Source organism: Alcaligenes sp. GCM10023179 (assembly GCF_042653705.1).
Taxonomy (GTDB): domain Bacteria; phylum Pseudomonadota; class Gammaproteobacteria; order Burkholderiales; family Burkholderiaceae_B; genus Alcaligenes; species Alcaligenes phenolicus.
Genome location: NZ_JBHSIQ010000006.1, coordinates 114490 through 229832, shown reverse-complemented (window position 1 = coordinate 229832; position 115343 = coordinate 114490). Strand labels below are relative to the sequence as shown.

98 protein-coding genes and 1 pseudogene (2 of these 99 only partly in view) are annotated in these 115343 nt (G+C 57.9%); 45 read left to right on the top strand and 54 right to left on the bottom strand.

Annotated elements, in window-relative coordinates; genetic code table 11:
• The 6 genes from aceK to ACFPDR_RS18040 form a co-directional block, all read left to right on the top strand.
• Positions 1-684: the 3' portion of a bifunctional isocitrate dehydrogenase kinase/phosphatase gene (gene aceK / locus ACFPDR_RS18065; protein WP_238441792.1), read on the top strand. 1128 nt of this gene lie to the left of the window's left edge; the window shows 684 of its 1812 coding nt (coding positions 1129-1812); the start codon falls outside the window, past its left edge; it ends in the stop codon at positions 682-684.
• Positions 677-1858 (top strand): acetyl-CoA C-acyltransferase, encoded by a 1182-nt coding sequence (locus ACFPDR_RS18060; RefSeq protein WP_035269274.1) that lies wholly within the window; start codon positions 677-679, stop codon positions 1856-1858. The genes aceK and ACFPDR_RS18060 overlap by 8 nt, the downstream gene beginning before the upstream one ends.
• Before the next feature lie 72 nt (positions 1859-1930).
• Entirely contained in the window at positions 1931-3538 is a 1608-nt protein-coding gene (locus tag ACFPDR_RS18055; RefSeq protein ID WP_376911714.1) for a carboxyl transferase domain-containing protein, read from the top strand.
• Between the two features lie 14 nt (positions 3539-3552).
• Positions 3553-5565, top strand: a complete 2013-nt coding sequence (locus ACFPDR_RS18050) for an acetyl/propionyl/methylcrotonyl-CoA carboxylase subunit alpha (RefSeq protein WP_376911712.1) — start codon at positions 3553-3555, stop codon at positions 5563-5565.
• 110 nt (positions 5566-5675) lie between these two features.
• Positions 5676-6584, top strand: a complete 909-nt coding sequence (gene gluQRS, locus ACFPDR_RS18045) for a tRNA glutamyl-Q(34) synthetase GluQRS (protein ID WP_376911710.1) — start codon at positions 5676-5678, stop codon at positions 6582-6584.
• Between the two features lie 304 nt (positions 6585-6888).
• Positions 6889-7347, top strand: a complete 459-nt coding sequence (locus ACFPDR_RS18040; protein WP_009463598.1) for a DUF494 family protein — start codon at positions 6889-6891, stop codon at positions 7345-7347.
• A 245-nt stretch (positions 7348-7592) separates the two neighbouring features.
• Here the strand turns inward: ACFPDR_RS18040 and ACFPDR_RS18035 are convergent, their stop codons facing one another.
• Positions 7593-10100, bottom strand: a complete 2508-nt coding sequence (locus ACFPDR_RS18035; protein WP_376911708.1) for a GDYXXLXY domain-containing protein — start codon at positions 10098-10100, stop codon at positions 7593-7595.
• Positions 10101-10213: 113 nt separating this feature from the next.
• Here ACFPDR_RS18035 and ACFPDR_RS18030 point away from each other — a divergent pair, with 113 nt between their 5' ends.
• The 5 genes from ACFPDR_RS18030 (at position 10214) to ACFPDR_RS18010 (ending at position 18194) form a co-directional block, all read left to right on the top strand.
• Complete coding sequence (locus ACFPDR_RS18030; protein ID WP_060186565.1) at positions 10214-12808, top strand: DNA topoisomerase III; 2595 nt, start codon at positions 10214-10216, stop codon at positions 12806-12808.
• Between the two features lie 229 nt (positions 12809-13037).
• Positions 13038-13568, top strand: coding sequence for an RNA polymerase sigma factor (locus ACFPDR_RS18025; RefSeq protein ID WP_115634773.1), 531 nt, complete (start codon positions 13038-13040; stop codon positions 13566-13568).
• Entirely contained in the window at positions 13569-14456 is an 888-nt protein-coding gene (locus ACFPDR_RS18020; RefSeq protein ID WP_115634771.1) for a FecR family protein, read from the top strand.
• Between the two features lie 79 nt (positions 14457-14535).
• Positions 14536-17046 (top strand): TonB-dependent siderophore receptor, encoded by a 2511-nt coding sequence (locus tag ACFPDR_RS18015; protein WP_060186568.1) that lies wholly within the window; start codon positions 14536-14538, stop codon positions 17044-17046.
• Between the two features lie 11 nt (positions 17047-17057).
• Positions 17058-18194: a YncE family protein gene (locus ACFPDR_RS18010; RefSeq protein WP_060186569.1), complete on the top strand. Its 1137-nt coding sequence runs from the start codon at positions 17058-17060 to the stop codon at positions 18192-18194.
• Here the strand turns inward: ACFPDR_RS18010 and ACFPDR_RS18005 are convergent.
• The 5 genes from ACFPDR_RS18005 to ilvB form a co-directional block, all read right to left on the bottom strand.
• Entirely contained in the window at positions 18179-18613 is a 435-nt protein-coding gene (locus tag ACFPDR_RS18005; protein WP_060186570.1) for a CopD family copper resistance protein, read from the bottom strand. The two genes, ACFPDR_RS18010 and ACFPDR_RS18005, sit on opposite strands and share 16 nt — an antisense overlap.
• Before the next feature lie 29 nt (positions 18614-18642).
• Positions 18643-19920, bottom strand: coding sequence for a TRAP transporter large permease (locus tag ACFPDR_RS18000; RefSeq protein WP_026483870.1), 1278 nt, complete (start codon positions 19918-19920; stop codon positions 18643-18645).
• 82 nt (positions 19921-20002) lie between these two features.
• Entirely contained in the window at positions 20003-20500 is a 498-nt protein-coding gene (locus ACFPDR_RS17995) for a TRAP transporter small permease (RefSeq protein ID WP_009463607.1), read from the bottom strand.
• Positions 20501-20512: 12 nt separating this feature from the next.
• Positions 20513-21478: a TRAP transporter substrate-binding protein gene (locus tag ACFPDR_RS17990; RefSeq protein ID WP_376911752.1), complete on the bottom strand. Its 966-nt coding sequence runs from the start codon at positions 21476-21478 to the stop codon at positions 20513-20515.
• Between the two features lie 110 nt (positions 21479-21588).
• On the bottom strand, positions 21589-23358 hold the full coding sequence (gene ilvB / locus ACFPDR_RS17985; protein ID WP_060186572.1) for a biosynthetic-type acetolactate synthase large subunit: 1770 nt from the start codon (positions 23356-23358) through the stop codon (positions 21589-21591).
• Positions 23359-23414: 56 nt separating this feature from the next.
• Here ilvB and ACFPDR_RS17980 point away from each other — a divergent pair, with 56 nt between their 5' ends.
• The 4 genes from ACFPDR_RS17980 to ACFPDR_RS17965 all read left to right on the top strand — a co-directional run bounded on the left by ACFPDR_RS17980 (position 23415) and on the right by ACFPDR_RS17965 (position 27434).
• The gene (locus ACFPDR_RS17980) at positions 23415-24215 is read left to right on the top strand and encodes an SET domain-containing protein (protein WP_035269291.1); all 801 of its coding nucleotides are present in this window, start codon (positions 23415-23417) and stop codon (positions 24213-24215) included.
• Positions 24216-24543: 328 nt separating this feature from the next.
• A complete protein-coding gene (locus tag ACFPDR_RS17975; protein ID WP_060186573.1) occupies positions 24544-25065 on the top strand; it encodes a TRAP transporter small permease in 522 nt (173 codons plus the stop codon).
• Positions 25062-26363: a TRAP transporter large permease gene (locus ACFPDR_RS17970; protein WP_035269297.1), complete on the top strand. Its 1302-nt coding sequence runs from the start codon at positions 25062-25064 to the stop codon at positions 26361-26363. Before ACFPDR_RS17975 ends, ACFPDR_RS17970 begins: the two co-directional genes overlap by 4 nt.
• 45 nt (positions 26364-26408) lie before the next feature.
• Positions 26409-27434 (top strand): DctP family TRAP transporter solute-binding subunit, encoded by a 1026-nt coding sequence (locus ACFPDR_RS17965; RefSeq protein ID WP_009461178.1) that lies wholly within the window; start codon positions 26409-26411, stop codon positions 27432-27434.
• A gap of 291 nt (positions 27435-27725) precedes the next feature.
• On the opposite strand, the gene ACFPDR_RS17960 is transcribed toward ACFPDR_RS17965, so the two are convergent.
• Together ACFPDR_RS17960 and ACFPDR_RS17955 are read right to left on the bottom strand one after the other, a co-directional pair.
• The gene (locus tag ACFPDR_RS17960) at positions 27726-28184 is read right to left on the bottom strand and encodes a PaaI family thioesterase (RefSeq protein ID WP_203145230.1); all 459 of its coding nucleotides are present in this window, start codon (positions 28182-28184) and stop codon (positions 27726-27728) included.
• 146 nt (positions 28185-28330) lie between these two features.
• On the bottom strand, positions 28331-29833 hold the full coding sequence (locus tag ACFPDR_RS17955; RefSeq protein WP_026483878.1) for an AMP nucleosidase: 1503 nt from the start codon (positions 29831-29833) through the stop codon (positions 28331-28333).
• 1001 nt (positions 29834-30834) lie between these two features.
• On the opposite strand from ACFPDR_RS17955, the gene ACFPDR_RS17950 reads away from it, so the two are divergent.
• The 5 genes from ACFPDR_RS17950 to modD all read left to right on the top strand — a co-directional run bounded on the left by ACFPDR_RS17950 (position 30835) and on the right by modD (position 36773).
• Positions 30835-33000: a malate synthase G gene (locus tag ACFPDR_RS17950; RefSeq protein ID WP_088451552.1), complete on the top strand. Its 2166-nt coding sequence runs from the start codon at positions 30835-30837 to the stop codon at positions 32998-33000.
• 207 nt (positions 33001-33207) lie between these two features.
• Positions 33208-34128, top strand: coding sequence for a polysaccharide deacetylase family protein (locus ACFPDR_RS17945; RefSeq protein WP_376911689.1), 921 nt, complete (start codon positions 33208-33210; stop codon positions 34126-34128).
• Positions 34129-34498: 370 nt separating this feature from the next.
• Complete coding sequence (gene modA, locus ACFPDR_RS17940) at positions 34499-35209, top strand: molybdate ABC transporter substrate-binding protein (RefSeq protein ID WP_251197083.1); 711 nt, start codon at positions 34499-34501, stop codon at positions 35207-35209.
• An 11-nt stretch (positions 35210-35220) separates the two neighbouring features.
• Positions 35221-35874: a molybdate ABC transporter permease subunit gene (gene modB, locus ACFPDR_RS17935; protein ID WP_060186636.1), complete on the top strand. Its 654-nt coding sequence runs from the start codon at positions 35221-35223 to the stop codon at positions 35872-35874.
• On the top strand, positions 35871-36773 hold the full coding sequence (modD, locus tag ACFPDR_RS17930) for a ModD protein (protein WP_203145232.1): 903 nt from the start codon (positions 35871-35873) through the stop codon (positions 36771-36773). The genes modB and modD overlap by 4 nt, the downstream gene beginning before the upstream one ends.
• A gap of 247 nt (positions 36774-37020) precedes the next feature.
• On the opposite strand, the gene ACFPDR_RS17925 is transcribed toward modD, so the two are convergent.
• Positions 37021-37914: a LysR family transcriptional regulator gene (locus tag ACFPDR_RS17925; protein WP_376911685.1), complete on the bottom strand. Its 894-nt coding sequence runs from the start codon at positions 37912-37914 to the stop codon at positions 37021-37023.
• An 89-nt stretch (positions 37915-38003) separates the two neighbouring features.
• Here ACFPDR_RS17925 and ACFPDR_RS17920 point away from each other — a divergent pair, with 89 nt between their 5' ends.
• The 3 genes from ACFPDR_RS17920 (at position 38004) to ACFPDR_RS17910 (ending at position 40639) form a co-directional block, all read left to right on the top strand.
• Positions 38004-38750, top strand: coding sequence for a sulfite exporter TauE/SafE family protein (locus ACFPDR_RS17920; RefSeq protein ID WP_203145234.1), 747 nt, complete (start codon positions 38004-38006; stop codon positions 38748-38750).
• A gap of 170 nt (positions 38751-38920) precedes the next feature.
• Positions 38921-39406 carry a PaaI family thioesterase gene (locus tag ACFPDR_RS17915; protein WP_083055195.1) on the top strand — a complete coding sequence of 162 codons (486 nt, stop codon included), beginning with the start codon at positions 38921-38923 and terminating at the stop codon, positions 39404-39406.
• Between the two features lie 225 nt (positions 39407-39631).
• Positions 39632-40639, top strand: coding sequence for an AraC family transcriptional regulator (locus ACFPDR_RS17910; protein WP_226349720.1), 1008 nt, complete (start codon positions 39632-39634; stop codon positions 40637-40639).
• Here the strand turns inward: ACFPDR_RS17910 and ACFPDR_RS17905 are convergent.
• Entirely contained in the window at positions 40636-41148 is a 513-nt protein-coding gene (locus ACFPDR_RS17905) for a 2,4'-dihydroxyacetophenone dioxygenase family protein (protein WP_009461189.1), read from the bottom strand. The two genes, ACFPDR_RS17910 and ACFPDR_RS17905, sit on opposite strands and share 4 nt — an antisense overlap.
• A 432-nt stretch (positions 41149-41580) precedes the next feature.
• Here ACFPDR_RS17905 and msuE point away from each other — a divergent pair, with 432 nt between their 5' ends.
• From msuE to ACFPDR_RS17890, 3 genes are read left to right on the top strand one after another with little or no spacing between them, the layout of a single operon-like run.
• A complete protein-coding gene (gene msuE, locus ACFPDR_RS17900) occupies positions 41581-42168 on the top strand; it encodes an FMN reductase (protein ID WP_239054960.1) in 588 nt (195 codons plus the stop codon).
• Positions 42165-43325, top strand: a complete 1161-nt coding sequence (ssuD, locus tag ACFPDR_RS17895; RefSeq protein WP_321388152.1) for an FMNH2-dependent alkanesulfonate monooxygenase — start codon at positions 42165-42167, stop codon at positions 43323-43325. The genes msuE and ssuD overlap by 4 nt, the downstream gene beginning before the upstream one ends.
• Positions 43322-44179, top strand: coding sequence for an amidohydrolase family protein (locus tag ACFPDR_RS17890; RefSeq protein ID WP_321388149.1), 858 nt, complete (start codon positions 43322-43324; stop codon positions 44177-44179). The genes ssuD and ACFPDR_RS17890 overlap by 4 nt, the downstream gene beginning before the upstream one ends.
• A 274-nt stretch (positions 44180-44453) precedes the next feature.
• On the opposite strand, the gene ACFPDR_RS17885 is transcribed toward ACFPDR_RS17890, so the two are convergent.
• From ACFPDR_RS17885 to ACFPDR_RS17840, 10 genes are all read right to left on the bottom strand, one after another.
• Complete coding sequence (locus ACFPDR_RS17885) at positions 44454-45752, bottom strand: acyl-CoA dehydrogenase family protein (RefSeq protein WP_321388148.1); 1299 nt, start codon at positions 45750-45752, stop codon at positions 44454-44456.
• A gap of 12 nt (positions 45753-45764) precedes the next feature.
• Positions 45765-46610 (bottom strand): MetQ/NlpA family ABC transporter substrate-binding protein, encoded by an 846-nt coding sequence (locus ACFPDR_RS17880; RefSeq protein WP_321388146.1) that lies wholly within the window; start codon positions 46608-46610, stop codon positions 45765-45767.
• Positions 46611-46681: 71 nt separating this feature from the next.
• The gene (locus tag ACFPDR_RS17875) at positions 46682-48109 is read right to left on the bottom strand and encodes an LLM class flavin-dependent oxidoreductase (protein WP_321388144.1); all 1428 of its coding nucleotides are present in this window, start codon (positions 48107-48109) and stop codon (positions 46682-46684) included.
• 16 nt (positions 48110-48125) lie between these two features.
• Entirely contained in the window at positions 48126-48950 is an 825-nt protein-coding gene (locus tag ACFPDR_RS17870) for a MetQ/NlpA family ABC transporter substrate-binding protein (RefSeq protein ID WP_009461199.1), read from the bottom strand.
• 165 nt (positions 48951-49115) lie between these two features.
• Positions 49116-50315 carry an SfnB family sulfur acquisition oxidoreductase gene (locus ACFPDR_RS17865; protein ID WP_268378625.1) on the bottom strand — a complete coding sequence of 400 codons (1200 nt, stop codon included), beginning with the start codon at positions 50313-50315 and terminating at the stop codon, positions 49116-49118.
• 4 nt (positions 50316-50319) lie between these two features.
• Positions 50320-51585: an SfnB family sulfur acquisition oxidoreductase gene (locus tag ACFPDR_RS17860; RefSeq protein ID WP_376911678.1), complete on the bottom strand. Its 1266-nt coding sequence runs from the start codon at positions 51583-51585 to the stop codon at positions 50320-50322.
• A 155-nt stretch (positions 51586-51740) separates the two neighbouring features.
• Complete coding sequence (locus ACFPDR_RS17855) at positions 51741-52403, bottom strand: methionine ABC transporter permease (RefSeq protein ID WP_009461203.1); 663 nt, start codon at positions 52401-52403, stop codon at positions 51741-51743.
• Positions 52375-53580 carry a methionine ABC transporter ATP-binding protein gene (locus tag ACFPDR_RS17850; protein WP_376911675.1) on the bottom strand — a complete coding sequence of 402 codons (1206 nt, stop codon included), beginning with the start codon at positions 53578-53580 and terminating at the stop codon, positions 52375-52377. The genes ACFPDR_RS17855 and ACFPDR_RS17850 overlap by 29 nt, the downstream gene beginning before the upstream one ends.
• Position 53581: 1 nt before the next feature.
• Positions 53582-54424: a MetQ/NlpA family ABC transporter substrate-binding protein gene (locus tag ACFPDR_RS17845; RefSeq protein ID WP_376911673.1), complete on the bottom strand. Its 843-nt coding sequence runs from the start codon at positions 54422-54424 to the stop codon at positions 53582-53584.
• Positions 54424-55251 (bottom strand): MetQ/NlpA family ABC transporter substrate-binding protein, encoded by an 828-nt coding sequence (locus ACFPDR_RS17840; protein WP_088453114.1) that lies wholly within the window; start codon positions 55249-55251, stop codon positions 54424-54426. Before ACFPDR_RS17840 ends, ACFPDR_RS17845 begins: the two co-directional genes overlap by 1 nt.
• A 335-nt stretch (positions 55252-55586) precedes the next feature.
• Between ACFPDR_RS17840 and ACFPDR_RS17835 the strand changes: the two genes are divergently transcribed.
• Positions 55587-55850: a type II toxin-antitoxin system RelE family toxin gene (locus tag ACFPDR_RS17835; RefSeq protein ID WP_035269329.1), complete on the top strand. Its 264-nt coding sequence runs from the start codon at positions 55587-55589 to the stop codon at positions 55848-55850.
• On the top strand, positions 55834-56160 hold the full coding sequence (locus ACFPDR_RS17830; protein WP_042484873.1) for a helix-turn-helix domain-containing protein: 327 nt from the start codon (positions 55834-55836) through the stop codon (positions 56158-56160). The genes ACFPDR_RS17835 and ACFPDR_RS17830 overlap by 17 nt, the downstream gene beginning before the upstream one ends.
• Before the next feature lie 115 nt (positions 56161-56275).
• On the opposite strand, the gene ACFPDR_RS17825 is transcribed toward ACFPDR_RS17830, so the two are convergent.
• On the bottom strand, positions 56276-57466 hold the full coding sequence (locus ACFPDR_RS17825; RefSeq protein ID WP_035269332.1) for an acetylornithine transaminase: 1191 nt from the start codon (positions 57464-57466) through the stop codon (positions 56276-56278).
• A gap of 273 nt (positions 57467-57739) precedes the next feature.
• Positions 57740-58945 carry a DNA polymerase IV gene (gene dinB, locus ACFPDR_RS17820; protein ID WP_376911669.1) on the bottom strand — a complete coding sequence of 402 codons (1206 nt, stop codon included), beginning with the start codon at positions 58943-58945 and terminating at the stop codon, positions 57740-57742.
• Positions 58946-59122: 177 nt separating this feature from the next.
• On the opposite strand from dinB, the gene ACFPDR_RS17815 reads away from it, so the two are divergent.
• The 8 genes from ACFPDR_RS17815 (at position 59123) to ACFPDR_RS17780 (ending at position 69246) form a co-directional block, all read left to right on the top strand.
• A complete protein-coding gene (locus ACFPDR_RS17815; RefSeq protein WP_009461209.1) occupies positions 59123-60694 on the top strand; it encodes an ABC transporter substrate-binding protein in 1572 nt (523 codons plus the stop codon).
• A gap of 154 nt (positions 60695-60848) precedes the next feature.
• A complete protein-coding gene (locus ACFPDR_RS17810; RefSeq protein ID WP_376911667.1) occupies positions 60849-61835 on the top strand; it encodes an ABC transporter permease in 987 nt (328 codons plus the stop codon).
• A 1-nt stretch (position 61836) separates the two neighbouring features.
• A complete protein-coding gene (locus ACFPDR_RS17805) occupies positions 61837-62751 on the top strand; it encodes an ABC transporter permease (protein WP_009461211.1) in 915 nt (304 codons plus the stop codon).
• Between the two features lie 3 nt (positions 62752-62754).
• The gene (locus ACFPDR_RS17800) at positions 62755-63729 is read left to right on the top strand and encodes an ABC transporter ATP-binding protein (protein WP_083055176.1); all 975 of its coding nucleotides are present in this window, start codon (positions 62755-62757) and stop codon (positions 63727-63729) included.
• On the top strand, positions 63726-64730 hold the full coding sequence (locus ACFPDR_RS17795; RefSeq protein WP_376911664.1) for an ABC transporter ATP-binding protein: 1005 nt from the start codon (positions 63726-63728) through the stop codon (positions 64728-64730). Before ACFPDR_RS17800 ends, ACFPDR_RS17795 begins: the two co-directional genes overlap by 4 nt.
• A 142-nt stretch (positions 64731-64872) precedes the next feature.
• A complete protein-coding gene (locus ACFPDR_RS17790) occupies positions 64873-65433 on the top strand; it encodes a sigma-70 family RNA polymerase sigma factor (protein ID WP_226349110.1) in 561 nt (186 codons plus the stop codon).
• Between the two features lie 11 nt (positions 65434-65444).
• Positions 65445-66452: a FecR domain-containing protein gene (locus ACFPDR_RS17785; RefSeq protein WP_376911661.1), complete on the top strand. Its 1008-nt coding sequence runs from the start codon at positions 65445-65447 to the stop codon at positions 66450-66452.
• 256 nt (positions 66453-66708) lie between these two features.
• Entirely contained in the window at positions 66709-69246 is a 2538-nt protein-coding gene (locus ACFPDR_RS17780) for a TonB-dependent siderophore receptor (protein ID WP_376911659.1), read from the top strand.
• Positions 69247-69487: 241 nt separating this feature from the next.
• Here ACFPDR_RS17780 and panD read toward each other — a convergent pair whose 3' ends face one another.
• On the bottom strand, positions 69488-70048 hold the full coding sequence (panD, locus tag ACFPDR_RS17775) for an aspartate 1-decarboxylase (protein WP_376911657.1): 561 nt from the start codon (positions 70046-70048) through the stop codon (positions 69488-69490).
• 261 nt (positions 70049-70309) lie between these two features.
• Between panD and ACFPDR_RS17770 the strand changes: the two genes are divergently transcribed.
• Positions 70310-71089 carry an ABC transporter ATP-binding protein gene (locus ACFPDR_RS17770; protein ID WP_088451587.1) on the top strand — a complete coding sequence of 260 codons (780 nt, stop codon included), beginning with the start codon at positions 70310-70312 and terminating at the stop codon, positions 71087-71089.
• Positions 71090-71421: 332 nt separating this feature from the next.
• Here ACFPDR_RS17770 and ACFPDR_RS17765 read toward each other — a convergent pair whose 3' ends face one another.
• Positions 71422-72039 (bottom strand): flavin reductase family protein, encoded by a 618-nt coding sequence (locus ACFPDR_RS17765; RefSeq protein ID WP_035269337.1) that lies wholly within the window; start codon positions 72037-72039, stop codon positions 71422-71424.
• Positions 72040-72200: 161 nt separating this feature from the next.
• On the opposite strand from ACFPDR_RS17765, the gene ACFPDR_RS17760 reads away from it, so the two are divergent.
• Complete coding sequence (locus tag ACFPDR_RS17760) at positions 72201-73178, top strand: AraC family transcriptional regulator (RefSeq protein ID WP_376911656.1); 978 nt, start codon at positions 72201-72203, stop codon at positions 73176-73178.
• Between the two features lie 22 nt (positions 73179-73200).
• Here the strand turns inward: ACFPDR_RS17760 and ACFPDR_RS17755 are convergent, their stop codons facing one another.
• The 5 genes from ACFPDR_RS17755 to ACFPDR_RS17735 are packed head-to-tail and all read right to left on the bottom strand — an operon-like array spanning position 73201 to position 78426.
• A complete protein-coding gene (locus ACFPDR_RS17755) occupies positions 73201-74793 on the bottom strand; it encodes a phytoene desaturase family protein (RefSeq protein WP_376911654.1) in 1593 nt (530 codons plus the stop codon).
• A 1-nt stretch (position 74794) separates the two neighbouring features.
• Entirely contained in the window at positions 74795-75406 is a 612-nt protein-coding gene (locus tag ACFPDR_RS17750; protein ID WP_009461223.1) for a flavin reductase family protein, read from the bottom strand.
• Between the two features lie 25 nt (positions 75407-75431).
• A complete protein-coding gene (locus ACFPDR_RS17745) occupies positions 75432-76676 on the bottom strand; it encodes a styrene monooxygenase/indole monooxygenase family protein (protein WP_376911652.1) in 1245 nt (414 codons plus the stop codon).
• Positions 76677-76733: 57 nt separating this feature from the next.
• Positions 76734-77516: an SDR family oxidoreductase gene (locus ACFPDR_RS17740; RefSeq protein ID WP_035269344.1), complete on the bottom strand. Its 783-nt coding sequence runs from the start codon at positions 77514-77516 to the stop codon at positions 76734-76736.
• A 22-nt stretch (positions 77517-77538) separates the two neighbouring features.
• Positions 77539-78426, bottom strand: coding sequence for a SphA family protein (locus ACFPDR_RS17735; protein ID WP_035269964.1), 888 nt, complete (start codon positions 78424-78426; stop codon positions 77539-77541).
• A 330-nt stretch (positions 78427-78756) separates the two neighbouring features.
• Between ACFPDR_RS17735 and ACFPDR_RS17730 the strand changes: the two genes are divergently transcribed.
• Positions 78757-80145: a DUF6056 family protein gene (locus ACFPDR_RS17730; protein WP_137431094.1), complete on the top strand. Its 1389-nt coding sequence runs from the start codon at positions 78757-78759 to the stop codon at positions 80143-80145.
• Positions 80146-80561: 416 nt separating this feature from the next.
• Here the strand turns inward: ACFPDR_RS17730 and ACFPDR_RS17725 are convergent, their stop codons facing one another.
• The 19 genes from ACFPDR_RS17725 to ACFPDR_RS17635 form a co-directional block, all read right to left on the bottom strand.
• Complete coding sequence (locus ACFPDR_RS17725) at positions 80562-81599, bottom strand: TRAP transporter substrate-binding protein (protein ID WP_063689941.1); 1038 nt, start codon at positions 81597-81599, stop codon at positions 80562-80564.
• A gap of 141 nt (positions 81600-81740) precedes the next feature.
• Positions 81741-83030 (bottom strand): TRAP transporter large permease, encoded by a 1290-nt coding sequence (locus ACFPDR_RS17720; protein ID WP_021447142.1) that lies wholly within the window; start codon positions 83028-83030, stop codon positions 81741-81743.
• Between the two features lie 15 nt (positions 83031-83045).
• On the bottom strand, positions 83046-83549 hold the full coding sequence (locus ACFPDR_RS17715) for a TRAP transporter small permease (RefSeq protein ID WP_009464436.1): 504 nt from the start codon (positions 83547-83549) through the stop codon (positions 83046-83048).
• 771 nt (positions 83550-84320) lie between these two features.
• On the bottom strand, positions 84321-85052 hold the full coding sequence (locus tag ACFPDR_RS17710) for an SDR family NAD(P)-dependent oxidoreductase (RefSeq protein WP_009463811.1): 732 nt from the start codon (positions 85050-85052) through the stop codon (positions 84321-84323).
• Between the two features lie 21 nt (positions 85053-85073).
• Positions 85074-85475 carry a Zn-ribbon domain-containing OB-fold protein gene (locus ACFPDR_RS17705; protein WP_083055164.1) on the bottom strand — a complete coding sequence of 134 codons (402 nt, stop codon included), beginning with the start codon at positions 85473-85475 and terminating at the stop codon, positions 85074-85076.
• A complete protein-coding gene (locus ACFPDR_RS17700) occupies positions 85472-86656 on the bottom strand; it encodes a thiolase family protein (protein ID WP_083055163.1) in 1185 nt (394 codons plus the stop codon). Before ACFPDR_RS17700 ends, ACFPDR_RS17705 begins: the two co-directional genes overlap by 4 nt.
• A 4-nt stretch (positions 86657-86660) precedes the next feature.
• Complete coding sequence (locus ACFPDR_RS17695; protein WP_088451599.1) at positions 86661-88292, bottom strand: AMP-binding protein; 1632 nt, start codon at positions 88290-88292, stop codon at positions 86661-86663.
• A 19-nt stretch (positions 88293-88311) separates the two neighbouring features.
• Positions 88312-88794, bottom strand: coding sequence for an aromatic-ring-hydroxylating dioxygenase subunit beta (locus ACFPDR_RS17690; RefSeq protein WP_009463815.1), 483 nt, complete (start codon positions 88792-88794; stop codon positions 88312-88314).
• A 2-nt stretch (positions 88795-88796) separates the two neighbouring features.
• A complete protein-coding gene (locus ACFPDR_RS17685; RefSeq protein ID WP_009463816.1) occupies positions 88797-90131 on the bottom strand; it encodes an aromatic ring-hydroxylating dioxygenase subunit alpha in 1335 nt (444 codons plus the stop codon).
• Between the two features lie 23 nt (positions 90132-90154).
• On the bottom strand, positions 90155-91123 hold the full coding sequence (locus ACFPDR_RS17680) for a PDR/VanB family oxidoreductase (protein WP_115634869.1): 969 nt from the start codon (positions 91121-91123) through the stop codon (positions 90155-90157).
• 330 nt (positions 91124-91453) lie between these two features.
• Positions 91454-92242, bottom strand: coding sequence for a cyclase family protein (locus ACFPDR_RS17675; RefSeq protein ID WP_088451603.1), 789 nt, complete (start codon positions 92240-92242; stop codon positions 91454-91456).
• A gap of 245 nt (positions 92243-92487) precedes the next feature.
• On the bottom strand, positions 92488-93516 hold the full coding sequence (locus ACFPDR_RS17670; protein WP_042484948.1) for a carbon-nitrogen hydrolase family protein: 1029 nt from the start codon (positions 93514-93516) through the stop codon (positions 92488-92490).
• A 15-nt stretch (positions 93517-93531) separates the two neighbouring features.
• Positions 93532-94455 (bottom strand): fumarylacetoacetate hydrolase family protein, encoded by a 924-nt coding sequence (locus ACFPDR_RS17665; protein WP_009463820.1) that lies wholly within the window; start codon positions 94453-94455, stop codon positions 93532-93534.
• Between the two features lie 95 nt (positions 94456-94550).
• The gene (locus ACFPDR_RS17660; RefSeq protein WP_083055160.1) at positions 94551-95675 is read right to left on the bottom strand and encodes a cupin domain-containing protein; all 1125 of its coding nucleotides are present in this window, start codon (positions 95673-95675) and stop codon (positions 94551-94553) included.
• A gap of 21 nt (positions 95676-95696) precedes the next feature.
• The gene (locus ACFPDR_RS17655; protein WP_376911645.1) at positions 95697-98033 is read right to left on the bottom strand and encodes a bifunctional salicylyl-CoA 5-hydroxylase/oxidoreductase; all 2337 of its coding nucleotides are present in this window, start codon (positions 98031-98033) and stop codon (positions 95697-95699) included.
• Between the two features lie 130 nt (positions 98034-98163).
• Complete coding sequence (locus ACFPDR_RS17650; protein WP_035269363.1) at positions 98164-98607, bottom strand: acyl-CoA thioesterase; 444 nt, start codon at positions 98605-98607, stop codon at positions 98164-98166.
• A 95-nt stretch (positions 98608-98702) separates the two neighbouring features.
• Positions 98703-99218, bottom strand: coding sequence for a MarR family winged helix-turn-helix transcriptional regulator (locus ACFPDR_RS17645; RefSeq protein ID WP_009463824.1), 516 nt, complete (start codon positions 99216-99218; stop codon positions 98703-98705).
• 232 nt (positions 99219-99450) lie between these two features.
• Entirely contained in the window at positions 99451-100956 is a 1506-nt protein-coding gene (locus ACFPDR_RS17640; protein ID WP_035269365.1) for an indolepyruvate oxidoreductase subunit beta family protein, read from the bottom strand.
• 23 nt (positions 100957-100979) lie between these two features.
• Positions 100980-103190, bottom strand: a complete 2211-nt coding sequence (locus tag ACFPDR_RS17635; RefSeq protein ID WP_060186754.1) for an indolepyruvate ferredoxin oxidoreductase subunit alpha — start codon at positions 103188-103190, stop codon at positions 100980-100982.
• A 200-nt stretch (positions 103191-103390) separates the two neighbouring features.
• Between ACFPDR_RS17635 and ACFPDR_RS17630 the strand changes: the two genes are divergently transcribed.
• Positions 103391-103849, top strand: coding sequence for a MarR family winged helix-turn-helix transcriptional regulator (locus tag ACFPDR_RS17630; RefSeq protein WP_009463827.1), 459 nt, complete (start codon positions 103391-103393; stop codon positions 103847-103849).
• A gap of 227 nt (positions 103850-104076) precedes the next feature.
• On the opposite strand, the gene ACFPDR_RS17625 is transcribed toward ACFPDR_RS17630, so the two are convergent.
• Positions 104077-105060, bottom strand: coding sequence for a Bug family tripartite tricarboxylate transporter substrate binding protein (locus tag ACFPDR_RS17625; RefSeq protein WP_376911641.1), 984 nt, complete (start codon positions 105058-105060; stop codon positions 104077-104079).
• 62 nt (positions 105061-105122) lie between these two features.
• Complete coding sequence (locus tag ACFPDR_RS17620) at positions 105123-106718, bottom strand: sulfatase-like hydrolase/transferase (RefSeq protein WP_088451611.1); 1596 nt, start codon at positions 106716-106718, stop codon at positions 105123-105125.
• A 254-nt stretch (positions 106719-106972) separates the two neighbouring features.
• Between ACFPDR_RS17620 and ACFPDR_RS17615 the strand changes: the two genes are divergently transcribed.
• A complete protein-coding gene (locus tag ACFPDR_RS17615) occupies positions 106973-107713 on the top strand; it encodes an IclR family transcriptional regulator (protein ID WP_035269374.1) in 741 nt (246 codons plus the stop codon).
• A gap of 47 nt (positions 107714-107760) precedes the next feature.
• Here the strand turns inward: ACFPDR_RS17615 and ACFPDR_RS17610 are convergent, their stop codons facing one another.
• The gene (locus ACFPDR_RS17610; protein WP_321217139.1) at positions 107761-108750 is read right to left on the bottom strand and encodes a 5'-nucleotidase; all 990 of its coding nucleotides are present in this window, start codon (positions 108748-108750) and stop codon (positions 107761-107763) included.
• A 127-nt stretch (positions 108751-108877) separates the two neighbouring features.
• Between ACFPDR_RS17610 and ACFPDR_RS17605 the strand changes: the two genes are divergently transcribed.
• The 4 genes and pseudogenes from ACFPDR_RS17605 to ACFPDR_RS17590 all read left to right on the top strand — a co-directional run bounded on the left by ACFPDR_RS17605 (position 108878) and on the right by ACFPDR_RS17590 (position 112385).
• On the top strand, positions 108878-109579 hold the full coding sequence (locus tag ACFPDR_RS17605; RefSeq protein WP_035269379.1) for a glutathione S-transferase: 702 nt from the start codon (positions 108878-108880) through the stop codon (positions 109577-109579).
• Positions 109580-109663: 84 nt separating this feature from the next.
• A pseudogene (locus ACFPDR_RS17600) lies at positions 109664-109888 on the top strand (antibiotic biosynthesis monooxygenase); the annotation flags it as partial.
• A gap of 132 nt (positions 109889-110020) precedes the next feature.
• Entirely contained in the window at positions 110021-111184 is a 1164-nt protein-coding gene (locus ACFPDR_RS17595; RefSeq protein WP_009463833.1) for an MFS transporter, read from the top strand.
• A gap of 223 nt (positions 111185-111407) precedes the next feature.
• Complete coding sequence (locus ACFPDR_RS17590) at positions 111408-112385, top strand: tripartite tricarboxylate transporter substrate binding protein BugD (RefSeq protein ID WP_035269381.1); 978 nt, start codon at positions 111408-111410, stop codon at positions 112383-112385.
• 214 nt (positions 112386-112599) lie between these two features.
• Here the strand turns inward: ACFPDR_RS17590 and ACFPDR_RS17585 are convergent, their stop codons facing one another.
• The 3 genes from ACFPDR_RS17585 to ACFPDR_RS17575 form a co-directional block, all read right to left on the bottom strand.
• Positions 112600-113856, bottom strand: coding sequence for a CobW family GTP-binding protein (locus ACFPDR_RS17585; RefSeq protein WP_376911640.1), 1257 nt, complete (start codon positions 113854-113856; stop codon positions 112600-112602).
• 68 nt (positions 113857-113924) lie between these two features.
• Complete coding sequence (locus ACFPDR_RS17580; RefSeq protein WP_115634706.1) at positions 113925-114803, bottom strand: phosphonopyruvate hydrolase; 879 nt, start codon at positions 114801-114803, stop codon at positions 113925-113927.
• 20 nt (positions 114804-114823) lie between these two features.
• Positions 114824-115343 carry the final stretch of a pyridoxal phosphate-dependent aminotransferase gene (locus ACFPDR_RS17575; RefSeq protein WP_239054942.1) on the bottom strand. It continues 707 nt past the right edge of the window, so the window shows 520 of its 1227 coding nt (coding positions 708-1227); its start codon lies beyond the right edge, outside the window — the gene reads right to left on this strand; its stop codon occupies positions 114824-114826.

Below are 115343 nucleotides of genomic sequence, written 5' to 3'. Positions count from 1 at the left end.
AAACATGATCGTGTCGGGCGCATGGCCGACACCTGGGACTACGCTCAGGTGGCCTTGCCCAAGGCACGCTTTTCCGAAGCCTTGCTGGAAGAACTTCGCCGCGAAGTGCCCAGCCTGCTGGAAGAGTCCGAGGACACCATCTTGCTGCGCCACGTCTACATTGAACGGCGCATGACCCCGCTGAACCTGTATTTGAACAAAGCCAGCGACCCCGCCCTGAACGCCGCCGTGGAGCAATACGGCAAGGCGATCCGGGAACTGGCCGCCGCCGACATCTTCCCCGGCGATATGTTGTTCAAGAACTTTGGTGTGACCCGTCTGGGCCGCGTTGTCTTCTATGACTACGACGAAATCCAGCACATGCGCGAGATGAACTTTCGCGCTATTCCGCCTGCACCAAATGAAGAAGCCGAAATGGCCAGCGAGCCCTGGTATCCCATCGGCCCGAACGATGTATTTCCCGAAGAATTCGGCTACTTTCTATTGACCGACCCTCGTATTCGCAAAGCCTTCATGGCCCACCATGCAGAACTGCTGGAGCCTGAATGGTGGACTCAGTGCCGCTTGCGAGTGACGCAAGGTCGGATCGAAAATATTTTTCCGTATAACAAAGATCGGCAGCTGCACGAGTTTGCCAAACGCGCGCCGGTCTCCTCTTTGCAACCAGGAGTCTTTCATGACTAATTCCGTTGTCATCGTCTCGATCGCCCGCACCCCTATGGGCGGCATGATGGGTAGCCTGTCCGATCTGGCCGCCCACGAACTGGGCGCCGTCGCCATCAAGGCGGCCATGGAGCGCTCGGGCATTCAGGCCGACAAGGTCGACGAAGTGATCATGGGTAACGTGCTGCAAGCCGGTCAGGGCCAGGCTCCTGCACGCCAGGCTGCCTTGGGCGCCGGTCTGCCCCAGGGTGTAGCTTGCACCACCATTCATAAAGTGTGCGGTTCCGGTCTGAAAGCCGCCATGTTTGCCCACGACCTGCTCAAGGCAGGCAGCGTGGACGTGGTGGTGGCCGGCGGTCAGGAAAGCATGAGCAATGCTCCCTACCTGCTGCTGAAAGGCCGCGAAGGCTACCGATACGGTCACTCCACCGTGTATGACCACATGGCCATGGACGGCCTGGAAGATGCCTACAGCCGTGGCACCGCCATGGGTGTATTTGCCGAAGATTGCGCCAGCAAATACGAGTTCAGCCGCGAAGAGCAAGATGCTTACGCGCTGGAGTCGCTGCGCCGCGCTCGCCAAGCCAGCGATGACGGCAGCTTTGAATGGGAAATTGCGCCAGTCACCATCGCTGGCCGCAAGGGTGATGTCGTTGTTGCCAAGGACGAAGCCCCCACCAAAGCCATGCCCGAGAAGATCCCCACGCTGCGTCCCGCTTTCAAGAAAGACGGCACGATTACCGCTGCCAACGCCTCGTCCATTTCGGACGGTGCCGCCGCCATGGTGATCACCACCGAAGAGAAAGCCAAGGAACTGGGCGCAACTCCACTGGCCCGCATTGTGGCTCACACCCAGCACGCGCAAGAACCGGCCTGGTTCACGACCGCTCCAGTCGCTGCTATCCAGAAACTGCTGGATAAAACCGGTTGGAGCGTGGCTGACGTTGACCTGTTCGAGATCAACGAAGCCTTCGCCGTGGTGACCATGGCTGCCATGAAAGAGCTGAACATCCCGCACGACAAGGTCAACATCCACGGTGGTGCTACCGCCCTGGGTCACCCCATCGGTGCATCGGGTGCTCGCCTTCTGGCAACCTTGATCGGCGCACTGCGCAAGACCGGCGGCAAGCGCGGTATTGCCTCGCTGTGCATTGGCGGTGGCGAAGCTGTCGCCCTGGCCGTCGAGCTGGTCTAAAGCAAGCTCATCAGCCGGGCTGCGGCCCGGCTGATTTTATGGGCTTTTCTCTGTTCTCTTTCCAGGCACGCCATGTCAGTTATTGAATCCCGCATCAATCCGCGTTCCCAAGACTTTCAGGACAACGCCTCGATCATGCAGGCCCTGATCCTTGATCTGCGCCAAAAGCTACAGAAAACCGCCTTGGGTGGGTCCGAATCCTCCCGGCAACGCCATGTGGGTCGCGGCAAGCTGCTGCCCCGTGAACGCGTCGAACGTCTGCTTGATCCCGGTACTCCCTTTCTGGAGCTCTCGCCTATGGCTGCCCAGGACGTCTATAACAACGAGTCTCCCGGTGCCGGCATCATCACGGGCATTGGCCGCATTGCAGGCATTGAATGCGTGGTGGTCTGCAACGACGCTACAGTCAAGGGCGGTACTTACTACCCACTGACGGTGAAGAAGCATTTGCGTGCCCAGGAAATTGCCCAACAGAACAATCTGCCTTGCGTGTACCTGGTGGACTCGGGTGGAGCCAACCTGCCCAACCAGGAAGACGTGTTCCCGGATCGTGACCACTTTGGCCGCATCTTCTACAACCAGGCCAATATGTCGGCCCAGGGCATTGCCCAGATTGCGGTCGTGATGGGTTCGTGTACCGCTGGCGGTGCCTACGTTCCAGCCATGAGCGATGAGTCCATCATCGTGCGCGACCAAGGCACCATCTTCCTGGGTGGCCCTCCACTGGTCAAAGCCGCAACCGGTGAAGAGGTCAGCGCCGAAGACTTGGGCGGTGGCGATGTACACACCCGTCTGTCCGGCGTAGCTGACCATCTGGCGGAAAACGATCTGCATGCGCTGGAGCTGGCGCGCCGCTGCGTAGGTCGCCTGAACCGTGAGAAGAAACTGCCTTGGCCGCTGAAAGAAGTTCGCGAGCCACGCTACGACCCGCAAGAGCTGAACGGCATCATCCCTGCCGACACCCGCAAACCCTACGATGTGCGCGAAGTCATCGCCCGCATTGTGGATGACTCGGATTTTGATGAATTCAAGGCCCGCTTTGGCACCACGCTGGTGACCGGCTTCGCCCATATCCACGGCATGCCTGTAGGCATCATTGCCAACAACGGCATTCTGTTCTCCGAAGCGGCCCAGAAGGGTGCCCACTTCATCGAACTGTGCTGCCAGCGCAAGACACCTCTGGTGTTCCTGCAGAACATCACCGGCTTCATGGTGGGCCGCAAATACGAAAACGAAGGGATCGCCCGCCACGGTGCCAAGCTGGTCACCGCCGTTTCTACCGCAGCCGTGCCCAAATTCACCGTGATTCTGGGCGGCTCCTTTGGTGCCGGTAACTACGGTATGTGTGGCCGCGCCTTCAGCCCGCGCCTGCTGTTCCTCTGGCCCAATGCCCGCATCTCGGTCATGGGTGGTGAGCAGGCAGCCAGCGTGCTGGCTACCGTGCGCCGTGATGGCCTGGAAGCTCGTGGCCAAAGCTGGAGCGCCGAGGAAGAAGAAGCCTTCAAGGCCCCCATCCGCGAACAATACGAACATGAAGGCCACCCCTACTACGCCACTGCGCGTCTGTGGGATGACGGCATCATCCAGCCTTCGGATACCCGGCGCGTTCTGGCCCTGGGCCTGTCCGCCGCCTTGAACGCCCCTATTGAAGACACCCGCTTTGGCGTGTTCCGCATGTAAGACAAGGAGACACTGTGTTTCAGACCCTGCTGATAGCCAATCGCGGTGAAATTGCCTGCCGGGTGGCCGCCACTGCCCGCAGCCTGGGGCTGCGTACCGTTGCGGTTTACTCCGACGCGGACGCCGACGCCCAGCACGTACGTGCTTGTGATCAAGCCGTGCGCATCGGTGGCCCCGAGCCACGCGACAGTTACCTGAAGATCGACGCCATTCTGGAAGCCGCCCGTGCCACTGGCGCGAATGCCATCCATCCCGGCTACGGCTTTCTGTCCGAGAACGAGCACTTTGCTCGCGCTTGTGAAGAAGCCGGCATTATTTTTGTAGGCCCGCCCGCTCAAGCCATTGCGGCCATGGGCAGCAAGTCCGCCGCCAAATCCCTGATGGAAAAAGCCGGTGTACCTTTGGTGCCCGGTTACCACGGCGACAATCAGGACCCCGACTTTCTGCACCAGCAAGCCGACCAAATCGGCTACCCCGTGCTGATCAAAGCCAGCGCCGGTGGTGGCGGCAAGGGCATGCGCATTGTGGAAGAGTCCGGCGCGTTCCTGGAAGCCTTGCGCTCTTGCCAGCGCGAAGCCGCCAGCAGCTTTAGTGACGACCGCGTACTGATCGAGCGCTACATCACCAAGCCACGCCATATCGAAATTCAGGTCTTTGGTGACCAGCACGGTGGCTACGTCTACTTGTTCGAACGCGATTGTTCGGTACAGCGCCGTCACCAGAAAGTGATTGAAGAAGCTCCCGCCCCCGGCATGACGCCCGAGCGTCGCCAGGCCATGGGTGAAGCGGCCATTGCAGCGGCACGCGCCGTGAACTATGTGGGCGCAGGCACGGTGGAGTTCATTGCCGAGCAGGACGGGCGTTTCTACTTCATGGAAATGAATACCCGCCTGCAAGTCGAACACCCCGTCACCGAACTGATTACCGGCCACGATCTGGTGGAATGGCAATTGCGTGTAGCCGATGGCCAGCCTTTGCCTGCCAAACAAGAAGAGCTGAGCATCAATGGCCATGCCATCGAGGTTCGTATCTACGCAGAAAACCCCGATAAGGACTTCCTGCCCTCCATCGGTACGCTGCGCAGCTTGCAGTACCCCGCCCATGCGTCCTTCACCTCCGGTGATGTGCGTATCGACAGCGGCGTGCGTGAAGGCAGCGTCATCAGCCCCTTCTACGATCCCATGATTGCCAAGGTCATCACCCATGGTGCTGATCGTGAGCAGGCCCGCCGTCGCCTGATTCGCACGCTGGCCGATACTCAAGTGGCCGGTGTACACACCAACAAGACCTTCCTGCAACGTCTGCTGGGCGATGAAGCCTTTGCCCAGGCCGATCTGGATACGGGTCTGATTCCACGTCGTCACGATGCGCTGTTCCCCAGCAATCAGGACGTTCCAGCTTCTGTGCTGGCCTTCGCCGCCTGCGCCGTGCTGACTCATCAGGGTATGAGCGGGCAAGCCCCCAACTCCGACCCGTGGGCGGTACATGACGCCTGGCGTTTGAGCGGGGACTACGATCAGAAAGTGGCCTTGCAACTGGGTGAAGAAGCCCACGAAGTGCTGCTGCAACGTCGTGACAACCAGTGGCAGATCACGCTGGGCGAAACCCAACACGCGCTGCGCTGGCAAGCCGAGGCAAGGGCTGGTCTGGCCAAAACCCTGACCTTGCGTCTGTGGCTAGATCAGGTCGAATACCGCGCCCAGGTGCTGCAAGATGGCGACCATCTGCAAGTTGCCCAGGCTGGTTCAGACTGGACCCTGGCCGTGGTCGACACCTTGGCCAGTGCCGGCACCAACAGCCAGGAAGCCCACGGAGGCCGCCTGACCGCTCCCATGCCGGGCAAGATCATTGCCTTGAATGTGGGCGCAGGTGACAGCGTCAAACAGGGCGATGTGCTGCTGGTCATGGAAGCCATGAAAATGGAACACTCCATTCAGGCACCGGCAGACGGCACCGTGGCCGAGCTGTTCTTTGCGGTGGGCGATCAAGTGCCTGAAGGTGCAGAACTGGTCACAATGGAGAGCTGAAACTCCTCCCTTCCAGCCCGTGTAAAACGCATTGCCGGGCTGGAAAAATAGGCGTAAAGTCGCACAAACAAGAGCCCCCACCCAGGGGCTCTTGCCGTTAAGAACGACTCATGACCGCCCAGCCCCTTACCCCTTACTGTGGTCGCTTTGCGCCTAGTCCCAGTGGTCCCTTGCACGAGGGTTCACTGGTGGCCGCTATGGCCAGCTACCTGGATGCACGCGCCCAGAACGGGCGCTGGTTACTGCGCATTGAAGATATAGACACGCCACGCGTGGTCGCAGGGGCTGACCAGATCATCATGCAGCAGTTGCAAGGCCTGGGCATGCATTGGGATGGCGAGGTGATTTGGCAAAGCCAGCGGCTGGCACGCTACCAGGAAGTGTTTGATGGCCTGCGCGAGCGAGATCTGGTCTACGGCTGCACCTGCACCCGTCAGGAAATTCTGGCGGCTTCCATGCCGGTTGCCCCGGATTCGCATGAATATCCCTATGCAGGCACCTGCCGCCACGGCATCCCGGCAGACCGTACCATCCGTGCATGGCGGCTACGTGTCCCGGAAGGGGTGGAACACTTCACCGATCGCTGGGCCGGGCCGCAGCAACAGGACGTAGCCAAAGAAGTCGGGGACTACATTCTTAAGCGCGCCGACAAGCTCTGGGCTTACCAGTTTGTCGTGGTCATTGATGATGCGGACAGCCGGATCACTGATGTTGTACGCGGCGCAGACTTGCTCAGCTCCACAGCCCGCCAGCGCGTACTGCAAAAAGTCCTGGGCCTGCCTGTCCCGCGCACGTTGCACGTGCCGCTGGCCTGCGATGAGCAAGGCCGCAAGCTCTCCAAACAGAACCATGCCCCGGCCTTTGACCTGGAGCATCCTATGGAGACGCTTCAACGCGTCTGGGCCTTTCTGGGTTTTGCTCCCGTGGCTGCGAACACCCTGGACGGGTTCTGGAGCCAGGCCATCAGTGCGTGGGCGCAGCGCTTCCCGCTGCCTGCGAAGCCAAGCCCGAACAACTGAGCCACGAGCCGAGGCTAGATGCGGATGCGGATGCGGATGCGGATGCGGATGCCACCTAGGGTTTCAAATAAACGACAGTTTCTGCCCCAACAATCGATTTATGTTTCAATCATAAAGACGCCCTGCCGCAAAGGGCGTCTGCCAGAGCAGACCCAGGCAAAAAGCAGTCTGGATGCGCAAGGCAAGACCCATCCATCCCCTGAACACCCCATTTGCCCCCTACCGCAAATCAGCGTAAAGTTTGGTCACTGGTTACCGAAATCACGCAGTTTTTTTAATCACTTAGGACGGCAACCTTATACCCATGTTTGATATCCTGGTTTATCTATTCGAGACGTATTACAACCCCCAGTCCTGTCCCAAGGCGGAGGTTCTGGCCCACAAGCTGGCGGCTATTGGCTTTGAAGACGAGGACATCAACGACGCACTGGGCTGGTTACATGCACTGGGCGAGACCTCGCAGCAGTGTCAGCCTACGGCTCAACTCAGTCCCAACAGTCAGCGTATTTTTTCTGAGCACGAACAACATGTGCTGGGCGCTGACGCGATGGGTTTCATCACCTTTTTGCAAAATTCCGGCGCTCTTACCGCCCACCTGCGCGAAATCCTGATTGAAAGCGCCATGACGGTGGACGAAAGCCCGGTCTCGTTGGACAAAATAAAAATTGTCGCCCTGATGGTTTTGTGGAGCCACGAAGCCGAAATCGATCACCTGATCTTTGAAGAGCTGCTCAGCGACGACTCCACCCGTCAGTCCCACTAAGCTGATACACAGGAACCTATTTTTTGTTCAAGAAACGGCCCCGATAAAGAGGGTCCTTCAACACAAAAAGCCAAGGCCCGAATCCGACGCTACATCGGACTCGGGCCTTTTTGATTGGGCTTGCTGCTGACTGGCTCTGGCTTGGCTGCCTCTAGCGAAACAAACCCCAGACACAAAAAAGCCGGATTGTCTTTATTAGAGACAATCCGGCTACAGGCTATTGAGCGCAGTTGTTCAGCTCAGGCTTACTTGATTTCCTTTCTGTCCTTGTCCAGCATCGCGCGCAGCAGGCTTTGACCACCCTCGACCACCGCAAACTCGCCATAACGGGCGGCATCGAAGCGATCTGCCGAGCCTTCAGCGAAGAACCAGGCATCTGTTCCAGGCGTCCAGTTACTGCGGTGACGACGCATGCGCAAGCGCATCACATCGGAAGGTTCAGCCACAGGGCCTTCTTCGCTCCACAGACGCTCCTGGCCGTCCTGCTCCAGATAAACACCCTTGAGCTGCGCCACCTTGTTCTCATCCAGCTGCACTGCCACAACAACCCATTGCTGAGCGTCCATCTTGGCAAGCGCATCCTTGGGCAAGCCCCAGGACAGGGCAGACAAGTTCTGCGACAGGGCAAAGTTCAAGGACATATAGTCGCCCTGCATCAGCGAACGGGGATCCACCGGAGCCAGCTCCAGCAAGACCGTCTGACCATCGATCAAGATACGTTCTTTTTGCACGATGGCCACGTTGGCCACACCCAGCACCAGCACAGTCCCCAGCAGAACGCTGGCAACAATACCCTTGGGCGTCTCCTGCGGCGCTGCTACCGCCCCTTTCTTCTTGCGACTCAACTGACCCAAATAGGCAAAGACCAGACATCCCACTCCGGTTGCCAGCAACAGTTCGGCCTTGTCCAGCAAGCTGATATTCAGGATGTAATACAGACGCCAGAGGCAGAACAGGCCCATTGCCACGGCCACCGCCAACAAGCTGAGATAACGCCAGGCATAAGCCACCAGAACCCAGCTCAAGGCCAGGGCCACTGGCGGATAGGGTGTCCAGACCGCGCACAAAGCGGCCATCCCCAGCAAGGCAATGCCATAAACCAGGGGCTGGTCACGCCAGCCGCGCCAATAAAACGCCAGTATCGCCAAAGGAGCCATGGCCAGCAGAAAGCCAGCTACGGTCAGGTACGGCCGCGACTCGTCCCAGAAGGGCATGGAATAAAACAGCGTGCCCGCCGAAACAAGATGAATCTGGGAAGCGAGCAGCAAGGACCAGAACAAGGGCAGCCAGAAATGCGGCTTGCGCTCACCACGCAGATAGAAATGCCCCAGCAACAAGGCGGCAAAAAACATGAATGCCGCGGGCATTTCCAGCACCCAATAAGGCATCATGGTCCAGCGATCAAACAAGCGCTCGATCACCAGAAACTCGATCGCGGCCAGTGCCCAAATCACCAGCAACATGCGCAATACGAACTGGCCTTTGGCAAGTCTGTACAGCAAGGTGCTGATCACGACGGCTATCATGGCGCTGGCCTCAGGTGGCCAGGGGTAGCGCATGTCCACAAGCGGCGCGCTCAGCAAGAGCAGCGCACACGCAACCCAGCCGCCGACCAGATCCCGGCTGGGTACTGTGTGAGCCTTGCCAAACAGCACGGGGGACACCAGAGCCATGATGCCGCCCAGTACACCTAGCGCTTCCAGACTCAAATCCAGAGAAACAGCCAGGTACAGCAGAATAATCAGCGGTAACAGCAGGTAGAGGAACAGCTTGATCACGCGCAGATACCAGGGGTGATGCTCGTCACTATCCTGAGCGTCAGCTTGAACACTAGCCTGTGCGTGGGCCAGGGTCTCTGCTGTTGAGGCGGCAGGACTTGTTGCCATTGCTGCGTTCACTGGTGCTTGAGTTGCGGCCGCTTCGCCACCATGAGTCCGTCGCCAATGGACGACCTGTTGCTGCAGGAAGCGCAGCAAGCCCAGGCCCAGGCCCACAATCACCACCACGATCAGCAGAAACGCATCGCTTGCATACTCGATAATCAGCATGCTCAAGGAGCCATACGCACCGAACGAGGCCAAGGACATGATCAGCAAATCCGGGCGGCGGTAGTGATAAATACCGTACAGCACCAGGAACAGGACCAGTCCCAGCAGGAAGTTGCCTTCCATGACCTGGGCACCGATGAAAAAACCCACCGCAATTGCTGCCACACGCGGCACGATGCGCCACGGGTCATGACGCGCACGCCAGATGGTTTCGGCGGCCAGCAACAACAGCGCATTGACTGCCAAAGCTAGCAAGGTCTGCGAGGTGTAACTGCGCCCGAACCAGCCCAAGCGGGCAACATCAATCCACAAGTACAAGGCGGTATTGATCAGTACCAGCCACAGCACCGACAGAAAGACACTGCGCACTGTGAATACCCAAGGTATGATCAGCACAGTCCACAATGCGAAAAGCTGCCAAGGGTCTGCGCCAGTCTGATAAGTCTGGCCAATCAGCGCCAGCAAACCGCCCGTGGCCACGGCGGCCAGGCCGGTCAACGCAGCAGGCACTCCCAGATCATGACCCCAGCCACCGGAACGTCGGCGAAACAGCAAGGCCAGCCCTGCAGAAACCAGCACGGCGCCTTGAGCCAGGGCAAATTTGGCTACGTGCCCCCAGTTTTCCCAATTGGCCGCAATCCAGGTCACCAGACCACTAGCGAGCAGCAAAACGGCCAAACCCCAGGCCAGTTTTGTCAGAAACACTCGCCAGTCTGTGGGCCATACGTTAGTCTTGTCAGGTCTCATAACTTGCATAGAGGGATAAGCACCTCGTATCATTTCGCGCATTGCAGCGCAGTTGCTGTCACTGGAATCATATGGATAAAACACTAATCATTGCCGAGAAACCTTCAGTCGCCGTAGATATCTCGCGGGCATTGGGCGGTTTCACTCGAGAAGGTGATTATTTTGAAAGCGATCGCTATGTGCTGGCCTCCAGCATCGGCCATCTGCTGGGCCTGGTGGCCCCTAATGATCCGGTCCGCGGCAAGTGGAGCTTCACGCATCTACCTGTTATTCCCCCTCAGTTTGAGCTCAACCCGACTGACAAGAAATCGACTGAGCGCTTGAAACTGCTGGTCAAGCTGATCAAACGAAAAGATGTCACCGCTGTTATTAATGCCTGTGACGCGGGGCGCGAGGGTGAGCTGATTTTTCGCTACATTATGCAGTACGCTGGAGCGAAAAAACCGGTGCAAAGGCTTTGGTTACGTTCGATGACACAATCGGCGATCCGTGAAGCATTTGAAAACCTGCGCGACGATGAAGACATGAAACCGCTGGAAGCGGCGGCCCGTTCGCGCGCTGAAGCGGACTGGCTGGTGGGCATTAATGGCACCCGTGCCATGACGGCTTTCAATAGCAAGGATGGCGGTTTTTTCAAGACCCCCGTGGGCCGTGTGCAAACCCCCACGCTGGCTATCGTGAACGAGCGCGAGAACCGCATTCGCCAGTTCGTGTCGCGCGATTACTGGGAAGTACATGCGGACTTTATTGCCGCTGCAGGCCTGTACACCGGCCGCTGGTTCGATCCCAAGTTCGTCAAAGACGAGCATGACCCCGAGAAAAAAGACTCGCGTCTGTGGTCCCTGACGGCGGCCCAAACCATTGTGGCCGCGTGCCGCGAGCAACCCGGCGTAGTCACCGAGGAATCCAAGCCCAGCACGCAGATGTCGCCCGCCTTGTTTGATTTGACCTCGCTGCAACGCGAAGCCAACTCGCGCTTCGGCTTCTCTGCCAAGACCACCTTGTCCTTGGCGCAGACGCTATACGAACGCCACAAGGCGCTGACTTACCCCCGTACCGATTCGCGCTATCTGCCTGAAGACTATATAAGTACGGTGCAAGAAACCATGCGTGCGCTGGCTGACAGCGGTACGCCTGCCAGCGCTTCGGTACAGCCGTTTGCGCAGGAAGTGGTCGAGCAGAAATGGGTCAAGCCCAACCGTCGGATTTTCGACAATAAAAAGGTTTCGGATCACTTTGCCATCATCCCCACCTTGCAGGTGCCTCGGGAGCTGAGTGATGCCGAACACAAGATTTACGAGCTGATCAGCCGTCGCTTCCTGGCCGTGTTCTTCCCGGCCGCGGAGTTCCGCGTCACCACGCGTATTACGCAGGTGTCCGGTCACCACTTCAAGACGGAAGGCAAAGTGCTGGTCAAACCGGGCTGGCTGGCTATTTATGGCCGCGATGCCCAAGGTGAAGATGCCTCCCTGGTGCCGGTTGCTGACGGCGAGAAGGTTCGCACTGAAGACGTGAACACCAAGGCCCTGGCTACCAAGCCACCTGCACGCTTTACGGAAGCGACCCTGCTGTCGGCCATGGAAAGCGCCGGCAAACTGGTAGATGACGAAGCCTTGCGCGAAGCCATGTCCGAGCGCGGTCTGGGTACGCCAGCCACTCGTGCTGCCATTATTGAAGGTCTGCTGAACGAAGCCTACTTGCGTCGTGAAGGCCGCGAGCTGGTGCCTAGCGCCAAGGCACGTCAGCTGATGACTTTATTGTCCGGTCTGGGCGTGAGCGAACTGACTTCGCCCGAACTGACTGGCGAATGGGAGCACCAGCTCAAGCAGATCGAGCAACGTCAGCTGGATCGGGACGTGTTCATGCGTGAAATCGCGCAGATGACGCAAGTTATCGTCAAGCGCGCGAAAGAATATGAGCGCGACACGGTTCCGGGTGATTACGCGACCTTGCAGACGCCATGCCCTAAATGTGGTGGCGTGGTCAAAGAAAATTACCGTCGTTATGCCTGCACGGCTTGCGATTTCTCTATCGGCAAGCACCCCGGTGGTCGCACCTTCGAGCTGCCTGAAGTTGAAGAGCTGCTTGCCAAGAAAGAACTGGGCCCACTGCCTGGTTTCATCAGCAAGATGGGGCGTCCCTTTGCGGCACTTTTACGCATTACCGACGAGTACAAGCTGGAGTTCGACTTCGGCCAGAACGACGACGATGATGACGAAGCCCTGGATTTCAGCGGCCAGACCCCGGTCGGCCCCTGCCCCAAGTGCCAGTCCCCGGTCTTTGAGCACGGCTTGCGTTACTTGTGCGAGAAGTCCGTTGGCCCCTCCAAGAGCTGCGACTTCCGTAGCGGCAAGGTGATTCTGCAGCAGGAAATTACCCGCGAGCAGATGGCCAAGTTGCTGGGCGAAGGCAAGACAGACCTGCTGGATGGTTTCGTGTCCTCGCGCACCAACCGCAAGTTCAAAGCCTTCCTGGTGCGTCAGGCAGACGGCAAGATCGGCTTTGAGTTCGAGCCTCGTCCAGAGAAGCCAGGTCGCAAGTCGGCCGCCAAGAAAACGGCGACCAAAGCGGTGGCTAAAAAGACGGCCGTGAAGAAAACAGCGGCTAAGAAGACGAGCGCTAAAAAATCGGCCACCAAAAAAACGGCCGCTAAAACCGCACAATAATCTGCCGGCCCACTACATCGATCGCAACAAGGCCCGCGCCATCAACTGCACCCCAAAAGTTGGATATTGATCCAACCTTTGGGGTGTTTTTTATGCCCCACCACGTGACACCTCGCTAGCCGACCCACCCGCATTTTCTCTGTCAGCCGACTTATATTAAAATAAGAATCGTTTTTATTTACCTTGCCGATTCTGCTCCTATTTTTGCCTCGCAGGCAGCTTCCCACCCATGCCGACAGAACCCCGTGCTTCATCCCGCCACCGGCGCAATTCGCTGGTCGACGCCTTATGCGAACACTACGATGATCTGCTGGCTCAATTACGCCGCCGCTTTGGTGCTCATCATTTTGCACAGGATGTGCTGCACGACGCCTGCCTGCGTTTGCTGGAACGCCCCCAGCGCCCTGAACCCCGCTCCCCCCTGGCCCTGCTACGGCGCATCTTGCACCATCTGGCGATTGATCGCTACCGCCATGACCAGCGCCGATGCAAGCACGACGAGGGTCACTTCTGGCCCGAAGACCAGGTATGCCCGGCGGCCACTCCTGAACAGCATGCGTGTACCCGTCAAGCATTGGACCACCTGATGCAAGCGATTCAGACGTTGCCTCCCCGCTGCCAGGAGGTATTCATCTTGCATAAGATTCACCATATCAGCCAGGCAGACGTCGCTCGCCTGCAAGCTATCTCGGTCAAAACCGTAGAAAAACATATACGGCTGGGCATGGCGCATTGTCGCCGTCATATGGAGCGTTATTAAATGAGTTCCACTCCTGGCCCCATCCCGCCCGCTCAAGATCCAGCTACTGAATCCCAACTGGACGAACTGCTCAATCAAAATCAGGGAACACTGCGTGAGCAATTTCCTTTGCCAGACCTAGAACAACTGGCTCGCCAGGCCAACGAACGTAAACGCAAACGAGAACGGCGACGCGCTAGCTCCGGCTTGCTGGTTCTCGCAATCGCGGCAACAGGACTGTGGTACGGGAACCCGGCTTGGCAACACGAATCGATTAGCAGCATGGCTCACGCTCAGCAACGCGTTACGCTATCCGATGGTTCGATCGCCGTCCTGGACCGTGATACCCGGCTATCGGTCACCTGGCGGCTACGTAGCCGGGACATACAGATGGAGCAGGGCCGGGCATATTTCGATGTCAGCCACTCGGCCTGGCGTCCATTCCAGGTGCAGGCCGGCACGGTACAAGTCCGCGTCCTGGGCACACGTTTTGCGGTTGAACACAAGCCCGATACCGTTGCCGTGATCGTAGAGCAAGGACGGGTGCAGGTCCGCGACCAGGCACATCACCCGGACATCCTCCGTGTCTTGCAGGCTGATCAACGGCTGCTAGTCGATGCTGCCGGGATGGGACAAATTGAAACTGTGCAGGCCGACACGCTGCTGGCCTGGCAACGCGGTCAACTGCTGATCAATGATTTACCCCTGGAGCAAGCATTGCATCAACTACAAGCTTATCTGCCGCAAACCCTGCGGGTGTTGGACCCTGCCTTGGCCCAACGCAGAGTCAGCGCCGTTTTTCAGCTTACGGCTTTGGACCAACTGCCAGCCTTGCTACCCCAGGTCTGGTCAATCGAGCTTCAGCCACAGGCTGATGGCAGCCTACTGGTCCTCCCCCTTAAAAAGTAATTCTTTGTAAGCGAGGTAGGGAAGCCGGTCTTCTGAATCGGCTTAGCTATATCAGTCCTCCTTTCAAGGTACTTTGTCCATGCGCCTGACGCTCTCTACTCCCTTGGCTGTCCTGGCTCTGGCCAGCATTGGCACCGCTGTTCATGCCCAGACCCTAAGTTTCAATCTACCCGCCCAGCCTTTGGGCACCGCGTTAACCCAGATTGCCAGTCAAGCAGGCATACAAGTCTTTTTCACTCAGGATCTGGTCGAGCATCGCCTGTCTCCCCCCTTGCAAGGCAGCTACACCGCTGCTCAAGCCTTGCACGCCGTACTGAACGGCTCGGGACTGGCCCCTCGGCAGGTCGGGGCCGACTCCTACACCTTGCAGACCGTCCCTTCGCAGGCCCAGGACGCCCCTATCCGACAAGGTGAGACACTGGCCGCCGTTACCGTTGTGGCCTCACGGACCCCAAAATCCATTGACGAAACCGCCAACACGGTCTGGGTCATTGACTCAAAACAAATTGCCGAGCAAACCGGTGCAGGCGCCTCCCTGAAGCAAATGCTGGGACAACTGATTCCCGGACTGGATCTGGGAGGGCAATCCCGCACCAATGCAGGCCAATACCTGCGAGGCCGTCCCACTCAAGTCATGATCGACGGCATTTCTCTGAACGGCTCGCGTCAGTTAAGCCGACAGTTTGATTCCATTGATCCTTTCAATATCGAACGCATTGAAGTCCTGTCAGGGGCCACCGCTATCCACGGAGGCAACGCCACAGGCGGGATCATCAATATCATTACCAAACGCGCCGAACCCGGTCCGGCTCGGTTTGTCTCCGAGCTGGGGGTACGAAGCGGCTTGCAAGCGGGCGATGACCTGAACACCACCCTGTCGCAATCCGTAGAAGGCGGCAACGACACCCTCCAAGGGCGACTGGCCTTGTCACTGACCCGTAATGGCGGCGCCTATGACAGTCAAGGTGAACGCGTCCTGCCCGACATTACACAAACAGACTTGCAATGGAACCGGTCCCTGGATCTGATGGGCTCTTTGAATGTGGATCTGCAAGAGGCGGGCGAGTTGCGTCTACTGGCGCAATACTACGATTCCGGCTTTAAACCGGGCAAAGCCCTGTGGCTACGTCCCGGTCCCAATGACAATATTCTCAACCCGTCGGAACTGGATATACGCAGCGGTTTTGACTCGGACTATAAGCCCCGCACCGAACGCCAGATTCTGGCGGCGGACTACTTCAAGGGTGATGTGCTCGGTGGCCAGGACCTGTATCTGAAGGCCTACTATCGCAATGAATCCATGCGTTTTTATCCCTACCCGGATTCAGACGCCAACCCGCTTGTTCCAGGCAAACGCATCTACAACTGGAGTGTTTCAACTCAGGAAACCCAGACGTACGGGCTGAAAGCCATGCTCAACAAGGACTGGGACCGCTTCAGCTTGAACTACGGTGTGGACTACGATCACGAAACCTTCAAAGCCACCCAAACCATGTTCGACATCAACAAAGCGATGGACAGTGGGGGCCTGGAGTTTGACAAGGTGGCCAGCCTGCCGCGCTACCCCGGTTTTCGCAATCACATATTGGGGGCCTTCGCACAGGCTGACCTGCATCTAACTGACAAACTAAGCCTGAGCGCTGGAGTGCGCAAGCAACACGTCCGTGTGCAGGTGAATGACTTTGTTCAGGGGATACAGCAACGCCTGGTTCTATCGGGCTACGGCCAGTCTGCCGATTCCATTCCAGGCGGGCGCAACAGCTATGGGACGACCTTGTTCAATGCCGGCTTGATCTACAAGCTCAGCCCGGCACAGCAAGTATGGGCGAATTACTCCGAGGGTTTTGAACTGGCCGATCCTGCTAAATACTATGGAACAGGCGCCAGCTATTCACTGATCGACAATCACTGGACACTGGGTCGCCACATCAGCGTGACAGACTCCTCCATGGCGGCCATCAAAACCCGCTCGACCGAAGTGGGCTGGCGCTACAACGACGGCCCACTCTCTGCCCAGGTCGCCTTGTTCCATTCGCAATCGGACAAGTCGATCGCCCTGAACCGCAGCACGTTAAATATCTCACTGGTGGACTCCAAAGTACGTAACTACGGTCTGGAAGGACAAGTAGACCTGCGCCTGAACGATGGCTGGAGCACGGGAGCCAGCTTGCTCTTGATTCGCAATGAAGAGCTGAAAGACGGCCGCTGGCAGCGACGCGGTATTTACTACTCCAGCCCGTCCAAAGCCACCGCCTATATTGGCAAGCAAGGCAATAACTGGGCCGTACGCGCTCAGGTGGCCCATTCGATGAAACTGCGCAGCGACATCCCCAGCGTGGGCGGCGGTCAGCAACAAGAATCCTTGCCCAGCCTGACACTGGTCGACCTTCTGGGACGCTACCAGTTCGATCACAGCGCACAAGTCAAAGGCACGCTGTCACTGGGGATTCAGAACCTGTTCAATAAATCCTACGAAACTCGATGGGGTCAGCAGGCCAAGCTGATCTACAGCGGCATTATCTCCCCCAGCGTGCTGGATTTTCGGGGCCAAGGGCGCACCTACGCGCTGACCTACACCCTGCAATACTAAGGAGCTTTCCCATGCGAACCCGTTGGATAGTTGCCCTGCTGGCCACCAGTGGCGCACTGGCCTTGCCAGTACAGGCGCAACGTATGTGCAGCCCCACCGCCAGCAACTTACAAACAGCCGTGGGGCCGGGCGTTTACGAGTTGGCCTACAGCCCCAGCCAGCAAGCCGTCTATGCGGCAGTGGCCGGTGGCTTCAAAGACGATGCACCACCTAGCAGCCTGGTGCAGCTCGATGCCGCCAACTTGCAGGAAAAAAGCCGCCTGCTCTTGCCTTATCGCGCCTTTGGTCTGGCCTTGGACGATCAGGCCAAGCGCCTGTACGTAGGCCACTCCCTGCAAGGGCGCATCAGCGTAATCGATACACAGCGCAATCGCAGGCTGCACACCGTACAACTGAGCCAGCCCCGCGCAGATGGCAAGCGCTACGAGCACGACTTGCGTGGCCTTATTCTGGACAAAACTCAAGGCCTGCTATTTGTACCCGGCCTGTCGGCCGGCGAAAGCGTACTCTTTGTGCTGGATAGCCAGAACCTTGCCCTTAAGGCCCGTATCCCCGACCTGGGCTTTTATCCCACCGGCTTGGCCCTGGATGAACAAGGCGGGAGATTGTATGTCTCCACGATGGCGGCGGAAATCGTGGTAATCGACACCCGAGCCTTGCGCATCCAGGAACGCTGGACTCTGCCCGGCGTGCATCAACCCATCAATCTGGCCTACCACCAGGATCACCTTTATGTGACTGACCAGGGGCTCGATTCCATTACTCCCTGGCAACAGCGGCTTTTGCCCCAACGCGACTGGAGTGGATCACGCCAGCAAGTGCTGATGCTCGATGCCACAAATGGGCGGATTCTCGCGGCACAGCTTGCTCAGGGCAATCCACTGGCAATCAGCGTTGACCCCGCGGCGAACCTGGCCTACGTGTCCGAGCGTAGCGACCGACGTGTTGCCGCCTACACACTGGATACCTTGCGCCCGGTAGCCGCAGCCACCACCGACAAGCTGACCAACAGCCTAGCGCTGGATACCGGCAGCGGACGCGTCTATGTGTCCTTAAAAAACCCCGCTAAAGGAGAGGAACTGACGCAGGAGTCTGTGGGCCTGCTCTGCTTTGAACCCTGGTCGGGCACGCCTCAAAGCGGCCAGTAAAACAGGGCCTTGGCCAGCACCACTATCAAGAGAACGTGGGCGAAAACACTCAGGTGAATGATCCGGGACCGGCGCGCCGTCATGGTTTTGCGCCGGCTCATCACCATAACGGATAGAAAGTGTCCAAATACGCTTAGCGCTAGAGTGATCTTTACGCCCAGTATCCAGGCCCTGGCCCCGCCGACCTCAAACAAGGCCCGATGCTGCCAGGCCAGACTCAAGCCCGCACCGTAGAGCAATAACAAAACCCAAGGCATGATGCGGCGCGCCCGCCGCCCCAAGGCATACTCGAACTCCCGCATCGATGGGCGGGAAACCTGACGCGCCAAAGGCGACAACATCAGCACCTCGAAAAACACAGTGCCGATAAAAAAAATCGCAGCCAGAAGGTGAACCAACAACAGGAGGAAATAGCTCATGAACAGCGCTCAGGAAAGCAGACGATTCATCAACGGTACACCAGGTCTCGCGCCCACAAACTGACTTCTGGCACATAGCTGATCAGCATCAAGCAAGCCAGGATGACGACTACAAAAGGCAGCAGGGGACGTATCAGTTTTTCCAAAGAAATCCCGGCCACTGAACAAGCCGCAAACAGGTTCACACCAAAGGGCGGTGTCACCATCCCCAAGGCCAGATTGACTACCATGATGATGCCAAAATGCGCCGGATCAATGCCGAACTGCACGGCCACCGGCAACAACAAGGGAGCCAGCACAACGATCGAAGCCGACGTTTCAACGAACATCCCCACCACAAACAAGGCCGCGTTCACACCCAGCAAAAACATCATGGGGCTACTGAACAATTCCCCCAACCAGATCCCCATGGCAGCCGGAATGCCGGTGCGATTGAGCAGGAAGCCAAACACACCCGCATTGGCGATGATGAACATGATGACCGCCGTGGACACCACGGAACGATGCAGCACCTTGGACAGGTCGCCCCATTTAACGCTGCGGTAGACAAACATGCTCACGATCAAGGCATAGACTACCGCCACCGCCGAAGCCTCGGTAGGCGTGAAAATACCCCCGTAAATCCCGCCGAGAATAATCACCGGCATCAACAAGGCCAGCCACGCCTGACGGAATGCCGTCCAGACACCCAAACGACCCACACCGTCCTGCAAACCCAGACCATGGCGACGTGCATACAGCCACACATAAAGCATCAAGGCGCCGCCGATCAACAAGCCAGGGCCAATACCCGCAACGAACAGCTCGCCTACCGACGTGTCCGTGGATACGGCAAACAAAATCATGGGAATGGACGGCGGGATGATCACCCCCAACTCCGCCGCTGAGGCCTGCAAGGATGCCGCGAACGGTGCCGGGTAGCCATGCCGGACCATGGCAGGGATAAGAATTGCCCCGACCGCAAAAGTGGTTGCCACACTGGAACCGGCCACCGCCGCAAAAATCATGCAGGTCAGCACACAGCTGCAAGCCAGACCACCCTGCACACCACCCACCAGGCTTTTGGCAAACTCCACCATACGGTTGGACATGCCGCCCGACTCCATCAGGTTGCCTGCCAGAATAAAGAAGGGCACAGCAACCAGAGGATACTTGTCCAGAGCTGCATACAACTGCTGGGCGATGACCAGAAAAGTCATGCGCCCCTCCCAGGCTACCCCCGCCATATTGGCCAGCCCCACGGCAATCGCCACGGGCACCGTCAATACAAAAAACAGCAGCATGGACACAAGCATGATCTGGGACACGATACGGTCTCCGGTCTAAACAGATGCCCGTAGGGCATCGAGAGTTCGGTGGTGCTTTACAGGCACGGAATCAGGTCTTGAATTAGAGCTGCGTGTTATCGACCACAGCAGGCGCAGGTTTCTCCAGCCAACGGGCCAACAGGCCCAAAATGGCCAGCACGGCACCAATCGGGATCGCGATATACACCCAGGAAATGGACCACTCCAGACTAGGCATGGTCTGAAACCGCACCCGCCAGGTCATTTGAATGCCGACCCAGGTCAACAGGCCGAAGAAAGCCAGACACGTAATCAGCACGGCCACATCCAGCCAATGCTGCGTCCGCTTTCCGACCCAGAGCCGCAGCACATCCACGCTTAGCATGGCACCCTGACGCAAGGCCAGACACAGACCCAGCATGACTGTCCAGATCAGAGCGGCACGTGACCAGGCCTCGCTCCAGTCGGCGGGCGACTGGAGCACGAAACGAGCGATCACTTGATAGAACGCAGCCGCCACTGCCGAGAGCAGCAGCAACTGCGTCACCCAGGACACCAGACGAAACAGGCCCTTATCCAGAACGGACAACAGAGCTTTCATGATGAATGCCGTTTACTGAGTCTGACGGATAGATTCGACCAGTTCCTGGCCGAACTGTTTGTAGTACTGGGGATAGACAGGCTCTACCGCTTTGGCAAACGCGGCATGGTCAACTGTACTGACCTGCATGCCTTCGGCCTTGACGGCATCCACGCCGGTTTTCTCGATATCGTCCACGTAGTCACGCATGGCCTGGGCAGCCGTTACGCCGGCATCTTTCATCAACTGCTTGTCCTGATCGGACAGGCCGTCATACACCGCCGGAGACATCAGCACCAAGGCCGGGCCATACACGTGAGCCGTCAGCGACAGGTACTTTTGCAGCTGAGGCAGCTTGGCCGACACAATCACGGACAAGGGATTTTCCTGGCCGTCGATGGTGCCTTGTTGCAGGGCGGTCGCCACTTCCGGCCAGGCCATAGGCGTAGCCAGAATGCCGATTTCACGGAAAGCGGCAATATGAATGGGGTTCTCTGTGGTGCGTATCTTCAGGCCCTTGGCATCAGCTGGGGTGGTGACAGGACGCACATTATTGGTCAGGTGACGGAAACCTTGCTCGCCCCAGGCCAGCGCCACAATTCCGCGTTTGGGAAATTCAGCCAGCATGTCCTGACCGATCTTGCCATCAAGCACATGACGGGCATGTTGCAGGTCGCGGAACAGGAAAGGAATATCGAACACGCCAGTCTTGGGCACAAAGTTCAGGGTTGCGCCGGTAGACACAATGGCCAGATCAATCGTGCCCAATTGCAAGCCTTCAATAACTTCACGCTCGCCGCCCAAGGCGCTGTTGGGAAAGGCCTCGATGGTGTAGTTGCCGTCCTTTTCCAAGGCACTGGCAAAGGCTTTTGCACCCGCACCATAGTGAGAGCTGGTGGACAAAGCGTAAGCCAGCTTCAAGGAAGTCTGGGCCGTGGCCGCTCCCGCCGCCAGGCCCAAGCCCAGCATCAAACCTGCGGCCAAAAGACGGTTCTTCATGTGACGGTACATCATGCATGCCCCTCCTGTCTGAATGGATCAGTGTATTTAATGCGTAGTGCTCGGGCTGGGACATAGGGGTTTTTACGCCTGTGTCCCAGCCGGGCACCTTATTCTTCTACGTACCAGTTATCTTCGGACAACATGACCTGTTGATGGCCATAGCCCGCTGGCATCATGGGGAAACAGTTTTCCAGCGCCAGCACTTCCACGTTAAGGAAGAACGGACCATCGTGGGCCAGACAACGCTCCAGCGCCGCATCCAGCTGATCGGGATGCTCCACGCGTTCGGCTTCCCAACCAAAGGCGCGCGACAAGGCCACAAAATCCGGCATGGCTTCGTTATAGCTGTGGCTGTAACGACCATCGTGAATCAGCTCTTGCCACTGGCGCACCATGCCCATGTGGCGGTTATTGCACAGAATCACCTTGATCGGCGTGCGATGCTGCACAGCGCTGGCCAGTTCCTGAATATTCATCAGTACCGACGCGTCACCACTGACACACACCACCAGCTTGTCCGGATGCGCAATCTGCGCCCCAAACGCAGCAGGTACGCCGTAACCCATGGTGCCGGCTCCACCCGAAGTCAGCCAACGGCGAGGACGATCAAACTTGATGTACTGCGCAGCCCACATCTGGTGCTGGCCCACATCGGTAGAGACGATGGCATCACGGCCTTCCAGATGCGCGTCCAGACGTTGCAGCAAGTGCTGCGGCAAGATGGCGTCGCTATGAGGCGTCACTTTCAAGCACTCTTGAGCACGCCACACGCCAATGCGCTGCCACCAATCATTCAAGCGACCTTCAGGCAATTCGTGATGCGACAGCTCTTTGCGCAAGGCACGCAGCAGGGGATAACAATCGCCCACCAAAGCCACATCCGCACGCACCACCTTGTCGATGGAACCGGGGTCGATATCAATATGGATCTTGCTGGCATGCGGGCAGAAATCGGACAGACGGCCGGTAATGCGGTCGTCGAAGCGAGCGCCCACACAGATAATCAGATCCGCATGGTGCATGGCCAAGTTGGCTTCCAGCGTGCCGTGCATGCCCAACATGCCCACGAACTGCTCATCACGTGCAGGGTAGGCACCCAGGCCCATCAAGGTCAGTGTGCAAGGTGCGCCAGTTTCCTGAACCAGGCTGGTGAAGGCGTGGCTGGCATCGGCCCCGGAGTTGATCAGGCCACCACCACCGTAAAACACGGGGCGGCGAGCGTGCGCAATCATGGCGGCGGCGCGTTTAATCGCCGCTTCCTGGGCAGAGGCCGGAGCGGCAGGAGCCAAGAGGCTGTCAGCCTCGTCCTGGGCCGGCGCGTCGCTGCTGGCAGCGGGCAGGGTGGCGATCTGAATATCTTTGGGGAAGTCCAGCAGCACCGGACCGGGGCGGCCCTGGGTACACAGGCGCAAGGCCTTGGCCGTCAAGGAGGCCACGTCTTCAATACGACGAACCTGGGCATTCCACTTGGTCACAGGGCGGGAAATACCAATCGCATCGCACTCCTGGAAAGCGGCGGTACCAATTGCGGTGGTCGCTACTTGACCACTAATACACAGGACAGGAATAGAATCACACAAGGCATCGAGCAAACCGGAGGTGGTATTGGCCATACCGGGGCCTGATGTCACCAGCACCACGCCAGGTTTGCCGGTGCTGCGGGCATAGCCTTCGGCCGCATGTACGGCAGCTTGCTCGTGACGAACCAAAATATGACGAATTCGCGGTTGGGCATGAAGAGCATCATAGAGCGGTAACACCGCTCCGCCAGGATAACCAAAAATGGTATCTACACCCTGAGCGATCAAGGTTTCGAGCAAGATTTGCGCGCCGTTGTGGGCGGTCGTTTCAAGTGACATGGTTGCGTAGCCCTGCATGTTTTGTAAGATAGAGATCGCCGTCCAGTTTATCCCCTTTTACAGGCTGATTCCCCATGGTCACTCAACGCCAACCCTGGCACGTCGTTAAACCATCCAAACTGCATGGCAACGGCGTCTTTGCGCTACGCGATATTCCAGCCGGAACGCGCATCCTGCAATATGCTGGCAAGCGGCTTACGCCGGAACAGGCCGATGCCTTGTTCCCCGTCAATCCGGATGAGCCTTTCCACACTTTTTTCTTTGCACTGAGCAATGGCAAAATCGTGGACGGTGGTCAGGGAGGCAATGATTCACGCTGGATCAACCACTCTTGCGCCCCCAACTGTGAAGGTCACGAGAACGCCGATGGCTCGCGCGTCTTTATTGTGGCCATGCGCGATATTCCTGCCGGGGAAGAGCTTTTGTATGACTACTCGCTGGTCATCGACGATGAAATTACCGAGGAGCTCAAGCAGAACTACCGCTGCCTGTGTGGCGCTCCCCAGTGCCGTGGCACCATGATTGCCCTGCAATCAGATCGCTCTCAGGCTGTTGCCGACGAGCTACGCGAAGTGGCCGCAGAATTGGATGCGGAAATGGAACAGGCCCGCAAAACGCCGGTTTCATCCAAACAAAAAGCCGCTGATCTGAAGGCCACTGCCATTAAGCAAGCAGAAAAGGGCGAGTCCGATCAGGATAAAGATGAGGACGCGGATAGCGATAAAGAATCCTCAAGCGAGAAAGGCAAAAAGGATAAGAAGAGCAAAAAGAAGAAAAAAGAAAAAGCCAAAAACAAGGATAAAAATAAAGACAAAAAGCCTTCCAAAAAGGACAAAGAAGGCAAAAAAGGGAAAAAGGACCGTAAAAAAGAGTAAGCTGTCCCCCAGCTTGCATTAGCCCAGGCTGCCTCACCGGCAGCCTGCACCCTTGCTAATCACCCGCACAGCAAGCCCGGCAACACCCCTGTCGGGCCTCTCAGAGCGCCACACACAGGCCCATCTGTCGTGCCGGGCCAGGTTTCAGACCTCATCAGCTAGGCGAAGCACCAACCCCGATATTGCGTGTGCCCTCGCCCCCATCCCTATCGTCTCTCCCCAGGCCAATGATGGCCCGCGGGTGCTATTGCACCGGGGGAAATTACTCACTGCCAGCCCCGTCTTTGACCGCTAGCATGTAGCTTTATTGCCAAATCTGACAGACCTCATGGATTCAAGTTCTACAGATACACCTGATAATCACGCCGCCTCGCCCGCCGAATCCGGCCTGCGTATTCCTTTGCAAATAGAGGACTGGGCTTCGGTCCTGATCATGGCGGCCCTGGCTTTAATTACCTTTGCCAACGTGTTTGTGCGCTATCTGACCGATAGCTCCTTTGCCTGGACCGAGGAAATCTCCATCTTCCTGCTGGTGGTCCTGACCATGAATGCCGGTGCCAGCGCCTGTGTGCGCCACTTGCACATTCGTATTGAAGTCTTTGCCGATGCGGGCACGGTGCGTCGTCAACGCCGCCTGGCCCTGTTTGGCATTGGCATGAGCCTGCTGTTCTTTGTCGGCATGGCCATTCTGTCCGGCCGCATGGCCCTGGACGAGTTCGAGTGGGGCGATACCTCGCCCTCCATTGGTGTCCCGACCTGGTGGTACAGCATGTGGCTGCCCATCCTGTCTACTACCCTGAGCCTGCGTTTGCTGGGCATGTGGGTGCGTCGTTGGCAGGCTAAATCATGATTGCAACCTTGCTGTTTGTCATCTTCATCGGCCTGATGCTGGTGGGCGTGCCGGTGGGCGTGTCCCTGGGTATAGGTGGTGCCTTTGCGATTTTGATGTCCAACCTGGATACGCACTGGTTTGGCCTGATGGCCGTGCCGCAAAGCTTTTATGCCGGTCTGGCCAAATACCCTTTGCTGGCCATTCCCATGTTCGTGTTGGTGGGTTCCATTTTTGACCGATCGGGCGTAGCCAGCCGTCTGGTGAACTTTGCGGTCGCGCTGGTTGGCCGCGGCCCTGGCATGCTGCCCGTCGTTGCCATCGGCGTGGCCATGTTCCTGGGTGGCATTTCCGGTTCCGGCCCGGCCTGCGCGGCCGCCGTGGGCGCGGTCATGATCGGCGCGATGAAACGTGCGGGCTATCCCGGTCCTTTTGCGGCCAGTATTGTGGGAGCGGGTGCAGCCACCGACATTCTGATTCCCCCCTCCATCGCCTTCATTATTTACTCGGTGCTGGTGCCCGAGGCCTCCGTACCTGCGCTGTTTGCGGCCGGTATGTTCCCCGGCATTCTGGCGGGGATTGGCCTGATTATTCCGGCCATCTGGCTATCGCGCCGTCACAAGCTGGGATTGGCCGAGGCCGAGCTGCCACGTCCACCATTCTGGCGCAGCCTGCGAGAAGCCGCCTGGGGCCTGATTGCGCCTGTCATCATTCTGGGTGGTATGCGCCTGGGTCTGTTCACCCCTACTGAGGCCGCTGTAGTGGCTGTGTTCTACGGCCTGTTCGTGGGCATGGTCATCCATCGCACCATCAAGTTCCGCGATCTTTTCTTGATCCTGCGGGAAGCCGCCGAATTATCAGCCGTCATCATGATGGTTGTGGCATTGGCCGGTATTTTTGCCTGGGCGCTGTCCACCCTGAGCATTATTGACCCCGTCACCAATGCCATCATCAATTCCGGTCTGGGCGAGTACGGCATTCTGGCGCTGATGATTGTCATGCTGATTGTGCTGGGCATGTTCCTGGATGGCATTTCGATCTTCCTGATCTTCGTGCCGCTATTCATGCCGATTGCCTACAACTTTGGCTGGCACCCCGTCTGGTTCGGGGTCCTGCTGACCTTGAACGTGGCTCTGGGCCAGTTCACTCCGCCAGTCGCCGTCAACCTGATGGTCGCCTGCCGTATCGCGGGCGTCCCCATGGAAAGCACCCTGCGTTGGGTAGGCTGGCTGCTGCTGGGCATGGGCTCGACCATGCTGCTCGTTATAGCAGAACCCGAGATTGCCCTGTGGCTGCCACGCTACCTGGGCTTTAACTAAAACCACAAGACTGAAACACAACTCATAGAAAGGGAGACCTGACCCATGAAATTACGTCACATTCTGGCCGCTCTGGCATGTACAGCCGCCACCCTGGCCGTGGTTCCCGCTGCCCAAGCCGCCTACAAATCCGAGTACAAGCTGTCCATCGTGGTGGGTACCACTTTCCCTTGGGGCCAAGGGGCGGTGATCTGGTCCGACCTGGTGCGCGAGCGTACCGATGGCCGCATCAATATCAAGATCTACCCCGGCACCTCGCTGGTACAAGGTGACCAGACACGCGAGTTCACCGCCATTCGCCAAGGCATGATTGATATGGCCGTGGGCTCCACCATCAACTGGTCCCCCCAGATCAAGCAGCTGAACCTGTTCTCCCTGCCATTCCTGCAACCGGATGCCAAAGCCACCGACGCTTTGATCAACGGCGAAGTGGGCAAGGACCTGTTTGGCTACATCGAGAAAGCCGGTGTGGTGCCTCTGGCCTGGGGTGAAAACGGTTTCCGTCAGCTCAGCAACTCCAAACACGAAGTGACCAAGCCTGAAGACATGAAGGGCCTGAAACTGCGCGTGGTCGGTTCGCCGCTGTACATGGACACCTTCAGCGCCCTGGGTGCCAACCCCACGCAAATGAGCTGGGCAGATGCACAACCCGCACTGGCTAATAAGGCTGTAGACGGCCAGGAAAACCCCCTGTCCATTTACGCCGGTGCCAAGCTGTACGACGTGCAGCAGCAGTACCTGACCCTGTGGAACTACGTGTCTGACCCACTGGTATTTGTGGTGAACCGCGACGTGTGGAAATCCTGGAGTGAGGAAGACCAGAAGATCGTGCGTGAAGCCGCTATTGAAGCTGGTAAGCGTGAAATCGTGATTGCCCGTACCGGCATCACGGCGGAAGATCCCACCTTGCTCAAAGAGATCGAAAGCCACGGTGTGAAGGTCACCAGCCTGACGCCTGAGCAGCACGCTGCCTTTGCCAAGGCAACCGAAGGCGTGGTCGAGAAATGGACCAAGACCATCGGTGAAGACTTGGTGAAGAAGGCACGCGACGCGATTGCTGCCAGCCGCTAATTAGCTGGGTTTGAAAGACTGAAAGCCGGGCCTGAATGGGCCCGGCTTTTTATTGTCTGGCTGCCCCGCACAAAACAAACCTCATGAAAGCAGCAGCCTACGAGCGCAGCGTGGGGATACTTTCAACCTCCGGGTTACCCTCGAAGAAAGAAATGCCATAAATCGGCGGCACAACCTGAGGGCATTCTTTACAGCCTACAAATATCAAAAACCAGCTTCCTTCTGAGCGATCAGCAAGTCCAAGACACCGTGTCAAAGCACGTTGACCGCTGAGCCCCAAAAAAATCCCGCTTATTCCTTGAAGCGTATCGCCAGCATTTCACCCGTCGCACAAACTTCGCCATTCGCGCTAAGCGACAGGTCCACCCAGACCTTGCGTCCATCCAGCTCACGCAGCTTGCCTTGTACCGTCAGCTCTGTCCCCATTGGAGTGGGACGCCGAAACTCCACTTTCAGGGAGGCTGTCACGCAACGGATCGGCTCCTCGCTGGTGCCCATCTCGATATTCAGATCCCTATAGATGAAGGCTGCCGCAGAAGCAGTACCGTGGCAGTCCAACAAGGAAGCAATCAAGCCGCCATACACATGATTGGGCACGCCACCGCTGTAAATCGGCTTGGGGGTGTAGCGGGCCACGGTATCGTCGCCGTCCCAGTAGCTCTTAAGCTGATGCCCGTCGGGATTATGTTTGCCACAACCGTAGCAATGGCTGAAGTTGTCGGCATAAAAATCTTGAAACGCTTTAACCATATGAGTATCTGCTGTCCTCAAAGAAACCAAGAGGCCGTGCTCCACTTGGTAGCCCGGCCTGCTCTCAAACCACTAAAAATGGTGAGTCAGTGCTAAGAGCCAACAGCTCACCCAAGCGCAGAGGCACTGACAAGGCCTGCAATATCTTATTGAAACGCCGTTTCCAGGAAGCTGCGCAGCTTGCGCGAGTGCAGTCGTTCCTTAGGCATCTCACGCAGCAATTCCAGCGCCCGTATCCCGATATGCAGATGCTGACCAACCTGACGCGCATAGAACTCGCTAGCCATGCCCGGTAGTTTCAGCTCGCCATGCAAGGGCTTGTCCGACACGCACAGCAAGGTGCCATACGGGACACGGAAACGGAAGCCATTGGCAGCAATGGTGGCGGACTCCATGTCCAGCGCAATCGCCCGCGACTGCGACAAGCGCCGCACCGGCTCGTGGTGGTCTCGCAATTCCCAATTACGGTTATCAATAGACGCCACCGTACCCGTGCGCATGATGCGCTTCAGCTCCCAACCTGACAGCCCGGCCACCTCGGCCACGGCTTGCTCCAGGGCAACCTGAATTTCCGCCAGAGGAGGGATGGGCACCCAAGTAGGCAAATCCTCGTCCAGCACGTGATCCTGACGCACATAGCCATGTGCCAGTACGTAATCACCCAGACGCTGGGTAGTACGCAAACCGGCGCAATGGCCCAGCATCAACCAGGCAGCAGGGCGCAGAACGGCAACATGGTCGGTAATGGTCTTGGCATTGGATGGCCCCACACCGATATTGATCAGGGTGATGCCGGAATGATCGGCACGGCGCAAGTGATACGAGGGCATTTGCGGCGCGCGAGCCAAAGGCGAACCGGTTGTCGATGCATTCGCACCCGCCGGAGTGATGATATTGCCCGGCTCCACCAGATCTATATAGCCTTGATCATCCGCCTGCAGCACTTCACGCGCCCACTGGCAGAACTCGTCCACATAAAACTGATAATTGGTAAACAGCACAAAGTTCTGAAAGTACTCGGGACGAGTAGCGCTGTAGTGCTGCAAACGATGCAAGGAGTAATCGATACGCGGCGCAGTAAAAGGCGCCAGCGGCAAGGGTTCGTTATGCACGCGCTCCCACGTACCGTTGACGATGGCATCGTCCATATACGCCAGATCCGGTACATCGAAGTGATCGCGCAAGGTGTCACCGGGCGATTCAGGCACGGTTGTCACCGTGGACTGCACACCATTATTCAGGGCGAAATGCAGCGGGATAGGCACGGAGGATTCCCCCACTTCCACCTGCACACCGTGATTGCGCAGCAGCAGTTCCAGTTGCTCCAGCAAGTAATCGTGATAGAGGCCAGGAGCGGTAATGGTGGTCATGTACACGCCGGGCTCGACCACATGCCCATAAGACAGGCGGCTATCCACTTCCTGATAGGTATCGACGCGCAAACGCACTGCAGGATAGCAGGCTCTGAAGCGCTGCCCGCGTGGAAATCCGGTTTCCAGACACTGGGCAAAAGAGTCGCGCAAAAAAGCGGTGTTGCGGTCGTAAATATGGCGCAGCTGCTCCAAAGCCTGGCCGGCATCCTGATAGCCATTGAATGGAATCAGCTCCGGCGTGGACGTGATACGAGAAAAACCGCTGGGATCAGACATAACAAGTATTCCAAGGGGAAACAAAGACAAGCAGATCTGCAAGCATCATAAGCTGTTTATTGTTCCGCCTCCTACACGACTCCATGACAAATTCAGCCGCCTGATCCTGACGCTCATGCACCAGCCGAACAGACAGGCCTGACCGTCTGCCGCTTTCGCGGACCATCGCTCCCCAATACAGACGTTAGGCTATCGGTTTCGCCTGTGCTTAAAGCCATCACCCATATACCTTTGCAATGGCTCGCTTAGCGCCCCAGCGTCTTGCCGTATCCGAGCAAGGCAGCCCAGCCCCAGTCCCACCCAAAGCAAATGTCGTTACTGGTTTTTGACTGAATCACAAGCCCCACTGTCCACACAATGGACACGACTATCGTTGGTTTTGAGACTGAATTTACTCACAGGCCCCATTTAAACAAGCAGCTTTACCCCGGTTTTAGGCAAATTCCATTTTTCCGGAATCAGGCAGGTAGAGCCCTGGCGCAAGCCCTTGACCCAAGACCCTGTTTTTATGCTAATGGCGCTAGACAAGCGGCTTGGCGGGCATATCAGGTATTTCAAGCGGGACCAGATGAGGCAGCTTATGATGGCAAGTGGAAGTCAGGCACGTCTTCTACCTCATATATAAGACTTGCCCAAATCCAGTAAATACATTAAGTATGTAGTCTTAATACTTTTAGTATTAAATCCAGCTAGCGTCAGTCCTTCATAATTTAAGTTATCCAACCTGGCAGTGTGCTCGGCATGCGTGTGAGACATAGCTCGTCATCGCGCAAATTAGCTTGCATTTAGGCTAATTTACAATGGGTTAGCGTATTTTAATGATTTTCGCTTCAAGCATTTGCTCGCCCTCTGATGTCATTTGTGTCCTGGCGCCGCGTGGGTCTTGTCACCCGCGATTTCAGCAAGATCTGAACGTGCTCTTGACCAGGTAATTGCAGTTAGCAAGGCCGTTTTGGCCTGCCGCTGTACCGAATCACTTTTAACTATCAGCAAGGGTACACATGACCACTCGAATCTCCTGCCAGCGACTGCAAGTCGCCGAGGTGCTTCATCAGTTCATCGAACAAGAAGCCCTGCCCGGCACAGGTATCTCCTCCGAAGCCTTCTGGGCTGGTTTCGATAAGCTGGTCCATGATCTGGCACCTAAAAACCGCGCCTTGCTGGCCGAACGCGACCGCTTGCAAGTCGAACTGGACAAGTGGCACACGGCCAACCCAGGCCCCATCACCGATATGCCTGCCTACAAGAGCTTCCTGAGCTCCATCGGCTATCTGAAAGAAGCGCCTGCCGACGTCAAGGTCAACACGACCAACGTCGACACCGAAATCACCGAACAAGGTGGTCCTCAGCTGGTTGTGCCCATCATGAACGCACGTTACGCGCTGAACGCCGTAAACGCACGCTGGGGCAGCCTGTACGACGCGCTGTACGGCACCAACGCCATCCCTGACACTGACGGTGCTCAGCGTGGCGGTGGCTACAACGCCGTGCGCGGTGCCAAGGTTATCGCCTTTGGCCGTCAGTTCCTGAACGACACCATTCCTCTGGCTCAAGGCAGCCACGACCAGGCTACCTCCTACACCATCGCTGACGGCGCTTTGCGCGTCACCCTGGAAAACGGCGGCACCACCGGTCTGAAAGACGCCTCGACCCTGCTGGGTTACCGCGGTCAGCCCGATGCGCCTGAAGCCATCGTGTTCCTGCACAACGGCCTGCACTTTGAACTGCAGATCGACCCCAACAGCCCCATTGGCAAGACCGACCCGGCTGGCGTGAAAGACATCGTTCTGGAAGCCGCACTGACCACCATCATGGACTGCGAAGACTCCGTGGCTGCCGTGGACGCCGACGACAAGGTCCTGGCATACCGCAACTGGCTGGGTCTGGTCACCGGTTCGCTGACCGAAGAAATCAAGAAAGACGGCAAGGTCTTTACGCGCCGCCTGGCTGACGATCGCCAGTACACCGACCTGAAAGGCGCTACCCAGACTCTGGCTGGTCGCTCCCTGATGTTCGTGCGTAACGTCGGTCACCTGATGAGCAACCCTGCCATCATTGACGGCGAAGGTCGCGAAATCCCTGAAGGCATTCTGGACGCCGTGATCACCACTCTGATCGGCATGCGCGATCTGGAACTGAAGAAGAACTCGCGCAGCGGCTCGCTGTACATCGTCAAACCCAAAATGCACGGTCCTGACGAAGTGGCGTTTGCCAGCGAGATCTTTGACCGTGTGGAAAGCCTGCTGGGTCTGGCTCCCAACACCGTCAAGCTGGGCATCATGGACGAAGAGCGCCGCACCAGCGTGAACCTGAAAGCAGCTATTGCCCAGGCCACCGAGCGTGTCGTGTTCATCAACACCGGCTTCCTGGACCGCACGGGCGACGAAATCCACACTTGCATGCAAGCGGGTGCCGTGGTGCGCAAGGCCGACATGAAACAAGCTGACTGGCAGCCTGCCTACGAGCGCAACAACGTTCAGATCGGCCTGCAGTGCGGCCTGCGTGGTCGCGCTCAGATCGGTAAAGGTATGTGGGCCATGCCTGACCTGATGGCTGAAATGCTGGAACAGAAGATTGGTCACGTGAAGGCCGGTGGCAACACCGCCTGGGTGCCATCGCCTACCGCTGCCACGCTGCACGCCTTGCACTACCACCAAGTCAACGTGGTCGACGTCCAGAAGGGCCTGGAAGGCGACACCAACGACTACCTGGACAGCATCCTGACCATTCCTGTGGCCACTGACACCAGCTGGTCTGCCAAGGAAATCCAGGAAGAACTGGACAACAATGCTCAGGGCATCCTGGGTTACGTGGTGCGCTGGATTGACCAGGGCGTGGGCTGCTCCAAAGTACCGGACATCCACGACGTGGGCCTGATGGAAGACCGCGCTACCCTGCGTATCTCCAGCCAGCACATCGCCAACTGGCTGCTGCACGGCATCGTCACCCACGAACAAGTGGTTGAAACCCTGCAGCGCATGGCTGCTGTGGTGGACCAGCAAAATGCAGGCGACCCAGCCTACCAGAACATGGCCGGCAACTTCGAAGGCTCCTTTGCCTTCCGCGCCGCTCAGGATCTGGTTCTGAAGGGTCTGGAACAGCCTAACGGCTACACCGAGCCTTTGCTGCACCAATGGCGTCTGGCATTCAAAGCCGCTCAAGCCTGAAGCACACGATGTCGCCCGGAGCCTGACTCCGGGTAACAGTGTCCCAAAATCCCCATCTTGCTGGTTCAGGATGGGGATTTTTTTCGCCTGCTGACTTGCCCCTTGCGAGAACTACGAACTTGCACCGCCGCTTGTCGTCCTGCATGCTGACAAGGCCTGGGCAAGCTTGCCTGTTTCCGTCACTCTTTTCACCCTCTCCGTTTTCGCATGGCTTTCCGTATTTCTCCCCTGCACTTCCTGGCTACGGCTGTTCTGGCTCTCTGCACTACTTGGGCCACGTCCCAGACCCTGGCCCTCAGCTTTGATGACGGCTTCAACCCCGGCACGCAGCCACAGGCCAATCAGTGGAATGAGCAAATATTGACCAGCCTGCGGGACCACCAGATCAAGGCCACTCTGTTCCCATCGCTAGCCCGTATGGGCGGGGCAGAGGGGCTGGGTCTGGTCCAGGCCTGGTCTAGGGAAGGACATCGGATCGGCAACCATACCGCCAGCCACAAAAGCCTGGCCGACCCGGCGCTCAGTCTGGAGGACTTCATTGCAGATGTGCAGCTTGCCGATGCCGCGTTCAAAAGCCTGCCCACCTTCACACCCATGCTGCGCTTCCCTTACCTGAAAGAAGGGGACACCATCGCCAAGCGCGACGGTTTCCGTCAGTGGATGGCGGCGCATGACTACAAGAGCGCGCCCGTATCCATTGATGCCAGCGACTGGTATTACAGCCGGGTCTTTGCAGATCATGTGCAAGCAGGCGATAGTGCCAAGGCAGAGCGCGTGAAAGAGCAATACATCCTTCACCTGCTGGACCGTGCCAGCTATTACGATCAGTTGGCGCAAGAGCTTCTGGGACGCAGTCCGACTCATGTAATCCTCTTGCATACCAACCAGATCAATGCGGCTGCATTGCCGGATGTGCTCGCGGCATTTACCGCCAAGGGTTGGGCCATCACATCAACAGAGGCAGCATTTCAGGACCCCTTGTACGCACAAGCCCCCGATACATTGCCTGCTGGGGAGAGCATCATCTGGGCCTTGGCCAAGGCCAAAAACGTGCCGAACCTGCGCTATCCCGCTGAAGACTCCGTTTATGAGGAGCCTTTGCTGAAAGAGGCGGGATTGTTGCCGTGAACTCTGGTGGGCTATGGACCATGAGCCGTAAGCCGTAAGCCGTAAGCCATGAGCCGTAAGCCGTAAGCCGTAAGCCGTAAGCCGTAAGCCGTAAGCCGTAAGCCGTAAGCCGTAAGCCGTAAGCCGTAAGCCGTAAGCCAGCTCATGAAAACATCATGTTCACACGGCGACAATGCCTCCTTATCATGCCCTCCATCACATCTGCTTGATCGCGGTTTGCCGTCCTCTCCACACCTCTCAACCCTGCGGTCGAGCCACAGCGTCTGATACCACTTTCAAACCCACGGCCTAAAAGCCCCCTGGTGGTCCCTGTCTGCTTCTTCTCGTTATAAACTCAAACTCATAACGAATTTTACTGACAGGAAACCCTATGAAATCTCTGCTGCTTTCTGCCGCCAGCCTGCTGGCACTGTCCACCACCGCTCAGGCCTCCGACCTGCTAATCGCTACTGGCGCAGGCTACCGCAAACCCGTCACGGAATTGATGGAAGCCTTCAATAAAGAAACAGGCCTGACGGTAGAGAGCAGCTTTGGCAATATGCAGCAGGTCCGCGCTCAGAGCGAGCAAAATCCAGACATTGCTGCCATTATTGGCGACCGCTTTTTTCTGGAACCCATGGGCATTGCCCAGCAGTTTGTGAACATCAGCCAGGGTGCCCTGATGCTGGCCGTGCCCAAGGGCAAGACCATTGATTCCATCCAGGACTTGCAGCAGCCCAGCTATGCCCGCATTGCTATCGGCGATGCCAAGAAAACCGTCTACGGTCGCGCCGCCACCACCTGCATGGAACGCGAAAAAATCCAGGCCGAGGGTCGCAGCATTGAAGTCGCCATGCTGCCGCAAGTGTCCACCTACCTGCTCAATGGCGAGGTGGACGCCGGTTTCATCAACCGCAGCGAAGCGCTGGCCCACAAGGACAAGCTGGGCACCATCCTGCCCATGCCAGCCCAATGTCACGACCCGATTGATCTGAGCCTGGCCGTGCTCAAGGACCGTCCTGCAAGCCCTGCCTTGCAATCCTGGACCCAGTTCCTGGGCTCGGACAAGGCCAAGTCCATTCTTGAGCGTCACGGCCTGTGATGTCCGCCTGGATGAGCTGCTCCAGTAGCTCGCTGGGCCTGAGTGTATATGTGCTGGCCGCCACCTTGGTGGCCCAATTGGTTCTGGGGGTAACCCTGGCCTGGGTACTGGCCAGAAAGCGCTTCCCAGGCCACGGATTACTCGATTCACTGGTGAGCCTGCCGCTGGTTTTCCCACCGATTGTTATCGGTTACTTGCTGCTGCTTGCCCTGGGCAGGCAGGGCTGGTTGGCCAGTGCCACCGGCTGGTCACCCAATATTGTTTTTCAGCCCGCGGCCTTGCTGATCGCCGCCTTTATCGCCGGGCTGCCATTGATGGTCAAACCCGTGCAAAACAGCATGAACAGCCTGTCGCCACGGCTGCGTGAAGCGGCAGCCACACTGGGCCACGGCACCTGGTCCTACTTCTTCCGGGTGGAATTGCCCTTGCTGCGCTCTGCCTTGGCCACCGGACTGATTCTGTCTGGCGGACGGGCCATGGGAGAAGTGGGCATTTCGCTGATGTTGGGTGGCAATATCGCAGGTCGTACCGAAACCCTGTCTTTATCTATCTACAACGCCGTCCTGGATGGCGACACAGACTGTGCCAATGCGCTGTCCTGCTTGCTGGGGCTGACGGCATTAGCCTGCTTTTGGGCGCTGCGGCGCTACGGGAATCAAAAATGACGGTTTTTTTTGAACAACGCCAAATCGACCAATGGATTGGCGAGGATGCCTCCTACCTGGATCTGACCAGCCACATGCTGGGACTGCACAACCAGAACACCACACTGCGTTACGTCGTGCGTGACCATATCCGCGTGGCGGGCACTGAGGAGGTGGCCGAGATTGTGCGCTCTTGCGGCGGCAAGACTCAGCACTACACCCCCAGCGGTGTGGCGGCCATGCCCGGTCAGACCGTTTTGCTGGCACAAGGCCCCGCCAAAGCCTTGCTGCGCGCCTGGAAGGTCGGCCAGAACCTGCTGGAGTTTGCCTGCGGCATCGCCACCCTGACACATCAAGTCGTGCAAGCCGTGCAAACGGTAGATGCCTCGGTGGCTGTGCTGACCACTCGCAAACATGCGCCTGGGGTACGCAAGCTGGCCTTGAAAGCCACACTATCGGGCGGAGCCATGCCGCATCGGCTGGGACTGGGCGAAACCATTTTGATCTTCCCCCAGCACCGCGCGCTGATGGGTGGCTGGGAGGAGGTGGGCCATGCGATTGCCCGTCACAAATACGCCTTGTGCGAAAAGAAAATCGTGATTGAAGCGGCGGATCTGGACGAAGCCTACAGCGCGGCTCAGGCGGGTGCGGACGTGGTGCAGTTCGACAAAGTCCCGCCCGAGACCCTGGCACAAATTGTGCCTGCGCTGCGCAAAGCGCATCCCAACGTCACCATTCTGGCAGCGGGCGGGATTCATGCAGGTAACGCAGCCGCCTATGCCGCAACAGGTGTCAATGCCTTGGTGACCAGCAGCCTGCACTACGCGAAACCGGCCGATATTGGAGTGAAGATCAACTTGGCAGAGCCAGCAGAATCGCAAGAGCCGCTTGTTGCCAGCAAACTGGAAGGGCTGGAATAAAATCACCGGCCGCTCACTATTTGTCAGCCTGACCCACTAAGGTGTTAAGCGAAAACAAAGAAGTTGAGCTCCAGCATTAGAGCCAGTCATCAAACGACAGAGTTGCAAAGCACCAGCAATAGAAAAACAGATCGCTGAATCCGACAAAAAATACGGAAACCAGCACGAACCTTACGCCTGGCATCTGTCCCCTGACCGCTTGGAAAGCATGCAGCTCCGTGAACACGTTTTCACAAAAAACGTGGGCTCAGACAGTCTCCTTAGACCCCAAATGCTGCAACAAGCGCTGCATGGGTTTGGATAGGGCGCCCCAGTCCTGATAACACAGGCACAAGGAACGCTTGGCCCAGGCGTCACTCAAAGGCCGCGCCACAAAGCCATGGCGACGCTTGTAGCGGCTGGCTACGCCTTGCGGCACAATCCCCAGGCCCACACCGTGGGCCACCATCTGGCACAGCCCTTCGAAGGTTTTCATACGGATGCGCTGCACCCAAGCATGGCCTGCTGCGCGAGCATGTTCGTCCAGATGGTCTTGCAGGGCATTACCCGGCATCAGGCCCACGAAGGGCTCATGCAGAACATCCAGCAAGCTCAATTTGCTGTGTGCCGCCAAGGGGTGAGCCGCAGCCATAATCAGCACCAAATGATCCTTGGCCACCGGCTCCAGCACCAGCCCCGGTGCCTGCACTGCATCCGACACCACACCGGCCTGGGCCAAACCGGCGGCAACCGTACGCACAATATCTGCGCTGGTACGCTCTTTCAGCTCGATATGCAGATTCGGCCGTTGTGCCAGCCAGGGAGCCAGACGGGATGGCAGAAAGTCGGTTAAGGCCGCCGTATTCGCATACAGGTGCAAAGTCCCCCGCGCTCCAACAGCGAAATCCTGCAACTCGCCTTTCAGCAGATCATGCTGACGCAGCATCAAACGGGCATGGTGGGCCAGCGCCTCGCCTGCCTCTGTGGTGACGACTCCCCGTGGCAGGCGCTCCAGCAAAGCAACGCCGGCATCGTTCTCGATACGGCGCAAACGCTCGCTGGCCGAAGCCAGAGCCAGATTCGCGCGTACCGCTCCCTGTGTGATGCTGCCTGCATCCACAATGCTCAAGAACAAATGCAGATCGGCCAGACCCAGTCGCATCACCACTCCTGAAAACCCTTCGGATAAACCGAAGGATAGCGCCTTAAATCCACATTGTGTGCACTTGCCTGCCACGCTTCAATACAGGCATGCACGAATCTCTCTCTTTCCTTCTTCTGCTCAGTGCCATCTTCCTGATAGCGGGCATGGTCAAGGGCGTTACCGGCATGGGCCTGCCAACGGTAGCCATGAGCTTGCTGGGCCTGATGATGTCACCGGCCTCGGCTGCCGCCTTGCTGGTGCTGCCTTCTTTCATCACCAATGTCTGGCAATGCTTTGTCGGGCCGTCCATGCTGGCTTTGCTGCGCAGGCTCTGGCCCATGATGCTGACCATCGTGCTGGGCACGCTCTGGGGCTCAACGCTGCTGGCCAATACCTCACCACAGCTATCGGGCATGGCCTTGGGTATCGCGCTGCTGGTGTATGCAAGCTATGCGCTTATCGCCCCCGCCCTGACCGTGTCGCCCCGCTTCGAGCCCTGGCTGTCACCCTTGATTGGTCTGGTGACCGGCGTGGTGACCGGCATTACCGGCGTTTTTGTGATGCCAGCCGTACCTTATCTGCAGGCCCTGAATCTGGATAAAGACGAGCTGGTGCAAGCCTTGGGGCTGTCCTTCACAATCTCCACCATCGCGCTGGCTGGCGGTCTGTTCATGCACGATGTGTTCAAGCTGAACCAGCTGGGCATGTCCACCTTGGTGATTGTTCCGGCTTTACTGGGTATGTGGCTGGGGCAAAAGATCCGCGTACGCATCAGCCCGCGCCGCTTCAAGCAATGCTTGCTACTGTTTCTGGCGGCCCTGGGCCTGCAACTGATTATTCGTCCTTTTATTTAAGGCTGAACACAACATGATCGGCTACGTGTAAAACGTGAATCCACCGGGGCTAACGTTTTTAAGCTAAGCCACAAGACTGGCAACATCATTCACGATGTATTGATCCGCCAAGAGCCACCCTCACGGCCAGCACCACATTCTCAAATCGCCTAGCAACGACTGGAGCCACCATGCCAAGCTCATCTCGCCACTTACCCGTACTGGAATATCTGCAACGCCAACTGAATGGCACACTGGCCGAAGGCGAGCACACGCATATGCGTTACCCCACCGCGATTTCCCGGCTACTGAACTTTCGTATTACTGCTATAGATGAAGCCAGCGCCACGCTGGAACTGAACGCAGACGCTGCCTTGCATGGCAACCAGCAGGGCACGGTACATGGCGGCCTCTTGTGCGAACTGGCCGATGCCGCCATCGGCACGGCCCATTCCACCTTGATGCAGGAAGGCGAGAGCTTTACCAGCATTGATCTGAAAGCCACCTTTCTGCGGCCAGTCTGGCTAGAGCGGCTGCAAGCCCATGCCTGGGCCACGCATCGCGGGCGCAGCATCAGCCATTACCGCTGTGAAATCCAGCGAGAAGACGGCAAGATGATTGCGACAGTGGAAAGCGCCGTCATGACCTTGAAAGGGGATCGGGCCCAGGGGCGTTAAAACTCCTGCTGCCGACTTCTTCAAGCCTCAACCACAGCACCAAGAAGCAGACAGCTTCTTTTAAACTTAAATAAAATAGAAAACCGGCTATCTATCTGTAAATAAATAATATTCTGAAACCGACCAGCCCCGATCAGGGATAGCCCCCATGCCCACCCAGCCGCTCAACTTTTACACTAGGCGCTGGTCACGCGCATCCTTATGCTCTGGAACAAGGGGTTCCCAATGTCGGCAGAAAATGGCTTGGATCTGTCGGTGTTGTACCGCCATCCAATCTTTCATTCGCACAGCGCCGAGCTGTCTCATCAGCCGCTTAGCCGGGCCATTTCCCGGCATGCCCTGCATTGGGGTCGCGGGCGCATCAACACCAGCCTGTACCGTCGCGATATTGATCAGATCAGCCTGATGCGACTGGGCTACGGTGCCGAAGTGGAAATCCAGGCCGATGCCTTCGGGGACTTCTGTCTGGTGCAAATGCCTTTGCAGGGTACGGCCGAATTCATCAGCGATGGTCATCACAAACTAACGGCCTATCCCGGCGATATTGCGGTGGTATCCCCTCGCCACCATGTGCGCACCTTGTGGCAAGCCGGTTGCGAACAGCTGATCGTGAAAATCCCCTACAGCCTATTTGACGGTGTGGGCCATCAGACGCTGACACAAGAGGGCATGACCCGAGGCTGCGTCTACAAGCTGGACCCCTGTATGGGCCCACAATGGGCCAACCTCATCCAGCATCTGCTTCTGCTACCGACGCAACATAGCGACCGTCCAGCCAACTGGACACAGCATATTGAAAGCAGCCTGGCCTTGTTCCTGCTGTGTCATCCTGCCGATGAACAAGCCGTGCAGACTCTGGTGGATGAGTCCATGGGAGCGGCGGCCCGAGCAGGGCAGATGCGTCTGCTCCAAGCTAAAAACTATGTATTGGCGCATTTGCACAGCAACATCTCACTGGATGATCTGGCGCAGGCAGCGGGTGTGAGTCCCCGCTTCCTGCATCTGCTGTGCCGTCGTCACTACAAACAGTCCCCCATGAGCTGGGTACGCAATCTGCGTCTGGACGCCGCCCATCAGGTGCTGCAAAGCCGGCCCCGCCCCAACGTCACCGAGGTGGCACTGGCACATGGCTTTGGGCATCTGGGGCGGTTTTCTGCCTACTACCAGCAACGCTTCAAGGAACTGCCCCATCAAACGGGGCAGACACGGCACACAAGCATCAAACAGTCTTAGATGAACATGGACTTGTTGATGGGCAGATTGTGCTTCTTACAGTAGCTGGTGTAGTGGTCGATCATCCAGAACACATCAATGATTTCCAGGATGTTGTCGTTCTCGTCCAGGAACTCGATGGGCGTGCCCAGGTGGAACAGGGTTTCCATGCCTTCGTCGGACACCAGGGTGTGCGTGCGACCGGGGCTTTCGTGGATGTAATGACCGGCGCGGGCCACCCAATCGTATTCCTCATAGCGCAGGCTGCCGGACAGAATGTAGCCGGTCACCACAGCGCGGTGGCGATGACGCCCCAAAGAACCACCTTTGTCAGCGCGCATGATGTGCACCGAGGTGTTGTTGCGAATATCAAAGCTCAGGTGACGCAGCCAGATATTGGGGCCGAAAGGAATCCAGGGGGAGGTTTCCTCGGACGTATCGAAGTGGCCTTCAACCAGCGCGTATTCGTCGCGTACCTTGTCGATGCGTTTTTCAATGTCGATATAGGGTGGGGTGCTGTTTTGAGTCATGACTTGTCTCTCTCATAGAAATAAAAGCCGCTGTGTTTCCCACACAGTCGGATGCCAATCCCCCCGGATTGACCTGGTTTCATTCTATGAAGCCATTTGGCGCCGAACTATCCAGCTTTGGCACAACGTAGCGGCGCACTATCCAGTTCTGGCACTCCTGTTCCGATCAGCTTTTTTGCCCCCGAAAAAGACCGGCGACGAACTCCTGACACAGTTCATGCTCATGCCATTTGGCAGCTCATTTTTTCACATTCAACAATACTGATTTTCATAAGCAAATCAAAAGAGTAAGGACGCTTATCGACCATAAACACATGAGCGAATTGTCTTTCGTGGCCGCGACGATCAGGCATGTAATACAAGACATTGACTCGCACAGGTGCCCCCGTTTTCTGGCGGCACCTTGTTCTGATTTCACTGCAAGGAATTGCCATGAGCCGCCCTCTGAAAACCGTTATTGTGAATGGGAGCCTGCACCGTCCCTCCCGCACGCAAGTGCTGCTGGATGCGCTACGCGACACACTGAACGACCAACTGGCACTGGACGTGCAAAACATCGAGCTGGTCAGCCTGCTGCCCGAGCTGGGCGCGGCCCTGTCCACCGATGCCTTGCCCGCCCAAGCGCATCAGGCCATCACCGCCATTGAGCAGGCCGACTTTCTGATCGTGGGCTCGCCCATCTTTCGCGCGGGCATTCCGGGCCTGCTCAAGCACCTGTTCGATCTGGTCGACATGAATGCCCTGAATGGCACCCCCGTATTGCTGGCCGCCACTGGCGGCAGCCAACGCCATGCCCTGGTCATCGAACATCAGCTACGGCCCCTGTTCAGCTTCTTCCAGGCGCTGACCCTGCCCATCGGGGTCTATGCCACGCCCGAAGAGATTCAGGACGGCGAAGTCACCAGCGCCGCCCTGCAACAGCACATCCAGCGCACCGTTGATCTGGCCGTGCCGGTACTGCACAGTATTCAAACGCGTTTGCCGCTGCGAAACTCTGTTCTGGAGGCGCAGGCAGCATGAGCCAAATCACCTCCACCACACCCGATATTTTCTGGTTCCTGCCCACCTCGGGCGATACCCGTTATCTGGGCAAATCCGACTTTGGCCGCGCGCCTACCAACGAGTATCTGCGCAGCATTGCCGTCACCAGCGAGAACCTGGGTTATGACGGCTTGCTGATTCCTACCGGCGCCTCCTGCCTGGATCCTTGGGTAGTGGCGGCCAGCCTGGTTCCTGTTACCCAGCGCATCAAGCTGCTGGTGGCACTGCGTACCTCTTTGGGCGCACCCGTTTCCAGCGCACGTCAGGCAGCGTCCCTGGACCAGGCCCTGCATGGCCGTTTGCTGCTGAATGTGGTGCCCGGCGGCGATGCCACCGAACTGGCCGCCGAAGGCGTGTTTCTGGACCACGATGCCCGTTATGAATACGCCCATGAATACCTGACGATCTGGCGTCAATTGCTCTCTGGCGACACCGTGAATTTTCAGGGCAAGCATTTCAAGGTAGAGAATGGCCGCAACTTTTTCCCGCCTGTGCAAAAACCCTATCCGCCCTTGTACTTTGGCGGCTCCTCAGACGCCGCCCATGAACTGGCTGCCGAGCATGTCGATGCTTACCTGACCTGGGGCGAACCACCGGCTGCTGTGGGCAAGAAATTTGAGGACATCCGCCGCCGTGCCGCCGCCCGTGGTCGCAAATTGAGGCTGGGGGTGCGCTTGCACGTGATCGTACGTGAAACCAATGAAGAAGCCTGGGCCGAGGCGGATCGTCTGATCAGCAAATTGACGGACGAGGACATTGCCAAAGCACAGTCCAACTACGCCAGCATGGACTCGGTAGGCCAGAAACGCATGGCGGCCTTGCATGGTGGCCGTCGCGATCAGCTGGAAGTCTCGCCCAATCTGTGGGCAGGGGTGGGGCTGGTACGGGGTGGGGCAGGCACCGCACTGGTGGGCGACGCCCAAACCGTGGCCCAGCGCTTGCAGGAATACATAGACCTGGGTGCGGACTCCTTTGTGCTCTCGGGCTACCCCCATCTGGAAGAATCCATACGCTTTGCCGAGCTGGTGTTTCCACTTCTGGGCAAACGGGCCGTCACCGTCAGTGATCGCGCCCAGACCGGCGGCGCCTTTGACGCACGCGGTGTTCAAAATCAGCAACTTTCCTCTGCATCATGAGCCAGAAAATAATCGATCTACGCTGCCGACCTGCCTTTCTGCACAAGTTTTTCGGGGCCGAACCTGGTACGCCAGAACATGCCACCGCGCGCTGGCTAAACCGCCGCGTTGGCACTCGTGGCAGCGATACTCACTTTGAAAAGTCACTTAGCCAGGAAGGCTTTCTGGAAGAAGTGCGCCAGGCCGGACTGAGTAAAGCGGTCGTCGTAGGCCGCCACACACCGTCGCAACATTTGCCCAACGACACCATTCATCAGATCGTGCACGGACACGATGAATTGCTGGGCATTGCCGGTATTGATCCGGCTCTGCAAGGCGAGCAGCAAGCCCTGGCCGAGGCAGAACGCGCCATCAAGGAGCTGGGCTTGTCCGGCATTGATATCGAGCCGGGTTTTGGTGTTCCAGCACGTCACCCCGATGACCCGGTTTACTGGCCCGTTTACGAACTGGCGCGCCACCTGAAAGTACCCGTCTTTTTGATGAGTGGCCCTACCACGCCGGACCCGCGCTATAACGACCCGGCTGGACTGGCCAAAGTGGCCAAAGCCTTCCCGGATCTGCCTTTAGTGGTCTATCACGGCTATTGGCCCAATGTGCAACAGGCCATAGGCCTGGCCTTTCTGCACGAGAACGTGCATCTGGTGCCGGATATGTACATTTTCCAGCCGGGAAACGAGGGCTATGTGCAGGCAGCCAATAGCTTTCTGTCCGAGCAATTGCTGTTTGGCTCGTCCTATACCTTCCGCCCGATTCGCCAGAGTATTGAGGACTTCCAGCAGCTGGGTTTCAAGGATGTAATTCTGGACAAGCTGTTTTATGACAATGCGGCCAGGCTGTTTCAGCTGCCCAGCTAAGGTGAGACCGGTGGCCTGACTCATTAAATACAAGCGTCAGATGTAGAACAAAATGCACAACAAAAGGGCGAAACAAACGCCACTCTTTGAGCGTGCCCCTTGGAGCCTATCGACATCCCCGCCCCAAAACACACCAAGGTGGCACTAGTGAGAGCACCACAGTCTTCTTGCTTATCGTCAATCCCCAGATCTCCGAGCGTACCAAGCAAAAGGGCACGATTAATTCGTGCCCTTTATGTTTCCAAGAGGCGGCCCCGCCTCTGCCCGCATCAGCTCAACTCCCCTTGGTCCCCACATGCCAGTAGTACACAGGCTCGGCCTCGTTCAGCAAAATATCCCCCACCGACCGAGCCTTGTAGATCACCGGATTGTGCGAGGCCAGGGCTCGCGCATTACGCCAATGTCTATCCAGACGACGGGACTCCTCCAGGGCCGTAGAGCCACCCACATCAAACAGGCGCGTGGCCGCCCGCAAGACGGGCTCCACCACGGCTACTTGCGCCTGTGCAGTGCGTAGCTCCAGAGCGTCCAAAGTTTCGCGGGAGACCTCCACACCCGCCTGCCGCTGATCCGCAATGCTTTGCAAATGAGCCGCCACATCACGTACCGCCAGCTGGGCGATATAAGCCGTACTGGCCAGCTCTCCCACAATATGCTGCACCAAGGGGTCGTCCTTGGGCAGCGCCGCACTACCATGGCTAAAGACACGCTTGCGCGCCTGCACATAGGCCACTGCATCACGCTGCACGGCTTGAGCAATACCGGCCAGGGTCGCCAAATGCACCAGCTGAAAATAAGCCACCAAGGGTGTGGGCTCCTGGCGCGGAAAACGGATGATGGCGCTCTCGGGCACAAGCACATCCGTCAGCACCGTCGTGCCAGATCCCGTCAGCCTTTGGCCAAAGCCATGCCAGTCATCCAGACGCTCCACCCCTTCCTGGTCGGTGGCGACCACGACATGTACCGTTTCATCTTCCTGTTCCGTTCCTGTGCTGCGAGCCACCACCGTGACCCAATCCGCGTACAAGGTGCCCGTGCTGTAGAACTTGCGGCCATTCAGACGCCATTGACCGGCCTGCTCTGGATCGGGCTCCAGCGTGGTTTGCAACTGGCCTACAGCGCCCAAACCAGTCTCGGTCGTGGCATTACCAAAAATCGCCCCTTGGCCTGCCAATGGCAGCCACTGCGCTTGCGTGGCCTCATCCCGATCAATCAGCAAGCGGTCGATGAAACCAAAATGAGGCCGCAGAATTTGGGCGACATTTGAATCCGCCGCAGCCAGCTCCTGAAACAGCTCAAAGAACACCGGGATGGAGACACCGCTGCCACCCCATTGAGGCGGCACACGCAGAGCCGTAAAACCGCTATCTTTCAGCCACAGAATGGGCGCATAGGCCAAGGTACGGGTATGCTCGCGCTCCGCCGCAGTATCGGCAATGCGTTGAAAGAGGGCGCCGAAACGGGCACGCAAGGCGCCCAGATCGGAAGCTCGTGCACTTGCTGGTGCAGCCCTTTCTGGCACAGTCCGGCGTGGCGCAACATCAGAGGTCAAAACGGCAGTGTCAGTCATCATGATGTGCAGCCCTCAAGGAACCTGCGTAATGGAGGCATGACCGGTCGTCTTCCACGGCAAGGCATACAGCTTCTTGTCTCCCGCAAAAGACCTGTCGATCTGCGCGGCCACGGCAGGGGAATTTTGATAAAGACCCACAAACTGGCGTATGCGCGGATCCTCTCTATGGCTGCTTCTAGCCACAAACCGAATCGCGTAGTACAGATCATCCACCGTGGAATACTGCAAGGCCTTGCTGGCCAGCTCGGCCTGCCCGGCGTTCACAAAATGGGCTGGATAACCTTGGACCAAGGGCAGGTCATCGGCTGCGCGCACCAATTGCGGCCCTTCGACTTCCACAATGCGCAGCTTTCTGGGGTTGGCCGTCACATCATGAATCGAGGCACGCGCAGCTGCCCCCTCTTTCAGCTGAATCAGGCCAGCCGTCTGCAAAAGCAGCAGGCCGCGCGCCTGATTCACCGGATCACTCGCCACCCCAACAGAAGCGCCTTCGGGCAGCGCATCCAAGGACGAATACTGCTTGGAATACAAGCCAATATTGGGCAATAAACCATAAGCCACACTTTCAATGGCATAGCCACCTTCCTTGACGGCATTGTCCAAAAAAGCCTGATGCTGGAAATAATTCAAATCCAGATCCCCGGAGGCCAAGGCCGTATTGGGCGTGGTCCAGTCGGTGAACTCAATCACCTCGACCTCCAGGCCCTGTTTCTTGGCCTCCTTGGCTGCCACGGCAACAGAATCGGCCAAAGAGCCGGGCGTGACGCCGATTTTCAATGCAGCAGCAGACACATGGCCCGCTAGGCTCAAAGCTGCCAAGGCAAACACGGCACGAATAGAAAAACGGGCAAACAACATGATCCTGACCTTAAAAAAGGGGTCGTAAAAAATGATCCAACGCAGCAGATACTGGCTCTTTCTCGCCTTAATCAGCTTGCCTGCAAGACAGAGGTAGCCGCCTCATCCGATCCCGCCTCCGGGGTCGAACCGGGCACCAAATGCCGCCACTGCGCGGCAGGGTGCGTGGCAGATACCCGATCTCCTTGTCCAAACAATTGCTGGCGCAGGGTTCCACCTTCATACGCCGTGCGATAGCGGCCCCGGTTTTGCAGCTCGGGCACGATGTAGCTGGCAAAGTCTTCCCAGGTTTCAGGCACAACGATGCGGGTCAGATTGAAGCCGTCGATCTCGCCTTCATCAATCCAGGTGCTTAGCGCATCCGCCACTTGCTGCGGGTCGCCCACAATGGTTTTGTAGCGGCTACCCAGCGTGAATTGCTCCAGCAGCTTGCGGCGCGTCGTCCAGCCTTGTTTCTGGGCTGCGGCCGCTGCGGATTGAATCGCGTTGCTGGGGCCAAAGCTGATGGGTTCATCCAGGTCATACTGGGCAAAGTCCACGCCGGTACTGGCCGCAAAATGCGCCAGGCCGCCCTCGGAACTGGCGTGGGCCAGATAGTCGGAATATTTTTCTTTAGCCTCGGCTTCCGTAGCACCCGTAACGACCGCCACACCCGCATAAATCTTCAGGTCCTGCGCTTGCCGTCCCGCATTGACCGCTGCCTGACGCAGCTTGCGTGACGAATCCCTGGCCGCTTCCGGGTCCCGCGCACCGATGAAAACCCCTTCAGCATGTTGCCCGGCAAACTGCAGCCCCCGCGCCGAGGTGCCTGCCTGGAACAGCAGAGGCGTACGCTGAGGAGAGGGCGCACTCATATGAATTGCATTGCTGCGATAAAACGGCCCTTCGTGATGCACGGTATGCACTTTCTCGGGCAGGGCATGGATACGACGCTGCTTGTCGGCAATCAGCGCGCCATCTTCCCAGCTGCCTTCCCACAGCTTGTAAGCCAATTGCAGAAAGTCCTCGGCCCGGTCGTAACGGCTGTCGTGTGCATCCAGACCATCCTGCCCCAAACCCCGCGCCCCGCTATCCACATAACCCGTCACGATGTTCCAGCCTATGCGTCCATTGCTTAGCTGATCCAGCGTGCTGACATCGCGTGCGAAGGTGTAGGGGTGATGAGCCGCCACTGACGCTGTCAGACCAAAGCCAATATGTTGCGTGACGGCTGCCATGGCCGAGACCAGCAGCCAGGGGTTGTTCACCGGTAGTTGAATACCCTCGCGCAGCGTCAAGTCCACACCTTGCTGGTAAACGTCGTAATAGCCGACCACATCCGCCAGAAAAATGCCGTCGAACAAGCCTTTTTCCAGAGTTTTGGCCAGATCCGTCCAATACTTCAGGGTGTGGTATTGCGTGGATTGATCACGTGGATGCGTCCACAAACCATGGTGGATATGGCCCACACAATTCATATTGAAGGCGTTGAAATGGATGTGTTTCTTGGGCTGCGTCATGGGGCACTCTCCTTGCTTAATGCGGCAACCAGGTCAGGCGATACAGCTTTTTCTCGCCCTGGTAGAACTGATCGATTGCCTCGCGCACCGCAGGCGATGTTTTGTAGACCTCCAGGAACTGGGCAATGCGCGGGTCTTTCGTCTTGTCGCTACGGGCCACAAACTGAATCGCCCAGGAGTCGTCCTCGTAACTGGTCAAGGACAAGGCTTTCGTAGCATCAAAGGCTTTGGAGGCCAGGATGAAATACGGAAAGCCTTGAGCCAGATCCACGTCCTGCGTGGCACGTGCCAATTGCGGGCCTTCCACTTCCACAAACTTCAGGTTCTTGGGGTTGGAAACAATGTCATCGGGAGTGCCCAGCAAGCCGGTCTCGGGGCGCAGCGTGATCAAACCTGCATGCTGTAACAGACGCAACCCACGGCCTACGTTGACGGCGTCACTGGCAATCGCCACTTTTGCGCCATCGGGCAAATCGGCTAGCGTGGCGTGCTTGAGAGAATACAGGCCCAGGTAAGACAAAATGCCCGGCTGCACGCTGACCAGCTTGAAGCCCTTGTCGCGCACCGCATTGGCCAGGTAATTACTGTTCTGGTAGTAGTTCAGATCAATATCGCCCGCATCCAGCGCTACATTCGGTGTGGCCCAATCGGTAAATTCGATCACCTGCACATCTACCCCCTGCTTCTTGGCTTCCTGAGCGGCAACGGCCACCGAGTCCGCAAAAATGCCGGGAACAACGCCGATTTTCAATGGCGCAGCGGTCGCTGTGCTGCTCAACAAAACGGCAGTAGAAACCAGGCTAAACGCCGTCAGTTTTTTCAAAATCTTCGAGATAGTCATCAATCAACATCCAGATAAAAGAGAAAGGCTCGTGGCCTGGAAAACAGGCCATATCGAAGCGCATATGTGTCTTGCTAGAACGTATTTACTGACATGCTTTGAGCCATACTGCGCAACGCTTCTTCACCCCTGCAGCCATGCCCAAACACAGCTTTCCAGGTGGCATCACAAAGCACCATGGCGCGGCGGGCGCACGCCATTCAGGGCGTAATTGCCAATGGCGTGGTACTTCCAGCGCACCGGGTCATGCAGGGTATGGACTCGGGCGTTACGCCAGTAGCGATCCAGCCCATGCTGGGCCTGCGTAGCGCTGGTGCCTGCCAGTTCAAATAACTTGCTGCCTGCCAGCACACTGGCGCTGGTCGCCAGGGCTTTGGCCTGCGCAACGGCAATGGAGGCCTGAGCCACGCTGTCCTCATCCGGTGCTTGCTGGGCGGCGTCCACAAAGCGGGCGGCGCGGGCCAGTAGCGCTTGCGCGGCACGCAAACGCACATGCACATTGCCCACCTCCTGCAGCAGCAAGGGGTCCTGTGCGGCGCTGTCCACGCCAGCGGTAATCCAGGGGCGGCTGTGCTCGCGGATAAAGGGCAAGGTGGCCTCGAAAGCCCCTTGGCCTATGCCCAAATCCAGTGCTGCATGGATGATCTGGGCATAGGGACCAATAGTGGTCGGACGCTCGAAGGAGTCCGTGAACGGCACGACCCATTGCGGCTGCACAGGAACACGTGTGAACTCCACCGAGCCGCTGCCTGTCACACGTTGGCCAAAGCCGTCCCAATCGTCTGTCAGCGTGACGCCTGCAGCCCCACGCGGTACAAAAACCAGATACAGGCGGCCATCATCAGGCGAGGTCGTCAGCGTGGGAATCCAGTGTGCAAACAGCGAACCCGTGCAATAGAATTTACGGCCATCCACAAACCAGCCATCGGGTTCTTTCAGCAATTGCGTGCGACGGACAAAGTCCTGCTTGCCGATCTCTGCCAATGCATTGCCAAAGCGTTTGCCTTGCAGCACCTGATCGTAGAAAAAGGCCTTTTGCTCGTGCGTCGCCCCCACGCGCAACACTTCCAACGCGTAATAGTGGTTTTGCGGGATATGGCCAAAGTTGCCATCGGCCTTGGCAATGCGCTGCACGACACGGGTGAGCACATCGGCGGAAACGCCCGCGCCGCCGTATTCTTTGGGGACCGTAATGCCCCATAAGCCACTTTGACTGAATTGCTCCACCTCTCGATGCGGCAAGATACGGTCGCGATCACGCTCCAGCGCATGGGGGGCAATGGATTGTGCAAACTGCTCGGCGGCTTGCAGCGCTTCGGCCTCGGACTGGATGATGTGTACGGATGTAGAAAGCTGTGTTGTCATGGCCTCAGTTCCATTGGTGATAAGACGGCGAGGCGCCATTGAGCAGGTAATTGCCCAGCAAGTGATATTTCCAGCGCACCGGGTCATGCAAGGTGTGCACGCGGGCATTACGCCAGTGGCGGTCCAGGTTATGAGCCGCACGGGTGGACGACGAGCCGGCCAAGGCAAAGAGCTGTTCGCTGGCGTTCAGGGCGGCTTCTGTGCTCAGGATTTTTGCCTCGGCAACAGCCACAGAAGCACGGGCGCTGCTGTCTGCATCCACGGGCTTGGCAGCCAATTCATCCAGCAAACGCGCTGCCTCCAGCAAGACTTCCTGAGCGGCATCCGCCTCAATCTGCAAGGCACCCACTTCCTGAATGATGTGAGGGTCCTGCGTGGCACTGGCCACACCCGAATCGGTCCAGGGGCGCGCACGATTGCGGACAAATTCCAGCGCATCCTGCAAGGCACCCTGGGCGATACCGGCATCAATACTGGCTTGAATCAGTTGAGAAATAGGACCCGACAGGGAAGGCTTGTCCACAAAGCGCCAGCTTTCCAGCACATGGTCTTCCTCGACCAGGACCTGCTCGAACACCACACTGCCACTGGCGGTGGTGCGTTGCCCAAAAGCGTTCCAGTCATCAATCACCTGCACGCCGGGCGCATCACGACGCACCCAGACCTGTACGCCACGGCCTTGCTCATCCGCAGCTCGGAAAGGAATCCAATGCGCGAACAAGGCGCCGGTTGAATAAAAGCGTGTGCCGCTAACGCGCAAGCGGCCATCCGCTGCCCGCGCAAGATGGGCAGTGATGTCGGTAATCACCGCTGCCTTGCCCTTTTTCTCCGGCCCGCCATTGCCTAAACGTGCGCCTTGCAGCACCGCCTTGAACCAACGCTGCTTTTGAGATTCAGTGCCGGTGTCTTTCAGGTTCTGGATCAGCGCGAAATGGTTTTGCGGGATCTGACCCAGGGAAGGATCAGCCGCGCTGATGATGGCAAACACCTGCACCAGCGTTTCATTGGAAACTTCCAGGCCGCCATAGGCTTTGGGGATAGTGATGGCACCCAGGCCGCTGGCGGTATAGCGCTCTATCTCGTCCCAGGGAAGCTGGCGCAGGCGGTCGCGCTCGGCAGCAGTTTGCGCAAATTCAGCAGCCAATTGCCGAGCAATGGCGAGGGCTTCGGCCTCGCTGCCAATCACATGAGGCTGTTGGGGGGGCAAGGGCAGACGCTGCTTTGCAGATGCTTCGGGCAAAGCTCCGCCCTGAGTAATCCGATCATTCATACGGCACTCTTTTCAATGACTAAAAACGGTAGGGATAGACGCAGCTGCCAGCACCTGCGTCCCAGCTCAAGACAGAGCGTCCGAGCAAACAAAGAACATCACATTCATTGCCAAGGCGACGCCACTACGTGCGCCAGCCCTTGGCTGAACTCGGATCAACGTGCGCGCAGCCACTGCACGTAGCGGTCGCCGGCAAACTGCACCACAGTCACTAAAGCAATCAACACGGCAATCACGATCAACATCACCTGCGTGTCAAAACGCTGATAGCCATAGCGGATTGCCAAGTCACCCAGGCCACCGGCACCAACTGCACCCGCCATGGCAGACGAGCTGATCAAGGCCACGATGGTGATGGTGAAGCCACCCACAATGCCGGGCAGTGCCTCGGGCAAGTAGACGTGGCGCACGATGTCCCACTTCTTGCAGCCCATGGCTTGAGCCGCTTCAATCAGGCCCGAGTCCACCTCGCGCAGGCTGACCTCGGCAATACGGGCAAAGAAAGGCGTGGCGCTGATTGCCAAGGGCACAATGGCCGCCCACACCCCAATCGTGGTGCCTGCCAGCAAGCGCGTGAAAGGAATCAGCGCAACCAGCAAAACAATGAAGGGCGTGGCCCGGAAACCATTGACCACGCTACCCACCGCCCGGTTGATCTTGGGCGACTCCCAAAAGCCATGAGGGGCCGTCACAATCAAGAGCACCGCCAGCGGAATACCAGCCAGAAAGGCAATGCCCCCAGACACGCCCACCATCATCAACGTGTCCAGAAAAGCCTGCCAATAACGCTCAGCGGGGATACTCAGATTCCACAACATATCCAATGTCCTCAATGTGATGCGCGATAGCCGCCGGGCCTTGCGTCAAAGATGTCAAATCGGGCAGGCTCACATGCCCCTCAATGGCGACCAGCAAACGTCCATGTGCATGGCCCTGAATGCGGTCCACGCCACCATGAACCAGCTGCGGCTGGCCGGGCAGGCTGCGGGCAATGCGCAGCAAATCCGGCTCCCAGCCACCTTCGCCGCTATAGCTCAATTGCAGGATGCGGCTGTACGTGCCAGTTTTAGGAGGCTGCTGTACCAGACGTGCCTGCAAGTCCTCCGGCAGTGTGTGCTGCAAGGGGGCCAGCAGCGCCTTGGTGGCGCCATGCTGCGGTTTGCCAAACACACGCCAGACCTCGCCCAGTTCGGCAATGCGGCCTTTTTCCAGCACCAGCACGCGGTCGGCAATTTCACGGATCACGCTCATCTCGTGCGTAATCAGCACGACGGTAATGCCCAAACGGCGGTTAATGTCCTTGAGCAGGCTCAAAATGGACTGCGTGGTCTCCGGGTCCAGTGCCGAAGTGGCTTCGTCGCACAGCAAAATCTCCGGGCCGGTTGCCAAGGCACGAGCAATGCCCACGCGCTGCTTTTGCCCGCCCGACAAACGGCTGGGATAGGTATCGGCCTTATCTTGCAAGCCGACCAGTTGCAGCAGCTCCTGAACACGCTGGGCAATGTCCTGCGCCGACACACCGGCTACCTTCAAGGGCAAGGCCACGTTCTCGTACACCGTCTTGGCAGACAGCAAATTGAAGTGCTGAAAAATCATGCCGATGCGGCGACGCAGCTGCACCAGCTCCGACTCATTCAGACGGGCAATGTCCACGCCATCTACCAATACCTGGCCGCTGCTCGGGCGCTCCAGCCGGTTGATGGTGCGCAGCAAGCTGGATTTACCCGCGCCGCTACGGCCAATAATGCCGAAGATGCTGCCTGGCGCGATGTCCAGATCAATGTCCTGCAAGGCAGGCACGGCGCCTGCCGAGGACTGATAGATTTTGGACAGATTGCGAAAAGCCACGCTGCCTGCCTTGACGACGCTGGGTTGCTGTTCCAGTTCCGCTTTGGCAGACGCACTGGCCTTGTGAACCTCGCGCTGTCCTGCGGCCTGTTCGGCGGTGTCCCGCAACTCGTCCAAATTACGCCGTAGTGCTGATGTGTATGCCATATCACTTGCTCGCTGTGCTGCTGCCTTGCCAGGGCAAGGTGTACAGATGGGGGTTGTGATCAAAGCGGTCTGCAATCGTGTTGCGTACCGCTTGCGACTGCTGGAACAGCTCCACGAACTGTTTCAGGGCAGGGTCGTTGACGCGATCTTTGCGCGTAACAAAACCCATTGCATAAAAGGTGTCGGCAATGCCGGAATAGACCAGGGCTTTGCCCGCATCCGCCTTGCGGCCAGCGCTGACGAAATAGCTGGGCCAGACGACGGCCAGATCCACATCCGGCAGGGAATGAATCAGTTGCGGGCCTTCAATTTCCACCAGCTTGAGCTGCTTGGGGTTGTCCACCACATCATTGACCGTAGCCCCGGTATCCAGACCATGGCGCAAGGTAATCAGGCCCGCTTTTTGCAGCAGCAACAGGCCACGGCCCTGATTGACCGGATCATTCGGCAAGGACACGGTTGCGCCCTTGGGAACCTGGTCCAGAGACTGATACTTGTTCGAGTACAGGCCAATGTTTTGCAGCAAGCCCAGACCAATCAATTCCAGGTCGTAGCCACGCTCTTTGATGGCATTGTTCAAAAAGGCTTCGTGCTGGAAGAAATTCACATCAATATCGCGGTTGTTGACGGCCTCGTTGGGCAGCGTCCAATCCATAAATTCCACCAACTGAATATCCAGACCCTGCTTTTTGCCTTCCGGGATCAGCGCTTGCACCGCATCCGAGGTTGCACCGGGAATGGAGCCCACTTTGATCACGGCGGCAGAGCTGCTGAACGGCAGGGCAGCGGCAAACAGAATGCCCAGCGCCCAACGCTGCAGGCGAGAGGAGAAGATCGCAGCCATTATTTCGCCCCTCCTTGTGCATTCAGCCAGGCCAGGGTGTAGAGGCGCTCGTCGTTATTGAATGCCGCACGCGACACGTCACGCACAGACTGCGAGTTTTGATAGATGGAAATGAATTTTTGAATGACAGGATCGTTGGTACGGTCCGCTTTCACCACGAACTGAATGGCAAACTGCGCATCTTCAATACCGGAGTAGGCCAGACCACTGGAAGGATCAAAGGCTTTGGCCGCCACGATGAAATGCGGATAGCCCTGGGCAATATCCACATCACCCGTAATACGCACCAGCTGCGGGCCTTCTACTTCCACAAAGCTGAGCTTTTTGGGGTTCTCGACAATGTCATCCAGGCTGCCCAGATAACCGACCTCTGGCTTGAGCTTGATCAGCCCGACTTTTTGCAGCAAGAGCAGACCACGCCCCTGGTTCACGGGGTCGTTGGCAATGCCTACCTTACCGCCCTGAGGGACCTGGTCCACCGCCTGATGCTTGAGCGAATACACACCCACATTAGCCAGAATGCCCGTACCCGCACTGGCCAGCTTGTAGCCATTTTTCTCGATGGCGTTTTTCAGGAAAGGCTGGTGCTGAAAGTAGTTGATATCAATATCGCCGTTATCCACTGCCACATTGGGCGTGGTCCAGTCGGTGAACTCGATCACCTCGACATTGATGCCTTGGGCCTTGGCATCCTTGGCCGCGGCATTGATGGAATCGGCATAGGCGCCCGGCACCACGCCAATGCGTAAAGAATCGGCGGCAATGGCCGGAGAAACAGCCAGCACAAGGGCACTAGCTACGATGAGTTTGGACAGTTGCTGGAGCATGGTAAACAGTGCCTCACGGGGTGGGCCTGCGCTTGCAGGCAAATCTTGGAAGCTTCTATTACATCGACTCCATTCTCCTGACACCACAACAGAACAATCATTTACTTATGCTGGCTAACAGTTGGATGAAATTACTTTAAGTTATTGATATTTATATTATTTTTTAAAATAAACTAAATACCGCCAACGATGGCATTTGTGATATTTCATGCGCGTTTCAAGTTAGCCGTGGGAGTGCAAGAACAGGAGTCAAAAATGGTTTTTTGCCGTCCTCCGCGCAATTTTTCCAAACTTATATCAAGCAACTTAACTTATAATTAACTTATATTTTGTCCATGAACTCGATATTCTGGACACCCAAAGCCGCCAAACAACTGCGCAAGATCGACAGGCAACACCAGGGCGCTATCCGCGACGGTGTCGGCAACTTGGCTGACATGCCCAATTGCTCCGGATCGCAGAACATCAAAGCGCTGACGAATCACCAGTATGGCTATCGCCTGCGCATCGGAAACTATCGCGTCCTGTTTGATTGGGACGTAGAGATAAGAATTATCGACATCCAGGAAGTGAGAAAGCGCGATGAACGCACGTACTAACATTCAGATCATCAATGGCCCGGACGGCAATCCCGCTTTTGTCGTGATTCCCTACGAAGACTACATCGCCAGCCAGACCCAAGACGGCGGGCTGATCCCCCACGCCGTCGTCAGCAGCACGATCGACGGTGCTACGCCGGTTCGGGCATGGCGTGAACACCTTGGGCTGACACAGGCAGAGCTGGCCGCTCGTCTGGGTATCAGCCAATCTGCCTATGCTCAGCAAGAGAGCAGCGAGCGGCTACGCAAAAGCAGCCTGGAGCGCATTGCCGCCGCACTTGGAATTACACCTGAGCAACTCGACTTCTAAGCCAGGAACGGCGGTTTGCAGGCCTGCTCCAAACCGCTAGACCCGCAGGGCTACCAAAACCCAAAGACCAAAAAAATCCGCCCGAAGGCGGATTTCTTTACAGCAAGCTGGCCGCTTAGCCGCGAACCTTGACCAGGATTTCGTCCAGCCAGGCCAACATCAGGTCGATTTCGTCGGCCGTGATGTTCAGAGCTGGCATGAAACGCAGCAGGTTAGGACGTGGCGAGTTCAGCAACATGCCTTCTGGAGCACGGTCGCGAGCAGCAGCCACGATTTCCGGGCCGTCGTCCTGATCCAGGATCAGAGCACGCAACAGACCTTCACCACGCTCACCATTCATGCCCCACTTGGCGCTAATGGCCAGCAGGCCTTCGGACAGCTGCTTGGCGCGGGCGTTGACCGAAGCCAGGAAGCCAGGAGCAGCCAGTTCGTCGAACACGGCCACGCCAGCAGCGGTCATCAGGGGGTTACCGTTGTAGGTACCGCCCTGGTCGCCTGGCTGGAAGCAGGACACTTCTTCGCGTGCGCACAGTGCCGACAAAGGCACGCCACCACCAATGCCTTTACCCAAGGTCATGATGTCAGGACGGATGCCCGAGTGTTCGTAGGCAAACATGGTGCCGGTACGGCCCATGCCGGTTTGCACTTCGTCCACGATCAGCAGCAATTTGTGCTCGTCGGCCAGAGCGCGCAGACCCTTCATGAATTCCACGGTCGCAGGAATAACACCGGCCTCGCCCTGTACGGGTTCGAGCATGATGCCCACGGTTTGATCGTCGATCAGCGCGCGCACGGATTCCAGATCGTTCAGCTTGGCTTTAGGAAAGCCGTCGACCTGTGGAGCAAACATGCGATCCCAGCCGGGCTTGCCGGACAGGGACATGGTGGCCAGGGTACGGCCATGGAAAGAGTGCTCAAAAGAAATGATCTTGTAAGCGTTGTTCTTGTTGATCTGACCCCATTTGCGCGCCAGCTTGATGGCGCCTTCGTTAGCTTCGCCACCACTGTTGGCAAAGAACACGCGATCAAAGCAGGAGTGTTCCACGATGCGTTTGGCCAGCTCGATAGAGGGCTCGTTGTAGAACGCAGGCGAGGGGTTGATTAATTTGGACGCTTGTTCGGTGATCGCCTTGATCACGTTGGCAGGGCTGTGGCCCAGCGCGTTCACGGCCCAGCCCTGGACGGTGTCCAGGTATCGCTTGCCGTTGTGATCTTGCAGCCAGGAACCTTCTCCTCGCACAAAGACCAACTCCGGACGCTGGGTAATTTCCATTAATGCACGTACACCGGCCCGATCGAATTCCATAACGGCAAACCTTGATGAAAATGAAAGAAGAAAAAATAAACCAGCCCGGCGGCTGGACAATTAATTCTAACGCAGCACACCCCCGGCAGGACGCTTATGCCTGGGACAATGGCCATCTGGCCGTGGATTGTCCCTTTTCTGGTACACATCCGCGCCCTGGCAGGCGCCAAAGCGTTTTAAGCCTGAAATCTTTGCACGGTATCGGGGTGGGAGTCGCCGGGACGCGTTTGTATAAAACCTGTCATCCAAGCAGCCTTCCAAAGATCTGCCTGCCTAAAACAAACCGTCCAGATCCAGTTGACGAGGCTGCTCCTGCGGCATTTCACTGATGGGCAGCAGAGCGCTGGCTTTCACACCCAGCAAGCGCAAGCGTCTGTCCAGCACGGCGCGTTTCAAATTCTGGCGGACGGCGGCCAAAATGGCATCCGCCGCCAGCACGGGAGCGGGCAGGGACAGGTCGCGCGTCACGGTTTTGAAGTCTTCGAACTTCAGCTTGATGCCTATGGTTTGGGCGCACATGGCGGATTTGCGTAAATCCTGCTCCAGCTTTTCACACAGAGACTCCAGCACGGCAGACAGGCGGGACCGATCCATGCGCACGTGCAGATCACGCTCGAAGGTGGTTTCACGACTGATGGATTTAGGCGTGCGGTCGGTGGATAAGGGGCGCTCGTCCTGGCCTTGAGCCACGGCCATCAGCCATTGCGCGTAGCGCAGGCCAAAATGTTCCTGCAATTTTTCTGCAGGTGTGGCGGCCAGTTCCCCGATCTTCTGTATGCCCATTTCCGTCAGTTTCACGACGGACTTGGGACCAATGCCATTGATCTTGCCCACAGCCAGCGGCCAGATGCGGGTAGGCACATCGTCCATGGTCAGCACACAGGCCCCATTGGGCTTGTTCAGTTCTGAGGCAATTTTGGAGAGCAGCTTGTTGGGCGTAATGCCTACCGAACAGGTCAGGCCGGTGGCCTGGTTCACGGCTTGTCGAATCTGCTCGGCCAGTTCGTGGCTGTCTTCGGTTTTATGGCTAAGGTCTACATAGATCTCGTCGATACCCCGATCCTCGATATGGTCCGAGACCGTGGCTACGGCCTGTTTAAACAAGCGCGAATAATGGCGGTAAGCTTGAAAATCGGCAGGCAGCAAGATGGCATCGGGGGCCAGTTGGGCCGCCTTCATTAAACCCATGGCCGAGAACACACCCAGCTGACGCGCTTCGTAGGTAGAAGTCGTGGCCACCCCGCGCCCAACGTAATCGGCCAGACGGGCATGTTGCCAGCTGCCATCGGGCAATTGCCTGGGCGCATCAGCACTGCGCCCGCCAATCACCACGGGACTGCCGCGCAAATGCGGGTAGCGCAGCAGCTCCACCGAGGCATAAAACGCATCCATATCCACATGAGCGATACGCCGCTCCAGAGGTTTTTCTTCTTGTGCCGCCACCTTGATCAGCCCATTAACTGTATATATGTACACCATTATAGCGACAAGTCAGCGGTACACCGAGAGCCACTGAATAAGCGCCGGGATGATATAAATCACTAAACATCATTAAGCTGACAGCAGGCTGAAACTACGTATTGAATCGGCAGCAAGCGCCCGGTTACTATGCAGCCTCTCTATCAGCGACACCAAGCACCCCAACAGGAGGTTTTCATGAAAAAAACAGTATTGGCTGCTGCGCTGGCAGCTCTGGTCGCCCTGCCCTTGGTGGGCCACAGCAAAACGCTTACCTGGTCCAGCCAGGGCGACTTCATGACGCTGGACCCACACGCACAGAACGAAAACCTCACGATCACAGGCAGCATGTATGTCTATGAGGCGCTGGTGGACTACGACAAGGATTTCCAGATTGTGCCCAGCCTGGCCACGGCCTGGGAACAGCGTGAACCTACTGTCTGGCGCTTTACGCTGCGCGAAGGGGTGAAATTCCACGACGGCGCTCCCTTTACCGCCGATGACGTGGTGTTCTCCATTCAGCGCGCCATGGCCCCTACGTCCAACTTCAAGGCCTACGTGAACGGCATCGTCAAGGCTGAAAAAGTGGACGACAAGACGGTGGACATCATCACCGCCGCGCCCAACCCGGTTCTGCTGCGCCAATTGACCAGTGTGTTCATCATGAACAAGGCCTGGTCGGAAAAGAACAATGTGACCCAGCCCCAGGACTTCAACAAGAACGAAGAAACCTACTCGGCTCGCAACACCAACGGTACCGGCCCTTACAAGCTGAAGTCGCGTGAAGTGGACGTGCGCACCGTCTTTGTCGAAAACGAAGAATGGTGGAACAAGGGCAACAAGGTGGGTAACGTCACCGAAGTGATCTACGTACCTATCAAGCAGAACGCCACCCGTACCGCTGCCTTGCTGTCTGGCGAAGTGGACCTGGTTCTGGACCCGCCTGCGCAGGACTTGCAGCGTCTGCGCCAGCAAACCAAGATTGTGGAAGGCAACGAGTACCGCACCATCTACCTGGGTCTGGACCAGAAGAATCCAGAGCTGAAATACAGCAGCATCAAGGGCAAGAACCCCTTTGCTGACCAGCGTGTGCGTGAAGCCCTGTACGTGGCCATCGACATTGAAGCCATCAAGAAAGCCGTGATGCGCGGTTCTTCCGCCCCCACCGGCACCATGGTGGCCCCTCAGGTTCACGGCTACACCAAGGAATTGGCCCAGCGCCTGCCTTACAGCCAGGATCGTGCCAAGGAACTGCTGAAAGAAGCCGGTTACGACAATTCCCTGACCTTCACCCTGGATTGCCCGAACGATCGCTACATCAACGATGAAGCCATCTGCCAGGCCATCGTGGGCATGTGGGCCAAGGTCGGCGTGAAAGCCAACCTGAACGCCATGCCACGCGCCACCTACTTCCCCAAGGTACAAAGCTTTGACTCCAGCGCCTACATGTTTGGCTGGGGCGTGCCGACCTTTGATGCGCTGTACACCCTGCAAAGCCTGATGCACAGCAAGGGCGAGGGCGCTGACGGCTCCTTTAACTTTGGTGGCTACGAAAACGCCGAAGTGGACGCCTTGATCGACCAGATCAAGACCGAAACCGACACCGCCAAGCGCGATGCGGCCATCCACAAGGTTCTGGAAATTCATGCCAAGGAAGTGGGTCACATTCCCCTGCATGACCAGATCATTCCTTGGGCCATGGCCAAGAAGGTCAACGTGGTACATCGTGCGGACAACCGCATGCTGGCCCAATGGACCACCATCGACTAAGTTGTTTTCATACCCAGCCCCGCCTCCGTGCGGGGCTGGTTCCCATTACGCTGTAGTCATCCGTTTCTACACCAGCCCCCTTGCCGGGCCCTTTCTACACATTAAGGACGACACTGGTCGCGAGTGATCCTCGCGCTCTACCAGGAGACCGCCTATGCTGGTATTTATTATTCGCCGTCTGATCCAGGCTGTTCTGGTGATGCTGACGGTCAGCCTTCTGGCTTTTGTGCTGTTCCGCTACATTGGTGACCCGGTCACCATCATGCTGGGACAGGACGCCACCGAACAAGATCGCGTGGAACTGCGTGCCAGCCTGGGGCTGGACCAACCCGCCCCCGTGCAATTCGGACGCTTTGTGTCCCAGGCCGTACAAGGCGAATTTGGCCTGTCCCTGCGGCAAGCCCAACCGGTTTCCACCCTGCTCAAAGACCGCCTGCCTGCCACCGTAGAACTCTCCGTGGTGGCCGCCATACTGGCCTTGCTGATAGGCCTGCCACTGGGCGTGTACACCGCCTTGAAGCGTAATAGTTTCATGGCGCAAAGCATTCTGGCCTTTTCATTGCTGGGCATATCACTGCCCACCTTCCTGATCGGTATCTTGCTGATCCTGATCTTCTCCGTGCAATTGGGCTGGCTGCCCAGTTATGGCCGGGGAGAAGTCCTGAAGTTTGGCTGGTGGAGTACCGGCCTGCTTAGCTGGGACGGGATCAAGCATTTGATCCTGCCCGCCATCACGCTCTGTTTGTTCCAGCTCACGCTGATCCTGCGTCTGGTGCGCTCCGAGATGCTGGAAGTACTGCGCGCCGACTACATCAAATTTGCTCGTGCCCGTGGCCTGTCGCAACGCGCCATCCACTTTGGCCACGCCCTGAAAAACACCATGGTGCCGGTTATCACCATCACGGGGCTGCAACTGGGCGGCATCATCGCCTTTGCCATCGTGACGGAAACCGTTTTCCAATGGCCGGGCATGGGTCTGCTGTTTATCCAGGCCGTGCAATTTGCCGACATCCCCGTGATGGCGGCCTATCTCTGTCTGATTGCCCTGGTATTTGTTGTGATCAACCTGCTGGTAGACCTGCTGTACTTCCTGGTCGATCCACGTCTGCGCACCCAATTGTCGGGCGCCAAGGGGCACTAATATGTTCGCTAAATTGAAAACCGCCTGGGATAGCGATCTGGTCTGGTCCTGGCGTCACTCGCCCGTCGCCATTGCGGCCACCATCATGGCCTTGCTGCTGTTTATCGGCGCGCTGGGTGCCCGCTGGGTGGCTCCTTACGATCCCTTCGATCTGACCTCCATCGATCTGATGGATGCCTTGCTGGCCCCGGCCTGGTCGGAAAACGGGTCGCCCCAATACTGGTTGGGAACAGACAGCCAGGGGCGTGACCTGTATTCGGCCCTGTTGTACGGGACGCGCACCTCCTTGCTGATCGGTCTGGCCTCGGTAGCCTTGTCCATGGTGGTCGGTATCGTGCTGGGCCTGCTGGCCGGTTACTCCGGTGGCCGTGTGGATGCCTTCATCATGCGTGTGGCCGATGTGCAGCTGTCCTTCCCGGCCATCCTGATTGCCTTGCTGATCGACGGGGTGGCCCGTGCCGTGTTCCCCTTGAACATGCACGATGTAGTCGCCTTCCCGGTGCTGATCGGGGCGATTGCGCTGGCCGGTTGGCCGCAATATGCCCGTACCGTGCGTGGCTCCACGCTGGTGGAGAAAAACCGTGAATACGTACAGGCTGCCCGCGTGATTGGCGTGTCCTCCCCGCGCATCATGTTCAGCCATGTGCTGCCCAATGTGATGGGCCCCGTGCTGGTGCTGGCCACCGTGCATCTGGCCACCGCCATCATCACCGAAGCCACGCTGTCCTTTCTGGGCGTCGGCGTTCCGGCCACCTCGCCTTCTCTGGGCACCCTGATCCGGATCGGTAACGACTTCCTGTTCTCGGGCGAATGGTGGATCACGATTTTCCCTGGCCTGATGCTGGTGCTGCTGGTGCTGTCGGTCAACCTCCTGGGCGACTGGTTGCGTGACGCCCTGAACCCCAAATTGAGCTAAGCCATGACTGCACTCTTAACTGTCCAAGACCTGTGTGTCGAATTCCCGACCCGGCGTGGTGTGCTCCAAGCCCTGGATCATGTGTCCTTTTCCATCGCCCCCGGCGAAGTGCTGGGAGTGGTGGGGGAGTCCGGTGCCGGTAAATCCCTGACGGGTTCCTCCATTATTGGTTTGCTCGATGCCCCCGGTCGCATCAGCGGCGGCCAGATCCTGCTGGAAGGCGAGCGCATCGACAATCTGAACCAGGACCAGATGCGCAAGATTCGTGGCCGCAAGATTGGCGCGATTTTCCAGGACCCGCTGACCTCGCTGAACCCGCTCTATACCGTGGGTCATCAACTGGCTGAAACCATCGTCACGCATCTGCCCTTGTCCTGGAAACAGGCACAGGAACGCGCCATCGAATTGCTGGAAGCTACCGGCATTCCGGCAGCGCGCGAGCGTATTGACCACTATCCACACCAGTTCTCCGGCGGCATGCGCCAACGGGTGGTGATTGCGCTGGCCCTGGCGGCCGAGCCCAAGCTGATCGTGGCAGACGAACCTACTACTGCACTGGACGTGTCAATTCAGGCGCAGATTATCGACCTGCTGAAAAAGCTCTGTCGCTCGCAAGGCACCTCGGTCATGCTGATTACCCACGATATGGGGGTGATTGCGGAAACCGCCGACCGCGTGGCCGTGATGTACGCCGGTCGCATTATCGAGATCGGCCCTGTACAGGATGTAATCCAGAAACCCAGCCACCCTTATACCCGTGGCTTGATGCGTTCCATTCCCAATCTGCACGCGGGGCTGGAGCGTCTGGAACAAATCCCCGGCAGCATGCCGCGCCTGAACGCCATCCCGCCCGGCTGCGCCTTCAATCCACGCTGTGATCGTCGCTTTGATCGCTGCCTGGTCGAACGCCCCGAACTGTTGCCTGTTCCCCCACAAACACAGGCGGCCTGTTGGCTGCATGCACAGGAGTCCGCATGAGCACCCCTAAACAAGCCCTGGTCCAGGTCAAGGACGCTGCCTGCTGGTTTGATGTGTCCCCGCCCTTGCTGGAACGTCTGGTCTACCGCAAACCCAAGGTAAACCTGCGCGCGGTCGATGGCGTCAGCTTCACCTTGAACAAGGGTGAAACCCTGGCGCTGGTGGGTGAGTCCGGCTGTGGGAAATCCACCGTGGCCCGTTTGCTGACGGGCCTGTATTCGCTGACACGTGGCGAGATTCTGTTTGATGGCCAGTCTCTGAAAACCATGGACAAGGCCAGCCAGAAGGCCATGCGCAAACGCCGTCAGATGATTTTTCAGGACCCCTATGCCAGCCTGAATCCTCGTTGGCGCGTGGGCCGCATCATTGCCGAACCACTGGTCACCCACACGGACATGAGCCGCGCCCAGCAGGACGCCAAAGTGGCCGAGCTGCTGACGCAAGTGGGCCTGAACCCCAGCGACGCCCAGCGCTACCCGCACCAGTTCTCCGGCGGCCAGCGCCAGCGTATTTCCATTGCCCGTGCTCTGGCTCTGCAACCCGAGTTCATCGTCTGTGACGAGCCCACCTCGGCGCTGGACGTGTCGGTGCAGGCACAGGTCCTGAACCTGATGAAGGATTTGCAGCGCGAACTGGGGCTGACCTATCTGTTCATCTCGCACAACCTGGCGGTGGTGCATCACGTGGCCGACCGGGTTGGCGTCATGTATTTGGGCCGGATTGTGGAAATTGCGCCACGCGACGATTTGTTCGCGCAGCCTCGCCACCCCTACACGCGCATGTTGCTGGGAGCCATTCCCGACATGAGCGGAGCGGGCAAAAGCCGCATCCCGGTCGCTGGTGAAGTGCCTAATCCACTGAACCCGCCATCGGGCTGTACCTTCCATCCACGCTGCCCGCTGGCCAATGATCGCTGCCGCCGCGAAGCCCCGGCTTTGCTGCAAACCGGGCCGCAAGAAGTGGCTTGTCATGCTGTAGAAGAAGGGCGCGATCAGGCCTGATCGCTTGCGATGCCAACAGTAAAACCGCCCACGGCAACTTGCCGAATGGGCGGTTTTTTCTGATAATTGAGAATTATTCTCAGTTCTCATTGCCCGATTCTCTACCATTTTTCTGGTCGAGCAGGCACCACTGGAACGCATCATGCACAATGCCGCCTTCTCACCCGACACGGAATCGCTCTACCGGAATTACCACGGCTGGTTGCATAGCTGGCTACGACGCAGGCTAGGTAATTCCTTCGATGCGGCCGATCTGGCCCAAGACGTTTTTGTCCGACTGCTACAGAAACCCCGTCAATTCGGCAGCGAGCCCGAAGCCCGTGTGTATTTGCGGCTCATGGCCAATGGCATGTGCGTGGACTTATGGCGACGCCGTCAGATTGAACAAGCCTGGCTGGAAGAGCTGGCCAACCGCCCGGCCGCCCTGGTTCCTTCTGCCGAACACCAGGCCCTGGTGCTGGAAGCCCTGCAAGAGATAGACAGCATGTTGCGCACCCTGCCCGCCAAAGTGGGCAATGCCTTTTTCATGGCCATGGCCGACGGCATGAGCAACCGGGAAATTGCAGAAGCGCTGGGCGTGTCCACACGCATGGTGCACCGATACCTTAGCCAGGCCATGCTGTGCTGCCTGAAGCTGGAAGCCCGCCATACCGCCTCTGACATGCCCGTGCATCAGGCCTCCTGCGTGCCCGAGCCACGCTGATTACCCGCCCCATGAGCACTTCCGAACTGCATCCCGACGATACGCTGGAGCCTTCATTTGACGCGCTGGAGCAGGCCGCCGAATGGTTTGCCCTGCTGCGCTCGGACGAGGCCTCGGCCCAGGACCGACAAAGCTGGCAAGGCTGGCTGGCCGCTCAGGCCGAGCATCGCAAGGCCTGGCAGTATGTAGAGCGCATCAGTGGCCGCTTTGAACCGATACAAAGCAGCGACAGCCGCCAGGCTGCCGTCCAAAGCTATTGCCTGGCCAACCGACGAATGGGACGCCGCCGCCAATTGCTGCTGGGCCTGGGCACACTGGCAGGCAGCAGTTTGGGCAGTTGGCTGGCTTGGCAGCATACGTCCTTGCCCGGCACAGTAATGGCCTGGTCAGCCGAGCATCGTACCGCCCGTGGTGAAGTCCACCAACTGACTTTGCCCGATGGCTCTACCGTTTGGCTCAGCTCCGACACTGCAATGAACCACGACTACCGAGGCAATCAACGGCTGCTCTCCCTGGTTCAGGGTGAAATTCTGATCGATACAGCGGCCGATCCTGCACGGCCCTTTCTGGTCGAAACCCGTCAAGGCTTGCTGCGTGCCTTGGGGACACGCTTTACGGTGCGACTGGACGGTCAGGAGACTTTTCTGGCGGTGTATCAAGGCGCGGTACAGGTGGACACGGCAAACAAGCGCCAGCAGCACATTATCCATGCCGGTCAGCAGACACAGCTTTCGCGTACCGCGATTGCGGCTACCACTGCTGTCCTGCCCGAGCGACAAAGCTGGACCAAAGGCATCCTCGTCACCGACAACACACCCTTGATCGAGGTCGTGCGCGAATTGCAGCGCTATCGCGGCGGCCACCTTAGCGTTTCACCCGAGGCGGCCCAGCTGCCTGTGATTGGCAGCTATCCCTCCACCGATCCGGACCGGGCCTTGAGAATGCTGGAAGGGGTGCTGCCCATTCGCATCAAACGAACCCTGCCCTGGTGGGTCAGCGTTGAACTTGCCGAGCACTGACCTTGATTCAGACACACACATTCACGGGCATCAGCCGCCGTGCATGACAAGCCGGTTTACGGGCCTATTCAAGCGGCCAATGCTTCAAACCGGCTATTTCCACTTTTCCGAGTTCCGCTTTTCCTTGGCGTGTTCGATATACCTGATGAGGGCATCGTTTTACCCGTCTCCTGGCACAAAACCAGAATCTGACCAGGACACACGCAAACCGGCTCGCTCTCGCCGACTACACCGCTTCCAAGGAGCAGAATTCATCATGCCCGGCTATTCCCAGCCTGTCGCCCGAGGGGCGAACTCTTTTGGTGCCATGCACTTTTTCCGACCCGGTTTCAAACTAAGCCCCTTGGCCTGCGTGCTGCAACTTGCCCTGGCCAGCAGTGCATTGAGCCTGGCAAGCTGGCATCCTCAAGCTCACGCCCAAACCATCAATAGTGCGTCTGCCAAACAACAAAGCTACAGCATTCCAGCGGGCCCCTTGAGCACAGCGCTGGCTCGCTTTGCAAGCGCATCCGGCGTACTGGTCGCTGGAGCCGGTGAGCTGGCCAGGGACAGAAACAGCCCAGGCGTTTCCGGCACGTTTTCGCCCCAGGCCGCGCTGGATGCACTGTTGGCCGGTACTGGCCTGACTGCTGTTGCCAGCTCGGATGGCAGCTACCATCTGCGCCAAGTCCCAGAGGCACCTGCCGGTGACGTCACCCAGCTGAGCACCGTAACCGTACGGGGACGACTCGATCCCAGAACCGAAGGCACAGGCAGCTACACCAACGCATCGGCAAGCTCGGCCACGCGCATGAACCTGACTGCACGTGAAACCCCGCAGTCGGTCAGCGTGATCACGCGCCAGCGGCTCGACGACCAGGGTTTGCTCACGCTTAATGACGCACTCAAGCAGGCCACCGGCGTCAAGGTACAAGAAGGCGAAGTGCTGGGCACGACTTATCAGATCCGCGGCTTCTCGCTGGATACGGCACAGCTTGACGGCGTGCCTGTCTCGCTGGGCGCAGGCGGCTCGGAAGCGGCCGCCGACATGGCCATCTACGATCGCGTGGAAGTGGTACGCGGCGCGGCGGGTCTGTTGCAGGGGGCCGGCAACCCGGGCGGCACGCTCAATCTGGTGCGCAAGCAACCCACCCGTGAATTTGCCGCCAGCGGCAGCGCGATGGTGGGATCGTGGAACAGCTACCGTGTGGAAGCCGACGTCTCCAGTCCGCTCAACCACAGCGGTGATCTGCGCGGGCGGGTGGTGGCCGTGCACGACGACCGCGACTCCTTCGTGGATCACGTCAAGGAACGCAAGGAAGTGCTGTATGGCGTCTTGCAATACGACTTCACTCCCTCGATCACGGCCACCGTGGGGGTGGACCATCAGCGCACCAAGGGTACGCCCAACGGCACTGGCGTCGTCTTCTTTGACGATGGCGGCGATCTCGAACTGCCACGCAGCACTTACCTGGGGGCCGACTGGAACCACCGCGCCACCCGCAGCACCACCGTGTTCGGCGATCTGACCTGGGAGATGGACAACGGCTGGCAGACCAAGCTGTCGGCCAACCGCCAGCACTACGACGTAGACACGGTGTTTCTGTCCGCCTCGGGCGCGGGCGTGGACCGCAACACGCACCAGGGCCCACTCCTGAACTACGCACGAGCCAGCAGCCTGAACCGCACCCAGACCAGCGTGGACCTGTACGCCTCGGGCCCATTCTCCTTGCTGGGCCGCAAGCATGAGCTGGTAGTAGGTGCGAACATGCGTCGCAATCCCACCGAAACCGACCAGGTGCCGCTGCGTGAATACGCCAGCATCCGGCCCGATGTCTTTAACTGGGACCCCACCTCGCTGCCTCCGCCCAATATTGGACCCTATGAATCGCGCACCGCCACCACCACCAAGCAGTCGGGCATCTATACCGCTGCTCGTCTAAGCCTTGCCGATCCGCTCACCTTGATCGTGGGTGGTCGTTGGAGCTGGTGGGACTACAGCAGCGACAGCACCAATCTGCTCACCGGCGCCAACACTGCCTCCTCGAGCTACAAGGTCAGTGGCGAGTTCACACCGTACGCCGGTCTGATATTCGATCTGAACGACAACTACTCGCTGTACGCCAGCTATACCGACGTGTTCCGTCCGCAAAACGCCATCGATCGCAACGGCTCCTTGCTCAAGCCCATCGTGGGTGCCAACTACGAGGCGGGTATCAAGGGTGAATTCCAGGATGGCCGCGTGCAGGCTTCGCTGGCGGCCTTCCGTATCGAAGAAACCAACCGCGCCCAGACCGATCTGGACGGCCCCAAACCGTGCCCCTACACCACCAGCGACTACTGCTCGATTGCCTCAGGCAAAGTGCGCAGCGAAGGAATTGAGGCGGAGTTGACAGGTGAACTGGCCCCAGGCTGGAATCTGACGGCTGGCTATACCTACAACACCACCAAGTACGTGAAAGATGCGGCCAACCAGGGCAAGCCCTTCAACACGCGCACGCCAGAACATATGTTCAAGCTCTTTACCTCGTACCGCCTGCCAGGCTCGTTGCGCCAGTGGACAGTGGGGGGTGGCTTCACGTGGCAGACCAAGTTCCTGTACGAGAACACGGCCGGCACGATCCGTATCGAGCAAAATCCTTACGCCGTGGCTGATCTGATGGTGCGCTACGACTTCACGCCCAAGGTTTCAGCCACCCTCAACCTGAACAACGTGTTCGACAAGAAGTACTACCGTTATATTGCCCACGAACGCGCCTACAACTACTACGGCGACCCACGCAACGTGATGCTGACGCTGCGCGCCCAATATTGACGCTGAACGTGATGAACAAGGTACTCAAGCGCTCTGATCGCAGCGCTCTGGGTATCTTGTGATCTGACGATACGCTGCACTACGGCGCTGCACCAAATGCCATATTCAGGCTAGAGCGCCAGAAGTCATTGGGCCACGAACGGGCTAAAACAAAAAACGCGGTGTTTGCTGCCAGGGGCAGTGCACACCGCGTTTTTTAATAAAGCCATCAGCGGGCCTGATGCGGCCCGGTGACATTCAATCAGTTCTGGTTCGCAGGTGCGAAATCGGCCAGGTGGCAGGACAGGATATCGGCAATGGCACGATCATCCAGGCCACGAGAGCGCAGGTCTGCGGACAGGGCGTCCACGTCAACACGGGCCAGTGGGCGCTCTGCACCGCGAGGGCGGTCGTCGCGAACCACGCGGAAGTCGTAATCGCGCTGGGCGGTCTTGGCCACTTCGTAGTGCATGACTTCATCCACTTCGTTTTCCGGCGTGAAGGTCAGCACGGTAGGGCGCAGGGAATACAGGTCTTCGGAGTTCATCACGTATTCGGTTGCGCAGATGATGACGGTGTCGCCCTTTTGACAGGTACGGGCCGCCGCACCGTTCAGGACCACACAGCGCGAGCCGGATTCACCGAAGATCACGTAGGTAGAAATACGGGCGCCACTGTCCTTATTCCAGATTTCCACAAACTCCATGGGTAAAATGCCCGCTTGTTCGCAGATTTCAGGATCCAGTGTGATCGAGCCGTGATAGTTCAAGTCGGCACCGGTCACCTTGATACCATGCAGCTTGGCACGGACCACTTTTTTCATGACAACACTCTCTAGAAACAGGTCCCCTGTAACGGACACCTAAGCTTGGCTAAAACGCGGCTTGCGCTGCGCCCTTAGCCCGATCAGGGCTGCGGGAAAGACTGCATCATAAACCCAGAAATGCGCGCAAATCCGTTTAGACCCACAGATTTGTACGGGAAAACCACAGCATCAATGATTTGCCTGACGGCCAGTCTGTGCTGTAATCCCCTCTGCCGCGTCGCGCCGGTCTTTTTTATTTTCAATACGATACCGTTTTCCATGCCCAACCTGCTCATCGAGAATATTCACAAACGCTATGGTTCCCTGGAGGTCCTCAAGGGAGTCTCTCTCAGCGCGGAGCCGGGCGATGTCATCAGCCTGATCGGGTCCAGCGGTTCGGGCAAAAGTACGTTTCTGCGTTGCATCAACTTTCTGGAAACGCCCAATTCCGGCCGTATCGTCATCAAGGGCGAGGAACTGAAAACCCGTCTGGACCCCAAAACGGACGAACTGGTTGCGGTAGATAAACAACAGCTCAAGCGCCTGCGCACCAGCCTGGCCATGGTGTTCCAGCACTTCAATCTGTGGTCCCACATGACGGTGCTGGAAAACATTACCGCCACGCCCATTCATGTACAGGGCATGGACAAGGCGCAGGCCATTGCCAAAGCGGAGCTGTATCTGGACAAGGTAGGCCTGTCGCGCGATCTGGCCAAACAATACCCGGCCTTCTTGTCGGGCGGCCAGCAGCAGCGTGTGGCGATTGCCCGAGCGCTGGCGCTGGAACCTGAAGTGATGCTGTTTGACGAACCAACCTCGGCACTGGACCCCGAGCGTGTGGGCGAGGTTCTGCGCGTTATGCAGAATTTGGCCGAAGAAGGGCGCACGATGGTGGTGGTTACGCACGAAATGAGCTTTGCGCGCAACGTCTCCAGCAAGGTGGTGTATCTGCACGAAGGTCAAATCGAGGAAGAAGGCCCGCCAGAAGAAGTGCTGGTGTCGCCACGCAGCCCTCGTCTGGCACAATTCCTGGCAGCGGGCGGTTCGTCCAAGAGCTAAGATGCCCGCCTACGGCGCGCAATACGGATTGACAGGTCTGTGACTGGCTATCTGCCCCTTGGGTCGGTCGGATCGACCCGTCACCGAGCAATCACGAAGCAGTAGGTTCGCTACGCCTGCCAGGCTGCGACACGACGGAAACATCGAAAAGCCGGATCGCCGGGCCGCCGGATCGCCAGACAGCCGAATGTATATCAGCAGGTAAAACAGCCCAAAGACTTCGGCCACACTCTGAGCAGACATAAAGCAAACGGCGCCTTGCGGCGCCGTTATGCATTTGCAACCATCCTAATGAAGCCGCCAACCAGCGGCTTCTGACTACAGCCCTGCTATCAGGACTTGGGACGTGGCATATCAAACAAGGCCAAGTCCGTAATCTCAAAGTAATCGCCAGGACCACCACCACGCAGAATCGGACGTGGGATCGCGGTACGGTAAATGCCGTCCACGATGCTGTTGGGCGACACATGCACACCTACCACTTCGCCCAGCACCATCCAGGTGTTCAGGTCTTTGCCTTCCGAGTCTTTCAGCTGAAAGTGCGTCGTCACCTTGCACTCCAGCGAGGCATGGCTCTCGCCCACGCGGGGGGCATCAATCAGGCGGGAATCCACAGGCGTCAGGCCCGCGACTTCAAACTCGCGCACATCTTGTTCCAGGCTGGTCATGTTCATGGGTTCGGCCAGATCACGGGTAGCCAGGTTCCAGGTAAAGACGCCGGTTTCAATTGCGTTACGCACGCTGTCTTTGTAGCCCACGCTGGAAAAAGCGATGACAGGCGGGCGATAGTTGAACACGTTGCAGAAGCTGTATGGAGCCAGGTTCAGCACACCTTCCTTGCTTTTGGTGCCAATCCAGCCGATGACACGGGGACCCACAATAGAACTGATCGGGTCGTGGCGCAGTCCATGGCCTTGTGTGGGTTCGTAGAAGTGAAAGTCTTTCTGCACGGTTCTCTCTGTTAATAAACACAACAAACTAAACGGGACTGCGGGAAATCCCGGTGGCCCACTGATATACTTTACAACTAAAATAAAGCCGCTGCAAACCGTTGAAACTCAAGGTTTTACGTATCCTTCCTGCCTTTCAGAACCATCTAGGCACATGAAACATGGAAAATAAGCCCGATCACTGGGCACGTGTAGCTTCTGCTGACCTGGAACACGTGCGCAAATCTGTCAGCGATATGTTCAAGTCGCACCAGCTCAAGCAGCTACGTGCCGATCAGATCCTGCAAACCCGGCTGCGTCACGCCCAGTTTGGTCAGGTCGCCTTGAGCCGCCTGGGCTATGGCGCCGACGTACACATACAACCTGATCACCTGGCCGGTTTCTACCTGGTCCAGATGCCCCAATACGGCACCGCCAAAATTCGCTGCGGTGGCCAAACTGTGGACTCCAGTCCCTACGCCGCCACGATCCTGAATCCCAACGAGGATGTGGACATGGTCTGGCACGCCAATAATGAGCAATTAATGCTCAAGATAGACCGCAATCTGGTGGAACAGGCCGCCCGTGGCATGGGCCTGGACGTAGGCCCGCAAGGTTTGCTGTTTCCGGTACGCCTGGAAGCGCACACCCAGCCTTCCTGGCAAATCATGCTGCGCTACGTGCTGGACTGTGCACGCAACTACGAAGACATTCGCCGCTCGCCGCTGATTATCAACCAGCTGGAGCAATTGGCGGTGACAACCTTGCTGGATCTGCACCCGCCGGCTCAGATTCAGGCCCTGAACCCCACTCGCATCCTGCCGCGCCATTTGAAGAAAGTAGCCAGCCATTTGCATGAGCAGGCTCATTTGCCGGTCACGGTAGACGAGCTCAGTACCATTGCGGGCGTGAGCTCCCGCACCTTGCAGCAAGCCTTCCGAGACCACTACGGCGTCAGCCCCATGCAGTACCTGCGTCAGGTTCGTCTGGACCGTCTGCGCCACGAACTGATCCATTCCAACGAACCTCACCTGACGCTGGCCGACCTGGCCATGCGCTGGGGCTTTGCACACCAGGGCCGTTTCAGCGCCGAATACCGCAGCCGCTTTGGCGAAACGCCTAGCGAGACCCTGCAACGAGTGCGCGGCGGCCAGCACTAAGCTGACCGCCTCACCCGTCCTCTCACCCCTTCAAGATACGCTGGGCTGCCAGATAGCCGGATTGACCACCCAAGCCAGGGCCTGGATGCACCGACGCACCAATTTGATGCAGATTACGCCAGGGCGTGGTGCCACTGCGCGCGTTCTTGTGTCCTGCAAAAGGACGCATGAAAAAGAACTGATCCGGTGAGCACACCCCGCTATACGGATCGCCCCCCACCAGATTCATGTTCAAGGCTTCCAGATCCGCCGGGCTGACACTACGACGCCCGATAATCTTGGCAGCCAGGCCAGGCATGACGGTTTCCAGACGGGCCTGAACGCGATCGGCCATCGCCTCGCGCACGGCTTCGTTCCAGCGTCCATCCGCTGGCACAGGAATCTCGCCCGCTTCATCGCCTTTGATGTGACGCGGCAGCTCCTGCATTTGTACCCATAGAATCCAGTGACCTTCCGGTGCACGAGTCACATCCACCGCTACCGGCTGGCCCACGGCCAAGGTCGGTTTGGCAGGCAGGTAGCCATTGCTGGCCGTGACCACCGAGGAACACACCTGCTCCATGCTTTCCGTCACATGCACCATAGGGACATGGCGCAGTTCCGGGTCAAGCCAGTCGGGCGGGGAATTCAAGGCAAAGTGTATCTGCATGCCGCCCCGGCCATAGTGATAATCCTGGGCGGACTTCAACAGCTCGGGTTCTACTTCCAGCAACAAGTCGCCGTACAGCTGACCGGGCGTCACATTGCAGACCACCGCACGGCGGGCCAGATAGCGCTGCATACCCACACACACGCCGGTGGCTTTATTGCCTTCCACCAGCACGCGATCCACATGGGAATTGGTCAGTACCGCCCCACCTGCTTCTTCAATAATGCGGGTAAAGGCTTTCACAATCTGATAACTGCCGCCTTTGACGACAGGCATACCGCCACTGACCACAGCACTGAACGTCAGCTTGCCGATCAGGGCCGAGCTGGCTTCATCCGGGCCCAGGCCGCTATGCAATACCCAGGGCGCAATCATGGCGCGGGCCAGATCGCTGCGCAGTTCGCGCATGGCCCAGCGCCGAAAGCTTTCCAGCGCTTGCGAGCCAAAGGACATCAAGCCATCCAGCCCCCGCTCGCGCCAGGCACCAAAGGCCAGTTTGGCCATGGGCCAACGGTAAGGCTCACCGCCCAGCAAGCCAAATACCAAACCGGCATCCGGGCCAAACATGCGAGCCGCCATGGCACCCAAGGCATCGCCTTCACCCGGCATCAAGTCATTGAAGCGACGTACGGTGTCGTCCATATCCTGACGCAAGGCCAGCGACGGGCCACCAGGAATGGCCAGACCCGTGCTGTACTCGCCTTTGACAAACTCCAGACCGGCTTTGGCCAAGGGTTCAGCCAAAGTGGCATAGGATGCACCGCCCATGAACAAGGGATACCAACTGGACAGCACATCATGGGTAAAACCGGGGAACAGCTCTTGCGTACGGATGCAGCCCCCGGCCACCGCATTGCGCTCCAGCACTGTCACCGACAAGCCGCGTTGGGCCAACAAGGCGGCACAGGTCAGGGAGTTCATCCCGCTGCCGACAATGACTACATCAGCGCTGTGCGCATCACTCATTTCAACGGTCTCCGCTAGGCGTGGTCAGGTTGGCGAAACGGCCACGGTGAAACACCGCAGGTTCGTGTTCGGTCAGCGTGGTGTGACGCACCACACGGCCAATAAACAAGGTGTGGTCACCACCTTCATGCTGACGGTAGTTCTCGCAAACAAAGGTCGCCACACAGTCGTCCAGCAAAGGCACGCCTTCTTCACCATCCACATGCGAGACCAGGGCAAACTTGTCCTTGACCTGGGAGTTGGCAAACCCCAGGGCCACGGGCACTTGTTCCTGGCTGATCACGTTGATCGCAAAGTGGCTGCACTTCTCGAAAATTTCCAGGCTGGGCGAGTGATTCACCAGGCTCCACATCACCAGGGGCGGCTCCAGCGACAGGGACGTAAAGGAGTTGATGGTCAGACCCACCGCCCGGCCATCGGGACAACGAGTCGTGACAATGGCCACACCCGTTGGAAAATGGCCCAGTGCCTGGCGAAACGCACGGCTATCGACCACATTCAGATTGGACGGTGTGGGTTTGGCGTCAGCGGCTGCCAACGCTTGGGCAGACACGGCCTGCCGCTGGGCAGCGGTTTGGGACGAGGAGTCTTGCAGCGTTGCGGTGGGGGTCATGATACGTCTCCTTGAATACTATCTATCAGGCAGCCACAGATTGGCTGCGAGTCTTCTCGATCAATGCCTGAGCGGCACTCAGATCTTCCCAGGCCGGGAACAGAACCGGCGGGTGGTTAAAGCTGTTGGCCAGGAAATGAGCCAGAGCAGGCGATTGCTGAGCCGCGGTCAACAAGGCAAAAGAAGAGTCGGTTGGTGGCTTCAACATGGAGTTGGTCCAGCGCACCACCAGATTGGCGTAATCCCAGTAACGCTCGAACGTTTCCTGCATCCAGTTACGGTCAAACGCGCCTTCACCACGTTGCAAGATGCTGTCCAGATACACCTGGGCGGCTTTGGCGGCGTTGTTGGAACCTTGGCCGGTAATGGGGTCGTTCACGACAACGGCATCACCCAGACCCAGCACCATGCGGCCCGAAGGCAGCGTCAGCACAGGTTTGCGAACTGTGGGAGGGAAAGCACCGGACAGGTAACCTTGGGCGTCGGTCAGTTCCACATTACGGGCACGATCGCCTTCCCAAGGCAGGAATTCGCGCAGGAAAGAAACGCTTTGCTCCAAATGAGCTTCGGGCGTCTTGGCATCGCGGAAACGATCCAGTGGGCCACCGGGCACGCCTTCGAACACCATAATGTCGCAGGGACCGGACAGGGTCAGCGAGGGGAACACAAAGTATTCGCCCACACCGGGGATGAAGTTAAAAGACACGCGCGAGTATTCAGGCGTAGGCTCCAGACCATGTACATAGGTCAGGGCCAGGGCGCGCTGAGGCTTGTCGTACATGGAACGCTGATCGTCACGCTCGAACAACTTGACCACTTCGCCTTTACCGGCAGCCAGCATGGTCAGGTCGTACTCCTGGGTGATGCGCTCCAGTTCGGCCACGCCCACATCTTCCATGATCAGCTTGCCGCCACGCTGCTCGAACAGTTCCAGCCAGTAAGGCATTTTCACGCGCTGGTCAGTTGCCTGGGCTTCACGATCCAGACGGCCGCTCCAGTCCACGGCTTTGGTGTCAGGCTGTTCAGGGTTGGGCAGAGCAAAGCCAATGCCTTGTACAGGCGGGCATTCGTCGTCCCAAAAATTCAGACCCAGGCGACGCTCCACATCCAGCGCCTCGGCAAACATGCACTGGCTGGACATGACACGGCCACCACGAACATCGTCAGGGCTGCGGTTGGTGAAAACGGCTACGTCGTAGCCTTGGGCCAAGAGGCCGAATGCAACGGGCATGCCAGCTTGGCCAGCGCCCACAATAGCAACTTTACGCATGATTTTTTTCCTTCTGAGGGAGCTAAGGACGCCACCCCAGCGGCGTCCCGGTTTTTCTTATTCAGCCAATTTGGGAATGGCAGGGACACCTTGCTCGGGGCCCATGGCCGAGTAGCCACCATCGACGGCATAGTCGGCACCGGTGACAAAGCTGGCGGAGTCCGAGAGCAGGAAGGACACCACTTCGCCTACTTCCTGGGGATCGCCCACGCGGCCCAGCATGTGAAATGCCGAGGCCACGCGGTCGGTCTTGGCGCGATCACCGCCTGTCAGCTCGTCCATCACACGCGACCAGATCCAGCCGGGCGAGACCGAGTTGACGCGAATACCGTCAGGAGCGAAGTCCAGCGCCATGCTGCGTGTCAGTTGCAACAGGGCCGCTTTGGAGACCGGGTACAACCAGCGCCCGGTTTGAGCAATCGAGGAGGAGATCGACGTGAAGTTGACGATGGAACCACCACGCGGCAACAAGGGACGCACCGCCTTGGCCGCCTGCACGGCGCTAACCAGGTTGATGTCCAGTGCCTTGAGCCAGTCAGCACGGCTGGACGCCATGCCTTCATCCAGATAGGAACAGGCCAGATTGACCAGACCATCCACACGGCCAAAATGCGCCTGCACCTGCTCGATGGCGGCATTCAGGCTGTCATCGCTGGTAATGTCCACTTCCCAGAATTTGGCTTTGGCGGCATCGTTGCCTACGGCTTTCTGGCCACCTGCAGCATCAATATCGAACACGGCCACACGTGCGCCGTAGCCCATCAGCACCTCGACCACACCTGCGCCTACACGCGTTGCGCCGCCGGTAACGATGACTACCTTATCCTTCAGTCCTTTCATGTCGCTCTCCTGCCGCGGGCCCTTAGAACGGAACCGCTACTTTTACAAAAAATTGTTTTCCTTCGGGACGGCCACGCACGCCCAGATCCTGCTGGTACTTGGCCGTAATCAGCAGACCTTTGTCATTGGCGTAACGCAGGCTGGGACCAATGGCGAAGGCACGAGCCTTGCTGTCACCGGCCATGGGGCCACGGTCGCTTTCAATCTGTTGATAGGCGTAACCACCCACACCCAGCACCAGCCCATTGCCAAAACCCCAACCCACGGCGTAATCGGCGTGAATGGCTTTACCCGTACGCGTTTCGGTGTCGCTGTTGCGGAAGTTGAAGTCCACCATCATCTTCAAATCCAGGTTGATGCCGCTGGGCTGCATGTAGCTGAACGCAGCAGCGGGCTGAATGGCCCAGTAGTTGCGGCCCAGGTTGGCGCTGTCGGTCACTTTGTAGCGGCCAGTTGGGGCAACAAAGTCCACGCCCAGGATGTAGTGCATCTTCTCGCTGGGGTGAAAGCCCAAGGCCGGACCAAACACCACGTCACCCAGACCGCTACGGCGCTGGGACTGACCGGCGGCCTGTGCCTTGACGGTCAGCAAGGGAGCCAGGGCGTGGAACGCCAATTGGCCGCCAAACACCTGCTGGTCCGTCACCCAGACCAGACGCGGCGCAACCATTGCCACATCGACCTTGAAGTCAGGAATAGGCAACTTGTCGCCGTTCTTGTCACGCACCGAGTCGTAACGCATGGCACCGCCGTACATCAGCAAGTGCACTCCGGGTGGCGGCAGGGCACCACTCATGAAGTTTTCCAAACCATCGGGATAAATAGGCAGGCCGTTGCCCTCAATGGCACAGGCCGGGCCGGCGCCCAATACCCCTGCACCCAGAACCACTGCTGCTATTTTTTTATTGATGTCCCCCACGTCCGTTCTCCTTTTGTTTTTTAGGTATGACGATGGAGCCAATGGTAGAAGTGCTCTTTTTGTCGGTATATCCACTTTGCGCAGCGCCTAGCCAATAAGCGCAAGAAGCCGCAAAAGCAGGGAAAACCCCGATTTGGTTTAGATTTAAAGGATGACGATCAGTAAGGCCGTTAAACGCTGTGTTTCAACGGGTATCTGAGATAATTCCTCGCTTCCCGCCCAGTAAATAATCAATATCACCTGGGCCTGAACACCCAGGACGGCGAGCGATGTGTAATACCGTCGTCGTGGATCTGGCCACAAACACGCCACTTCATCTCGATGAGCCCAACTCTCTCTTTTGCTGAATCCCGATTCAGCCAGCCCCTGCTCGGCCACCGTTTTGGTGCCTGGGCCTTTATTACTTTTGCGGTGCTGGCCCTGATGGCTACGTGGGCCATTTATTGGCTCACCCCCATGATCTCGGACGACTTCAATTACGCCAACAAAGGCATTGCATGGACGTCGATCAAGCAACATTATCTGCAATGGAGCGGTCGTCTGGTCTCGGATACGCTCTCCAGCGCCATGCTCACGCTGGCTCCGGGATGGCTGAAAGCCACACTGAATACAGCGGCCCTGTTTGGCCTGATCACGGTGCTGACAGCACTGGGGGCCCAACTGGCCGGACGAGCCTTGCGCCCGTCTTTACTGCTGCTGGTGTTCACCTTGTATTGGCTGGTCAACCCCCATCTGGGGCAAACCACATTCTGGTTGGTAGGCGCCGCCAACTACCTGTGGCCCAATCTGTTCAACTTCGGTTTTGTGCTGGCCTTTATTTACTACTTGCAAAAGGGCAAGCCCTCTGTGATCACAGGCTTGGCGCTCTGCCTTCTGGGCCTGCTGGCCGGTTGTTCCAATGAAAACACCGGCATTATCAGCTGGTGTTTGCTGGCGTATCTGGGCCTAAGGCACTTTCAGCGCACAGGTTCGCTCGGTTCATGGCATCTGGTTTGGTTGCTCTGTATGGGGCTGGGAGTCGCCGTGCTGGTCCTGGCGCCAGGCAATCAAGTACGCGCAGAGGTCTTTGCTCATTGGTATGACCAGCCTTTGTTATGGCGCATTGGGGAGCATTTTGGTCGTCGTTTCCCGGACGCCCTATTGCGGTACTGGGGGGTGATCCTAGTGATGCTGGTTTGGCGTTTTGCCATAGGGCCTGCGTCTTCTGAATCTGTACGCCGGGCAATGTGGCTGCTCATTGGCGCATCGCTTCTGGCCAATGCCATTCTGGTTCTGGCACCTAATATCCCCAAGCGATCCTTGAATGGCGGCTTGATGTATCTGCTGGTGGCCTTGTCTATTTACGGACATGATTTATTGGCGCAAGGGCAACGCGCTATACCCATGCAGCGCAACCTGTTAGTAACCTTGGGGGCCTGCGGCACGCTATGGCTGGTGTCCAGCGGATTAATGTTGCGCAGCTATCACGGCACCTGGGAGCAGGATCAGGTACGACGCGCTATCTTGGCCGATGCCCACAAGCATCAGCGTCATCACGTAAAACTACCCAAGTATTTTTTCCTGCCCACGTTGCGTTCGCGGGATCGCTTCGATATGCACTTTGACCCCAAAGCCATGGCCCGATACTTCCGGAGCAAGGCGGTGATCAATGAATATGCCGTCAATCAGCACTATGACCTGGAGACGGGGGCACCACCGCCCACGCCTTAAAGCTTGAGGACTTGTGCATTTCCTCCGCTGCAAGCCGCTTCAGGCCCTGGGGGGTCTGGCAGGGCGAGTCAGACTACTTGCCGCAGGCAAGGGAGAGCGTAGGGATGCAAGCATCCTGCTGTTTGAGCCGGACGCTTGTACTTGGTCCGGGGGACCAAGTACCCGGCGAGTTCAGGATGCGCCCGTAGCTCTCTCTTGACCAGGGCACCGGTGCGCCGCACCGGCAAGTGGTCAGCCCTGCCAGACCCCCCAGGGCCTGAAGCGGCGTTTTACAGGGAGAAGCGTCCACAATGACTACAGCAGCAACCCGGCTGCCTATCCTTTGCCCTCACAACAGCCCCTCCCAAAAACATAAAAAAACCCCGCTCTCCCAAAGGAAAGCGGGGCCAAGACTGTAGTGTGTCTCTTGCTGCGTATTACTTGGCAGCGCTCAGCTCTTTGATCTGCTCGCGGAAGTAGGCCAGAGCGGCTTTACCGTCAATGCCCTTCTTGTCAGCCGCTTTGATCCAGTCTTCTTCAACAAAGGCCAGACGCTCTTTCATCTGGTCTGCTGCTTCACCCTGGATGCGCAGTGTTTTCAGGCCAGCTGCTGTGTGCTTCTCAATGGCTTGCTGTTCGGCAGCCTGCCATTTGGAACCGAAGTCGTTGGCAATCCATTCGCCGCTGATTTTCTCGATAGCAGCACGGTCGGCTTCCGACAGACTCTTCCACTTGCGCTCGTTCATGAACATGTACTGGCTGGATTTGCCAAAGCCACCTTCCACGGACACCGCGGTCTTGACCAGCTTGTCCAGTTTCCAGTTGTCCAATTGGTCGTACTGGAAGTACATACCATCGATCACACCACGCGACAGCATTTCGTAGCTGTCCGATGCAGGCGCGTTCACGGTCACGATACCCAGCGCTTTACCGATGGCATCAAACAAGGGGCTAGGCGAGCGCAGCTTCTTGCCTTTCAAATCGTCAATGCTTTGCACATTGTCCTGGCTGGTGAAGATCACGGTGGCAGGGCTGGTCCACATACCCAGCAGTTTCACGCCCCTGTGCTCGTTGGCACCCATCATGAATTTTTCGTAGGTGCGCCAGTAGGCAACCGAGTTCACTCCGCCATCATCCGTGGTGAAAGGCAGTTCAGCAAATTCGATCAGCGGGAAGCGGTTAGCCGTGTAGCTGTGTACCGACATGCCCATATCAGCAATACCGTTACGCACCAGATCCAGGTGAGCCTGCGGCTTGCCCAAGGCGTTGATGAACTCCACCTTCACGCGACCTTCCGTGGCTTTTTCCACTTCCTGGGCCCAGGGCTCGAACATATTGGTCACGATAAAGTGGCCTGGCGGCATCCACTGGGAAAAACGCAAGGTGGTAACTTCAGCCGCAACCGAAGGCATGGTCGGTGCCAGGGCTGCTGCAGCCAGGCCCAGGCTCAAGGCCAATTTTTTGAAAACACGCATCTCGACTCCTCGTAAATTATTTTGCTGCCGGGCCACTACAGCCCGGCGTCTTGGCCACTTGATGGGACGTTAAGCAGGTCCTGGACCTGCACACCCGGCGGCTTTACTGCTGCCCGGATCACAACTGCATCCGGGCCGGGTTTACATACTGTTCGGGACAACCAGAACAATCCAGGGGACAAACACCAGCAAGAGCAAACGCACGATATCCATCATTACAAAGGGAGTCACACCCCGAATAATGGTGCCCAAAGGAACATCGGGCATCACGTTCTTGATCATGAAAATGTTCAGACCCAACGGAGGGGTAATCAGGCTGATTTCAGCAGCCACCACCACGATGATGCCGAACCACACCAGATCAAAGCCCAGAGAGGCCACAATCGGGTAGAAGATAGGCACCGTCAGCATGACCATGGACATGGTTTCCAGGAAACAACCCAGAACCAGGTAAATCGCGCAGATGATCAGAATCACCACAATGGGCGAGACATCAATACCCTGGATGAAACCCAGCAACTGATTAGGCAAACCAGCCACGGTCAGGAAGTTGGTAAAGACCAGCGCACCAATCACCAAAGCAAACATGATGGCCGTGGTTTGAGCGGCTTCAATCAGCACCGTCAGGTACATGCGAGGCTGCCAGCCACGACGCTTCAGGGTCAGCAAGAAGGTCGCTGCAGCGCCAATACCCGCCGCTTCTGTCGGGGTGAAGACACCCCCGTAAATACCGCCCATGATGACGATGAACAGCACGGTAATGGCCATCACGCCTTTGGTCGCCTCAAAGCGCTCGCGCCAGCTGGCCTTCTCGCCAGGACGGCCCAGATTCGGGTTGATCGCGGTAATGATCATCACCGTGATCAGGTACATCAGCATGGCGATCATGCCGGGCAAAAAGCCTGCCGCAAACAGCTTGCCAATGTCGGTTTCGGTCAGAATCCCATAGACCACCATCATCACGCTGGGTGGAATCAGAATGCCCAGCGTGCCGCCTGCCGCAATACTGCCGGTAGCCAGACGATCGTCATAGTTGTACTTGCGCATATTGGGCATGGCCACACGACCCATGGCCGCTGTGGTGGCCATACTGGAGCCACAGAGTGCACTAAAGGCACCACAGGCAACAATCGTGGCCATCGCCAGACCACCACGCAGGTGACCAATAAAGGCGTGGGCAGCTTTGTACAGGTCCTTGGACAAACCCGAGGCATTGACCAGATTACCCATCAAGATGAACAGCGGCAGCACGGTAAAGCTGTAGCTCATGGCCGTGTCGTAGCTGGTCTGTGCCGCCATGGTCAAGGCCGCTTCCATGCCGGTAAAGAAGGCAAAACCCAGCGTACCAACCAGCAACATGCCCCAGGCAATGGGCAAACCCAGAAATAAGCTACCCAGCAGGACAGCCAGTCCGATAATAGAAATCAACATGAAAAAACTCCGTCTTTATCGGCTTGGAGAGCTAAAAATCTTGAACAGGGAAGCCACAGTGGCAATGCCTGTCATGGTGGCGATGATGTAGGCAAAAGGGGCAATCGGCACTTGCAAGGCATTGCTCATATCGCCGTAGTCGGCCAGCTCGTTGGCGTGACTCCACAGGTAGACAGTCAACACGGCCAGCATGACGGTAGAGACCACATTGATCACGAATTGCTGGATACGACGCGCCACTGGGCCGAGCCAGGCGTCAATCAGACTGACGGTCAGGTGTTGCTGGTGCCAGGTGACACGCGGCAAGGCCGCAAAAATCAGCACGCCCAGCAAGAGTTCGCTGGCTTCATAAGCGCCCAGCAAAGGGGCGTGAAATACATACCGGCCTATCACGTCCACAGTAGTGATCCCTGTCATCAGGATCAAGATGACCACACAGGCAGCATCCAGAATTGTCTCTACAACTCGTACTACTCCACGTGAACGCACCAGCTCCATTCCTGGCAGATCGTCGTTCATTACAGCTCCACTCTTTTTGGCCAGCGAAGGCCCGTTTTTTGGGTCATCATGCACCCCGAAAAATCGACGCGCATTGTTATATTTCTGTTCTAAATAGTTTATAGATGAACAAATCCAGGTAAATAGAAAGAAACCCTTAATTCCATCCAAAATCATGGAATCGTGGTTTCTATCTCACATAGCAAGAAATACGGTCACAAACTGCCTCGCTTGTCCTGTGCAAGAGCTGATAAAAATTGCTGGAACAGGCGCGAGTACTGGCTTGGCGCAATGTCGAGCAGGCGAACATTGGCTCTAAGAAGCGCAATAAAAGAATCAGCCCACTAGCAATCAGGCAGCATCCGGACCGGTAGCCAAACCCTGAGGCCCAGGTGTTTCATGTGACAAAAAGAGAGCCGAAAATGAACAGGCCTCTCATGTGTTGGACATACTTCCATGCGATGCGAGCAAGCCTGAAACTGCAACTTTTGACACCAAAAACCGGGGATAAAAAGCCAAAATCGGCCTCTGCGACAAAGAAAAAAACTTAGGCAGCAAAAAATCCCGGCACCGCTGACCAGCCGCCACCAATCAAGACGGTCCCTTCAGCCGTTTGTTTAAACGACACTCGCCGCCAGACATGCTGGAACAGATAGTCCATCAAGGGGTCTGTGCCATCCAAAAGCAAAAACCCCCTTGGAAAACCAAGGGGGTTTTATATGCCGTCAAGCAAATGGACTCGCTCCTGAACGCACTCAAAGCGCGATCACGGGCAGTCCCCTTGCCCATCAATCAGATCGTCAGCGTACCCACGCTGGCACCGCCGCAGACATACAGGGTCTGGCCGGTGATAAAGCTGTTTTCAGGGTCCGAGAAGAACATGGTTGCGCGGCTGATGTCATCCGCACGGCCCAGACGCTTCACAGGGATCGCGGCAGCCAGCTTGGCTTCACGCTCGCTGCCCGCCTCAACCACGTCGTAGAACATATTGGTAGTAATGGGGCCGGGGGCAATCACGTTGACGGTAATGCCTTGGTCCGCCAGTTCCAGCGCCCAGGTACGGGCCATACCCAACATGCCAGCCTTGGTAGCGGCATAGGCAGTACGGGTTTGCAGACCCAGCGCACCACGCGAGGACATCAGCACAATGCGGCCAAAGTGGCGCTCGCGCATGCCAGGAACCACTGCCTGAGTAATCTGCAAGGCCGCGCCCAAGTGAATCTGGGTCAGACCCTGCAAGTCTTCCAGCTTGACCTCGTCCAGCAAGGCCGGCCAGATCACGCCTGCGTTGTGGATGAAGTGGGTCACTTCAAAGCGCTCGGCAATATCCTTGGCGGCTTTTTCGGTTGCTGCTGCATCCAGCAAATCCACCTGCACGCAGTGCAGACGCTCGTGCGTCCAGGGCAGGACATTGCGCGCCATGCTGATCACGGTGTAACCCTGATCCAGCATCTTGCGGCAAATGTCTTCACCAATACCGGTGCTGCCGCCCGTCACAATGGCGGTGTATTGAGCTTGTGTCATCTTGATTGTCTCCAGGCAAATTCAGGGCGCAGGGCGCGCCACCAGCACGGCTACGCCGCCAGCATCCAGCTCCAGACTCAGGCGCACTTTCTCGTTCGCCTGCCCGCCTTCAGGTAAGTGAGCGATGGCAAAAGGGCCGCAATCCAGGGCAACTGTGCCGATACGCCAGGGCAGTCGTGCCTGAAAGTAGGGTTCATTACTGTGATGCAAGGTGGTCGTGGCCTGCAGAACACCCGTGTCGGCAACGGCCTGCCAGTTCAGCGTCGTGTGCAAGCAATGGCCGCACACATCGCGGGCGGGATATTGCACCGTGCCGCAGGAAGGGCACACTTGCAGGGCAAATTCGCCCCGCTGGGCGGCTTCGGTCAGGCCGGCTGCCGTGGCGCTGCGTGCACCCGGTGGCAAGATTTGGGTGTCGCTCATGACTGCCCCCGTTCCAGCAAGGCCGCAGCAGTACAAATGCCGCGGTCGTAATTAATCATGCCAAAGCCGGACACCAGGCCGATGCGGGCATTGGCCACTTGCGTGTCGCCTGCGGTATCCGTCAATTGGCGCAAGGCCTGAACCAGTCCCAGGTAGCCGCCTGCTGCACCGGCTTGGCCTACCGATAGCTGTCCGCCGCTGGTATTGAAGGGAAAGCTGCCGTCCACCGTAAAAGTGTTCTTGCGGATGAACTCCGGGCCTTCGCCCTTGGCGCAGAATCCCAGGTCTTCAAACTGCAGGACGTTGATGACGGGGTAGTCATCGTAGGTTTCCATGAAATCCACGTCTGCCGGGGTGAGGCCCGCATGTTCGTAGAACGCATCCTTGTCCATGGCCCAGCCACCGCGATGCTGCACAGGGTCTTCAGGGAAAGCGTTGTGACGCTCGATGGTAGAACGGATACGCACATAAGGCAGGCCCAGTGCTTCGGCCTGTTCACGACGCATGACCAGATAGCCTTCGGCTCCAGCACACGGCATCACGCAGTCAAACAAGTGGATGGGGTCGGCAATGACGCGCGCCTCCATGTACTGTTCCAGCGTCAGCGGTTTTTTCATCAGGGCATGCGGGTTGCGCAGCGCATTATCGCGCTGGGCGACGCACAGCTTGCCGAAATCTTCACGCGTAGCACCGTAGTGACGCATGTAGTAGTCCGTCAGCAGCGCAAAGCTGGCGTTGGGGCCACCGGCACCATATGGGTAGACGGCATCCTGCGAGAAACGCGAGAAGCCCGACACCGTGTTCTTGAAGGACTCACGGTGGTTGGTATCGCCCGCAATACACGCCACGATGGACGCATCGCCACACTGCACGGCACGGGCCGCACGACGCATGGCCACCACACCGCTGGCCCCACCCATGGGGATATGGTCCAGCCAGCGTGGGCTCATCTGAAAATGCTGCATCACGCCTACGGCAGTGTCCGAACCCAGCGTGAAGCTGGATACACACACACCATCGACGTCGGCTTTTTTCAGGCCGGACTGGGCCAGCAACTGGCCCAATGCCGCACCCAGCCACCAATGCGCGGTCTGCTCGGAATGGCGCTCGTAGGGGATGGTCACCGGAGCGACCAGCACCACATCGTCATAGCCCTGGCGGGCTGCTTGCGGCAAGGCCATGGGCTTAGGCCTCCTGACGTTTTTTCAGGTGATTCGTGTTCACGCAGGCCGGGTTTTCCAGCGCAGCCAGAGCAACCGTTTTCAGTTCACCGCGCTGGATCTTGTTGGTCGAAGTCAGCGGCAGGGCATCCACAAACAGAACGTAGCCGGGCACCTTGAAGTAGGCCAGCTGGGTCAGGCCCCACTGCACCATTTCCTGGGCAGCCTGTTCGCGCTGTTCCTGGGTTTCAATTGGGTTGTGCGGCACCACCAGCGCCATCACTTCGTCGCCACGGATGGCGTCGGGCACGGCGGCCACGGCAATGGAGCGCACCAGCGGGTGCTGCTGCATGATGTTTTCCACTTCCACGGCAGCAATGTTCTCGCCACTGCGACGGATCACGTTCTTTTTGCGGTCCACAAAGTGCAGATAGCCTTGTTCGTCACGGCACACAATGTCGCCCGTGTGGAACCAGCCGCCTTCCCAGGCTTCGTCGGTTGCAGCCGGGTCTTTCCAGTAGCCGGAGAAAAAGCCGTAGCGTGGGTTGTCACCGGCCGAGCGCACCAGCAGTTCGCCGTTTTCACCGGCTTGAGCGGGTTCGCCATCGTCCTTGCGCAACAGCACTTCCACCACAGGCATTTCCTTGCCAAAGCAGGAGGTGCCGATAAAGCGGGGCTCGTGATTGGCGATGATGCTGGCACCCGCGCCGGTTTCCGTCATGGCCCAGGCTTCCAGCAGGGGGAAACCAAAGCGTTCTTCAAAGATAGGATGCAGACCACGGTCCACGCCGGCGCCAAAACCAAAGCGCACGCTGTGTTGACGGTCTTTTTCGCTGGCCTCGGCCTTCATCAGGATGGCAGGCATCACACCCAGGTAATGCACCACGGTTGCGCCGGATTCGCGCACCGAATCCCACCAGCTACGTGGGTGGAAACGGTCCAGGGAGATCAGGCAGCCGCCGGTCTTGATCATGGCCATGGTCGAGCAGGCCATCGCATTCATGTGGAACAGGGGCAGCGGAGTCAGCATGCGCTCTTTGCCATGCTCCAGCGAAGCCAGACCACCAATGTCGCGATACCACTCGCCAGCATAATGGAAGTACTGGTTAGCCAGCATGCAGCCCTTGGGGCGGCCTGTGGTACCGGAGGTGTACAGCAAGGCACATTCGCTGTTTTCATCAGGAATGTCACAGGAACGGGAGGCGGCGCGCTCCACCATAGGAGGCACATCGCCATCGGCCATGATGGCAAAAGGCTGACCAGCACGCTGAGCCGCTTCCACCAGATCCTGGTGACGGCTGGGCAGGGCGATGGCCATGATCATTTCCGAATGGCCGATCAGGTATTCCAGCTCGGCAGCGCGCAAATCAGGATTGATTGGCACAATCGACACGCCCAGGCTGTTCAGTGCGAACCAGTGCAGGAAGAACACGGGGCGGTTCTCCAGCAGGATGCCGACGCGGTGGCCGTGGCCGTAGCCAGCAGCGGCGTAGCCGGCGCGCAAGGCGTCGATACGCTCCAGAGCCTGACCGTAAGTCAGCTCGCCCGCTTCAATACCGTAGATCTCGGCGGTCTCAGGCAGGGTACATACAAAGGGCTTGTCGCCCCATTTCTGGGCGGTGTCTCGAAAAGCCTGGTAGACCGTGGTGTTGGCCATCAAAAATTCTCCTGTCCTATCACATAAACAACTGGATATTGCCGAAAGGCGCGTCGCAATTGAGCAGATCCACCCGTTTCAGACGGATCTTCAAAGCGTCGTCCTGGCGCACCAGGGTGTAGGTATTCCAACCCACATAGATATCTTGGTTGTCGCCACGCGTTTCCGTGTAATGGAAGGCGCAACGCACGGTGTATTCGCCTTTTTCCTCGTCCATGCTTTCCACAGTGGGTTGCTGGAGCAGGTGATGGCTGCGGCTCTTGGGCTGCTGGGAAAAGGTACGGCGGCCTGCCAGACGTTCCACACGGATACGCAGCAAGAGCTTGTCCTCGTGCATCAGGGACGCATGCAAGCGGGCGTCCTGCTGATCGTGCACCAGCGGCATCCAGTAGTAGCCATCCTCGGTGAACAGGTCGAGCCATTGCTCGTAGCGCTGTTCATCCAGCAGGCGGGCTTCCGCATACACAAAATCGATAAGGGCCTGACGGCTGATTTCGCTCATGGTTATTCCTCTTCTTTCTTGGCCTGCTGCTCGGGCAGCATGAACTTCAACCAGGCGCGGAACTGGGCGCGCATCTGCATTTCGCTGGTGCCGTTGATCACCACGTTCTTTTGCTGGTCTTCATCTTTTTCCACCAGACGGGCCAGGTTCATCCAGTCGCGACCACGCGACTGCAAACCGTGCTGGGCACGCTCGTACATTTCCAGGTCATCGTGACCGACCATGGAGGTCGGTGCGTTGATCAGGCGGTTGTACATCAGGGTGCGTTCCAGGAAGGTGTCGGGTGCACCCACCAGGCGGAAGGTCCAGGATTCCACCAGGGTTTTGTCAGCGGCCAGCGGCTTGAACAAACGCAAGGTCTGGATCGGGCCCTTGACCATGATGTTGGGGAAGTAGCAAGTGTTGTGACGCGTATCGCCCAAAATGGCTTTGGCGCGCTCCTCACCGTAGGCTTCGACCATCTGGTCCCAGTAACCCGGAATTTCGGAGTAATCAGCGTGAATGGAATTGCTCACGCCGGTATGGCCGTGACCGTTTTCCCACACGCGAATGCCCATGCCTTCGTAGAACTCGTAAGGCGACATGAAGGGGGCAAACAATTCAACAGCCATGGGCTTGGGCGTACCCGGAGGGGCCGCTTCCCAGGCTTTCACAGCAGTACCCGCCGAGGACTCGTGCGCCACCATGGGGTGACAGGTATCGGTCTGGTTATCAACCAGCATTTTCCAGTTGCACTGGTGCATGTAACGCATCACGCCACCGGCCACTTCCAGACGGCCTTCGGGGGAGCGATCCACCATATTGTCGATGGTGCTCAGAGACTCGCCAAAGAATTCCTCAAAGCCAATGCCTTCATCGGCCAGGCGACAGAACACGAAATCGCGGTACACCTTGACGTTCTGTACCGCAGCCATGCCCTTGCTGCCTTCGGTGCATTCAAAGCCGGTGTTCTCGTAGCCTTTTTTCAACGGAATGGACAACAGGGAGCCGTCCGTCTTGAACGTCCAGGCGTGGTAGGGGCAACGGAAGAATTTGCCCGTGTTGCCACAGGTCTCGCCCGCCACTTGCACACCTTTGTGTGGGCAACGGTTGTAGAGCACACGGATGCTGTCGTCGGTATGGCGCACCATGATGACGGACTCCGTACCGACCGTCGTGGTGTAGAAGTCGCCTTTATTGGGCACCTGGCTGGCATGGCCAACGTAGACCCAGGTATTGACGAACAACTGCTCCATCTCCAGTTCAAACAGCTCCTGGTTGATGTACAAATCCTTGTGGACCTCGGCCTCGCGTACCAATTCGCGGATGGCCTGGGGATTATCACGATACTTTTCCATCATGTTCTCCGTCGCCCTTGGGCTTATAGATCCAGCACCAGACGCGGGGTCTTGGCGCGGGAAATACAGATCTGGATGACCTTGTTGCTGGCTTTTTCCGAGTCGCTCAGGAAGTAGTCGCGGTGGTCAACCTCGCCTTCGATCACATCACAGGTACAGACGCCGCACTCGCCGCGCTTGCAGTCGATCATGGGGTCCAGGCCCTGCTCTTCCATCACGTCCACAATGGTCTTGTCCGCGGGAATTTGCAGGGTCACGCCGCTTTGGCGCAGTTCCACTTCAAACGGCTGGTCGCCTTCCTGGGGAGCAGCCGTCACAAACAGCTCGAAGTGCACATGGTCAGTAGGCCAGCCACGTTGCTTGCAGGCTTCGATCACGGCATCAATCATGCCTTTGGGGCCACAGACGTAGATGTGCTGGTCTTTGGACAGACCGTCGAGCAGGGTATTCAGGCAGAAACGGCCTTCGCTGTCGTCCGCGTAGTGACGCAGAGCCGGGCCGGACAGGGCGCTCAGCTCATCCAGAAAAGCCAGTTGTTCCACGCTGCGACCGGCATAGTGCAGCTGATAAGGGCGGCCCTGGTGATGCAAGGCAGCGGCCATGCTGGCAATGGGGGTGATACCGATACCACCGGCAATCAGCACGGTTTCGGTTTCGCCTTCAGCGGCAGCATGCAAGGGGAAATCATTCTTGGGACCAGCCACGCGCAGCGTATCGCCTACTTTCAGGCTGTGCATGAAGCGCGAACCACCCGAGCTGTTGTCTTCCAGGCGCACGCCCAGACGGTAACAGGTCGGGCCCTGTGCCGTGTCGGCGTCCAGCGAAATCAGGGAATAGCAGCGGTGATCGTTCAGATCAGGAATCTGTACCTGCAGGTGCGAACCCGGCGCAAACGCGGGCAGGGAACCGGCCTGGGCAGGCTCTAGCGTAAAACTGCGAATCAGCGGGGATGCGTTCTGGATGTCCCGGATAACGAGTTCAAAAGTATCCATCATGTGCCTACCATTGAGCATGACTACATCAATTACCCAGCCAAAAAGGCCAAGCCGTGGCATGATGTAGCGCCGCAGGGGGCAATGGGACGGTATCGCGTAACCTGAAAAAGGCTGCGTAAGGCTCGTCTACTGTCTCCGCTAAAACCGGCTGCCTGACACCAAGACTGGCTGTATGGCTGGATCTCTATTCATTCTTTTGTGAATTTATTTTATTGATGAATAGTTTACGGATAAATATATACTGCCGAATATAATGGAAAACCACTAGGTGAGAAAACAGCAGAACCGCATGGTACACAGTTCTGCCACTTCCCCACCGTTTTCTACTTACTGAGCAACCAGTGCGACCACTCGCAATGGGCTGCCGGAACCGCCTTCAATCTTCAGAGGGGCCGACATGATCAGTGCACCTTGAGGGGGCAGCTGATCCAGGTTGCACAAGCACTGCAGACCGTAGCGGTTGGCACCGTGCATCAGGGTGTGGCAAGGGTAGCCAATAGGCCAGGAGTAGGATTGGCCAGCATCGGTGTTGATGGTTTCAACGCCAAAACCGTGAACCTTGCGCTCGTGAATCATCCACTCTACCGCTTCCTGAGCTGGGCCAGGCGTGTGAGCACCGTCTTCACGCATGTTCAGGAAGGCCTCGGCGTCGTTCACGCGTTTGGACCAGTCGGTGCGAAACAGCACCCAGGCGCCTTCAGGGATACGGCCATGCTTGGCTTCCCAGTTCAACAGGAACTCGGAGGTCAAAATGAAGTCTTCGTTCTGGGCCACTTCAGCAGAAGCATCCACCACCACGGCAGGGCGCAGGAAGTTGTCGACTGGAATAGTGTCGACCGTGTTGTCTGGATGGTCCTTGCCGGAAATCCAGTGCGCAGGCGCGTCAAAGTGGGTACCGGTGTGTTCGCCACAGGTGAAGTTGTTCCAGTACCAGCCTGGGCCGTTTTCGTCGTATTGGCTGATGCGCTCAATCGAGAAACCGGCAGTCTGGCCAAATTGGGGGGGCAGTTGCAAGGCGGGGAAGCTGGGAGACAGAGTCTGGGTCAGATCCACAAAACGGACCTGCTTGCTGTCGATCGCCTGGATAAAGGCTGCCAATGGGTTCGTGTCGCTCATTTCATCTCCTACTTGGGTCTTATGTCGTCGTTATCGTTGCCTGCCCCGCATGGCGCAGGATAGGGACCAGCCGTTAAAACAGCCCGCTCCTTCAGGCCCGGCACCGCCTTCTTTACAAAGGCAGCTTGCATCTTGGACCGCTGCGGCAAGGCCACGGCGGTTTTTTTGAGCAGGTCGCTTGAGCAAAGAGACCCGTCAAAAAACGGCCCCAATCCACTGGGGGAGAGGGACCGTCTTGAACCTTCTTACACTTCCTTGTCGTCCAGAACGGAGAACTCGGCAGGATTCAGGTCTGGCTGGGACGCTGCGTCGCCTTCGTAAAAGCGGGCAGGCGTCAAAGCCTTGCGGTTCACACGCAGGTCAAACACGTCAAAACGGTTGTAGTGACCAGTGATGTCGTGCATTTGACGCGGCTGGATGCAGCGCGACAGATCGATGTCGGCGTAGGCAATGCCTTCCTTGTCGATCAGTGCTTCGCCCTGAACGCGGCCATCGGGGCCAATAATGCCCGAGAACGCGCTGTTGGGACGAGCCAGCAGATCACGTGCTTCAGGATGGCTGGCCGACATGGCTTCGATGATTTCCTCGGAAACCGTCGAGCAAGCCACAACCGTAAACACCTTGCCTTCAAAGCAGTGAGCAGCAGCACGCAGGCGAATCGCTTCAGCCATGTCGTAGTCTTTCGGTGCCACGGGCAAGGCGATGTAGCTGGCAACGTGTACCAGTTCACCTTGCGACAACAGGCTGAAACGAGCCAGCGTGTTGGTGTTTTCACCGCAAGCCAAGGCACCCAGAGGGCCAATGGTGGTGTCGTGCACACGCATCGAGGACGCATCGCCGTTGGCCCAGGTCAGCTTTTCAGCCCAGGTGGGAACCAGTTTGCGGTGACGGCCCAGAATGCGACCGTCAGCGCCGATGGTGACCAGCGTGTTGTAAATGGTGCCGATGCCAACGGGACTGCGCTCGTTCACACCCAACACCACGTTGACCTTGCGCTGGCGACAAACCTGCGCAACCTTCTGGATCTCGGGACCGGGCACTTCGATGGCTGATTTGCACAGGCGCTCGAACCACGGGCTACCGTCGATCGGGTTCATCACCCAGCTCCAGTAGGGGTAGCCAGATACAAACACTTCAGGGAAGGCGATCAGCTCGGCACCGTTATCGGCCGCTTCGTTGATCAGGCGACATACTTTTTCAATAGTCGCATTCGTATCCAGGAACACGGGCGCTGCCTGAACGGCGGCGGCCTTGAACTGACGCAATTCCAGCATCATGCTCTCCTTTACTTAGTTTTGGGGGGTGACGTCCACGATGGGGTGGCGCAGTTCGCCAATGCCTTCAACCACAGCGTGCACTACGTCACCAGGCCACATCCACTCTTGAGGATCACGGCCAGCGCCCACGCCTTCTGGGGTACCGGTAGCGATGATGTCACCGGGTTCCAGCGTGATACCGGCACTGATGTCAGCGATCAGGTCGTTCACGTTGAACAGCATGTGCTTGGTGTTGGAGCTTTGCTTGGTCACACCGTTCAGAGTCAGGCTCAGGTTCAGGTTGTGCGGGTCGGTCAGCTCGTCAGCGGTCACGATCACGGGGCCGAAAGGAGCGTAGGTGTCCTGGCCTTTGGAGTAGATCCACTGACCGGCACGACGGCAGTCGCGGGCGCTCACGTCGATCATGACGGAGTAACCGAACACGTACTTCAGGGCGTCTTCTTTGGCCACGCGCTGAGCACGGGTGCCCATGATCACGGCCAGTTCCACTTCCCAGTCCATTTGCTGAGTGATGTTCTTGTTGTGCTCGATGGCATCGCCAGGGCCAACCACAGTGGTTGGTGGCTTGGAGAAAATCACGGGCTGCTTGGGCAGCTCTTTGGAGGTGTCCAGAGTACGGCTGGATTCGGCCACGTGTTCCACGTAGTTCAGGCCGATACCAAAGATGTTCTTGCGTGGGCGTGGGATAGGAGCCAACAGCTTGACGTTGGCCAGGGGCAGCGCCACACCGAAAGGCATATCGTCGGCGTAGGTTTCCAGCAAGCGAGCCGTGGAGGTCACAGCGGCTGGGCCCAGGTCGATGAAATCGAGCATATTGTCAGGCAGCATGTGGCCTGTGGCGTCGCCCAGGTAACCCAGGTCAACCACCAAATCACCCACAATGGCACCCAAGCGGCCAGCGGCAGCAACTTCACTACGGTACGTTACAAGACGCATTTCTATCTCCAGATTGGGCCATCTTGTGCAGATGGCTTGAATAAATCGGGTCGGCCCGCCTTGGCAGGCCGTCCAAATAAGTTAAACAAGTAGTCTTACAGCAGGACCTGATGGCCGCCGTTCTCTGCCAGCGCTTCTTCGCGGTACAGATTCAGGGCGCGCATCACGGGCAGGTCATGGAACGAGAACAGGCAAGCGTCCTCGGACGAAGAACCGTTCACGTGCTCGTGGAACATCCAGGATGGTACGCAGAAAATGTCGCGTTCGCGCCAGTCAAAGCGTTTGCCATTGATGATGGAATAGCCTTCACCCTTGGCGCATTGGTAAATGATGCTGCCGGTGTGACGGTGGGCCTTGGTGTGCTCGCCAGGGCGCAGCATTTGCATGCTGGCACCAATGGTGGCCATGACAGGGCCGCCGGTCAGCGGGTTGATGTAGTCCATGATGACGCCATCAAAGGGGCTGCCGTCCGTAACCTTGGCGTAGGCCGACAAGGCTTCGTAGGTGGGCTCCCACTCGTACTTGAGCAGGGGCGAGTACGGTTTTTGCCAGTCGTGCAAGGTGGGCTTCAGACCACGACCACCCCAGATACCCACCGCGTCGTTGACGGGGTGCGTAATGGCCTGGGTCAGATCCGGGTGCACCGCGTAGAAACCGGCTTCCAGGGCGTTGACCAGTGGAATGTCCAGACCGTCTTGCCAGATGCAAGGCAGGCCGTCAGCTTCCACACCGTGCTCGTGCCAGCAACCGTTAGGCGTCAGCACGAAGTCGTTGGCGCCCAAGGTCATCTTGTGGCCGTCCACGATGGTGTAGGCACCACGACCTTCCATGATGAAACGCAGGGCCGAGGAGGAGTGCGCATGTGCGGAAGCCGCTTCACCCGGTTTCATGACCTGCAAACCGGAGTACAGCCAGCCCACCGCCGCCGAAACTTCCTGGCGACCGGGGTTGTTCAGGTAAATCACACGACGACCGGCCTTTTCAGGGCTGACCAGATCCACCGAACGCAACACGTAATCGCGCAGGTCGCGGTAGCGCCAGACCACAGGCACGGATTCGGACTTGGGCTCCCAGGGCTCGATCTTGTTGGCCACGGTCCACAGGGCACCGGCCTCAAACTGAGTCAAATCCTGGTAGTACTTCACCAATTCGGGCGTGTCCTCAACATCTGCACGACCGAGCACGCTTTCGCGGTGGGTGTCAAAACGTTCTTCCGACATGATGCTGTCTCCTTTCGTGTTTTATGACTTGGCAGGGCCGTCCTGGGCCACTGGCGCACGTTTGATTTGGCGCTGCAACCAGTCCTTGCCCCATTCGTACTGAACGGGCCAGGCCAGGTCGGTGTAACCCAGCTCCGCAGCCTGACGTTGTGGCCAGTTCGCGTCGGCCAGAAAGCCTCGCGACAGGGCACACAGGTCAGCACGGCCTGCAGCAATAATGCTGTTGGCGTGATCCGCTTCCATGATCGAACCCACCGCCATGGTGGCGATACCGGCTTCGTTACGGATACGGTCGGAGAATGGCGTCTGGTACATGCGGCCGTAAATTGGCTGCTGCTCCAGCACCACTTCACCCGAGGACACGTCGATCAGATCGGCACCGGCTTGCTTGAACAGGCGGGCAATTTCCACACCGTCGTCCGCCGTGTTGCCACCTTCGGCCCAGTCTGTTGCCGAGATACGCACCATGATGGGCTTGTTCTCTGGCCAGACGGCGCGGATAGCGGCAAACACTTCCAGCGGGTAAGCCATGCGATTTTCCAGACTACCACCAAATTCATCACTACGCTGATTAGTCAGCGGCGAGATGAAGCTGGACAAGAGGTAACCGTGGGCGGCTTGCAATTCGATGCAGTCAAAACCGGCCTGGTCAGCGCGCTTGGCGGCGGCCACAAAGGCGTCACGAATTTCGTCCATCTGGGCACGGGTGATCTCGGCAGGCACGGCAGTGACGCCAGCCTGGTAAGGCAGGGCGGAAGCCGACGCCAAAGGCCAGTTGCCTTCAGCCAGCGGCTGATTGGCTTTTTCCCAACCCAGCTGCGTCGAACCGCGACGGCCAGCGTGGCCCAGTTGCACACCGATCTTGGCACCCTGTTCGTGGGCGAAAGCCACCACAGGTTTCCAGGCATTGGCCTGCTCGTCGTTCCACAGACCGGTACAACCGGGAGTGACACGACCTTCAGGCGTCACGGCCGTCATTTCAGCCATGATCAGGCCAGCGCCACCCATGGCGCGGCTGCCGTAATGCACCTGGTGCGTCGCACCGGGCATGCCGTCCTTGGCGCTGTACATCAGTGTGGGCGAGAGCACGACACGGTTCTTCAACTGCATGTCGCGCAGCTTGAAGGGCGTGAACATGGGCGAGGGAGCCTTTTCACCGTCGGCCAGCTTCATGCCAGCTTCGGTCGCCATCCAGCGCTCGTATTTTTCCAGCCAGGCCGCGTCACGCATACGCATGTTCTCGTGCGAGATGCGCTGCGAACGGGTCAGCATGGAGTAGGTGAACTGCTCGGGCTTCATATTGGCGTAACGGGCCACGTTCTCGAACCATTCGGTCGAGTTGCGGGCGGCGTTCTGAATGCGCAATACGTCCACGCTACGAGCGGCTTCGTAATCTTTCAGGGCCTCTTCCATGGACTCATGGTCCATGTGCTGAGCCAGCGTAATGGCATCTTCCAGGGCCAGCTTGGTGCCGGAACCGATGGAGAAGTGAGCGGTGTGAGCGGCATCGCCCATCAGCACCACAGGAACCTTCTTGCCGGTGCCGTAATCTTGCCAGTGCACCCACTTGTTGCAGATAACGCGTGGGAAGCGGATCCAGATGGCCGAACCGCGCAGGTGAGTCGCGTTACTGATCAGCTTGTTGCCATCCAGGTGGTCGGCAAACAGCTTCTCGCAGTAAGCAATGGCCTCTTCCTGCGACATTTCGCCAATACCGGCTTTCTGCCAGGTCTCTTCAGGCGTTTCCACGATGAACGTGGACAGGCCATCCTGGAAGCGGTAGGCGTGAGCCTGGAACCAGCCGTGCTCGGTTTCAACAAAAATGAAGTTGAAGGCGTCGAACACTTTTTCCGTACCCAGCCACACAAAGCGGCAGTTACGGGTGTCGATATCGGGCTGGAACACGTCTTCGTAGCGGGTACGAATGGCGCTGTTGATGCCGTCAGAAGCAATCAGGATATCGGCGTTGTACTTGCGGGCCAGTTCAGCTTCGTCCGTGACCACGGTCTCGAACACCAGCTTGACGCCCACTTCTTCACAGCGAGCCTGCAGGATGTTCAGCAATTTCTTGCGACCAATCCCGATAAAGCCATGACCGCTGGAGCGCACGGCGCTACCTTTGAAATGGCACTCAATGTCGTCCCAGTGGTTGAACGCGTCACCGATGGTCTGCGCGGACACAGGGTCAGCTTCACGCAGGTTTTCCATGGTCGCGTCCGAGAACACCACACCCCAGCCAAAGGTGTCGTACGGTCGGTTGCGCTCGATGACAAAAACCTCGTTCTGAGGGTTTTGCAACTTCATCAGCAAACCGAAATACAAGCCGGCTGGGCCTCCGCCAATACATACGATATTCATGATATGTCCGTATGGTCTGAATACATGCTTCTGAGCATAGTATATTTATTAATAAATATTATACAAGTCAACTATTTAAATCAAAAAAAATACCTGACCTGCACACTGCCTGCTACTACTTCAAACTAGATCAAGCCTTGCTGCTTTCTGGCTGGGCAATCACATACTCTTGCATGGGGTTGCGCAGGAAATCAGGGATAGGAATACCCAGGTGCGTCTCCAGCGAGGTGGTCACCACGGTCTGGCGCACTTGCATACGCAACACACCGTCTTTACCGATGCAGCGCAACAGCAGCTTCAAGGAGCTATTGCCAATGCGTTCCACACCCAGGCTCATCACCACATCATCACCCATACGGCTGATGGACTTGAACTCGGCTTCGATATGCACCGAGGGCATGCCTACCCGTTTGCTGGCGATCATGTTGTGAAAACCCTCGGGGGTCATGGAGTCGATCCATGCTTCCATCAGGTCGTTAAACATCACAAAGTACTGCGGATAAAAAACGATACCCGCTGGATCGCATTCCGAAAAACGGATGCGATGTTCTTGTTCGTACAGCTTGGAAACCATGTTGTAGACACCTTTTTAGCAAGTGTTTTGTGCGCCTGTTCGTGACGCTATCCGCATCCTGCCTGGTTTACAGGCCTGGCAGGATGCACCTTATGCTAGCCAGCAGCGCTTTGCAGATGGACCCGCAACAGGCCCAGATGCTGATGGATGTGCACGACCTCTTCCGTGCCCAGACCTTCAAACATTTCCGCAATCCAGTCGCTGTGGGCCTGGGCCATCGCCTCGAAACTGCTCTTGCCCTTGGGGGTGAGACGCAACACCCAAGCACGTCGGTCGGTGGGGCTGCTCTGGCGAGACACCATGCCCTCGCGGGCCAGCTCGTCAGTCAGTCCGGTAATATTGCCGCCGGTTACCATCAGATAGCGCGACAATTCGCCCATCTTCAGGCCCTGCGGGTAACGATACAGCTGGGCCATATAGTCGAAACGGGCCAGCGAAATATCAAAATTCTGGCGCAAGCGGCGACGGATTTCGTCTTCGATCTGCTTGGTGCAGGTCAGCATGCGCAACCACAATTTCAGGCTGGCGGGGTCCTTGGGACCGACGCGGCCTTCAAAGCCGGCATCGGCCGGTTCTACCAAAAATTCGAGTGCTGCTTCGCTTTGATTCATATTGTTTTTCCCCCAAGCTTTGGCTAATTCAGTTTGACCAACAGGCGGGATATTCTTGCTTGAACAAGTGGCCAAGTAGACACGGGATGTCTGGCTTTCAGGGCCTTGGTCGCAGTGCCAATCCGAATTTATATTCTACTATGAATATTTTAGAAATAAAGTATTTGGCGGGATAAAAACGCTTCCTCAAGGGTTTTCACCAAGGCCGCCCGAAAGCGGCCCGGTGTTGCCCTTACACCAGTGCGTACTGGCGCAGTGCAGCCTCCAGCTTGACGCCGTGCTCGTCGGCCAAAGCCGCATCGCGCAAGGCACCCAAAATGGCAGGTGACAGGGTGCTGGGGTTGCGCTCCAGAGCCGACATCACGGTCTGGTAGTTACGCAAGCCACGGGCATGGGTATCGCCATACCCTTTGACCAGACGCTGGCACTGGGCAATTTCCAGAGCCAGGGCCGGATGAGCATCGGCAGCCTGTTCAATCTGCTTCAGCCAGCCCTCAATACGCTGCTGCTCAGCCTGGTAGCGCAACGTACGACGACGCCAGCGCTTGAAGCCCGAGAGCAGGTACAAGGGAATGAAGCCGCGCACCGAGCTGGTTTGAATCACACGACCGGATTTGGTCTGGGATTTCACCAGCTTGTTGCCCCAGGTAGGACGCATCAACCAACGGCCTACGCTGGCAAACGGCAGGATTTCGCTGATTTCTTCCACACGGGGGTGCATGTATTCATTGATTGCCACGATCTGGCCGTCGGCAGCGCGCACTTCTTTATGCACACGGTCAAAACGGCTCGAGCGGGTTTTCAGTTCAGCCACGCGAATGGCGTCCTCGTAGGACATCCACAGCGCCAGGTAGCGGCCGGTTTCGCGGATCAGGGCCACATCGTCAGGGCGGGCAAACTGGCTGATCTTTTTCAGGCGGTCCAGGTACAGATTGGCGTAGGCCACGTCCTGGAAGTCCAGAACACGACGCACACCTTCCACCACGATAGGCTGGGCCTGCGCGGGTACTTCGGCACGGACGCGGTCAATCAGCTTGGCCACCGCAGGATCGCGAGGAGCCAGCGTCGCCATATCAACCGGCTTGTTTTCCGAATCGGCTTTACCTGCATCACCTTCCGCAACACGGGCGTAAGCGGCACCAAAAGCCTTCAAGCTGGGCTTGACGCCCACACCACCGCGCTCGATGGTCTGTTCAAACTGCGAACGGCTAAAGGGCAGCACGCCGGTGCTGGCCAATGCGCCAAACAGCACGGCGGAAATCACGCTGCCCGAATCCTCGGCCGCTTTTTCCATATTGAAGTACACAAAGCGCTTGGCAGCCTGGGTTGCGTGCGCAATCAGGGCGTTGTCGTCCACACGGCCATCGCCCATGGCCGATTTTTCGGCAATGGAATAGACACGGTGAGTCGAAGCGATCAGCGTGGTGCGGTCCTCTGTCACCAGGCCACGTTGTACGGCGCGACCGGCTTCCATCAGTTCGGAAGCCAGCACCACGTCCACGTCACCGGGCATGGGCATCAGGGCCAGCACCGGTTTTTTGCCATCCACGGCGGCCGAGTGCGGGAACAGTTCCACGTAGTAAATCGTGGCGCCGGTACGCTGGGCCACGCCCGGCACCGAGGTGGTCTGTGCAAAGTAGCCGTTTTGTTCGCCCAGGTTGACGATCCAGTCGGCCAACACGCCGCCGCCTTCGCCACCCATGGCCAAAATAGCAATCTTGATTGGTTTGATCTGCATGATAAAAATCTCTACGGGTGTGCTTAGAAGGCCAGACGATCACGACGAGCAGCGTCACGACGCTGCAACCAGCCGATAAAGCCACGGCGGGTTTTTTCGCGGAACTTGTCCCAGCCAGTCGGGTTGCTGACTACTTGTGCACGGTAGAAAGACGGGCACAGAATCGCCGCGTGGGAAACCTCACCACACAGACCGCAACCCACACAACTGTTCATCACATTCGCTACGGGGTCCTGACGCAGAGCGTCCGGATTGGGGCGAATCGACAGCGAAGGGCAACCGGACAAGCGGATGCAGGAGTGATCGCCGGTACACGTATCCGGATCCACACCAAAACGCTCGCGCACTACGCGTTCGCCCGCCGCCACGGCTTTACGCACCTGACCTTTCTCGCGGCGCTGACGGTTCAACATACATTCGCTTTGCGCCACCAGCACCTTGGGACCTTTTTCCTTGGTCGTCAGGGCTTCACGCAGGGTTGCCGTCATGGTCTTCAAGTCGTAGGTGCGACGAATCATGCGCAGCCATTCCACACCCACGCCACGCGCGGCTTTCTCGATCAGGTGACCGGTACTGCGCGTTTCGTTCTTGGCCTTGGAGGACAGAATGTCCTGACCACCGGTAGCTGCGGTGTAGCTGTTGTCGATCACAATGGTCAGGTTGTCGCTGCGGTTGAACACGGCGTTGGCAATACCACTGGTCAAACCGTTGTGCCAGAAACCGCCGTCACCCATGACCGAGATGGCACGCTTGTCCGAATCCACGTTCAAGGCGGCCGAACCGGCGCCACCCAGGCCGTAACCCATGGTGGTGTTGCCCAGGTTAAAGGGCGGCAGAATGGAGAACAGGTGACAGCCAATGTCGGCCGACACGTGGTGTTCGCCCAGCTCGCGCTCCACCAGCTTCAAAGCGGTAAAGATAGGACGCTCGGGACAACCGGTACAAAACCCTGGCGGACGGGCGTGAACGTTCTCGTCCAGGCTGCCCAAGGGTTTGACTTCAGCCGCTTCCACTTCCACCAGGCTGGCTTGCTCAGCTTTGGGGCGCTCCACGGTCTCGACTTTCATCGGGATCACGCGTGGTTTGCGGGCTGGCAGGGGCTCGATGCGCTCGTATTTTTCCATGAAGGCACGCAGGCCTTTCAACATGGTGGCGGTGTTGTACTCACCGGCCAGAGGCAACAGATCCTTGCCGTGCAAGGTCACGTCCACATTGTGACGACGCACGATGTCGGAGATGTTCTGTTCAACAAAGTTGGGCTGACCTTCTTCCAGCACCAGCACCGCACGCTTGCCTTCACAGAAGCGGACGATTTCAGATTCGATCAGCGGGTAAGCCACGTTCATCACGTACATCGGCACTTTGGATTCGCCGAACACGTCGGCCATATCCAGGTGTTCCAGAGCACGGATGACGGTGTTGTAGCCACCGCCCTGAACGATCAGACCGACGTCATCGGTACCATCAGCAAAGAATTCATTCAGCTGACGCTCTTCGATGAACTTGACGGCGTTGGGCCAGCGCTGTTCGATCTTTTCTTTTTCATGCAGGAAGCTGGCAGGCGGCAACACAATGCGATTGATGTCGCGTGTGGGCTGCTCCATGGCTTCTTTGATGGTGAATTTGGCGCGGCGGTTGTCCGAGGCCACAAACTGACCATGCACGTGACAGGCGCGGATACGCAGCTGCAGCATCACAGGGGTGTTGGACGCTTCGGACAGATCAAAGCCGTCTTTAACTGCTTGCACAATACAGGGCAGGTTGGGACGGGGGTCCAGCATCCACATCTGGGATTTCATGGCAAAAGCGTGGCTGCGCTCCTGCATGATGGACGAGCCTTCACCGTAGTCTTCGCCCACAATGATCAACGCACCGCCCTTGACCCCGCCAGAGGCCAGGTTGGCCAGCGCGTCCGAGGCCACGTTGGTACCCACGGTTGCTTTAAAAGTGATGGCGCCACGCAGCGGGTAGTTAACCGACGCAGCCAGCGTTGCCGCCGCCGTTGCCTCGCTGGCACTGTTTTCAAAACGGATTCCGTTCTCTTGCAGGATGTCCTGGGCATCTGCCAGCACGTCCATCAAGTGCGAGATAGGCGCACCCTGGTAACCGGCCACGTAGGACACGCCCGATTCCAGCAGGGCCTTGGTCACCGCCAGGATGCCTTCGCCACTGAATACGTCTCCATCACCCAGGCGCAGCTTTTTGACTTCTTCGACAAACGATCGCTCAGCCATTTTTCTTTCCTTACTTACCGCTCATTGTGAACATGGTATTTATTTTCATCGGAATATGTTTATATCTCAACATATCCATTCTCATGGTTTTCCCTAGTAAAGTAGCTAAATTATTTGCGACACGCGAGCGGACAGCTTGGTTATAGTGAGCCCTGTTGCTGCCTTGCGGCACCCATTAGCCTGTAATGACAATAAGCACCATGAGCCCCACCGAACACGACACCGTCTTTGTCGAAAACTACCTGCCCGCCTTGTTGGCCCAGGCAAGCCAGCTGATCTCTGCCGAATTCCATGAAGTGGTGCTAAGCAACGGTTTGTCCATTTCCGAATGGCGTGTGCTGTCCACCCTGTCCGGCGCGGGCGAAGTGAGCATCGGCCATCTGGCTCGTATTGCCACCACCAAGCAACCCACCGTCACACGCTTGCTCGATCGCCTGGAAAAGCAAGGTTTGCTGCGCCGCGTGGCCCACGATGTGGACCGTCGCATCACCTTGGTACGCATCACCGAAGAAGGCCAGACGCTGATCTCCGGCCTGATTGCCAAGGCCCGCCTGCACGAGCAGGAAGTGGTGCAGCGCCTGCAACCGCTGGATGTCGGCGCCCTCAAAACCACCTTGCGGCGTCTGATCTCCGAGCAGCACGACTACAACGATCAGTAAAACGCAGCCCGCCCGGCCACACTATCGGTTCTAACCCTGCATAGCGCGGGCTTGGCGTTCTGAACCTGGTCTGTAGCGACTTCCAGATTCAAGAGACACCACACACGCCTCACCTGAACGGGGCGTGTGTGGTGTTTTTTTATCCTTTCCAACCTTGAGGCTTCACAGAGCCATAACCGTCAGCAGCCAGGCTACTGATCAGATGTATGGCTCTGCCAGATAGCCCATTACTCAGGCTGAATGCCCAGGGTAGGGATCAGCTCGGAATAGACCTTGGAGTCGTTCTGCACGCGCTCCAGCGTTTGAGCCGGGGTGGTGAAGAACTGGGCCAGACCACGGCTCTTGAAGGCAGCCTGCATTTCGGGGGTCTTTAGGGCAGCACCCACCTTTTCCTGAATTTCTTTCACGGTGTCATCCGGCGTGGTGCCGGGGGCAAACAGCGCAAAAGTCGTTGTTGGAATGCTGTTGGCATGGCCGCCTGCTTCCTGCACCGTCGGCACATTTGGCAGCAGTTCAGTGCGCTTGTCAGCGCCTACCGCCAAGACTCGCACCTTGCCGCCATCTACGTGCTGGGATGCCAGAATGCCACCGACCAGCATGGCATCTGTCTCACCGCCTAGAATGGCGTTTGTCGCCGGGGCCATGCCCTTGTAAGGGATGTAGGTGAAGTTCACCCCTTCTTCACGGGCCAGCAAGCCCATGCCCAGGTGCGTGACATGTCCACGGCCACCGGTGCCCACATTGGTATCACCATTGGCTTTCTTGGCCTGGGCGATAAATTCCTTGTAGTCCTTGGCCGGGAAATCATTACGCACCAGCAGATACAGGTTCACGCCAGCGACTGTGGTGACCGGCTTCAGGTCCTTTTCCCATTTGTAGGGCAGGTTGCTGTAAAGCAGCGGGTTGGTCGATACCGCCAGGCTATCGACCATCAGCAGGGCCGAGCCGTCCCCCTTGGCTTTGGCGATATTGTCAGTACCGATAATGGCATTGGCGCCCGGACGGTTTTCAATCACAAAGACCTTGCCGGTGGCCTTGTTCAGATGCACACCCAGATCGCGGGCCAGAATGTCAGGCTCGGTGCCGGGTGGGTAGGGGACCACAATACGCACCTGGTCCGTAGTCGGCCAGGCGGCTTGAGCCATCATCGGGGCCAAAGCACCCACACCTGCCAACAACAGGGCCAGCGTCGTATTTTTAAGCTGCTTCATTGTCCACTCCTTATCGTTATTGATTGCGGCCCGCCACCGACTGGTAGCCCCCCGCAGCGCATTTACCATCGTCCAATCAAGATATTCATCATGCGCTCATGCGCATTGGTACGATCCTCTACCGCAGCCCAGCTCTCGCTGGCACGCCCTTTCAGGGTGTCATGCCAGTCCAGCAGGCCTTCTTTCATACGCCGACAAACCGCTGCATACGCCGGATCTGCGCCCAGGTCGTGCAGCTCGTCAGGGTCTTGCTTCAAGTCGAATAATTGTGGCCGATAGCCTTGCCAATGTATGTATTTATAGTCGCTATCGCGCAGCATCAGGCCACGACATTCATCCACGCCACGGCCCAGAATCTGGCGGGCTTCCCGATAGGCGTAATCCAGGCTGGCCACGGTGTACTCACGTGCCCAGTCGGACTGGCCGTGCAACAAGGGAATCAGCGAACGGCCTTCCACCCGGTGCTCCTGGGCGGGCAGGTGCAAGGCATCCAGAATCGTAGGGGTGACATCCACGCACTCGACAAAAGCATCACTGCTTTGACCACGTGTGACATTCGCTGAAGTCCGTGGATCAACCACGATCAGCGGAACGCGTATGGCGTTTTCAAAGAAATACTCTTTCTCGCCCAGCCAATGGTCGCCCAGCAAATCGCCGTGATCGGAACTGAAAATAATCAGGGTGTCTTTCAGGCGGTCTTGCTGTTCCAGCATGTCCAGCAAACGGCCGACTTCATCATCGATCTGTTGAACCAGGCCCATATAGACAGGCTTGATCGTGCGCCAGACCTCGTCCTGAGCAAAAGACAGGGATTCTTCATGCTGCTGATAGGCCGCATGCACGGGGTGTGCATTCTGGCGCTCGTGCTCTGCACGCAGGGGCGTACAGGCGTCTTCCGCGCCAAAGCGATCATGGTAGGGCGCTGGCGCTTTATAAGGCCAGTGCGGTTTGATGAAAGACAGATGCAAGGCCCAGGGCTCTTCGCCTTTGGCCGTGATGAAATCCATGGCCCGCTGGGTGAAGTAGGCGGTTTCAGAGTCCTGCGCCTGTACCCGTGCTGGCAGGCTGGCATTACGCATGTACCAACCGGAGGCAAACTGACCCTGGGCATCCTGGCTGCCAATCACATAGTCTTCCCAGGGACGCTCGCTGTCGTAACCCTGAGCCTGCAAATACTGGCGGTATTCACTATCCGGGCCCATTTCAAAGTGACCGTCATAGCGTTCAATCGCCGTAAAGCCGCCTTGCCAGAAGCGCTCGGCCGCCTCGGGCTGAACCTGGAAGCGTCGGGCATTGGCCCCGGCCGGGTCCGGCACGTGATGGGTCTTGCCCAGCAGATGGCACTCTCGCCCGGACTGGGCCAGATAATCGCCCAGATACAGCTCGTCGATGGGGTGGGGAACGCGATTCCAGGTGACCCGGTGCGACAAGGGATAGCGGCCGGTGTAATACGAGGCCCGCGACGGGCCACAGACGGCAGAGTTCACATAGGCACGATCAAAGCGTACACCCATGGCGGCCAGACGATCCAGATTGGGGGTCTTTAATGCGCCCCCAGGGGCATAACAGGACAGGTGGTCTGCACGTAACTGGTCACACATGATGAACAGCACATTCTTGATCTCTAAAGACACCTGACTGGGCTGAGCCTGATCCATGTCCGCCTCAAAAAAAACCGGGTCCGGGCCCGCGTAGAACCCGACGCCACAAAAGGAGTAGGCCATGTGTAAGCAAATGCATAACAGACCCGCTTATGCCTCAGATTATTACCGCAGTCTGAGAATAATTTTTGAATAATCTGATGGTTTAGGTATAAACCAGTAGACTCGGCCAATGCCCGATGTTGCGCTCCACTGACACGCCGCAGCATGGTTAGAATAAAGAACCAACAACTCCGCTTCTACGAGGGCACATGAATAGTCTAAGACGCATGCTGCAAATTCTGGACTTGTACGGTGCAGACACTCCGGTTCTGGATGTGGAAACCATCTGCGCTCGCTTGAATTACCCTCCCGCGACAACCTATCGCTACCTGAAAGAGTTATGCACTAGCGGCCTGCTGATACGCAGTCCCGAAGGTTACGCGCCGGGGCCCCGGTTTATAGAAATGGATCTGCTGATCCGCGAATTTGATCCGCTGGTCAGCCGTTGCCGCCCCTTGCTGCGTTCGCTGGTCGAGCAGACCGGACTGGACGTCCTGATCGGCCAGCAATATGGCGAACGCATATTGACCACCCATCAGGAAACCGGGCCGGAGCGTTTCGAGCTGCTGTTTGGCCGGGGCCGCACCATGGATATGTTCCGCAGCTCCACAGCCCGTATCGTCACGGCTTATCTGCCCACCCGCCATCTGCGCCGCTTGTACGAGAAAAATCAGGAGATTGATTATGTACAGCGCCTGGGCAAGGAATGGCCGGTGTTTTCCGCCCATATGCAGGAACTGCGCCGTGCGGGCTATTGCATCACCAAAGAGCAGATCAATCCGGGCATAGGCGGTATTTCCGCGCCTATTTTTGATGATGCCAAACGTATCTTCGGCAGCCTGACCTTGTTGGGTACGCTGGAACGCTTTGAGGCGATCAGCCCCGAAGCGCTAGCCAGCCTGATCCAGCCCGCTGCACGCGCCGTTAGCCGCGCCCTGGCCCAAGTCTGAGGGCTGAGTGCCCCCAGGAACCAAGCCGCGCCTGATCAAGCATCAGTTCACGGCTTTGTCTTGGCCTGTTTCCGCCCTTTCTTTTTCTCCGGCACCACCACTTTCACTGGCGGATGGTTCACCACCCCAAACGGAATATGCACGGACGGCAAGGTCTGCGCGGTGGGAATCAGGTGGGTGGTCTGGTCATCAAAGAAAATATGGGGCTGCAAAACCTCCAGCACCCGACGTTTTTCAATGCCACCCAGAAAGAAGGCCTCGTTCACCTCGATACCCCAACTGCGGATGGTATTGATGACACGCTCGTGAGCCGGCGCATTGCGTGCCGTCACAATCGCAATCCGCAGACGCGGCACATAGCTGGCATCCTGCTCCTGACGCAATTGCTCCACTTCCTGTATATGCGCCAACTTCAGCAAAAACGTCTGTAACAGGCCGGGATTATGCGGTTTTTGCACCAAACGCACTTCATGCTCGAAAAAGGCCGGCAAACCACCTTCCTGCTGATACACGCGCTCGGACTCGTCGTCCGCGATCACCCCGTCAAAGTCGAAAGCTACGCGAATGGGCTGGTCGTCATAAGCATCCTCGTAAGAGGAATTCAGAACCTGACCTGCGGGATAGCCTTGCTGCACCGCCCGATGCACGTCTTCCTGATTGGCCGACAGGAACAGGCTGATGGACAGCGGCTGGATGTAAGGGCTGGGGTCGCCCCCTTGCAGAAACACCGCCCGCGTAATGTCCAGATCATGATGGCGAATGGAATTCATCACCCGCAAACCTGTATTGGGATCATTACGGGAGAGCAGCACGACCTCGACCAAGGGATCGTCGGGCGATAGATCATTCAGGGCCAGCAAGCGCCGAATGAAGGAAAAAGCCACGCCCGGCTTCAGGGGCTCATGCTCGCGCGCCAGCTGGTAATCACGATACGCTGCCTCACCTTGCTCCAGAAAGACCTGATGGGACTGGCTCAGATCAAACAAAGCGCTGGAAGCCAGCCCAATCACCAGCCGCTTCTCCAGGTCATACGCCATGCACACCGCTCCCCAAATCCGCAAAAAAAACCAGCATACCAAAACGCTAAGCCGGCACTGGTACTACCCAAGCAGAACAAAGCCTACTAAAGTGCAAACACCATCACCTTCGTGAAAGCTTGCCGCCATGCAACCCTCAAAAAGCTATACCCTTGTTCTGGGCAATCCCCATTATTCGTCCTGGTCCTTGCGCCCCTGGTTATTAATGAGCCACTTGGGCATAGACTTTGACGCACGCTGGTTCAATTTTGGCCCCTCCTTCAGCACCCTGGCTTTCCATGAAATGGCACCGGCGGGCCAAGTACCTGTGCTACACACCAATGGGCAAATCATTTGGGACAGTCTGGCTATTGCCGAATACCTGGCCGAACAGCATCCCGGCGTCTGGCCCATAGACCCTATTGCCCGCGCCTGGGCGCGCAGCGCCAGTGCAGAAATGCACGCCAACTTTTCCTCACTACGGAATCTCTGCCCCTTTGCCGTCGCCCTGCGCGCCCACCACCATCAGCAGGACATGCGTCTGCAAGGCGAGCTGGAACGCCTGCAAACCATCTGGCAAGAAGGCTTGAGCCGTTTTGGCGGCCCTTTCCTGGCCGGAGAGCGCTTTAGTGCCGTCGATGCCTTTTACGCTCCCGTGGTATTTCGCCTGCAAACCTATGGTCTGAAACTGGACGAAGCCTGTCAGGACTACATGAATCGCATACTGGAATTGCCTGCCATGCAGCGCTGGCACCAGATGGCCTGTCAGGACACCTGGCGCGACCCGGACCACGAAGCCGAAATTGTGCGTGTGGCTGATATACATCTGGATTTACGCCAGCCAGCCTAGTGTCAGCGAATTGCCATGTCAGTGCAGACACGAAAGAGTATCCTTGATGGTCCCGAATGATTTCGCTGTCAAGGATTGCGCCGTATGGGCGATACGTACTTTCGCACTACAAACTACCATTTCACCGATCTGGACCCTCAGGCACAGGCCGCTTATGTAGACTCGCTGGCTGAACAAGCCCGGGCCAACAGCGCCTGTTTACGCTTCGATGTATTGCGCAAAGACCAGCCCCCAGGACAATGGGTGCTGCATGAAAGCTGGCGAGACTCCCAAAGCTGCAAGGACTTTCACGCCAGCGCCCCCGCTCGGACCCTGCAAAAAGCACGGGTCGAACAGAACCTGAACCATCCAGCCCAGCAAAAGGCTGCTGACAAGCCTGCGGCTGCGCGCCCGGCGTGCAAGAAGAGCAAGTGGGACCCCTACGTGTGGATCAGTATCGCCATGTGTATCGGGGTGATGGGCACGGCCCTGGCCAGCCCGCTATACCCGCTGTATCAGGACCGCTGGGACCTGAACGCCAGTCACATTACCCAACTGTACGTGGCCTATATGGCCGCTGGTTTGACGGGCCTGCTGTTTCTGGGCCGCTTGAGCGACATGAAAGGCTTTATGCCCGTGCTGCGTACCGGCCTGATTCTGGTGACCAGCGGCGTAACCCTGTCCGCCTTTGCCTGGGATGTAGGCAGCTTTGTGTTCAGCCGCATCATGATCGGGATGGCTTCCAGCATGATTGTGACTTCAGCCTCCATCGGCCTGGGGCAATTTAACCGGGGCGGAGACGTGCAACGCGCTGCCGCTACCACCTCACTGATGCTGGCCTTTGGTTTTGGCCTGGGCCCGGTCGTAGGCGGCCTGATTGCACAGTGGGTGCCAAATCCACTGTTCTCCAGCTATATCCCCTCCATGGCCCTGGGTGTGCTGGCCATCTATGCCCTGTTTCAGATCAAGCCCATTGCCAGCAAACAGCCGGTACCGCAAAAGACCAACTGGCGCACCTGGATGCCGCGCCTGACACTGCCCGCCACCCATCTGCGCCGCCCCTATCTGATTGGCTGCTTGTCCGCCTGTTGCGCCTTTGCCATGTTCAGCCTGTTCGCCTCTCTGGCGCCCAGCTTCATGGCGCAAATGGTGCCTTGGCACGGCCCGGCCACCAGCGGCTTTTCCATCGGGATTATTCTGTTCCTGTCCTCGGGCTTTCAGCTGCTGATCCGCCGCTGGCCCGCCAAGCGCAGCGTCATCGTGGGCCTGCTGTCCTTTACCCTGGCCTGTATCGCCTTGCTGATCAATCTGTGGGCCAGTTCCTCGTTGTTATTCATCCTGTGCGTGCTGCTGACCGCCTTTGGCCACGGCCTGTGCATGTACGGCGGCATGTCTATCGTGCAGCGTGTCTCGCCCCCGCATCAGCGTGCCGGTCTGACGTCTACCTACCTGATCACCGGCTATCTGGGTGCCATCCTGCCTATTTTGGGTCTGGGCTGGCTGGCCGACCATTTGGGTCTGGACCAGGGCCTGATGATCTTCTGCAGTCTGATCGCCACCGCCGCACTGACTGTTTCCATCATCGCCTATCTGACGCCGGTACTGCATAAACCGGCCTCTGCCTGAGCAGGCACCTTGGCAAGCCACAAGCTCTGGCTGTGGCTTGCTCGCCATGCGAGCCCCCCGTATATTCCCCTAGTCCATTCAGGCCCCTTACTAGGGTTAGACCTGAAAAAGAAACACGTCCACCCTCAGTAGAATAAAGCCACTCCTGCAACGCTTCGCAGCACAGAGCGACCGGACCCAAGTATCTCCCAAAAGAATAAGTAATCCTTATCAAGGAGGCATTATGGCTGTTGCATTAAACAAGCTGTTTGTCAGTCTGGGCGCGGCCTTGGCCTGCTCGGTTACCGCACAGGCAGCCGGTTATCCGGACCACCCCATCAATATGGTGGTACCTTTTGCGGCGGGCGGTCCCACGGACAACGTGGCACGCGCTCTGGCCGAAGCCATGCGCCCAGTTCTGGGTGAAACCATTGTGGTGGAAAACAAAGGCGGGGCAGGTGGCTCCATTGGCACTTCCCAGGTCGCCCGCGCCAAGCCGGATGGCTACAACATACTGCTGATGCACATCGGCTTTTCCACCGCCCCTTCGCTATACAAAAAGCCCGGCTATGACGCCATCAACGGCATGTCTCCCATCGGCCTGGTCGTTGACGTTCCCATGACCATCATTGCCCGTGAGGACTTCCCACCCAACAACATTCAGGAGCTGGTGCAGTACCTGAAGGACAACCAGGACAAGGTTTCCCTGGCCAACGCCGGGATTGGCGCGGCCAGCCACCTGTGCGGCACCATGTTCACCGAGGCACTGGGTATTGAACTGCTGACCGTGCCCTACAAAGGCACCGCCCCGGCCATCGCGGATTTGATGGGCAAGCAGGTGGACATCATGTGTGACCAAACCACCAACACCACCCAGCAAATCAAATCCGGCAAGGTGAAGGTCTATGCTGTCACCAGCCGCGAGCGCGTCCCGACCTTCCCGGACGTCCCCACCATGGAGGAATCCGGCTTCAAGGACTTTGAAGTAGGCATCTGGCACGGCATGTGGGCACCGAAAGATACACCCCAGCCTGTCGTGGATACCCTGGTAAAAGCGCTTCAAGCCGGTATGGCCGACAAGGACTTCCAAAGCCGCATGGCCACCCTGGGCGCAACGGTCATGGACAAAGAAGCCAACCCGGCTGCCTTGCAAGCCAAGGTGGAGCAACAAGTGCCCCAGTGGGCCGCCCTGTTCAAGAAAGTGGGCGTAGAGCCCCAATAAAACCTGTTAGCCCAAAGGCTTTTGAAAAGGACGCTTAGGCGTCCTTTTTTTCGGCTTTGGGGTGCTGTCTGCCGCAGCGGTGGATAGCCTGTTCGGATGACCAAGAGACAACGCTCCATCAAGCTCCCGGCGACTCAAGAAAATCCGATCAAGAAAGGCTCGAAGTCAACGACTAGAGAAAATCCGGCCAAGAGAGGCTCGGACTCTGCGAGTATCAATCCGTCTTTCGAACCGCCGTATCCAAAGCCTGCAACCGCGCCCAAAGCTCCTGGAAATCCAGATCATGTGTGATCACTACCATGCGCCCTTGTTGATCCGGCCAGGGCCACTGCGGCACGGCCTGCCAAGGATAGGACTGATGCTGCACGGCATGAATCACCTGCGGCTGGTCCATGCCCTGCACGGGCAGAACAGCTTTAAGGCGCAATAGGCGAGGGCCTGCCCACTGGCACAGATCCGACAACCAGGATTGCAGTTTGTCGGCGGGCAGAGCTTGGGGGAACAGGGCGCTTAACGAGTAGATGGAATCTCCATGGCGGGAAACATCAGGCAAGCCGACCGCGGACTCGTTGGAGCTTGCTCCATGCAGGTGAGTAGACTCAAGGCTGCTGGGCTGACTGCTGCTGTTGCTGTTGCTGTTGCTGTTGCTGTTGCTGTTGCTGTTGCTGTTGCTGTTGCCAGCCAGGGTACCCGTGCCGTGGCTATGGCTATGGCTATGGCTATGGCTATGCACATGATCGTGATCGTGATCGTGATCGTGATCGTGATCGTGATCGTGATCGCCAGTATCTTGCCCCAATGCCTCGAACGCTTCCAAGCTCCAGGCCCGTCCTTGCCCCGCTTGCTCACCCAAGCCCAACAAACTGGGCGCAACAGGCTGCGATACCGCCAGAATCTGCTGCTGCGCCAAAGGATTCAAACCACGCACGTATTCACGCAGTACCGTTTCCGCCACGGCATCCACCCGATCACGCTTGCTGAACAGCAGCAAATCAGCCACAGCCACCTGTCGTTGCGCTTCGGCATGGCGCGCCAGCGTTTCCAGCCCATGTTCCAGATCCACCACCGTCACCACACCCGCCAGGCTGTACTTCCCGGCCAGTTGCGGATCGCTTAACAAGGTATGCAAGATAGGGGCAGGATTGGCCAGCCCGGTCGTTTCAATCTGAACCCGTCGGAACTGTCTCTGGCCTGCCCGCGAAAAACGCCAGGTAATGTCGCGCAAGGTCTGTACCAGATCGCGCCGTATGGTGCAGCACAAGCAACCACTACCCATAGCCTCGATCACATTTTCCTGGCTATGCGCCACCAGATGATGGTCCAGCGCCGTCTGCCCAAACTCATTGATGATGACCAGGGTGTCGGCCATCTGCGCTTCTTGCAAAGCGCGATTGATCAAAGTCGTTTTCCCGCTGCCCAGAAAACCGGTCAACAATGTGACCGGGATAGGGCCTTGTGCAGATTTGGGCATCGTATTCATCCGGCTAATGGCCCGCCGTCGGGCCATCAGCCATTATACGAAGCCCAATACTGTCCCTTCTAGCGCAGAAACCGGGCCTCGATCTGCCGCATATGGGCATCGCCTTGCAAGCCAATAATGGTTTTGACGGAAGGCAGGCCGGAATCCACATTCTGAATGCCGCCATCCTGACGAATTTGGGCAAACACCGCTTGCATGGCCCCTACAGCCGCACGAATCGCATGATTGCCGTAAATCACCACGCCCACTTTGCCCAGTTGTGCAATGTCCGCCTCGGTCAGTTGAGGGTAGGCTGTTGGCACCAGCACCAACGGCACCTTGCCCGGCCAAGCCTGAACAAAAGACAGAATCTGATCTGGCGTAGCTTGTTTGGAGTGAATCAGAATGGCATCTGCACCCGCCTGCTCGTAAGCCAGCCCCCGCTTCAGGGCCTCCTCCTGCCCCAGGCCAGCGATCAGGGCCTCGACCCGCGCAATAATCAAGAAATCAGGGTCACGGCGCGCAGCACAAGCCGCCTCAATCTTGCCCTGGAACTCTTCAATCCGTACCAGCTCCTGACGCCCGTCCGCTCGCAAGCTGGTGTCTTTAGGGAAGGTTTTATCCTCCATCACAATGGCACTGGCACCCGCCGCTTCATACAGCGGGATGATATAGCTAACATTGACCGCGTTGCCAAAGCCGGTATCAATGTCGGCAATCAAAGGAATATCCACGCTTGAGGCAATCGCCCGCATCATCTCCAGGTGAGTTCCCATCGACAGGATATTGGCATCGGGCACGGCATAACTGGCTGACAACTCAAAACCGCTACCCCAAATCGCTCCGAAACCGGCATCCTGCGCCAGCCGAGCAGACAGGGGGTTATGTGCGGCCATCGCCGTCATCAAACGCCCTTGGGAGAAGGCTTCTTTCAACACCTGATTCTTTTTGCTATTCACACTATTTCTCCGTAAGGGGATCAGCTCAGTCGAGCAATGGCTTGGGCAATGCGGCTCATCGCCTCCTCCAGCTCCTGATCGCTGGAGGCATAAGACACCCGGAAGTGACCGGGTAGTTCAAATGCCGACCCTGGTACCACAGCCACCCCTGCACTGCGCAGGAAGTACATGCACAGATCCTTGTCGGTACTGATCAACTGACCGGAAGGGTCTCGCAAACCCAATACGCCCTGACAGCTGGGAAACACGTAAAACGCGCCCATGGGAAGATCGCACTCAATCCCCGGCATGGCATTGAGCGCCGCCACCACCTTGTCACGGCGTCGGCGAAACGCTTCCACAAACTCAGGCAGAAAATCCATGGGGCCATCCAGTGCAGCCACGGCCGCTGCCTGACTAATGGAGCTGGTATGAGAGGTCGCTTGCGACTGCACCAGATTCATGGCCTTGATCAAAGGCAGCGGACCAGCGGCGAACCCCACCCGCCAGCCGGTCATCGCGTAGGCCTTGGAGACACCATTGATGGTCAATGTGCGCGCT

Excerpts from the sequence above, each read along its gene's own strand:
- ACFPDR_RS18060 (WP_035269274.1), top strand. The coding sequence starts at position 677 with ATGACTAATTCCGTTGTCATCGTCTCGATCGCCCGCACCCCTATGGGC.
- ACFPDR_RS18055 (WP_376911714.1), top strand. The coding sequence starts at position 1,931 with ATGTCAGTTATTGAATCCCGCATCAATCCGCGTTCCCAAGACTTTCAG.
- gluQRS (WP_376911710.1), top strand. The coding sequence starts at position 5,676 with ATGACCGCCCAGCCCCTTACCCCTTACTGTGGTCGCTTTGCGCCTAGT.
- ACFPDR_RS18040 (WP_009463598.1), top strand. The coding sequence starts at position 6,889 with ATGTTTGATATCCTGGTTTATCTATTCGAGACGTATTACAACCCCCAG.
- ACFPDR_RS18030 (WP_060186565.1), top strand. The coding sequence starts at position 10,214 with ATGGATAAAACACTAATCATTGCCGAGAAACCTTCAGTCGCCGTAGAT.
- ACFPDR_RS18025 (WP_115634773.1), top strand. The coding sequence starts at position 13,038 with ATGCCGACAGAACCCCGTGCTTCATCCCGCCACCGGCGCAATTCGCTG.
- ACFPDR_RS18020 (WP_115634771.1), top strand. The coding sequence starts at position 13,569 with ATGAGTTCCACTCCTGGCCCCATCCCGCCCGCTCAAGATCCAGCTACT.
- ACFPDR_RS18015 (WP_060186568.1), top strand. The coding sequence starts at position 14,536 with ATGCGCCTGACGCTCTCTACTCCCTTGGCTGTCCTGGCTCTGGCCAGC.
- ACFPDR_RS18010 (WP_060186569.1), top strand. The coding sequence starts at position 17,058 with ATGCGAACCCGTTGGATAGTTGCCCTGCTGGCCACCAGTGGCGCACTG.
- ACFPDR_RS18005 (WP_060186570.1), bottom strand. The coding sequence starts at position 18,613 with ATGAGCTATTTCCTCCTGTTGTTGGTTCACCTTCTGGCTGCGATTTTT.
- ACFPDR_RS17995 (WP_009463607.1), bottom strand. The coding sequence starts at position 20,500 with ATGAAAGCTCTGTTGTCCGTTCTGGATAAGGGCCTGTTTCGTCTGGTG.
- ACFPDR_RS17990 (WP_376911752.1), bottom strand. The coding sequence starts at position 21,478 with ATGAAGAACCGTCTTTTGGCCGCAGGTTTGATGCTGGGCTTGGGCCTG.
- ilvB (WP_060186572.1), bottom strand. The coding sequence starts at position 23,358 with ATGCAGGGCTACGCAACCATGTCACTTGAAACGACCGCCCACAACGGC.
- ACFPDR_RS17980 (WP_035269291.1), top strand. The coding sequence starts at position 23,415 with ATGGTCACTCAACGCCAACCCTGGCACGTCGTTAAACCATCCAAACTG.
- ACFPDR_RS17975 (WP_060186573.1), top strand. The coding sequence starts at position 24,544 with ATGGATTCAAGTTCTACAGATACACCTGATAATCACGCCGCCTCGCCC.
- ACFPDR_RS17970 (WP_035269297.1), top strand. The coding sequence starts at position 25,062 with ATGATTGCAACCTTGCTGTTTGTCATCTTCATCGGCCTGATGCTGGTG.
- ACFPDR_RS17965 (WP_009461178.1), top strand. The coding sequence starts at position 26,409 with ATGAAATTACGTCACATTCTGGCCGCTCTGGCATGTACAGCCGCCACC.
- ACFPDR_RS17960 (WP_203145230.1), bottom strand. The coding sequence starts at position 28,184 with ATGGTTAAAGCGTTTCAAGATTTTTATGCCGACAACTTCAGCCATTGC.
- ACFPDR_RS17955 (WP_026483878.1), bottom strand. The coding sequence starts at position 29,833 with ATGTCTGATCCCAGCGGTTTTTCTCGTATCACGTCCACGCCGGAGCTG.
- ACFPDR_RS17950 (WP_088451552.1), top strand. The coding sequence starts at position 30,835 with ATGACCACTCGAATCTCCTGCCAGCGACTGCAAGTCGCCGAGGTGCTT.
- ACFPDR_RS17945 (WP_376911689.1), top strand. The coding sequence starts at position 33,208 with ATGGCTTTCCGTATTTCTCCCCTGCACTTCCTGGCTACGGCTGTTCTG.
- modA (WP_251197083.1), top strand. The coding sequence starts at position 34,499 with ATGAAATCTCTGCTGCTTTCTGCCGCCAGCCTGCTGGCACTGTCCACC.
- modB (WP_060186636.1), top strand. The coding sequence starts at position 35,221 with ATGAGCTGCTCCAGTAGCTCGCTGGGCCTGAGTGTATATGTGCTGGCC.
- modD (WP_203145232.1), top strand. The coding sequence starts at position 35,871 with ATGACGGTTTTTTTTGAACAACGCCAAATCGACCAATGGATTGGCGAG.
- ACFPDR_RS17925 (WP_376911685.1), bottom strand. The coding sequence starts at position 37,914 with ATGCGACTGGGTCTGGCCGATCTGCATTTGTTCTTGAGCATTGTGGAT.
- ACFPDR_RS17920 (WP_203145234.1), top strand. The coding sequence starts at position 38,004 with ATGCACGAATCTCTCTCTTTCCTTCTTCTGCTCAGTGCCATCTTCCTG.
- ACFPDR_RS17915 (WP_083055195.1), top strand. The coding sequence starts at position 38,921 with ATGCCAAGCTCATCTCGCCACTTACCCGTACTGGAATATCTGCAACGC.
- ACFPDR_RS17910 (WP_226349720.1), top strand. The coding sequence starts at position 39,632 with ATGTCGGCAGAAAATGGCTTGGATCTGTCGGTGTTGTACCGCCATCCA.
- ACFPDR_RS17905 (WP_009461189.1), bottom strand. The coding sequence starts at position 41,148 with ATGACTCAAAACAGCACCCCACCCTATATCGACATTGAAAAACGCATC.
- msuE (WP_239054960.1), top strand. The coding sequence starts at position 41,581 with ATGAGCCGCCCTCTGAAAACCGTTATTGTGAATGGGAGCCTGCACCGT.
- ssuD (WP_321388152.1), top strand. The coding sequence starts at position 42,165 with ATGAGCCAAATCACCTCCACCACACCCGATATTTTCTGGTTCCTGCCC.
- ACFPDR_RS17890 (WP_321388149.1), top strand. The coding sequence starts at position 43,322 with ATGAGCCAGAAAATAATCGATCTACGCTGCCGACCTGCCTTTCTGCAC.
- ACFPDR_RS17885 (WP_321388148.1), bottom strand. The coding sequence starts at position 45,752 with ATGATGACTGACACTGCCGTTTTGACCTCTGATGTTGCGCCACGCCGG.
- ACFPDR_RS17880 (WP_321388146.1), bottom strand. The coding sequence starts at position 46,610 with ATGTTGTTTGCCCGTTTTTCTATTCGTGCCGTGTTTGCCTTGGCAGCT.
- ACFPDR_RS17875 (WP_321388144.1), bottom strand. The coding sequence starts at position 48,109 with ATGACGCAGCCCAAGAAACACATCCATTTCAACGCCTTCAATATGAAT.
- ACFPDR_RS17870 (WP_009461199.1), bottom strand. The coding sequence starts at position 48,950 with ATGACTATCTCGAAGATTTTGAAAAAACTGACGGCGTTTAGCCTGGTT.
- ACFPDR_RS17865 (WP_268378625.1), bottom strand. The coding sequence starts at position 50,315 with ATGACAACACAGCTTTCTACATCCGTACACATCATCCAGTCCGAGGCC.
- ACFPDR_RS17860 (WP_376911678.1), bottom strand. The coding sequence starts at position 51,585 with ATGAATGATCGGATTACTCAGGGCGGAGCTTTGCCCGAAGCATCTGCA.
- ACFPDR_RS17855 (WP_009461203.1), bottom strand. The coding sequence starts at position 52,403 with ATGTTGTGGAATCTGAGTATCCCCGCTGAGCGTTATTGGCAGGCTTTT.
- ACFPDR_RS17850 (WP_376911675.1), bottom strand. The coding sequence starts at position 53,580 with ATGGCATACACATCAGCACTACGGCGTAATTTGGACGAGTTGCGGGAC.
- ACFPDR_RS17845 (WP_376911673.1), bottom strand. The coding sequence starts at position 54,424 with ATGGCTGCGATCTTCTCCTCTCGCCTGCAGCGTTGGGCGCTGGGCATT.
- ACFPDR_RS17840 (WP_088453114.1), bottom strand. The coding sequence starts at position 55,251 with ATGCTCCAGCAACTGTCCAAACTCATCGTAGCTAGTGCCCTTGTGCTG.
- ACFPDR_RS17835 (WP_035269329.1), top strand. The coding sequence starts at position 55,587 with ATGAACTCGATATTCTGGACACCCAAAGCCGCCAAACAACTGCGCAAG.
- ACFPDR_RS17830 (WP_042484873.1), top strand. The coding sequence starts at position 55,834 with ATGAACGCACGTACTAACATTCAGATCATCAATGGCCCGGACGGCAAT.
- ACFPDR_RS17825 (WP_035269332.1), bottom strand. The coding sequence starts at position 57,466 with ATGGAATTCGATCGGGCCGGTGTACGTGCATTAATGGAAATTACCCAG.
- dinB (WP_376911669.1), bottom strand. The coding sequence starts at position 58,945 with ATGGTGTACATATATACAGTTAATGGGCTGATCAAGGTGGCGGCACAA.
- ACFPDR_RS17815 (WP_009461209.1), top strand. The coding sequence starts at position 59,123 with ATGAAAAAAACAGTATTGGCTGCTGCGCTGGCAGCTCTGGTCGCCCTG.
- ACFPDR_RS17810 (WP_376911667.1), top strand. The coding sequence starts at position 60,849 with ATGCTGGTATTTATTATTCGCCGTCTGATCCAGGCTGTTCTGGTGATG.
- ACFPDR_RS17805 (WP_009461211.1), top strand. The coding sequence starts at position 61,837 with ATGTTCGCTAAATTGAAAACCGCCTGGGATAGCGATCTGGTCTGGTCC.
- ACFPDR_RS17800 (WP_083055176.1), top strand. The coding sequence starts at position 62,755 with ATGACTGCACTCTTAACTGTCCAAGACCTGTGTGTCGAATTCCCGACC.
- ACFPDR_RS17795 (WP_376911664.1), top strand. The coding sequence starts at position 63,726 with ATGAGCACCCCTAAACAAGCCCTGGTCCAGGTCAAGGACGCTGCCTGC.
- ACFPDR_RS17790 (WP_226349110.1), top strand. The coding sequence starts at position 64,873 with ATGCACAATGCCGCCTTCTCACCCGACACGGAATCGCTCTACCGGAAT.
- ACFPDR_RS17785 (WP_376911661.1), top strand. The coding sequence starts at position 65,445 with ATGAGCACTTCCGAACTGCATCCCGACGATACGCTGGAGCCTTCATTT.
- ACFPDR_RS17780 (WP_376911659.1), top strand. The coding sequence starts at position 66,709 with ATGCCCGGCTATTCCCAGCCTGTCGCCCGAGGGGCGAACTCTTTTGGT.
- panD (WP_376911657.1), bottom strand. The coding sequence starts at position 70,048 with ATGAAAAAAGTGGTCCGTGCCAAGCTGCATGGTATCAAGGTGACCGGT.
- ACFPDR_RS17770 (WP_088451587.1), top strand. The coding sequence starts at position 70,310 with ATGCCCAACCTGCTCATCGAGAATATTCACAAACGCTATGGTTCCCTG.
- ACFPDR_RS17760 (WP_376911656.1), top strand. The coding sequence starts at position 72,201 with ATGGAAAATAAGCCCGATCACTGGGCACGTGTAGCTTCTGCTGACCTG.
- ACFPDR_RS17755 (WP_376911654.1), bottom strand. The coding sequence starts at position 74,793 with ATGAGTGATGCGCACAGCGCTGATGTAGTCATTGTCGGCAGCGGGATG.
- ACFPDR_RS17750 (WP_009461223.1), bottom strand. The coding sequence starts at position 75,406 with ATGACCCCCACCGCAACGCTGCAAGACTCCTCGTCCCAAACCGCTGCC.
- ACFPDR_RS17745 (WP_376911652.1), bottom strand. The coding sequence starts at position 76,676 with ATGCGTAAAGTTGCTATTGTGGGCGCTGGCCAAGCTGGCATGCCCGTT.
- ACFPDR_RS17740 (WP_035269344.1), bottom strand. The coding sequence starts at position 77,516 with ATGAAAGGACTGAAGGATAAGGTAGTCATCGTTACCGGCGGCGCAACG.
- ACFPDR_RS17730 (WP_137431094.1), top strand. The coding sequence starts at position 78,757 with ATGAGCCCAACTCTCTCTTTTGCTGAATCCCGATTCAGCCAGCCCCTG.
- ACFPDR_RS17725 (WP_063689941.1), bottom strand. The coding sequence starts at position 81,599 with ATGCGTGTTTTCAAAAAATTGGCCTTGAGCCTGGGCCTGGCTGCAGCA.
- ACFPDR_RS17720 (WP_021447142.1), bottom strand. The coding sequence starts at position 83,030 with ATGTTGATTTCTATTATCGGACTGGCTGTCCTGCTGGGTAGCTTATTT.
- ACFPDR_RS17715 (WP_009464436.1), bottom strand. The coding sequence starts at position 83,549 with ATGAACGACGATCTGCCAGGAATGGAGCTGGTGCGTTCACGTGGAGTA.
- ACFPDR_RS17710 (WP_009463811.1), bottom strand. The coding sequence starts at position 85,052 with ATGACACAAGCTCAATACACCGCCATTGTGACGGGCGGCAGCACCGGT.
- ACFPDR_RS17705 (WP_083055164.1), bottom strand. The coding sequence starts at position 85,475 with ATGAGCGACACCCAAATCTTGCCACCGGGTGCACGCAGCGCCACGGCA.
- ACFPDR_RS17700 (WP_083055163.1), bottom strand. The coding sequence starts at position 86,656 with ATGGCCTTGCCGCAAGCAGCCCGCCAGGGCTATGACGATGTGGTGCTG.
- ACFPDR_RS17695 (WP_088451599.1), bottom strand. The coding sequence starts at position 88,292 with ATGGCCAACACCACGGTCTACCAGGCTTTTCGAGACACCGCCCAGAAA.
- ACFPDR_RS17690 (WP_009463815.1), bottom strand. The coding sequence starts at position 88,794 with ATGAGCGAAATCAGCCGTCAGGCCCTTATCGATTTTGTGTATGCGGAA.
- ACFPDR_RS17685 (WP_009463816.1), bottom strand. The coding sequence starts at position 90,131 with ATGGAAAAGTATCGTGATAATCCCCAGGCCATCCGCGAATTGGTACGC.
- ACFPDR_RS17680 (WP_115634869.1), bottom strand. The coding sequence starts at position 91,123 with ATGGATACTTTTGAACTCGTTATCCGGGACATCCAGAACGCATCCCCG.
- ACFPDR_RS17675 (WP_088451603.1), bottom strand. The coding sequence starts at position 92,242 with ATGAGCGACACGAACCCATTGGCAGCCTTTATCCAGGCGATCGACAGC.
- ACFPDR_RS17670 (WP_042484948.1), bottom strand. The coding sequence starts at position 93,516 with ATGCTGGAATTGCGTCAGTTCAAGGCCGCCGCCGTTCAGGCAGCGCCC.
- ACFPDR_RS17665 (WP_009463820.1), bottom strand. The coding sequence starts at position 94,455 with ATGCGTCTTGTAACGTACCGTAGTGAAGTTGCTGCCGCTGGCCGCTTG.
- ACFPDR_RS17660 (WP_083055160.1), bottom strand. The coding sequence starts at position 95,675 with ATGTCGGAAGAACGTTTTGACACCCACCGCGAAAGCGTGCTCGGTCGT.
- ACFPDR_RS17655 (WP_376911645.1), bottom strand. The coding sequence starts at position 98,033 with ATGAATATCGTATGTATTGGCGGAGGCCCAGCCGGCTTGTATTTCGGT.
- ACFPDR_RS17650 (WP_035269363.1), bottom strand. The coding sequence starts at position 98,607 with ATGGTTTCCAAGCTGTACGAACAAGAACATCGCATCCGTTTTTCGGAA.
- ACFPDR_RS17645 (WP_009463824.1), bottom strand. The coding sequence starts at position 99,218 with ATGAATCAAAGCGAAGCAGCACTCGAATTTTTGGTAGAACCGGCCGAT.
- ACFPDR_RS17640 (WP_035269365.1), bottom strand. The coding sequence starts at position 100,956 with ATGCAGATCAAACCAATCAAGATTGCTATTTTGGCCATGGGTGGCGAA.
- ACFPDR_RS17635 (WP_060186754.1), bottom strand. The coding sequence starts at position 103,190 with ATGGCTGAGCGATCGTTTGTCGAAGAAGTCAAAAAGCTGCGCCTGGGT.
- ACFPDR_RS17630 (WP_009463827.1), top strand. The coding sequence starts at position 103,391 with ATGAGCCCCACCGAACACGACACCGTCTTTGTCGAAAACTACCTGCCC.
- ACFPDR_RS17625 (WP_376911641.1), bottom strand. The coding sequence starts at position 105,060 with ATGAAGCAGCTTAAAAATACGACGCTGGCCCTGTTGTTGGCAGGTGTG.
- ACFPDR_RS17620 (WP_088451611.1), bottom strand. The coding sequence starts at position 106,718 with ATGGATCAGGCTCAGCCCAGTCAGGTGTCTTTAGAGATCAAGAATGTG.
- ACFPDR_RS17615 (WP_035269374.1), top strand. The coding sequence starts at position 106,973 with ATGAATAGTCTAAGACGCATGCTGCAAATTCTGGACTTGTACGGTGCA.
- ACFPDR_RS17610 (WP_321217139.1), bottom strand. The coding sequence starts at position 108,750 with ATGGCGTATGACCTGGAGAAGCGGCTGGTGATTGGGCTGGCTTCCAGC.
- ACFPDR_RS17605 (WP_035269379.1), top strand. The coding sequence starts at position 108,878 with ATGCAACCCTCAAAAAGCTATACCCTTGTTCTGGGCAATCCCCATTAT.
- ACFPDR_RS17595 (WP_009463833.1), top strand. The coding sequence starts at position 110,021 with ATGTGTATCGGGGTGATGGGCACGGCCCTGGCCAGCCCGCTATACCCG.
- ACFPDR_RS17590 (WP_035269381.1), top strand. The coding sequence starts at position 111,408 with ATGGCTGTTGCATTAAACAAGCTGTTTGTCAGTCTGGGCGCGGCCTTG.
- ACFPDR_RS17585 (WP_376911640.1), bottom strand. The coding sequence starts at position 113,856 with ATGCCCAAATCTGCACAAGGCCCTATCCCGGTCACATTGTTGACCGGT.